General features: G+C 66.3%; 106 protein-coding genes (2 of these 106 cut by a window edge). 54 read left to right on the forward strand and 52 right to left on the reverse strand.

Going from position 1 to position 113,197, the window contains the following annotated elements:
• A protein-coding gene (locus ACO1P8_RS17875) for a LysR family transcriptional regulator (protein WP_486297230.1) crosses the window boundary here: on the reverse strand, positions 1-109 show its start. The gene continues 773 nt to the left of window position 1, outside the view; only the first 109 of its 882 coding nucleotides appear in the window; its start codon is at positions 107-109; the stop codon falls past the left edge of the window.
• Between the two features lie 132 nt (positions 110-241).
• On the opposite strand from ACO1P8_RS17875, the gene ACO1P8_RS17880 reads away from it, so the two are divergent.
• Entirely contained in the window at positions 242-1,231 is a 990-nt protein-coding gene (locus ACO1P8_RS17880; RefSeq protein ID WP_486297231.1) for a zinc-dependent alcohol dehydrogenase family protein, read from the forward strand.
• A gap of 40 nt (positions 1,232-1,271) precedes the next feature.
• Here the strand turns inward: ACO1P8_RS17880 and ACO1P8_RS17885 are convergent, their stop codons facing one another.
• On the reverse strand, positions 1,272-2,276 hold the full coding sequence (locus ACO1P8_RS17885) for a Bug family tripartite tricarboxylate transporter substrate binding protein (RefSeq protein WP_486297232.1): 1,005 nt from the start codon (positions 2,274-2,276) through the stop codon (positions 1,272-1,274).
• A 161-nt stretch (positions 2,277-2,437) separates the two neighbouring features.
• A complete protein-coding gene (locus ACO1P8_RS17890) occupies positions 2,438-3,892 on the reverse strand; it encodes a sulfatase family protein (protein WP_486297233.1) in 1,455 nt (484 codons plus the stop codon).
• Positions 3,893-3,946: 54 nt separating this feature from the next.
• Between ACO1P8_RS17890 and ACO1P8_RS17895 the strand changes: the two genes are divergently transcribed.
• Positions 3,947-4,735 (forward strand): GntR family transcriptional regulator, encoded by a 789-nt coding sequence (locus tag ACO1P8_RS17895; RefSeq protein ID WP_486297234.1) that lies wholly within the window; start codon positions 3,947-3,949, stop codon positions 4,733-4,735.
• A 40-nt stretch (positions 4,736-4,775) separates the two neighbouring features.
• On the opposite strand, the gene ACO1P8_RS17900 is transcribed toward ACO1P8_RS17895, so the two are convergent.
• From ACO1P8_RS17900 to ACO1P8_RS17920, 5 genes are all read right to left on the reverse strand, one after another.
• A complete protein-coding gene (locus tag ACO1P8_RS17900) occupies positions 4,776-5,540 on the reverse strand; it encodes a GntR family transcriptional regulator (protein ID WP_486297235.1) in 765 nt (254 codons plus the stop codon).
• Positions 5,500-7,050: a fumarate hydratase gene (locus tag ACO1P8_RS17905; protein WP_486297236.1), complete on the reverse strand. Its 1,551-nt coding sequence runs from the start codon at positions 7,048-7,050 to the stop codon at positions 5,500-5,502. Before ACO1P8_RS17905 ends, ACO1P8_RS17900 begins: the two co-directional genes overlap by 41 nt.
• Before the next feature lie 46 nt (positions 7,051-7,096).
• Positions 7,097-8,074 carry a tripartite tricarboxylate transporter substrate-binding protein gene (locus ACO1P8_RS17910; protein ID WP_486297237.1) on the reverse strand — a complete coding sequence of 326 codons (978 nt, stop codon included), beginning with the start codon at positions 8,072-8,074 and terminating at the stop codon, positions 7,097-7,099.
• Between the two features lie 211 nt (positions 8,075-8,285).
• Positions 8,286-9,938 carry a PqiB family protein gene (locus ACO1P8_RS17915; protein WP_486297238.1) on the reverse strand — a complete coding sequence of 551 codons (1,653 nt, stop codon included), beginning with the start codon at positions 9,936-9,938 and terminating at the stop codon, positions 8,286-8,288.
• Positions 9,939-10,050: 112 nt separating this feature from the next.
• The gene (locus tag ACO1P8_RS17920) at positions 10,051-10,731 is read right to left on the reverse strand and encodes a DUF3313 domain-containing protein (RefSeq protein WP_486297239.1); all 681 of its coding nucleotides are present in this window, start codon (positions 10,729-10,731) and stop codon (positions 10,051-10,053) included.
• A gap of 338 nt (positions 10,732-11,069) precedes the next feature.
• Here ACO1P8_RS17920 and ACO1P8_RS17925 point away from each other — a divergent pair, with 338 nt between their 5' ends.
• Both ACO1P8_RS17925 and ACO1P8_RS17930 read left to right on the forward strand, forming a co-directional pair.
• Positions 11,070-11,702, forward strand: coding sequence for a hypothetical protein (locus ACO1P8_RS17925; RefSeq protein ID WP_486297240.1), 633 nt, complete (start codon positions 11,070-11,072; stop codon positions 11,700-11,702).
• Between the two features lie 200 nt (positions 11,703-11,902).
• Positions 11,903-12,883: a Bug family tripartite tricarboxylate transporter substrate binding protein gene (locus tag ACO1P8_RS17930; RefSeq protein ID WP_486297241.1), complete on the forward strand. Its 981-nt coding sequence runs from the start codon at positions 11,903-11,905 to the stop codon at positions 12,881-12,883.
• 44 nt (positions 12,884-12,927) lie between these two features.
• Here ACO1P8_RS17930 and ACO1P8_RS17935 read toward each other — a convergent pair whose 3' ends face one another.
• From ACO1P8_RS17935 to ACO1P8_RS17945, 3 genes are all read right to left on the reverse strand, one after another.
• Positions 12,928-13,089 carry a hypothetical protein gene (locus ACO1P8_RS17935; RefSeq protein ID WP_486297242.1) on the reverse strand — a complete coding sequence of 54 codons (162 nt, stop codon included), beginning with the start codon at positions 13,087-13,089 and terminating at the stop codon, positions 12,928-12,930.
• 216 nt (positions 13,090-13,305) lie between these two features.
• The gene (locus ACO1P8_RS17940; RefSeq protein ID WP_486297243.1) at positions 13,306-14,133 is read right to left on the reverse strand and encodes a metallophosphoesterase; all 828 of its coding nucleotides are present in this window, start codon (positions 14,131-14,133) and stop codon (positions 13,306-13,308) included.
• Positions 14,134-14,185: 52 nt separating this feature from the next.
• Positions 14,186-15,364: an MFS transporter gene (locus ACO1P8_RS17945; protein ID WP_486297244.1), complete on the reverse strand. Its 1,179-nt coding sequence runs from the start codon at positions 15,362-15,364 to the stop codon at positions 14,186-14,188.
• 334 nt (positions 15,365-15,698) lie between these two features.
• On the opposite strand from ACO1P8_RS17945, the gene ACO1P8_RS17950 reads away from it, so the two are divergent.
• From ACO1P8_RS17950 to ACO1P8_RS17960, 3 genes are read left to right on the forward strand one after another with little or no spacing between them, the layout of a single operon-like run.
• On the forward strand, positions 15,699-17,927 hold the full coding sequence (locus ACO1P8_RS17950; RefSeq protein ID WP_486297245.1) for an ATP-binding protein: 2,229 nt from the start codon (positions 15,699-15,701) through the stop codon (positions 17,925-17,927).
• Between the two features lie 21 nt (positions 17,928-17,948).
• A complete protein-coding gene (locus ACO1P8_RS17955) occupies positions 17,949-18,428 on the forward strand; it encodes a response regulator (RefSeq protein WP_486297246.1) in 480 nt (159 codons plus the stop codon).
• The gene (locus ACO1P8_RS17960; RefSeq protein ID WP_486297247.1) at positions 18,425-21,016 is read left to right on the forward strand and encodes a hybrid sensor histidine kinase/response regulator; all 2,592 of its coding nucleotides are present in this window, start codon (positions 18,425-18,427) and stop codon (positions 21,014-21,016) included. The genes ACO1P8_RS17955 and ACO1P8_RS17960 overlap by 4 nt, the downstream gene beginning before the upstream one ends.
• 8 nt (positions 21,017-21,024) lie before the next feature.
• Here the strand turns inward: ACO1P8_RS17960 and ACO1P8_RS17965 are convergent, their stop codons facing one another.
• Positions 21,025-21,597, reverse strand: coding sequence for a biliverdin-producing heme oxygenase (locus tag ACO1P8_RS17965; RefSeq protein ID WP_486297248.1), 573 nt, complete (start codon positions 21,595-21,597; stop codon positions 21,025-21,027).
• A gap of 174 nt (positions 21,598-21,771) precedes the next feature.
• Here ACO1P8_RS17965 and ACO1P8_RS17970 point away from each other — a divergent pair, with 174 nt between their 5' ends.
• Positions 21,772-22,722, forward strand: coding sequence for a 2-dehydropantoate 2-reductase (locus ACO1P8_RS17970; RefSeq protein ID WP_486297249.1), 951 nt, complete (start codon positions 21,772-21,774; stop codon positions 22,720-22,722).
• Positions 22,723-22,809: 87 nt separating this feature from the next.
• Entirely contained in the window at positions 22,810-24,249 is a 1,440-nt protein-coding gene (phrB, locus tag ACO1P8_RS17975; protein WP_486297250.1) for a deoxyribodipyrimidine photo-lyase, read from the forward strand.
• On the opposite strand, the gene norR is transcribed toward phrB, so the two are convergent.
• Positions 24,236-25,882, reverse strand: a complete 1,647-nt coding sequence (gene norR / locus ACO1P8_RS17980) for a nitric oxide reductase transcriptional regulator NorR (protein WP_486297251.1) — start codon at positions 25,880-25,882, stop codon at positions 24,236-24,238. The two genes, phrB and norR, sit on opposite strands and share 14 nt — an antisense overlap.
• A 284-nt stretch (positions 25,883-26,166) precedes the next feature.
• Between norR and hmpA the strand changes: the two genes are divergently transcribed.
• Positions 26,167-27,348, forward strand: coding sequence for an NO-inducible flavohemoprotein (hmpA, locus tag ACO1P8_RS17985; RefSeq protein WP_486297252.1), 1,182 nt, complete (start codon positions 26,167-26,169; stop codon positions 27,346-27,348).
• 68 nt (positions 27,349-27,416) lie between these two features.
• Here the strand turns inward: hmpA and ACO1P8_RS17990 are convergent, their stop codons facing one another.
• Positions 27,417-28,190, reverse strand: coding sequence for a CerR family C-terminal domain-containing protein (locus ACO1P8_RS17990; RefSeq protein WP_486297253.1), 774 nt, complete (start codon positions 28,188-28,190; stop codon positions 27,417-27,419).
• A 134-nt stretch (positions 28,191-28,324) separates the two neighbouring features.
• Here ACO1P8_RS17990 and ACO1P8_RS17995 point away from each other — a divergent pair, with 134 nt between their 5' ends.
• From ACO1P8_RS17995 to ACO1P8_RS18010, 4 genes are all read left to right on the forward strand, one after another.
• A complete protein-coding gene (locus ACO1P8_RS17995) occupies positions 28,325-29,479 on the forward strand; it encodes an HlyD family secretion protein (RefSeq protein ID WP_486297254.1) in 1,155 nt (384 codons plus the stop codon).
• Positions 29,472-31,070 (forward strand): MDR family MFS transporter, encoded by a 1,599-nt coding sequence (locus ACO1P8_RS18000; protein WP_486297255.1) that lies wholly within the window; start codon positions 29,472-29,474, stop codon positions 31,068-31,070. Before ACO1P8_RS17995 ends, ACO1P8_RS18000 begins: the two co-directional genes overlap by 8 nt.
• Positions 31,071-31,124: 54 nt before the next feature.
• Entirely contained in the window at positions 31,125-32,612 is a 1,488-nt protein-coding gene (locus tag ACO1P8_RS18005) for an efflux transporter outer membrane subunit (protein ID WP_486297256.1), read from the forward strand.
• Between the two features lie 267 nt (positions 32,613-32,879).
• Positions 32,880-33,977 carry a DUF1615 domain-containing protein gene (locus ACO1P8_RS18010; RefSeq protein WP_486297257.1) on the forward strand — a complete coding sequence of 366 codons (1,098 nt, stop codon included), beginning with the start codon at positions 32,880-32,882 and terminating at the stop codon, positions 33,975-33,977.
• Positions 33,978-34,000: 23 nt separating this feature from the next.
• Here the strand turns inward: ACO1P8_RS18010 and ACO1P8_RS18015 are convergent, their stop codons facing one another.
• From ACO1P8_RS18015 to ACO1P8_RS18025, 3 genes are all read right to left on the reverse strand, one after another.
• On the reverse strand, positions 34,001-34,390 hold the full coding sequence (locus ACO1P8_RS18015) for a DUF1801 domain-containing protein (RefSeq protein WP_486297258.1): 390 nt from the start codon (positions 34,388-34,390) through the stop codon (positions 34,001-34,003).
• 16 nt (positions 34,391-34,406) lie between these two features.
• Positions 34,407-34,973, reverse strand: coding sequence for an SRPBCC family protein (locus ACO1P8_RS18020; protein ID WP_486297259.1), 567 nt, complete (start codon positions 34,971-34,973; stop codon positions 34,407-34,409).
• Positions 34,974-35,050: 77 nt separating this feature from the next.
• On the reverse strand, positions 35,051-35,356 hold the full coding sequence (locus ACO1P8_RS18025; protein WP_486297260.1) for an ArsR/SmtB family transcription factor: 306 nt from the start codon (positions 35,354-35,356) through the stop codon (positions 35,051-35,053).
• A 192-nt stretch (positions 35,357-35,548) separates the two neighbouring features.
• On the opposite strand from ACO1P8_RS18025, the gene ACO1P8_RS18030 reads away from it, so the two are divergent.
• From ACO1P8_RS18030 to cynS, 8 genes are all read left to right on the forward strand, one after another.
• A complete protein-coding gene (locus ACO1P8_RS18030; protein WP_486297261.1) occupies positions 35,549-37,147 on the forward strand; it encodes a sigma-54-dependent Fis family transcriptional regulator in 1,599 nt (532 codons plus the stop codon).
• Between the two features lie 243 nt (positions 37,148-37,390).
• The gene (locus ACO1P8_RS18035) at positions 37,391-37,930 is read left to right on the forward strand and encodes an OsmC family protein (RefSeq protein WP_486297262.1); all 540 of its coding nucleotides are present in this window, start codon (positions 37,391-37,393) and stop codon (positions 37,928-37,930) included.
• A gap of 38 nt (positions 37,931-37,968) precedes the next feature.
• Positions 37,969-39,108, forward strand: coding sequence for an acyl-CoA dehydrogenase family protein (locus ACO1P8_RS18040; protein WP_486297263.1), 1,140 nt, complete (start codon positions 37,969-37,971; stop codon positions 39,106-39,108).
• On the forward strand, positions 39,105-40,460 hold the full coding sequence (locus tag ACO1P8_RS18045; protein WP_486297264.1) for an FAD-dependent oxidoreductase: 1,356 nt from the start codon (positions 39,105-39,107) through the stop codon (positions 40,458-40,460). Before ACO1P8_RS18040 ends, ACO1P8_RS18045 begins: the two co-directional genes overlap by 4 nt.
• Positions 40,461-40,506: 46 nt before the next feature.
• Positions 40,507-41,901 carry a CmpA/NrtA family ABC transporter substrate-binding protein gene (locus tag ACO1P8_RS18050; RefSeq protein WP_486297265.1) on the forward strand — a complete coding sequence of 465 codons (1,395 nt, stop codon included), beginning with the start codon at positions 40,507-40,509 and terminating at the stop codon, positions 41,899-41,901.
• A gap of 13 nt (positions 41,902-41,914) precedes the next feature.
• On the forward strand, positions 41,915-42,784 hold the full coding sequence (ntrB, locus tag ACO1P8_RS18055) for a nitrate ABC transporter permease (RefSeq protein ID WP_486297266.1): 870 nt from the start codon (positions 41,915-41,917) through the stop codon (positions 42,782-42,784).
• Positions 42,774-43,697: an ABC transporter ATP-binding protein gene (locus ACO1P8_RS18060; RefSeq protein WP_486297267.1), complete on the forward strand. Its 924-nt coding sequence runs from the start codon at positions 42,774-42,776 to the stop codon at positions 43,695-43,697. Before ntrB ends, ACO1P8_RS18060 begins: the two co-directional genes overlap by 11 nt.
• 100 nt (positions 43,698-43,797) lie before the next feature.
• A complete protein-coding gene (cynS, locus tag ACO1P8_RS18065) occupies positions 43,798-44,247 on the forward strand; it encodes a cyanase (protein ID WP_486297268.1) in 450 nt (149 codons plus the stop codon).
• 36 nt (positions 44,248-44,283) lie between these two features.
• On the opposite strand, the gene ACO1P8_RS18070 is transcribed toward cynS, so the two are convergent.
• Positions 44,284-44,538, reverse strand: coding sequence for a hypothetical protein (locus ACO1P8_RS18070; protein ID WP_486297269.1), 255 nt, complete (start codon positions 44,536-44,538; stop codon positions 44,284-44,286).
• Between the two features lie 90 nt (positions 44,539-44,628).
• The gene (locus ACO1P8_RS18075) at positions 44,629-46,299 is read right to left on the reverse strand and encodes a winged helix-turn-helix domain-containing protein (protein WP_486297270.1); all 1,671 of its coding nucleotides are present in this window, start codon (positions 46,297-46,299) and stop codon (positions 44,629-44,631) included.
• Positions 46,300-46,445: 146 nt separating this feature from the next.
• On the opposite strand from ACO1P8_RS18075, the gene ACO1P8_RS18080 reads away from it, so the two are divergent.
• The 13 genes from ACO1P8_RS18080 to ACO1P8_RS18140 all read left to right on the forward strand — a co-directional run bounded on the left by ACO1P8_RS18080 (position 46,446) and on the right by ACO1P8_RS18140 (position 58,788).
• The gene (locus tag ACO1P8_RS18080; RefSeq protein ID WP_486297271.1) at positions 46,446-47,204 is read left to right on the forward strand and encodes an SDR family oxidoreductase; all 759 of its coding nucleotides are present in this window, start codon (positions 46,446-46,448) and stop codon (positions 47,202-47,204) included.
• Between the two features lie 102 nt (positions 47,205-47,306).
• On the forward strand, positions 47,307-47,768 hold the full coding sequence (locus tag ACO1P8_RS18085) for a cupin domain-containing protein (RefSeq protein ID WP_486297272.1): 462 nt from the start codon (positions 47,307-47,309) through the stop codon (positions 47,766-47,768).
• Positions 47,769-47,943: 175 nt separating this feature from the next.
• Positions 47,944-48,687, forward strand: a complete 744-nt coding sequence (locus ACO1P8_RS18090) for a GntR family transcriptional regulator (protein ID WP_486297273.1) — start codon at positions 47,944-47,946, stop codon at positions 48,685-48,687.
• Positions 48,684-49,511, forward strand: coding sequence for an ABC transporter ATP-binding protein (locus ACO1P8_RS18095; RefSeq protein ID WP_486297274.1), 828 nt, complete (start codon positions 48,684-48,686; stop codon positions 49,509-49,511). Before ACO1P8_RS18090 ends, ACO1P8_RS18095 begins: the two co-directional genes overlap by 4 nt.
• A complete protein-coding gene (locus ACO1P8_RS18100) occupies positions 49,508-50,275 on the forward strand; it encodes an ABC transporter permease (RefSeq protein ID WP_486297275.1) in 768 nt (255 codons plus the stop codon). The genes ACO1P8_RS18095 and ACO1P8_RS18100 overlap by 4 nt, the downstream gene beginning before the upstream one ends.
• A 107-nt stretch (positions 50,276-50,382) precedes the next feature.
• A complete protein-coding gene (locus tag ACO1P8_RS18105; RefSeq protein WP_486297276.1) occupies positions 50,383-51,372 on the forward strand; it encodes an ABC transporter substrate-binding protein in 990 nt (329 codons plus the stop codon).
• Between the two features lie 52 nt (positions 51,373-51,424).
• Positions 51,425-52,429, forward strand: a complete 1,005-nt coding sequence (locus ACO1P8_RS18110; protein WP_486297385.1) for an SDR family NAD(P)-dependent oxidoreductase — start codon at positions 51,425-51,427, stop codon at positions 52,427-52,429.
• Between the two features lie 24 nt (positions 52,430-52,453).
• The gene (locus ACO1P8_RS18115) at positions 52,454-52,870 is read left to right on the forward strand and encodes a PaaI family thioesterase (protein WP_486297277.1); all 417 of its coding nucleotides are present in this window, start codon (positions 52,454-52,456) and stop codon (positions 52,868-52,870) included.
• Positions 52,871-53,200: 330 nt separating this feature from the next.
• Complete coding sequence (locus ACO1P8_RS18120; RefSeq protein WP_486297278.1) at positions 53,201-54,700, forward strand: class I adenylate-forming enzyme family protein; 1,500 nt, start codon at positions 53,201-53,203, stop codon at positions 54,698-54,700.
• 25 nt (positions 54,701-54,725) lie between these two features.
• A complete protein-coding gene (locus ACO1P8_RS18125; protein ID WP_486297279.1) occupies positions 54,726-55,799 on the forward strand; it encodes an ABC transporter substrate-binding protein in 1,074 nt (357 codons plus the stop codon).
• The gene (locus ACO1P8_RS18130) at positions 55,796-57,136 is read left to right on the forward strand and encodes an acyl-CoA thioesterase/bile acid-CoA:amino acid N-acyltransferase family protein (RefSeq protein ID WP_486297280.1); all 1,341 of its coding nucleotides are present in this window, start codon (positions 55,796-55,798) and stop codon (positions 57,134-57,136) included. The genes ACO1P8_RS18125 and ACO1P8_RS18130 overlap by 4 nt, the downstream gene beginning before the upstream one ends.
• A complete protein-coding gene (locus ACO1P8_RS18135) occupies positions 57,133-57,984 on the forward strand; it encodes an ABC transporter ATP-binding protein (protein WP_486297281.1) in 852 nt (283 codons plus the stop codon). The genes ACO1P8_RS18130 and ACO1P8_RS18135 overlap by 4 nt, the downstream gene beginning before the upstream one ends.
• Positions 57,985-58,008: 24 nt before the next feature.
• Complete coding sequence (locus ACO1P8_RS18140) at positions 58,009-58,788, forward strand: ABC transporter permease (protein ID WP_486297282.1); 780 nt, start codon at positions 58,009-58,011, stop codon at positions 58,786-58,788.
• On the opposite strand, the gene ACO1P8_RS18145 is transcribed toward ACO1P8_RS18140, so the two are convergent.
• Complete coding sequence (locus ACO1P8_RS18145; protein ID WP_486297283.1) at positions 58,743-59,561, reverse strand: NAD(P)H-dependent oxidoreductase; 819 nt, start codon at positions 59,559-59,561, stop codon at positions 58,743-58,745. The two genes, ACO1P8_RS18140 and ACO1P8_RS18145, sit on opposite strands and share 46 nt — an antisense overlap.
• A gap of 85 nt (positions 59,562-59,646) precedes the next feature.
• Here ACO1P8_RS18145 and ACO1P8_RS18150 point away from each other — a divergent pair, with 85 nt between their 5' ends.
• Complete coding sequence (locus ACO1P8_RS18150) at positions 59,647-60,540, forward strand: LysR family transcriptional regulator (protein WP_486297284.1); 894 nt, start codon at positions 59,647-59,649, stop codon at positions 60,538-60,540.
• A gap of 6 nt (positions 60,541-60,546) precedes the next feature.
• On the opposite strand, the gene ACO1P8_RS18155 is transcribed toward ACO1P8_RS18150, so the two are convergent.
• The 17 genes from ACO1P8_RS18155 to ACO1P8_RS18235 all read right to left on the reverse strand — a co-directional run bounded on the left by ACO1P8_RS18155 (position 60,547) and on the right by ACO1P8_RS18235 (position 81,543).
• The gene (locus tag ACO1P8_RS18155) at positions 60,547-62,106 is read right to left on the reverse strand and encodes an argininosuccinate lyase (RefSeq protein ID WP_486297285.1); all 1,560 of its coding nucleotides are present in this window, start codon (positions 62,104-62,106) and stop codon (positions 60,547-60,549) included.
• A gap of 86 nt (positions 62,107-62,192) precedes the next feature.
• On the reverse strand, positions 62,193-62,681 hold the full coding sequence (locus ACO1P8_RS18160; RefSeq protein ID WP_486297286.1) for a GNAT family N-acetyltransferase: 489 nt from the start codon (positions 62,679-62,681) through the stop codon (positions 62,193-62,195).
• A 3-nt stretch (positions 62,682-62,684) separates the two neighbouring features.
• Entirely contained in the window at positions 62,685-63,812 is a 1,128-nt protein-coding gene (locus ACO1P8_RS18165) for an aminotransferase class I/II-fold pyridoxal phosphate-dependent enzyme (RefSeq protein ID WP_486297287.1), read from the reverse strand.
• Positions 63,813-63,950: 138 nt separating this feature from the next.
• Complete coding sequence (locus ACO1P8_RS18170; protein ID WP_486297288.1) at positions 63,951-64,814, reverse strand: helix-turn-helix transcriptional regulator; 864 nt, start codon at positions 64,812-64,814, stop codon at positions 63,951-63,953.
• On the reverse strand, positions 64,811-65,782 hold the full coding sequence (locus ACO1P8_RS18175; RefSeq protein WP_486297289.1) for an NADP-dependent oxidoreductase: 972 nt from the start codon (positions 65,780-65,782) through the stop codon (positions 64,811-64,813). The genes ACO1P8_RS18170 and ACO1P8_RS18175 overlap by 4 nt, the downstream gene beginning before the upstream one ends.
• Positions 65,783-65,996: 214 nt before the next feature.
• The gene (locus ACO1P8_RS18180) at positions 65,997-66,938 is read right to left on the reverse strand and encodes a dimethyl sulfoxide reductase anchor subunit family protein (RefSeq protein WP_486297290.1); all 942 of its coding nucleotides are present in this window, start codon (positions 66,936-66,938) and stop codon (positions 65,997-65,999) included.
• Positions 66,939-67,051: 113 nt separating this feature from the next.
• Positions 67,052-67,795: a 4Fe-4S dicluster domain-containing protein gene (locus ACO1P8_RS18185; RefSeq protein ID WP_486297291.1), complete on the reverse strand. Its 744-nt coding sequence runs from the start codon at positions 67,793-67,795 to the stop codon at positions 67,052-67,054.
• Entirely contained in the window at positions 67,792-70,731 is a 2,940-nt protein-coding gene (locus tag ACO1P8_RS18190) for a molybdopterin oxidoreductase family protein (RefSeq protein WP_486297292.1), read from the reverse strand. Before ACO1P8_RS18190 ends, ACO1P8_RS18185 begins: the two co-directional genes overlap by 4 nt.
• Positions 70,732-70,919: 188 nt before the next feature.
• Positions 70,920-72,587: a TRAP transporter large permease gene (locus tag ACO1P8_RS18195; RefSeq protein ID WP_486297293.1), complete on the reverse strand. Its 1,668-nt coding sequence runs from the start codon at positions 72,585-72,587 to the stop codon at positions 70,920-70,922.
• A 1-nt stretch (position 72,588) separates the two neighbouring features.
• Complete coding sequence (locus tag ACO1P8_RS18200) at positions 72,589-73,218, reverse strand: TRAP transporter small permease subunit (protein WP_486297294.1); 630 nt, start codon at positions 73,216-73,218, stop codon at positions 72,589-72,591.
• Positions 73,219-73,253: 35 nt separating this feature from the next.
• The gene (locus tag ACO1P8_RS18205) at positions 73,254-74,027 is read right to left on the reverse strand and encodes an ABC transporter permease (protein WP_486297295.1); all 774 of its coding nucleotides are present in this window, start codon (positions 74,025-74,027) and stop codon (positions 73,254-73,256) included.
• Positions 74,024-74,809: an ABC transporter ATP-binding protein gene (locus ACO1P8_RS18210; RefSeq protein ID WP_486297296.1), complete on the reverse strand. Its 786-nt coding sequence runs from the start codon at positions 74,807-74,809 to the stop codon at positions 74,024-74,026. Before ACO1P8_RS18210 ends, ACO1P8_RS18205 begins: the two co-directional genes overlap by 4 nt.
• A complete protein-coding gene (locus ACO1P8_RS18215; RefSeq protein ID WP_486297297.1) occupies positions 74,806-75,840 on the reverse strand; it encodes an ABC transporter substrate-binding protein in 1,035 nt (344 codons plus the stop codon). The genes ACO1P8_RS18210 and ACO1P8_RS18215 overlap by 4 nt, the downstream gene beginning before the upstream one ends.
• Positions 75,841-75,927: 87 nt before the next feature.
• Entirely contained in the window at positions 75,928-77,169 is a 1,242-nt protein-coding gene (locus tag ACO1P8_RS18220; protein WP_486297298.1) for a xanthine dehydrogenase family Fe-S subunit, read from the reverse strand.
• Complete coding sequence (locus ACO1P8_RS18225; protein ID WP_486297299.1) at positions 77,166-78,008, reverse strand: FAD binding domain-containing protein; 843 nt, start codon at positions 78,006-78,008, stop codon at positions 77,166-77,168. Before ACO1P8_RS18225 ends, ACO1P8_RS18220 begins: the two co-directional genes overlap by 4 nt.
• Positions 78,009-78,015: 7 nt before the next feature.
• Complete coding sequence (locus ACO1P8_RS18230; RefSeq protein WP_486297300.1) at positions 78,016-80,421, reverse strand: xanthine dehydrogenase family protein molybdopterin-binding subunit; 2,406 nt, start codon at positions 80,419-80,421, stop codon at positions 78,016-78,018.
• Positions 80,422-80,439: 18 nt separating this feature from the next.
• Positions 80,440-81,543 (reverse strand): TRAP transporter substrate-binding protein, encoded by a 1,104-nt coding sequence (locus tag ACO1P8_RS18235; protein WP_486297301.1) that lies wholly within the window; start codon positions 81,541-81,543, stop codon positions 80,440-80,442.
• Positions 81,544-81,928: 385 nt separating this feature from the next.
• On the opposite strand from ACO1P8_RS18235, the gene ACO1P8_RS18240 reads away from it, so the two are divergent.
• From ACO1P8_RS18240 to ACO1P8_RS18255, 4 genes are all read left to right on the forward strand, one after another.
• Entirely contained in the window at positions 81,929-82,240 is a 312-nt protein-coding gene (locus ACO1P8_RS18240; RefSeq protein WP_486297302.1) for a non-heme iron oxygenase ferredoxin subunit, read from the forward strand.
• 5 nt (positions 82,241-82,245) lie between these two features.
• Positions 82,246-83,526, forward strand: coding sequence for an NAD(P)/FAD-dependent oxidoreductase (locus tag ACO1P8_RS18245; RefSeq protein WP_486297303.1), 1,281 nt, complete (start codon positions 82,246-82,248; stop codon positions 83,524-83,526).
• A gap of 35 nt (positions 83,527-83,561) precedes the next feature.
• On the forward strand, positions 83,562-84,851 hold the full coding sequence (locus ACO1P8_RS18250) for a Rieske 2Fe-2S domain-containing protein (protein WP_486297304.1): 1,290 nt from the start codon (positions 83,562-83,564) through the stop codon (positions 84,849-84,851).
• An 88-nt stretch (positions 84,852-84,939) separates the two neighbouring features.
• Positions 84,940-85,455: an aromatic-ring-hydroxylating dioxygenase subunit beta gene (locus ACO1P8_RS18255; protein ID WP_486297305.1), complete on the forward strand. Its 516-nt coding sequence runs from the start codon at positions 84,940-84,942 to the stop codon at positions 85,453-85,455.
• 99 nt (positions 85,456-85,554) lie between these two features.
• Here ACO1P8_RS18255 and ACO1P8_RS18260 read toward each other — a convergent pair whose 3' ends face one another.
• The 6 genes from ACO1P8_RS18260 to ACO1P8_RS18285 all read right to left on the reverse strand — a co-directional run bounded on the left by ACO1P8_RS18260 (position 85,555) and on the right by ACO1P8_RS18285 (position 90,986).
• The gene (locus ACO1P8_RS18260; protein ID WP_486297306.1) at positions 85,555-86,190 is read right to left on the reverse strand and encodes an N-carbamoylsarcosine amidohydrolase; all 636 of its coding nucleotides are present in this window, start codon (positions 86,188-86,190) and stop codon (positions 85,555-85,557) included.
• 2 nt (positions 86,191-86,192) lie between these two features.
• Positions 86,193-87,233 (reverse strand): 2,5-dihydroxypyridine 5,6-dioxygenase NicX family protein, encoded by a 1,041-nt coding sequence (locus ACO1P8_RS18265; RefSeq protein WP_486297307.1) that lies wholly within the window; start codon positions 87,231-87,233, stop codon positions 86,193-86,195.
• Positions 87,234-87,317: 84 nt separating this feature from the next.
• A complete protein-coding gene (locus tag ACO1P8_RS18270) occupies positions 87,318-88,205 on the reverse strand; it encodes an alpha/beta fold hydrolase (RefSeq protein ID WP_486297308.1) in 888 nt (295 codons plus the stop codon).
• 266 nt (positions 88,206-88,471) lie between these two features.
• On the reverse strand, positions 88,472-89,224 hold the full coding sequence (locus ACO1P8_RS18275) for a maleate cis-trans isomerase family protein (RefSeq protein ID WP_486297309.1): 753 nt from the start codon (positions 89,222-89,224) through the stop codon (positions 88,472-88,474).
• Positions 89,225-89,252: 28 nt separating this feature from the next.
• Positions 89,253-90,215 carry an amidohydrolase family protein gene (locus ACO1P8_RS18280; protein ID WP_486297310.1) on the reverse strand — a complete coding sequence of 321 codons (963 nt, stop codon included), beginning with the start codon at positions 90,213-90,215 and terminating at the stop codon, positions 89,253-89,255.
• A 303-nt stretch (positions 90,216-90,518) separates the two neighbouring features.
• Positions 90,519-90,986, reverse strand: a complete 468-nt coding sequence (locus tag ACO1P8_RS18285) for a MarR family winged helix-turn-helix transcriptional regulator (RefSeq protein ID WP_094841879.1) — start codon at positions 90,984-90,986, stop codon at positions 90,519-90,521.
• Between the two features lie 369 nt (positions 90,987-91,355).
• On the opposite strand from ACO1P8_RS18285, the gene ACO1P8_RS18290 reads away from it, so the two are divergent.
• The 6 genes from ACO1P8_RS18290 to ACO1P8_RS18315 all read left to right on the forward strand — a co-directional run bounded on the left by ACO1P8_RS18290 (position 91,356) and on the right by ACO1P8_RS18315 (position 97,552).
• Positions 91,356-92,537, forward strand: a complete 1,182-nt coding sequence (locus ACO1P8_RS18290) for a CaiB/BaiF CoA transferase family protein (RefSeq protein ID WP_486297311.1) — start codon at positions 91,356-91,358, stop codon at positions 92,535-92,537.
• The gene (locus tag ACO1P8_RS18295) at positions 92,534-93,259 is read left to right on the forward strand and encodes an enoyl-CoA hydratase/isomerase family protein (RefSeq protein ID WP_486297312.1); all 726 of its coding nucleotides are present in this window, start codon (positions 92,534-92,536) and stop codon (positions 93,257-93,259) included. The genes ACO1P8_RS18290 and ACO1P8_RS18295 overlap by 4 nt, the downstream gene beginning before the upstream one ends.
• Positions 93,260-93,373: 114 nt before the next feature.
• Positions 93,374-94,207, forward strand: coding sequence for a CoA transferase subunit A (locus ACO1P8_RS18300; protein WP_486297313.1), 834 nt, complete (start codon positions 93,374-93,376; stop codon positions 94,205-94,207).
• Complete coding sequence (locus tag ACO1P8_RS18305) at positions 94,200-94,934, forward strand: CoA-transferase subunit beta (RefSeq protein WP_486297314.1); 735 nt, start codon at positions 94,200-94,202, stop codon at positions 94,932-94,934. Before ACO1P8_RS18300 ends, ACO1P8_RS18305 begins: the two co-directional genes overlap by 8 nt.
• Before the next feature lie 11 nt (positions 94,935-94,945).
• Positions 94,946-96,460, forward strand: coding sequence for a class I adenylate-forming enzyme family protein (locus tag ACO1P8_RS18310; protein WP_486297315.1), 1,515 nt, complete (start codon positions 94,946-94,948; stop codon positions 96,458-96,460).
• 102 nt (positions 96,461-96,562) lie between these two features.
• The gene (locus ACO1P8_RS18315) at positions 96,563-97,552 is read left to right on the forward strand and encodes a Bug family tripartite tricarboxylate transporter substrate binding protein (RefSeq protein WP_486297316.1); all 990 of its coding nucleotides are present in this window, start codon (positions 96,563-96,565) and stop codon (positions 97,550-97,552) included.
• Here ACO1P8_RS18315 and ACO1P8_RS18320 read toward each other — a convergent pair.
• Positions 97,494-98,432, reverse strand: coding sequence for a LysR family transcriptional regulator (locus tag ACO1P8_RS18320; protein WP_486297317.1), 939 nt, complete (start codon positions 98,430-98,432; stop codon positions 97,494-97,496). The two genes, ACO1P8_RS18315 and ACO1P8_RS18320, sit on opposite strands and share 59 nt — an antisense overlap.
• Positions 98,433-98,584: 152 nt before the next feature.
• Between ACO1P8_RS18320 and ACO1P8_RS18325 the strand changes: the two genes are divergently transcribed.
• Positions 98,585-99,595, forward strand: coding sequence for a TauD/TfdA family dioxygenase (locus ACO1P8_RS18325; RefSeq protein WP_486297318.1), 1,011 nt, complete (start codon positions 98,585-98,587; stop codon positions 99,593-99,595).
• 106 nt (positions 99,596-99,701) lie between these two features.
• Here the strand turns inward: ACO1P8_RS18325 and ACO1P8_RS18330 are convergent, their stop codons facing one another.
• Complete coding sequence (locus ACO1P8_RS18330; RefSeq protein ID WP_486297319.1) at positions 99,702-100,472, reverse strand: IclR family transcriptional regulator; 771 nt, start codon at positions 100,470-100,472, stop codon at positions 99,702-99,704.
• 118 nt (positions 100,473-100,590) lie between these two features.
• On the opposite strand from ACO1P8_RS18330, the gene ACO1P8_RS18335 reads away from it, so the two are divergent.
• The gene (locus ACO1P8_RS18335) at positions 100,591-101,394 is read left to right on the forward strand and encodes a hypothetical protein (RefSeq protein WP_486297320.1); all 804 of its coding nucleotides are present in this window, start codon (positions 100,591-100,593) and stop codon (positions 101,392-101,394) included.
• A 76-nt stretch (positions 101,395-101,470) separates the two neighbouring features.
• Here ACO1P8_RS18335 and ACO1P8_RS18340 read toward each other — a convergent pair whose 3' ends face one another.
• Positions 101,471-102,163 (reverse strand): SDR family oxidoreductase, encoded by a 693-nt coding sequence (locus ACO1P8_RS18340; protein WP_486297321.1) that lies wholly within the window; start codon positions 102,161-102,163, stop codon positions 101,471-101,473.
• An 82-nt stretch (positions 102,164-102,245) separates the two neighbouring features.
• Between ACO1P8_RS18340 and ACO1P8_RS18345 the strand changes: the two genes are divergently transcribed.
• On the forward strand, positions 102,246-102,836 hold the full coding sequence (locus ACO1P8_RS18345) for a TetR/AcrR family transcriptional regulator (RefSeq protein ID WP_486297322.1): 591 nt from the start codon (positions 102,246-102,248) through the stop codon (positions 102,834-102,836).
• Between the two features lie 160 nt (positions 102,837-102,996).
• The gene (locus tag ACO1P8_RS18350) at positions 102,997-104,307 is read left to right on the forward strand and encodes a cation:proton antiporter (protein ID WP_486297323.1); all 1,311 of its coding nucleotides are present in this window, start codon (positions 102,997-102,999) and stop codon (positions 104,305-104,307) included.
• Positions 104,308-104,361: 54 nt separating this feature from the next.
• On the opposite strand, the gene tcuB is transcribed toward ACO1P8_RS18350, so the two are convergent.
• From tcuB to ACO1P8_RS18365, 3 genes are all read right to left on the reverse strand, one after another.
• A complete protein-coding gene (tcuB, locus tag ACO1P8_RS18355; protein ID WP_486297324.1) occupies positions 104,362-105,612 on the reverse strand; it encodes a tricarballylate utilization 4Fe-4S protein TcuB in 1,251 nt (416 codons plus the stop codon).
• A complete protein-coding gene (gene tcuA, locus ACO1P8_RS18360; RefSeq protein ID WP_486297325.1) occupies positions 105,599-107,014 on the reverse strand; it encodes an FAD-dependent tricarballylate dehydrogenase TcuA in 1,416 nt (471 codons plus the stop codon). Before tcuA ends, tcuB begins: the two co-directional genes overlap by 14 nt.
• An 81-nt stretch (positions 107,015-107,095) precedes the next feature.
• On the reverse strand, positions 107,096-108,016 hold the full coding sequence (locus ACO1P8_RS18365) for a LysR family transcriptional regulator (RefSeq protein WP_486297326.1): 921 nt from the start codon (positions 108,014-108,016) through the stop codon (positions 107,096-107,098).
• Between the two features lie 248 nt (positions 108,017-108,264).
• On the opposite strand from ACO1P8_RS18365, the gene ACO1P8_RS18370 reads away from it, so the two are divergent.
• Genes ACO1P8_RS18370 through ACO1P8_RS18380 form a run of 3 tightly spaced genes read left to right on the forward strand, consistent with a single transcriptional unit; the run spans position 108,265 to position 111,039 of the window.
• The gene (locus tag ACO1P8_RS18370) at positions 108,265-109,236 is read left to right on the forward strand and encodes a TRAP transporter substrate-binding protein (protein WP_486297327.1); all 972 of its coding nucleotides are present in this window, start codon (positions 108,265-108,267) and stop codon (positions 109,234-109,236) included.
• 8 nt (positions 109,237-109,244) lie between these two features.
• On the forward strand, positions 109,245-109,745 hold the full coding sequence (locus ACO1P8_RS18375; protein WP_486297328.1) for a TRAP transporter small permease: 501 nt from the start codon (positions 109,245-109,247) through the stop codon (positions 109,743-109,745).
• A complete protein-coding gene (locus tag ACO1P8_RS18380) occupies positions 109,738-111,039 on the forward strand; it encodes a TRAP transporter large permease (RefSeq protein WP_486297329.1) in 1,302 nt (433 codons plus the stop codon). The genes ACO1P8_RS18375 and ACO1P8_RS18380 overlap by 8 nt, the downstream gene beginning before the upstream one ends.
• Before the next feature lie 28 nt (positions 111,040-111,067).
• On the opposite strand, the gene ACO1P8_RS18385 is transcribed toward ACO1P8_RS18380, so the two are convergent.
• Positions 111,068-111,511: a secondary thiamine-phosphate synthase enzyme YjbQ gene (locus ACO1P8_RS18385; RefSeq protein WP_486297386.1), complete on the reverse strand. Its 444-nt coding sequence runs from the start codon at positions 111,509-111,511 to the stop codon at positions 111,068-111,070.
• Positions 111,512-111,699: 188 nt separating this feature from the next.
• On the opposite strand from ACO1P8_RS18385, the gene ACO1P8_RS18390 reads away from it, so the two are divergent.
• Positions 111,700-112,176: a VOC family protein gene (locus tag ACO1P8_RS18390; protein WP_486297330.1), complete on the forward strand. Its 477-nt coding sequence runs from the start codon at positions 111,700-111,702 to the stop codon at positions 112,174-112,176.
• Between the two features lie 109 nt (positions 112,177-112,285).
• On the opposite strand, the gene ACO1P8_RS18395 is transcribed toward ACO1P8_RS18390, so the two are convergent.
• A complete protein-coding gene (locus ACO1P8_RS18395; RefSeq protein ID WP_486297331.1) occupies positions 112,286-112,810 on the reverse strand; it encodes a GAF domain-containing protein in 525 nt (174 codons plus the stop codon).
• Positions 112,811-112,827: 17 nt separating this feature from the next.
• Positions 112,828-113,197: the 3' portion of a Bug family tripartite tricarboxylate transporter substrate binding protein gene (locus tag ACO1P8_RS18400; protein WP_486297332.1), read on the reverse strand. 602 nt of this gene lie beyond the right edge of the window; 370 of the gene's 972 nt are visible here — the last part of the coding sequence; its start codon lies off the right edge, out of view; it ends in the stop codon at positions 112,828-112,830.

Below are 113,197 nucleotides of genomic sequence, written 5' to 3' on the forward strand. Positions count from 1 at the left end.
CGGCCGACTGGGTGCGGCCGACGCTGCCCGCCGCCGCGGTGAAGCTGCCCTGGTCCGCAATGGCGAGGAAAGCCCGAAGACTGTCGAGTTCCAGCTGAGTCGATGCCATTTCCGGCTCCTGCGTTACGCAGGCGCCAGTCTATCATTTACGGATCGAATGCTAACAATAAGAATTAGTCGTTTTGCGAATGTAAAGCCAGGCCGTATCGTCTCCTCTTTTGGAGCAGGAAGGCAGGATCCGATGCGCGCCCATGTAATAACCGAATTCGGCAAGGCAGGCCGGTTGCATGACGATGTTCCGCACCCGCGGCCGGGCCAGGGGGAACTCCTTATTGCCGTGCATGCATCGGGAGTCAACCCGGCCGACCTGAAGATCGCCGCGGGCCTGATGGGTCCGGCGGCGCCCAGCCTGCCGGCCATCCTGGGCATGGACTTCGCGGGTATCGTGACCGAGGTCGGACCGGGTGTGCGCGATTTCGCGGTCGGCGATGCCGTATACGGTTGCGCCGGCGGCGTAAAAGGACGGCCCGGCACGCTGGCCGAATTCGTCGCCGTCGACGCGCGACTCGTCGCGCCCAAACCCGCGCGGCTGTCCATGCGGGAAGCCGCCGCCCTTCCCCTGGTGTCCATCACTGCCTGGGAAGGACTGATCGACCGCGCCACCTTGAATGTCGACGAAACCGTTCTTGTCCACGGCGCGGCCGGCGGCGTCGGTCATGTCGCGATCCAGATCGCCAAGGCATTCGGGGCGCAGGTGTACGCGACAGCCTCCACACCCGCAAAGCTGGCCGTTGCACAGCGCCTGGGCGCGGAGCCGATTCCCTATCGCGACATGCCGGTGGAGGATTATGTCGCCCGCCATACGGGCGGCGCGGGCTTCGATGTGGTGTTCGATACGGTCGGCGGCGCCGTGCTCGAACAGTCCGCCTTGGCAACCCGGCGGTACGGGCGCCTGGTGAGCTGCGCGGCATGGGAGCCCCACGATCTTGTTCCCGTCCTGGGTCGCAGCCTGGATCTGATCGGCATTTTCATGTTGCTGCCCATGCTGACGGGCCAGGGTCTGGCGCACCATGGCGACATCCTGCGCGAGGTTGCCACGCTCGTGGATGCCGGGAAGCTCGCGCCCCTCCTCGATCCGGCCCGTTTCTCTCTGGAAAACGCCGAGGCGGCCCACGCGCACCTGCACAGCGGGCGCGCCATGGGCAAAGTCGTGATCGATATCACGAACTGATCGGCAACGCGCGGGAGAACCCCACCGGTGGTCGGTGCTTTCAATCGATCTTGATGTGCCGTTCGCGCGCGATCCGGGTATAGCGCTCACGTTCGCTCGCAAGGAAGGCGGAAAACTGCGCGGGTGTCCCACCCACCGGTTCGACGCCCTGCTTGAGCAGGAGCTCGCGCGTGTCGGGCTGCTTCAATACGGCGGCAATATCCGTCGCCATCCTGTCCACGATAGCCTTGGGCGTGCCGGCAGGAACGTACACACCCATCCAGTTCGTGAAGCGATATCCCTTGAACCCTGGCAGTTCCGCCATCGCCGGCACATCGGGCATGGCCTTGGAGCGCTTGTCGCCGGTCACCGCCAGGACGCGCAGCTGTCCGCTCTTTTCATACGGGACGGTGGGCGGCATGCCGACGATGCCGATGGGAATGTGATTGCCCAGCAGGTCGGCAACCGCCGGCGCCGCGCCCTTGTAGGGCACATGCTGGATCGATGTGCCGGCCACCAGGTTGATCGATTCGCCGGCGAAGTTCATGGAGCTGCCATTGCCCGGCGTCCCGTAGGACATGGGCGTCCCGCTGCTTTTCGCCTGCGCCAGCAGCTCCTGCATGGTCTTCGCCTTGACGGACGGATTCACCGCGACGACCAGCGGCGTTTCGCCCGCCAGCGTCACCGGCTCCAGGTCGCGGTCGGGGTCATACGGCATTTTCTGTCCGGCGATCGCGCCGACCAGGACTTCGGCGGGCGAGGCCACGAGCATCGTGTATCCATCGGGCGCGCTCTTCACCACCGCATCGGCGCCGATCAGGCCCGACGCGCCGGCGCGATTCTCCACGACGAAGCTCTGCCCGGACTTCTTCGATAATTGCTGCGCCAGCACCCGCGTGACGAAGTCCAGGCCGCCGCCGGCCGGATAGGCGACGATGACCCGCACGGGATGGCTGGGCCAGGTGTCCGCGGCCTGGACGGCCGCCGAGGCCAACAGGCATGGCAGCACAGTGGCGAACAGCCGAAGCCTGCGCGCCGGGCTTGCCGCATGGGCGATCCATTTCATGACTTGTCTCCTTATCCTCGTTATTGGTCGGCCTTGACTGCGCAAGGTCCGTCGTGCCCATTCGCCATCCGATCGTGGGTGCCCGGCTGTTCCAGGCGGGTCGCCAGGATTGCCGGCCTGATCGCCGACTTTTCTTTGCCGCTTGCGTTCCGCGGTTCCCTCTACTGGAAATCCGCCGCCGTCCCCGGCGCCGGCGTGAACCCCAGATCGCCGCGCGCGATCACCGCTTCGCGGCCGCCATTGGCGGCCAGCAGTTCCGCCTGGCGCGCCTTGGCGCGGCGGTCCACCTCCTGCGGATCGCACAGTGCGTACAACCGTTGCCGGCATTCCTCCAGTACGCCGGCATGGCGCGGGTCGCCGGCCAGGTCGGCGATTTCGTCGGGATCGCTCTCCAGGTCGAACAGCTGCGCCGGATACAGCGCGTAATGCACATACTTGTAGCGTCCATGCCGGATCGCGAACGCGCCCGATGTCGAGCCCATGCCGTGGTATTCGGACAATACCGTGCGCTCCGGCTGCGCGCCGGCCGCGATATCCCGCAGGTCCACGCCCGGATGCGTATCCCGCACCGCACCGAAATCGATGCCCACCCCGTTGACGATGGTCGGATAGCAATCGACATGGCTGACGGGCGTATCGACCACCTTGCCTGCCGGCACGTTGGAGCCGCGCATGATCAGCGGCACCCCGGCGATCTCGTCATACATGGTGGACTTGCCCCACAACCCGCGCGCGCCCAGGTTGTCGCCATGATCGCTGGTATAGATCACGCGGGTGCTGCCGGCCAGCCCGCTCTCGTTCAAGGCGTGCAACACCTTGCCGATGTTTTCGTCCAGGAAGGACACCAGCCCGAAGTACCCTGCCAGCGCGCGCTTCACATCCTGCGCGGATTCGAAGTAGTCGTCGTAGCAAAAGCTGTTGGCGTAGTCGTTCAGGTAGGGATGCCGGGGCCGCTGCTCGCGCGCGTACAGCTTGGGCATGGGCAGGTCCTGCTCCCAATAGCGGTAGTAGTGCTCGGGCGGGGCCGTCAGCGGAAAGTGCGGAGCAACGAAGGAAACGAATAGCACCCAGGGCTTTTCGCGCCGGCGCGTGCCCTGCTCCCGCAGCCAGACCTGGGCGCGCGAACAGATCTCCCTGTCGTAGAACGTATAGGGCGTTTCCCCCGGCCCGGCCATGGCCGCCATTTTCTTGGCCCCGCCACGGCGCGGCAGATCGTCCCGGATCAAACCCATCAGGTCACCCTTGCCTTCCAGGATGTGCATGGGTATCTGTTCCTCGGTAAAACCGTGGTCTTCCCCGGGCTTGCGGAAATGCAGCTTGCCGATGGACACGACGTCATGGCCGCGTTCGCGCAGGACATGGTGCCAGCTGGGGACGCTGCCGTCGTAGGCGTCGGCATTGTCCCAGAAGCCGATCTGGTGGATGTACTTGCCGCAGGCAAAGCCGGCCCGGGCGGGAATGCAGACCGGGCTGGTCGTATACGCCCCGGTGAAGCGCGTGCCCGAGGCCGCCAGGGCATCCAGGTTCGGCGTCTGCACGATGGGATGGCCGGAACATCCCATTACCTTGGGATTGTGTTCATCGGACATAATGACAAGCAAATTCTCCGGACCCATATTCCTCTCCACCGTTAGCGCTGAATTACTCTATTACTATATAGTATTAAAGCAATGGACCAAGATCAAGCCTCGATCGGCGCGGATTTGCAACGCCGGCTGGACCACTATGTACGCCCCGGGATTCCCAAGTACATGGCGATGCGGGATGCGATCGCGCATGCCGTCGCCGACGGCTCATGGCTGCCCGGCCTGCGCCTGCCCACCGAACTGGAATGGGCGGCCACCCTGCCCCTGAGCATCGGCACGATCCAGCGCGCGCTGCGCATGCTGGTGGACGAAGGCATCATCGTGCGCCAGCAGGGCAACGGCACCTTCGTGGCGGGCCAGCCGGACGAGTCCATGCATGCGCCGCTGCACTGCCGCTTCATCGACGACAGCGGCACGGGCTACCTGCCGGTCTATCCGAAGATCCTGGATCGCTACGACGTGCAGGCGGCCGGTCCCTGGGCCGATCATCTTCGCTGCGCGCGCTCGCTATGCATCGAACGCGTCCTGGCGATCGGCGACGAGTTCTCGGTGTTTTCCCGCTTCTATGCGGACCCCCAACGCCTGCCCGCCTTCCACAGCCTGCCCTTGAAGAAGCTGGCCAACGAAAACTTCAAGGAGCTGATCATGCGCGAGACCGCGCAGGCGATCGGCCGCATGGACCAATACCTGTCGACCCGAAAGTTCGACGCGGCGATCTGCAAGGCCATCGGCGTGCGCACGGGCACGTCGGGACAGCGCCTGGACATCCGGGCCTTTGTCGGCAAGGGCAGCCCGGTGTATTACCAGGAGCTCTTCATTCCGCCCAATGAACGGGTATTGCACCTGGCCCGTGACGGACGGGATCGGGGATAGGCTGAAGGCTAGGACCGGCCGGCGCCCGGCTGCGTCGGTCTCAGCGCGGTGCCTGCTCCTGGCGCTGCAGCACGGTCGTATAGCTGAAGCGGTCCGCCGGGTGCAGGCTGACGGCGACCTCGAAGAGTTTGTCCGATTGGTCGTAGTACTGGCGCACGAATTCCAGGGCATGGGCCCCGGACTCCGTCCCGAATGTCTGGGCGAGCGAGGGCGGCACCCCCACCGCGCGCACGGTCTGGCGGATCTCTTTGACGACGCGGCCGGTCGCCCGGCAGATCAGGTCGCACACCAGGGCCTGCTCGTCGTTTTCCATCGCATGGCGGATGCGCGTACCCATTTCCTGCGGCACGTAAAGATGGGACCACGCCAGCGGGTAATCCGGCGAAAGCGGATTGGAGCGCGAGGTCTGGATGTGCGTCCAGCGTGTTCCCGGCGGCAGCCCCAGGCGGGCCCCCAGGGCCATGTCGACGACGATGCCGCGCACGCTATGGACGACGCGGCGGGTGTCGGCGCCATACTGGACGAGTTCCTCTACCGTGGATATGGTCGGGCCGTATTCGGTCTGGCGCGGCGTGGAGGCCTCGACGCGAGTGCCCGCCCGCTTGCGCCGAGAAATCAAACCCAGGGTCTGGATGCGATCCAGCGCCATGCGTACCGTCCCGCGGCTGACCCCGTATTTGCTGGCGAGATCGATTTCCGAGGGCAAGCTGCCGCCGACGGGATAGACACCGCTGGCGATGTCCTTGATCAACGTCCTGGTCAGTTCAGCGTAGCGCGGCTCCATCCGACGGCGCGGCCTTCTCATGCGTTTTCGACGCCGCATTGTATATCGCGAACTTGTGCACCGTGCCTCCGTGCGCGTCCAGCGCGACGGTCACGGGCATGTCGCGCACCTGGAATTCATAGATGGCTTCCATGCCCAGGTCGGCGAACGCCACCACGCGCGCCGAGCGCACGGCTTGCGACACCAGGTACGCCGCCCCGCCCACGGCAATCAGATAGGCGCCGCCCGCCTGCGCGATGGCCGCCTCGGCCTGGGCGCCGCGTTCCGCCTTGCCTATCGTCAGCAGCAGGCCCGTGCGCGACATCAGGGCCGGCATGAACTTGTCCATGCGGTTGGAGGTGGTAGGCCCGGCCGGCCCGACCGCCTCGCCCGCCACCGGGTCTACCGGCCCGACGTAATAGATGGCGCGGCCGCGCAGGTCCACCGGCAGCGGTTCGCCGCGTTCCAGCATATCGAGCAGCCGCTTGTGCGCGGCGTCGCGCGCGGTAAAGAGCGTACCGGACAACAGCAGGGTTTCGCCGGCACGCCAATGCGCCACATCGTCCCGCGAGAGGCTATCGAGATCGACACGGCGCCCCGCTTCCAGCGGCAGGGCATCCGGCAGCCCGTCCCATAGGGCGGGATCGGGAGGCTCCAGTCGCGCCGGGCCGGAGCCGTCCAGCTCGAACGAGACGAAGCGCGTGGCTGCGCAGTTCGGTACCATCGCCACGGCTTGCAAGGCCGCATGCGTGGGGGCTTCGGCAACCTTGACGTCCAGCACGGTAAGGTCGCCGCCCAGCCCCTGCGCGCCGATACCCAGCGCGTTAATGCGTTCGTAGAGTTCCAGCCGCAGGGCTTCGCCCGCCGTCCGGGCACCCCTGGCACGCAACTCGTCGATGTCGACCGGCGCGAACAGCGCGCGCTTGGCGATGAACATCGCCTGTTCCGGCGTGCCGCCGACCCCTATGCCCAGCGTCCCGGGTGGACACCAGCCCGCACCCATGCCGGGCAGTTGCGCGATCACCCAATCGGCGACCGAATCGCTGGGATTCAACATAGTGTAGCGGGCCTTGACGTCACCGCCGCCGCCCTTGGCCGCCACCGTCAGGCGCAAGCCATCGCCTTCGACCAGCTCCACGTGCAGCACCGCCGGTGTGTTGTCGCGCGTATTCGTGCGCGCGCCCAGGGGGTCGCGGATCACGGAAGCGCGCAGCGGATTGTCCGGCAGGCCATAGGCACGCGCGACGGCCCGGTCGGCAAGCGCCTGCAACGAGGGCGTCGGCTTCCCCGGCTCGCCCCGCACGCGAACCTCCATTCCCAATTGCGCATAGACGTGGACCACGCCCGTATCCTGGCATATCGGGCGGTGGGCCCGCGCGCTGAGCCGGCTATTGATCAGCAGCTGCAGCATGGCGTTGCGGGCGGCGGGCCGGGTCTCCGCGTCATGCGCCCGACGCAGCGCCATGACGAAATCGGCCGGATGGTAGTAGCTGACGAACTGCAATGCGTCGGCGATGCTGCTGACGATGTCTTCGGCGTGGATGTCGCGCATGGGAAAACGTGGCCTGAAGGAGGCGGCCGGAGGCCGCCGGACTGCGCTATTGCTTGGGAATGTGCGCCTGCTCGATGACGCCCGCCCAGCGCTTGACCTCTTCGGCGGTGAAGGACTGCAGCGCCGCGGGTGCATATTGGGCGGGGTCCAGCAACTGGATGCCCTGGTCGCTCATCTTGCCCGTGAAATCCTTGTCCTTCAAGGCCTGCTGCCAGGCCGCATACAAGGTGTCGATGGCCTGGCGCGGCGTGCCTTTGGGCGCATAAAGTCCGTACCAGGTGGACGCCTGGAAGCCGGGTATCGCGCCTTCGGCCACCGTGGGGACATTGGGAAACTGCGCCATGCGCGACGTCGATGTCAGCGCCAGGGCGCGTACCTTGTCGCCCCGTGTCTGCGGCAGCGCGGTATTGGTCTGGTCGAACATGGCATCGACCTGGCCGCCCATCAGGTCGTTCATGGCGGGGCCGGCTCCTTTGTACGCGATAGGCGTGATCTCGATGCCCGCCTGGGCGGCGAACATGGCGGCCACCAGGTGCGACGTCGAACCGACGCCGGCGTTGCCGAAGGTCAGTTTGCCCGGATTCGCGCGCGCATAGGCAAGCAGCGACTTCACGTCCTTGTGCGGCGAGCCCGCGCCGACCAGCAACACCAGGGGGGTGTCCGGAAAGCGGAAGACCGCCTCGAAATCCTTGACCGGGTCGTATTGCAGGCGCTGGTACAGCGACGGCGCCGCCGCCATATAACCGACGTGGCCGACCAGGAAGGTGTAGCCGTCCGGCGTGGACTTGGCGGCCTTGGCCGCCCCTATCGTGCCGCCGGCGCCCGCCACGTTTTCGATCAGGATGGTCTGCTTGAGCTCCTGCCCCACGCGATTGGCGATATTGCGCGCCATGGCATCGGTGGGGCCGCCGGCGGCGAACGGCACGATCCAGGTAATCGCGCGGGACGGATAGTCCGCGGCGGCGGCGTTGCCGGCCATACCCGCGGCCAGCGCCAGTGTGGCCGCGACAAGGCGAATCTTCATTGCTCCTCCGTGTATTTATATGTACATATCAAATGTAATGTATATACATATTATCCAAGGCGCCAAGGCGCTGTCAACGACGGACGGACCGGCCGTGGGAGTGTCTTGCGGGAAAGCGTCGTGCGCGCCTGTCGGCAGCGGGCGCCCTGCCGCCCTCCACTGACGTGGGTAGGCGGCGGGAAATGACGGTGAAGCGCCTGGCGGCGAGGCGCTAGTTGCTCCTGGCGGCCGGCGCGGCGGGCCCGCGATCCGGTGCCCGTCCGCGCAGCAGCGATTCCGGATGCGCCTGCAGATAATCCGATAGCGCGCGCAGCGAGCGCGCCGTGCGTCCGAGTTCCTGGACGGCGCGTTCGGTATTCGAAGCCAGGCCGGTTTCGGAAGACAGCATGGTGCCGAGCGCCGCCAGCGATTGTGCCGCTTCGCGCAGCGCCGCCTGGGCCTGCGGCGCGACCTGCTTGTCCAGCCGTGTCATCAGGCGCGCGGCGCTCGACAGCGTGGCGCGCACGTCCGCGCCGATCTGGTCGAACGGAACCTTCTCCAGCTTGTTGGCAATGCTGACCAGTTGCTGCTGCAACTGGTCCAGATTGTTGGGCACCGTCGGAATCCTGGCGGGGATCGACATTTGGAATGTCACGGGTTCCGCGTTCGGGAATACGTCCAGCGCGACATACAACTGGCCGGTCAAAAAGTTGCCCGTGCGCAGCTGTGCGCGCATGCCGTTGCGTATCAGGTTGTCCATCAGGATACCCGAGGGACGCTGCACGTCGGGTCCCATATAGTCCTGGCGTATGACCCTGGCAACGCTCCCCAGGCGATCGGGATAGATCGTGCCGCTGATCAGCGCATAGAAGCGGTTGTGTTCCCTGTCCAGGTCCATGTCTATCGCATCGACCTGGCCCAGTGCGATGCCATTGAAATCGATCGGTGCCCCCACGCTCAGCCCGCGCACGGACTGGTCGAACCGCATCTGCACTTTCAAGGCCAGGCTATCCGGCTTGGCGCGCGCGGACTGCTCGCTATCGTAGATGCGGAAATCCGCGTCGGCGGCCGCGACCGTGCGTGGGCCCTCGCCGATATCCTCGAACGCCAGGCCGCCCAGGGCAAGGGAGATCAGCGATTGCGTGCGTACCTTCAGGCCATCCGCGCTCAAGGTGAAGTCGAAACCGCTGGCGTTCCAGAAACGGGTGGCATCGGTCACGAAACGGTCGTTGGGCGCATCCACGAAGATTTGTATATTCACGTCCTGGCCGTCGTCGCTCAGGTGATACCCGATGACCTGCCCGACGGGAATGCGGCGGTAGTAAACCGGGGACCCGATGTCCAGCGAACCCAGGTTGGCCGCCCGCAGGCGAAAGCGCTTGCCGGGACGATCCTGCAGGACCTCGGGCGGCAGCTCCAGGCCGGCGAATTCGGTCTTCGGACGCCGGTTATCGACCCGGCGCGGCGCGTCCACGCCGATATAGGATCCGGACAGCAGCGTACCCAGGCCGGATACTCCGCTCAAGCCCAGGCGCGGCCGTACGACCCAGAAGATGGTGCCTTCCTGCGCGAGCGACGTGGCGTCCTTCGCCAGTTTCGCCGTGGTAATGACGTGCGACCGGTCGTCGCTCAGCCGGATACTTTCTATCTGGCCGACGATCACGTCCTTGTAGCGGATCTGGGTCTTGCCCGCCTCCAGCCCTTCCGCGGTCTGGAACGTGATGGTGATGGTGGGCCCCGACTCCAGCCAGGTACGCAGTACCAGGGCACCGCCCGCGAGCGCGGCGACGATAGGGACGAGCCAAATCCAGGAAATGCGACGCTTCCTGCGTGTAATGGAAGCGTCGTGGATCTCGGTGTCCTCGGAGGTATCGGGATCCGCCATTTTCCATCCCCCCGGCGCGCGCCTGCGCGTACCATGGTGGCGGGCGCGGCAGCCGCGCGGCCGCCGCGCTCGACGATGTACGGGTTGCTACCCTCGCGAACGCGCGACCCTGCTATCGCGCCGCGACGTACTTCACGATCTCCTGGGCCGCGCCGGTGGTCCAGGTATCGATCAAGGCCTCCACGTTCTGCAGGCGGACGCCACCTTCGCCCTCCGTGTCGGATTCCGTGATTTCCTTGCCCGCCCCCCCGCGCACGGCGGCGTACAGCGTCTCGTTGGTCATGCTGTCCGTGATCGATGTCTCGATGGCAATGGTCGCGTCCTGCGGCCGTCCTCCTTCGATCGCCGCCTTGGCACCGGTCACCACCAGGGCTATCGGAATGTACTGATAGAACGCCAGCGGCTGGTTCTCGCTGCCCACGGCGGTCACGGCGACACGGACCCGCGCGACGCCCGGGCCCGGCTTGTCCACCAGGCGCACCTGCTGTCCGAGCTTTTGGCGCAGCGAGGTATCGGCATAGGTGCGGATCTGGTCCAGCGTCGCCATGGAGACTTTTTCCGTGGGCTGGGGCTCCGGGTAATACACCACGGGCTCGAGCAGGAGCGCGTTGTAGTTGGCCGGCGTGAATCTGGAATTCAGGTAGGAAAGGCGACGGCCGCCGTCGGGCGCCTCGGTCTGATGCATTTTCGAATATTCGTTGCCCAGGAAGCCGGATTCTTTCGGCGGAGCCGACGTGCAGCCGACCATCGCCATCATTGCCACACCGATACCCACTGCTTTGAACGTACCCATGATCACACCTCCTGCCATGTTGCCCAAGTGTTGAACGACTGGAACAGCAACGCTTGATTGCGGCCCGCCGTATCGGCAGGACAAATCATGAGATGCCGCGATAGCACGCATCGTAGCGTATGATGCCGCCGCCGCTGTTTCCTGGCCTCGTCCATGCTTAGCGCATACAGGGCGATCCGCTGGATACTTGTCCACGTATTCTTTCCGTATGCCGCCGGACTTCGCTGGCGCGAGTCCAACGGTTTCCGCTAAAAAACAAGCTCGATCGGGCTACGCCGTTTCTCCCGCGCACGGCTGATTTCCTGGCGGCGCGGCGCTTCCGCTCAAGGTGGTATGAGATGCACTACCGTCATCCGCGTATCGGCTTTGCCTTCGACATGCCGGACGACTGGGACCTCGACAGCGCACGCATGTCCGATGAAGGCGTCACTGTCGTCCTGGGGCTGGGCGATACGCGTCTGCTGCTACAGGTCGGCCGGTCGCAGGGCAACGCGTCGGCCCGGCTCCATCTGATGAAAAGCCAGCTGAAAACGCAGCGCGCCAGCCATATCGGGCCCTGCCAGGCGCCGCGCTTCGGGCCGTCGCGCGACATCGTGGCGCTCAGTTTCTTCATCGGGGGGGACCAGCAGCGCTGGATCTCGGTCAGCCAGGACGGCTACGACTATGCGATCAGCCATACGGACGAATGGCAGGACGTCGCGGCCGCGGTGGACAAGCTGTGCGCCTCCTTCGTGTTTCCCCCGCCCGCGCAAATCGCGAAGGCCTTGTCCCGGTCCGCGCCGGGCCGCATGCCGGATCCCGCCGCCTTCGGCGCGACAGCCGCTTACCGCCACAAGCCGCCGGGCGAAGGCAGCACGGCGGCCATGGGGGGCGACGGACACCCGCGGCCCATATCGCTGTCGCCGGCGCGCTTGTGGCAGCGTGTCAGCGAGCGGCTGCGCCGCTCGCGGGTGGCGCGGACTCAGGGATAACCGCAATACGCCGGCGCCGCCGAAACGACGGCGCGCGAACCGTTCGATGTTATAAGGTACGGGCTTGCCGCCGGTGCCCGGACGCGGCGATCCAACACCGGCACCGGCCCGGACAAGGCCAAAGAAAGTCCTGATCGCTGACACGGCCTGTGATCGGGCGTCTCCGCGATCGGCACATATAACATCACGGAGACAAACACATGAAGCCTCTTTCCTCGATAGCGGCCGCATTGCTGGGCCTTGCCTTCAGCGCCGGCGCCGCGCAAGCGCAATCCCCGGCGGCGAACTATCCCGACCATCCCATCAAACTCGTCGTCGGCTATGCACCCGGCGGCGGCAACGACGTCGCGGCGCGGCTGATCGCGAAGGAACTGACGCCGATCCTGCACCAGACCATCGTGGTGGAAAACCGTCCCGGTGCCGGCACCAACATCGCCGCATCGTATGTCGCGCGGTCGGCACCGGACGGGTATACCCTGTCGCTGTCCTCGACCGCGCTGGCCGTGAACGTCACGCTGTATCCCAAGCTGGACTACGACGCCGTCAAGGACTTCGAACCCATCGCGATCTTTGCCGAAGCCCCGAACCTGTTGATCGTCAATCCCAAGCTGCCCGTCAATTCCGTGGCGGACCTGGTCGCCTACGGCAAGAAGCACCCTGGCAAGCTGAATTTTTCGTCGGCAGGCAGCGGCAGCACCCAGCACCTGGCGGGCGAACTGTTCAAGACGAAGGCCGGCATCACCGCCACCCATGTTCCGTACAAGGGCTCTGCGCCCTCACTGACCGCCGTGATCAGCGGCGAATCCGATTTCACCTTCGTCAACATTCCCAGCAGCAAGCAGCTCATCGAAAGCGGCCAGGTGAAGGCGCTGGCAATTACCAGCGCCAAGCGCTTCCCCGCCGTACCCAATATCCCGACCATGGCCGAAGCCGGCATCCCGGGCATGGAGGTGGCCACCTGGTACTCCATCCTGGCGCCGGCCGGCACCCCGCGTCCTATCATCGACAAGTTGAACAAAGCCGTGAACCAGGCGGTATCGAATCCAGAGTTCCGCAAGCAGCTGGAGGACCTCGGGACCGCGCCGATGACGGAATCGCCGGAATACTTCCGGAAATTCCTGGCCGATGAAATCGTACGCTGGCGCCAGATCGTTCAGCAGTCCCACGCGACGGTGAACTGAGCATCGCGTGGGGGGCGCCGGGCCGCTACCGAATCCGCGCAGGGCTACTTGGTCTTGGCGTTACCGCCCAGGCCGCCCAGACCGGCTGGGGCGGCGCCGGACTGCGACGTGGCGCCGCTGCCGGACGACGGCGGCGCATTGTCCCCGGATTTGTTGCAGGCGGTCAGGGCGACGGCCATCATCAGGGCTGCAATAGTGGTCTTCATCGTGAATCTCCTTGCGTAAGCCGCTTGCAGGCGGCGAGCCGGACTTCCTGCAAGCTACATTCCCTTTGCTTACATTTCGCTGTGACCACCGCCTTCCGTCTAAAGGGACGCGCCGCCGCAAATGACCAGGTGCTGGCCCGTGATGACGCCACCGTCGGGGCCCAGCAGGAAAGCCGTCAAGCCGGCGACACATCGCGCCCCATCGACTTCCCGTCGCTAGGCAGTCCGGCCGAACAATGCGGCCAGGTCGATGGTCAACGTCGGGCGAAAGCCCTCTTGCTCGCCTTTCGATTCATAGCCCAGCGGGTTCGAAACGATGCGGCACCCCTCCTGGGTGTAGTCCACGGCATGGTGCAGATGGCCGTGCAGCCACAGGTCGGCCCTGGGAATGAGCTCGTCCAGGCTGTTGCAGAAGCCCGCCGTGCCGGGTGTCAAGCCATAGCGGGGATCGGCGCTGGACAGGGTCGGCGCGAAATGCGTGATCGCGACGGTCGGGCCGTCGAAAGGCGTCGCCAGGGCCGCGTCCAGCCACGCCTGGCAGGCCAGGCCCTGCTCGCGCAGTTCCTCTGCCAGGAACGGACTGCCGCCCCGCGTGGTGCGCGCCTTCTCAAGATAGAAATTCGCGGCCCGGAACGCCTTGCCGCGCTTGTTCAAGACCTGGGTCAAGGTATCGCCGGGCTTGACCAGGGCATCGAAGTCGCTCCATAGCGTAGTGCCGACCATGCGCACGCCGTCGATCACCAGCGTTTCGCGTTCCAGCCATTGGATGCCCAGCGTATCGCACAAGGCGCGCAGCCTTTCGTGGGCGGCGTCGAAATCCTGCGCGTCGTATTCGTGGTTGCCGGGCAGGTACACCACCGGGACCGGCCAGCGATCGCGCGGTGAAAACCGCTCCAGGCCGAAATCGTCGCCGTCGATGCGGGAGCCTTGCTGGTATGAACCTATGTCGCCCGCCAGGATCAACAGATCCGCGTCGGGCGCGGGCGTCGGCGTGAAGTCGGCGTTCGTTTCGAGGTGCAGGTCTGATAACAGTTGGATCTTCATGCGGTTAGGGTACCGCATGCCGATGACCGCCTGCCCGCGGCCCCGACGATGCTCACGCGCGCCGCAACGCGGGCATCCGCAAGCCCCCATGCATGCGCAGCGTCAGGGTCGCCAACAGGACGAGATTCACGATATTCGCCGCCACGCCCAGCATGAACGCCGGATCGTAGCTGCCATACCGATCGTACAGAAAGCCGGCCACCCACCCGCCCGCGGCCATGCCCGAACCGGTCATCAGCAGCATCGACGGCACGCGCCAATAGGCCTCGTGCGGCGGGAAGATTTCGCGCATGGCCAGTACATAGGCGGGAATCAGGGCGCTGAATCCCAGCCCATAGGCGATCGATACGGCGAACAGCCCGAACTGCTGCTGCACGTACAGGTAACCCGACACGGCGATCATCTGCATGAAAGAGCTGATCAGCGCCGTGCGCACGCCCCCTATCCGGTCCGAAACCAGCCCCCAGGCCTGCCGGCTCATGAAGGCCACCGCCAGCAGCGCGGACAGCATGGCCGCGCCTACCGTGGCCGGCAATCCCCGATCGCTGCATAGCGCGACCAGATGGCCTTGCGGCATCGCCATCGGCACGCAGCACAGGAAGCCGGCGGCCGCGAGCATGACGAATACCGTGTTCGGGCGCATGCCCGCCACTTTGCCGGGACGCGCCACCGCCGCCGTGGCGGAGGGCGACGCCGCGGCCGGCGGCGGCCGCAGGAATACCAGGGCCAGGGTCGTCACCAGCGCCGCCTGGATCAGCCCGTAGCCCAGCATAGTGGTCCGCCATCCGAATCTGTCGATGACGGCTTCGAAGATCACCGGCCACACGACGCCCGCGATGTAGTTGCCGCTGGACAGCAGCGCGAGCGCCGAGCCGCGCCGCCGCAGGAACCAATGGCTGATATACACGTACAGCGGCGCGTTCAGGCCGGCCAGGCCCAGCAGGCCGATAAACACGCCATGCCCGACGTACAGCGCCCAGGGTTCCCCCACGGTGGAAATGGCCAGCCCGGTACATACCGACAGCGCGCCGCCGATGACCGTCCAGCGTATGCCGAAACGATGGGCCACCCGGCCCATCAGCACGCCGCCGACCGCCGCGCCCAGCCACGCCAGCGAACCGCCCAGCGCCGGCACGGAACGGGCGCCACCCATATCGGCGGCGATGGTTTTCAAGCCGACGATCGCGATCAAGGGACCGCCGAAGGACATGCCCAGGCAGACCAGCGCCATGGTCGCGACGGTCCAGGACCGGCGCGAATCGAGTATTTCGGCGGTACCGGCGCGACCGTCCGGTCGCGGCTCCCCGTCTTCCCGGGTTCGGGACTCTGCGCGTCCCTGCTGTTTTGTCTCCATGGACGCGACTATAGCAATGCCACCCGCGATACGGGCCAATACCCTGGCCTTCGCCAGGGGCCGGGCCCGGAAATTGCTGCTGCGCGCGCTCAGGCCTGGATGGGCAGAAGAGAAGCCGATCGACTGGCCGCGCGGCGCGGGCTCGGTGATATCCTAGCCGGCCGCCCGATACCCAATAGTCTCGTGTAGTGCTTAGCAACGGAGCAAACAGGTGCCGCAGCAAGACACCCTACCCTCGACGCAGCTGGACCTGGACCGTTGCGCGCAAGAGCCGATAAGAATTCCCGGCGCCATCCAACCCTGCGCGGCGCTATTGTTGCTGGCGCCCGATACGCTGGAAATCATCACCCGGAGCGCCAACACCCAGGCGATGCTGGGCATCGCGTGCGAGGCGGGACAACGCCTGCCGCAGGTGGTCGGGCACGCGCCGGCCATGGAGGAACTGCTCCGCGCCCTGCGCGCCTGGCGCGACGTTAAAGACGGTGTGCTGTCGGCCGCCGTGCACATCGGCGATCGCCACCTGCACGTCTCGGGCGCGCGTACCGCCCAAGGCCTGCTGGTCGAACTGGAACCCGACAGTGCCGAACAGGGCGTCACCCTGGATGCCCTCTATCCCCGGCTACGCATGCTGCTGGACGATATCCAGCCCGCCGGCCGGCCGGAACCCATTCTGCAGCGGGCCGTCGTGGAAGTGCGTCGGCTGACGGGCTTCGACCGCGTGCTGGCCTACCGGTTCGACAGCGACGGCCATGGAACGGTGGTCGCCGAGGACGGCACGGGCGCCCTGCCTTCCTACCTGGGTCATCGTTTTCCTGCCTCGGACATTCCACCGCAGGCACGCGCCTTGTACTGCCAGAACCGCGTCCGGCTGATTCCGGACGCGGACTACCAGCCAGTGCCCCTGGAACCGCCGCTGATAGGCGCCGGACGCGAATCCGTGGACTTGACGGCGGCCAACTGGCGCAGCGTGTCTCCCATCCACCTGGAATACATGCGCAACATGGGCACCGGCTCGTCGATGTCCGTGTCGGTCGTCATCGACGGCCATTTGTGGGGATTGATCTCCTGCCACAGCGCGGGCCCGCACCTGGTCGGACCGCAGGTCCGCGCCGCCTGCGAATTCCTTGGCCGCATCGTCGCCCATCACATCGGCGCGCACGAACGTATTTCGGAACATTCCCACCGCATCGAACTGAAGAAGATAGAGATCGAACTGGTGGAATTGCTGTCCAGCGCCGATACGCTGACCGACGGCTATGCGCAGCGCTCGCCCGCCTGGACCCGCCTGCTGGATGCCCACGGCGCCGCCCTGGTGTGGCAGGACGAAGTGCATACCATGGGCAACACGCCTTCGAAGGCACAGATCCGCAAGATCGCCGAATGGCTGCACGGCAATAACGTAGAGCAGGCCTATCACACGGATCGCCTGCCGTTGGTGTGGCCCGAGGCCGCGCCGTTCGCCGAAGTCGCCAGCGGCCTGGCGGCCGCGTCGATTTCCGGATTGCACACGGCCTACCTGATGTGGTTCCGGCCAGAGGTGATACGGACGGTGCAGTGGCGTGGCGACCCGCGCAAATCCGTCGACCCGGTATCGGGCCGGCTGCACCCGCGCAAGTCGTTCGAGCTGTGGCAGGAAGAACTGCGCGGGCGCTCGATGCCGTGGCGCCAGTCCGAAGTGGACGCGCTGGCCGATTTCCGTACGGTGGTGGTCAACCTGATCCTGAAACGCGCGGAAGAACGCGCCGAGCTTAGCGAGCAGCTACAGCGCAGCAACGTGGAGCTGGAGTCGTTTTCCTATTCGGTGTCGCACGATTTGCGCGCCCCCTTCCGCCACATCGCCGGATTCGCGGAGCTTCTCAAGCAGCGCGAATCCGACCTGGACCCGACATCCACACGCTATATCGAGAACATCATGCGGGCGGCGGTGATGGCCGGCCGGCTGGTGGACGACCTCTTGCGCTTTTCGCACCTTGGGCGCGCCGCGCTGACGGTCTCCGAACTGGATTCGAACAAACTGGTCGCGGAAGTGCGCCAGGCGGTCGAACTGACACTGCCGCACCGGAAAGTGCAGTGGCGCATCGACGATCTGCCGCACGCATGGGGCGACGCGCAATACGTGCGGCAGGTCTGGTACAACCTGCTTGAAAATGCGGTCAAGTATTCCGGCAGCCGCCCCGAATCCATCGTCACGGTCAGCGGTCAAAATTGCGGTACATTCACTCTGTTCAGCGTAGGCGACAACGGCGTGGGTTTCGATATGGCCTACGCGGGAAAACTGTTTGGCGTTTTCCAGCGTTTGCACAGGCTGGAAGACTTCGATGGCACCGGCATCGGCCTGGCCCTGTGCAAGCGCATCGTTGAAAAACACGGCGGCTGGATCAAGGGTGAAGGCATCGTCGACCAAGGCGCGAAGTTCTCTTTCGCGCTGCCCAATCAATGAGTGTGTAGTGCAGTGACAGGTATGAAAGATCTACGGCCTATTCTGCTGGTAGAAGACAATCCGAACGATATCGAACTGACGCTGACCGCGCTCAGGCAGTGCAACATCGCCAACGAGGTCGTCGTGCTGCGCGATGGGGCGGAAGCCCTGGACTACGTGTATCGCCGCGGCGCCCATGCGGCCCGGCCGCCGGGCGAACCCTCGGTCATCCTGCTCGACCTGAAGCTGCCGAAGGTGGACGGACTGGAAGTCCTCGAACGCATCAAATCGGATAACGACCACAAGCAGATCCCCGTCGTGATGCTGACCTCCTCCAAGGAAGAAAAGGACCTGGTCCGCAGCTACCAGTCCGGCGTCAATTCCTTCGTGGTCAAGCCCGTCGAATTCTCGGCCTTCTTCGAGGCGATACGCAATCTGGGCATGTTCTGGGCGATCGTGAACCAGCCCCCTCCGCCACGCCGCCGCGACGGCAAGCCCGCAAACAGCCGGGAACTGCCTTGATCCTGCTGCTGGAGGACAACGCCCTGGACGCCGAATTGATGATGCATCAATTGGCGGACGCGCTCCCCGACATTCCGGCGCGCTGCGTGCATGACAAACGCTCTTACGCCAGTGCCCTGGACGATGGCGATATCTGCCTGGTCATCTCGGATTTCTCCCTGCCCGATATCGATGGCTGGGAAGCCTTGTCCATGGCCATGCACAAGCTGCCTGAAGTGCCGTTCATCTTCGTTTCCGGTGTAATCGGCGAAGACCTGGCCGTCAAGGCCCTGAAGAACGGCGCCACCGACTATGTGCTGAAGCAGCGTCTCGATCGCCTGGGCGGGGCTGCCCGGCGGGCGCTGTCGGAAGCGGAAGACCGCCACGAGCGGCGCCGCGTCGAGAAAGCCCTGCGCGACAGCGAAGCCCGCTTTCGCGCCTTATCCGACTCCGCCCCCGCGCTGATATGGGAAACCGACATCGATGGCAGGGTGATTTTCGTCAATCGCCACTACGAATTCATGTTCGGCATCCCCTGCGACGAAATGCTGGGCCAGGGATGGCTCCGTATCGTCTATCGAGAGGACCTGCCCATACTGATGGCCGCCTTCGATAACGCGGTGGCCAGGCAGCAGGCGCTGCAGATCGAAATCCGCGTGATCGACGCACAGCAACGCCTGCGCTGGCTCGACTGCCGTGGCGTGCCGCGCTTTGACGAGACCGGACGCTTCCAGGGGCTGAGCGGCACCAATGTGGACGTCACCGATGCCAAGCTGGCCCGCGACGAACTCGAAGGCATCGTGCAGTCGCGTACCGCCGAGCTGCTGCGTACCAACGAGCGCCTGCTGCAAGAGATGCGCCAGCGCGCCGACGCCGACGCAGCGCGGGAACAGGCCGAGGAACAGCTGCGGCAACCCCAGAAGATGGAAGCCTTCGGCCAGTTGACCGGCGGCGTTGCCCACGATTTCAACAATTTCCTGACCGTCATCCTTGGCAACCTCGAAACCCTGGAACGCCAGTTGGCGGGTGGCGTGCGTGCAATGGACACCCGGCGCGTCGAAACCGCCCTCAGCCACGCCAAGCAAGGGGCGCAGCGCGCCGCCGCGCTGACCCAGCGCCTGCTCGCCTTCGCGCGCCGCCAGCCCCTGCAGCCGCGCAGCGTCAACGTCAACGATCTCATCGCCGCGACGGCGGAGATGCTGACCCGCATGCTGGGCGAACAGGTGGATCTGCGCAATGACCTTCAGGCGGACATCTGGGCCGCGCATATCGATCCGCACATGCTGGAAAGCGCCCTGCTGAATCTGGCGGTGAACTCGCGCGATGCCATGCCGGACGGCGGGGAAATCGTTATCCAGACCCGCAACACGGTGCTGGACGAACGCACCGCGCAGGTGGATGTGGAGCCTGGCGACTACGTGCGCATCAGCATCTCGGATACCGGTGTCGGCATCCCGGGTGACGTCATAGAGAAGGTGTTCGAGCCCTTCTTCACGACCAAGGACATCGGCGTGGGCACGGGCCTGGGATTGAGCCAGGTGTACGGCTTCGTCAAGCAGTCGGGCGGCTACGTGGGCATAGACAGTACCCTGGGCAAGGGCACGGCCGTCCATATCTACCTGCCCCGCCAGACCGCGACCCAGGTCACCAGCAACGAGAGGCCGCATGACGCCGGCTCGCCGGTGGCGGCGCGCGGCGAAAGCATTCTCGTGGTGGAGGACGACGAGGCCGTGCGCGCGCATTCGGCCGCGGCGCTGCTCGAGCTCGGGTATGCCGTCCACGAAGCGGGCGACGCGGCGGCCGCGCTCCAATGCCTGCGCGAACGCGACGATATCGCACTGTTGTTCACCGACGTGGGCCTGCCCAGGGGAATGAACGGGCGCGACCTCGCGGAAGCGGCGCGCAAGGCCAGGCCGGGGCTGCGGGTGCTATACACATCCGCATACGCGGAAGGCCGCCTCAGCCACGATGGCAGGCTGCCGCCAGGGGTGGCCCTGCTTCCCAAGCCCTTCACTTTCCCCGAACTCGCGCAACGTGTGCGCGAAATCCTGGACGATGCGGTAGACGCAGGTGGCACGAAGGATGCGTCGATGGCGACAGATGCGTCGATCGCGAAGGATGTCTCGATCGCGACGGCCCCGGCGACGGCGGGCGGCGCCTCCCTTGCCATGGCGGCAGACTCCCTCACGGCAACCGCGGGCGACGCTTCCACGACAACCGCCGTCGACACTGCGACCGGTGATGCACGGGTACTGATCGTCGAGGACGACGACCTGGTCCGCGAGTTGACCGCGGATGCGCTGACCGAATATGGCTACCGGGTGGCCGAGGCCGGGACCGCTGCCCAGGCGCTGGCGATCATGAATGGCGACGCATCGGCCGTCGGCGTGGCGATCGTGGATCTCGGCCTGCCCGATATGCCAGGGCAAGAGCTGATACTGCGTCTGGCGCAGCGCCACCCCTGCCTGCCCATCATCGTGGCGAGCGGCTATGGCCAGGTCGAGCTGCCCGGCGACATGCCGGAGCAAGCGCGAGTGTCCTTCATCCAGAAGCCGTACGAACTGGACAGCCTGTTTTCCCTGCTGAAAGAGATGGGCGTCGCGCCCTGACCCGCTGCCTACTGGCCCTGCCGCTTCAACCAATCGGCCAGCGTGTCGAAGGCATCGCAGGCGCCAGCCACGGCTTCGTCGATTTCCCGCTGGCTGCGCAATTCATCGCGCAGGAAAGCCGTGAAGGCCTTCCACAACGTGCCCAGTTCCGGACCGTAGCCCTCCATGTAATGGAACGGCCGGTCGGGCCATGCCTGCTGCAGGCGCTTGGCCATCATGCGACCGCCCAGTTGCGACCCTTCGATGACATACATCACGCCCAAAGCGTAGGCGCGGGATCGCTCGATATCCGGGAGCTGGCCGCAAACAGGCACCGGCGGCACAACCAGGCCGAGGCCGCGTGCCGCTTCGAAATCCTGCTCGATACGGGCTGATTTCCGCTGGCGCAGTTCAGGCAGCAGCGAGGCCGGCCATTCGCGCGCCCACAATGCGGTCTCGACGGGCTCCAGCCAGCCCCGCAGTGCGGCGAGATAAGCCAGATAGTCCCCGTAGCCGGCATCCGCGGAACCGATACGCAAGGCGCTGTCCAGGCGTTCGTGACGCGATTGCGTGGCGAGGCGCAGGCAAGAGTGAACGTCCATGGAAGAAATACCCGGGCTAAGCATCTGTGACATCCCGGCCATGATACCGGACGCCGGAGAACGCCCGGCAAGGCGGATTGACCGATATTGGCATATGCAAGTAAATTCACCGACACACCGCAGACATGCCGGGGTCGCCATCCGGACGGCCCGCAACCCTCGCGGGAGACTCGCATGAAAATACTTGTTGTCGGCGCCGGGGCTATCGGCGGCTATTACGGCGCGCGCCTGCTGCAGGCGGGCGCCGATGTGACGTTCCTGGTGCGGCCGCGCCGGGCCGCGCTACTGGGGGAAACCGGCTTGCGCGTCAAGAGCGGCCTCGGCGATTACGCGGGCCCGGTTCGCACCGTGACCCGCGATGCGGTACGCCCGGACTACGACCTGGTGTTGCTCAGCTGCAAGACCTATGACCTGGACGCAGCCGTCGCCGATATCGCGCCCGCCATGCGCAGTCCGGCGGTTCTTCTGCCCTTCCTGAACGGCATGTCGGTCTATGACGCACTCGACGGCCATTATGGCCGCGACCGCGTGCTCGGCGGCGTGGCCTACATCGCCACCATGCTGGATCCGGACGGCACAATACGGCATTTCGGCAGCAACGATGTGGTGCAGGTCGGCGCCCGTTCACCCTTTGCCCGGGCCATCGCCGAGGACTTTCACGCGCTGATCTCACGCTCGGCCGGCAACCGCGCGATCGCGCCCGACATCGACCAGGCCTTGTGGAACAAATGGGTCATGCTGGCTTCCGGCGCCTCGATGAACTGCCTGATGCGCGGCACGCTGGCCGATATCCTGGCCACTCTCGATGGCCGCGCGCTGATGCGGCAGGCCATGGAAGAATGCAGCGCCGTGGCAGCCGCCGAAGGCCACCCGCTGGGGGATGAGGAGAAGCTGCGCCTGTCGGCGCGGCTGCTGGACGAGACGTCGACATGGGCGGCATCGATGATGCGCGATATCGGCCAGGACATGCGCAGGCTCGAAGCGGACGCCATCGTCGGCGACATGATCGTGCGCGCCGAACGCCATGGCCTGGCGGTGCCGCTGATCCGTGCGTCGTATTGCAACCTGCAGGTGTATGCGCGACAGCATACCGTCGGCGAAGGCGCAACGGCGGCCGCCCGCTGACCGCCGCCGGACGCCCGGATGTGCCCCCCGGGGGGTGGTGCCCGACCATGCAAGGCGGTGCGCCTCGTCCGATGCGACAATGCCGGCATGGCTACGCTTATCTGGTTCCGCACCGATTTACGCACGCAGGATAATCCGGCACTTTCCGCCGCCCTGTCGGAGGGCGCGACGTTCGCGCTGTTCATGCCCGCGCCCGGACAATGGCGGCGCCACGGCGACGCGCCGATCAAAATCGACTTCTGGTCGCGCAATCTGGCCGCGCTGGGGACCGGACTGGCCGCGCTGAACGTCCCGCTGAAATTCAGCGCCGTCCAGGATTGGTCGGAAGCGCCCGCTGCCCTGGCCGACTTTTGCCGCCGCCACGATATCCGTTCGGTGCACACCAACGCCGAATGGGGACTGAACGAGCGGCGCAGGGACCAGGCCGTCGCCGCGTGCCTGGCAGGGGACGGCATCGCGTGGACGCAGCACCATGGGGCCACCCTGCTGCCGCCGGGCACCATCCTGACCGGCAAAGGCGAATGCTACAAAGTCTTCACGCCCTATGCCCGCGTGTGCGGGGAGCGTCTGGCGAGCGCGCCGCCCCGGCCCGCGCCGGCGCCGCGCGCGCAGGGAGCCATGCCCGCGGCAGCGGATGCCTTGCCCGACGCCCGCGCCATGCTGGGCGATGCGGCGCAGCCCACCGACGACCAACGCGCCTTATGGCCCGCCGGCGAGGATGCCGCGCAACGCCGGCTGGACGCCTTTATCGACGCATCGCTCGACGACTACCAGGACAAGCGCGACGTACCGGGCGTGGACGGAACCAGCCGCCTGTCGCCCTATCTCGCGGCCGGGGTGATCTCGCCCGGCGCCTGCCTGCGCGCGGCACTGGCGTCGAACCAGGGCGAAATCGATAGCGGCCGCGCGGGCGCGCGTACCTGGATCACGGAGCTGCTCTGGCGCGAGTTCTATCTGCACCTGCTGGCGGCCCATCCCGCGCTATCGATGCATCGCCCCATGCGGGCGGAAACCGATGCGGTGCCCTGGCGCGACGCGCAACAGGACCTGCGTGCCTGGTGCGAGGGCCGCACGGGTTTCCCCATCATCGACGCGGCGATGCGCCAGTTGGCTGCCATGGGATGGATGCACAACCGTCTGCGCATGATGACCGCCATGTTCCTCAGCAAGAACCTGCTTCTGGACTGGCGCAAAGGGGAAGCGTGGTTCATGTCCCACCTGATCGACGGCGACCTGGCGTCGAACAATGGCGGCTGGCAATGGAGCGCGTCCACGGGAACCGATGCCGTGCCCTACTTTCGCGTATTCAATCCGGAAACGCAGTCGGCCAAGTTCGATCCGGACGGACGCTTCCTGCGTCGTTGGGTGCCCGAACTGGCGGAGCTGGATAACCGCTCCATACACGCGCCGCCCGATGCGCAGCGCCAGGCTTGCGGCTATCCGACCCGTATCGTCGACCTGCGCGAAAGCCGCCTGCGGGCGATCGAGGCCTATGCCGGCGTGTCGCGCGGCGTTACGACGCGGTGAATGACGGCTTGGTCCGGCGCGGCCGTCCCGGCTTGCCCTGCACCGGAATACCCAGGCGCGCGGCGCGCCGGCGCAGGTTGGCGCGGTCCACGCCCAGTTCGCGGGCGGCGGCGCTCCAGTTGTTGCCGTGGCGGGCCAGGCAGGACTCGATCGTGGCTTGCTCCACGGCTTGCAAGGTCTGCTGCAATGGCAGGGCGCCGGGGGCCTGACGCGCCAGGACGGCGGGCAGCGAAGTCCCGAGCGTGGCGGAGAGGGCCGCAGGCAAGCCTGCCCGCGGCGCATCAGGCTGCTCGATATCCATATCGTCCGGCGTAACGGTCAGGATGCGCGGCCGTTCCGCATGCCGGCCCAGCGCCTTCAACACGCCGCGGCTGATCACGTGTTCCAGTTCGCGCACATTGCCCGGCCAGCCATAATGCTGCAGGACGGCGTGCGTTTCAGGCTGCAGGCGCACCGCGCCCAACCCCAGGCGGGCACGGTTCTCTTCCAGGAAGGCCCCGGCCAGCAGCAGTACGTCGCGGCCGCGCTCGCGCAGCGGCGGCACGCGCAGCGGGTAGACGCTGAGCCGATGATAGAAATCCGCGCGCATGCGGCGGGCACGCACTTCCTCGGCCAGGTCGCGGTTGGTGGCGGCAATCAGCCGCACATCGACCTGATGCTCGCGATCGGAACCGACGCGCTGCAACTGGCCGCTCTGCAACACGCGCAGCAGCTTGGCTTGCGCACTGAGCGGCAGTTCTCCCACCTCGTCCAGGAACAGCGTGCCGCCGTGCGCCAGCTCGAACTTGCCGCGCCGGTCCTGGACGGCGCCCGAGAATGCGCCGCGGACATGGCCGAAGAGTTCGCTTTCGATGAGGTTGTCCGGCAAGGCGGCGCAATTGACGCTGATCATCGGTTTGCCCGCCCTGGGCGAGCCCGCGTGCAACGCCTGCGCGATCAATTCCTTGCCCACCCCGGTCTCGCCGGTGATCAGCACCGTAAGCTCGCTGGCGGCGACCATTTCGACGTCCTTCATCAAGCGGCGAAAGGCGCTGCTCTGGCCGGTCAGGCGACGCGATGGCTCGGCGGCCGCCAGGCGGTAGCTTTCCGCCCGCCGCCGTTCGTCCTCGGCGGTGACGGCCAGTTGCTCGATACGGGCCGCCACGGTGACGGTCGCGGCGGCCAGGCCGGCGAAGACGTCCAGCACACCGAGGTCTTCCGCGGAAAACCGCCCTGCCTGCAATGCGTCCAGGGTCAGCAGGCCCCACTTGCGCTGGCCGACCGTGATGACGCATCCCATGCAATCGTGTACGTGCAGCTCGCCGCCCTCCGCCACCAGTCCATCGTACGGATCCGGAAGGCCGCTATCCGGCGGAAAACGCATGGCGCCGTCCGCCGCCAGCAAGGCACGCAGGCGGGGATGCTGGTCCAGCCGGAACCGGCGGCCCATCGCGTCGGGACTAAGGCCCTCCATCGCCAGGGGGATCAGGGCGTCGCCCTCCAGACGCAGCAGGCCGATCGCATCGCACGGCAGCAAAGCGCGCAGCGCGTCCAGCAGCCGGCGATAGCGCTCTGCCGGCACGAGCTCTCGCGCCAGATCGGCCACCAGGGGAATGATGGCGCCAAGCAGGGGATGTTGGGTGCGGGCGGGCATGGGGACGCTGGGGCGGAAATAAGCCGGTCAAGGTGAAGACCGGTGCCGCCAGCATAACGCATCTCCCGGAAATTCCGGGTTCATATGACTCGTATCTATCTTTATAGAGTCTATAAAACTCCTTTATTTAATGCTTATTCCTGACTGGACGAGAGGGCGCCGGGGCGGGCCGCATTGGCATGGATGTTGCATTGCATAAAACAGACTCGCGACCCGCGAGCCGCCGTCCCCGCACCTTCGTGGAAGCCATGAAACGAGGGGCCAAATAAAGGAGTTTCACTGCCATGCTCGATTCGAACCAGCTCGCCATTATCCGCGCCACCGTGCCCCTGCTCGAAACGGGCGGCGAGGCGCTGACCACGCACTTCTACAAGATCATGCTGGACGAATATCCGGAGGTACGGCCGCTATTCAATCAGGCGCACCAGGCCAGCGGCGCGCAGCCGCGAGCCCTGGCCAATGGCGTGCTGATGTACGCGCGCAATATCGATCGCCTCCAGGCCCTGGCGCCGCTGGCGACGCAGATCGTCAACAAGCACGTGTCCTTGCAGGTTTTGCCCGAGCACTATCCCATCGTTGGGACATGCCTGCTGCGGGCCATCCGCGAAGTATTGGGCGCGGACGTCGCCACCGACGAAGTCATCGCCGCCTGGGCCGCCGCCTATCGGCAACTGGCCGACATGCTGATCCAGGCCGAGGCGGCCGCGTATGACGCACGCGAACAGGAAGCGGGAGGCTGGCGGGGCGCGCGGCCCTTCATCGTGACCCGCAAGGCCGCCGAGAGCGCCGAAATCACGTCTTTCTATCTGCGCCCGGCCGATGGCAGCGCCCTGCTCGCCTATCGTCCGGGCCAGTATCTGGGCTTGCGGCTGAACGTCGACGGCCAGGAGATCCGCCGCAATTACTCGCTGTCGCGCGCGCCCGACGGCAGCCAGTACCGCATCAGCGTCAAGCGGGAGCCGGGCGGCGTCGCCTCGAACTTCCTGCACGACCGGATCCGAGAAGGCGATACCCTGGACGTATTTCCGCCCGCGGGGGACTTCGTGCTGCGCGAAGGCGACCGGCCGCTGGCGCTGATCAGCGCCGGCGTGGGTGTGACACCCGTGCTCGCCATGCTGGAAGATGCCTTGCGCGAAGGCGAGCGGCCCGTGCACTTCATCCATTACGCGCGCAACGGGGACGTCCATGCCTTTGGCGACTACGTCGATCAGCTGGCCGCGCGCTATCCGCGGCTGCGTCATTACGTTTGCTACGAAGATGCCGAGGGCGCGGCACGCCAGCCCGATGCCGTGGGCCGGGCCCATGCGGAACAGCTGCGCCAGTGGCTACCCTTCCCCGCCGACCTGGACGCCTACTTCGTCGGTCCCCGGCCTTTCATGTCCTTCATGAAGAAAACGCTGGCGGCGCTGGGGGTGCCGGAATCGCAAAGCCGCTACGAATTCTTCGGTCCGGCCGGCGCGCTGTAGAACGCGGCGCGCCAGCGCCGACGCGCGGGTCATCCGGATGGCCCGCGGCAGCGGACGGGAAGCACGGATCAGCGTTTCTTCGACAAGGCTTTGCGCGGTGGCCGTGGGGTGCGGCCCGCGGCCTTGCCGCGCATGTCCTCCGATGCGCCGGCATGCCACAGCCGAAGCAGCGTGCGGGTCTGCTCGCGTACGGTCTCCTTGACCAGTTCCGCGCGCGCGGAATCGATTTCCTGCCATCCCAGCAGCGAGAGCGCGCCCCGCTTGGCCGTGTGGAATATCAATAATTGTCCGTGCAGCGAGAAGACGCGCACCATGGTCCTTGGGTCGTCGATCGCGGTGCCGGCAATGCGCGCCACCAGCGCCATGCAGACGTCGTTCAGCGGCTTGCGTAAGCGCTCCTGCAGGATGTCGGTGGCGATCGGCGGTTCGTGGCCGGCCTGCTCGCGCGCGAAGAACAGCCGCTGGTCCGGGCCGCACGACGCGCGGAACATGCGATCGGCGATGAGATCCTGGATATGGATGAAAGCGCCGATCAGCGCTTCGGCGTCCGACCAATCGGCCAGGGCGGCGCGAGCCTGCTCCAGCGCCGGCTCGAAAGCGGCGCGCGCGCTATCGGCGATATGTTCGGCGCAGGCGCGATACAGCCCTTCCTTGCTTTCGAAGTAGTACTGCAACGCCGGGGCGTTGACGCCGGCATGCGCGGCGATGTCCCGCGTCGAGGCGCCGCCGAAGCCGGATTCGCCGAAGCGTTCTATGGCTGCCTCGATGATGCGCAGGCGGGTTTCGTCACCCCTTGCATAACCGCTGCCAGCGGGGCGCCGGACGCGCTTTGTGTCGTTCATGCCTGTCTCCCGGAGCGAGTTCCGCGGTCCGTCGTCCGCCGCACGTCATCTGTTCGTCAGGGAAAAATATAACACTTGATAAATTTCTTCCAGGCGATAAAAATATTCCACTTGTTCAAAATTCAACGCGCCCCATGCCCGTATCCGCAGGATCGCCAGATTCCCCGACCGCCCCGCGCGGCACATCAACCGCCGACGCCGCACCCGCACGGCGGCCGCGTACACGCAGCCGCCGCGCCATCCTGCTGGGGGCCGGCGCGCTGGCCATCGCCGCCGCCCTGGCCTGGGGCGCCCACTGGTGGCTGGTGGGACGCTATATCGAAAGCACCGACGACGCCTACCTGCAGGCCGACAGCGTCACCATCGCACCCAAGGTCAGCGGCTATGTGACGCAAGTCTATGTCGCCGACAACCAGGCCGTGCGGGCGGGCGACCCGCTGGTGCGGCTGGATGACCGCCAATACCGCGCGGCCCAGGACCAGGCCCGGGCCACGGTCGATGCGCGCCAGGCCGACATCGAGCGCGCCCAGGCGGAAATCCGCCAGCAGACCGCCAACGTGACGCAGGCCGAGGCACAGGAACGCGTGGCGCGGTTGAACGCCAGCCACGCCGAAGACGAAGTGCGCCGCTACAGGCCGCTGGCCGCCACCGGCGCGGAAACCAGCGAACGGCTTTCCAGCCTGAGCAACCAGCGCGACCAGGCGCGCGCGACGCTGGCGGCGAACGACGCCGCCGTCCAGGCGGCGCGGGCGCAGATCGCCGTCAGCGAGGCACAGATCGCGCAGGCGCGCGCGCAGCTGGAAGCGGCCCAGGCCAGCGCGCGCCAGGCCGATCTGGATCTGCGGGATACGGTGGTGCGCGCCACGCTATCCGGCAATGTGGGCGACCGTACCGTGCGCGTAGGCCAGTATGTGCAACCGGGCACGCGCATGATGACGGTGGTGCCCGTACAGGACATCTACCTGGAAGCGAATTTCAAGGAAACGCAGATCGGCCGCATGCGTCCGGGACAGCCGGTGACGCTGCACATCGATGCCCTGCCCGGCCGGCATCTGGCCGGGGTGGTGGACAGTTTCTCCCCCGGCACGGGCGCCCAGTTCGCCCTGCTGCCGCCGGAGAACGCGACCGGCAATTTCACCAAGATCGTGCAGCGCGTGCCGGTGCGGATCCGGGTGAACGCCGATGCGGACACGCGCAGGCTGCTGGTGCCGGGGCTGTCGGTCACCGCCGACGTCGATACGCGCAATGCCGGGCCGACGCCCAGCCAGGTGGCGGCTCGCCATGGCTGAAGCGCCCTCCGCCTCGGCCACGCCGGCGCGCTCGCCCGCCGCCGAACCGCGCGCCAGCGCGGCCGATTGGATCGCGGTCGCCGGCGGGGCGCTGGGCGCGCTCATGGCGACGCTGGATATTTCCATCACGAACTCCGCCCTGCCGCAGATCCAGGGCTCCATCGGCGCGACCGGCACCGAAGGAACCTGGATTTCGACCGGCTATCTGATGTCGGAGATCGTCATGATCCCGCTGGCGGCCTGGCTGACGCGCGTCTTCGGGCTGCGCAACTTCCTGCTGGGCAATGCCCTGCTGTTCGCCCTGTTTTCCGTGATGTGCGGTCTTTCGCACAGCCTGCCGCAAATGATCGCCGGCCGTATCGGCCAGGGTTTCACCGGCGGCGCGATGATTCCCACCGCGCAGACCATCATCCGCACACGCTTGCCGCGGGCCCAGATGCCCATCGGCATGACGATGTTCGGCCTGATCGTGCTGCTCGGGCCGCTGCTGGGACCCGTGGTCGGCGGCTGGCTGGCCGAGAACGTCAGCTGGACCTGGTGCTTCCTGGTCAACCTGCCGGTTTGCGCGGCGCTGGTGGCTCTGCTGTTGGGCGGCCTACCGGCGGAACCGCCACGCTGGCCTGAATTCCTCAAGGCGGACTGGCTGGGCATCGTCGGCCTGGCCATCGGCTTGAGCAGCCTGACGGTGGTGCTGGAGGAAGGCCAGCGCGAACGCTGGTTCGATTCCACGATGATCGTCACGCTGACCTTTGTGACGCTGGCCGGCTTCGTGTTGATCGCCGTTTCGCAGTTGACCGCGTCCAGGCCCATCCTGCGCCTGAGCCTGCTGCGCAATCCGCGCTATGCCAGCGTCATTCTCATTGTCGTGGCCGTGGGCGCCGGCCTGTATGGTGTTTCCTACCTGGTGCCGCAGTTCCTCAGCCTGATCGCGGGCTACAACGCCCAGCAATCCGGCGCGGTGATGCTGGTGGCCGGGCTGCCCTCCTTCCTGATGATGCCGCTGTTGCCGCGGCTGCTGGGCAAAGTGGACTTTCGCGTCCTGGTCATCGGCGGCCTGCTGATGTTCGCGGGCAGTTGCCTGCTGGACGTCGGCTTGACGGCGCAAAGCGTGGGGCATGACTTCTACGGTTCGCAATTCCTGCGCGGGATCGGCCAGATACTGGCCATGATGCCGCTGAACCAGGCATCGATGGCCGCCGTATCGCGCGAGGAATCCGGCGATGCGGCGGGGCTGTACAACATGGCGCGCAACCTCGGCGGCTCGGTCGGACTGTCGCTGATCGGCATCGTGATCGACCGGCGCAATACCTTCCACGACCATATCCTGCGCGAATCCCTGACCGCCAATTCGGTGCTGGGCCAGGATCGTATCGCCGCGAATACGGCCAACTGGTTCTCGCAGACCGGCGACATGGCGTATGCGCATATGCGGGCGCTCGGCCAATTGGCCGCGCAGATCCAGCAGCAGGCCGCCGTGATGACCTATTCCGAGACCTTTTACCTGCTGGCGCTGGCCCTGCTCGCCTGCGTGCCGCTGGCACTGCTGCTGCGCACGCCGCGCGGTACCGGCACGCCCGGCGCCGGCCATTGAATGCCTATGTCACAGAGCAATCCCATGCCTTCCCTCCCGCCTGCGGCGAGTATCTTGCCCGCGAGCCCGACGATACGTTTCGCGGGCCGCGGCCGCCCGCTGCGCGCCGCGGCGATCGTCCTGGCCGGCGGCCTGGCGCTGTCGGCCTGCACGGTGGGCCCGGACTATCGCGGCGCCCCCGATGTCGCGCCGAATGCGGCAAGGCAAGCGGATTTCGTACGCACGCCGCGCGACGCCGTCACCACCGGGCACGCGATCAGCAAGTGGTGGCTGGCGCTGAACGACCCGCAACTGGACACCCTGATCGACCAGGCGCTGGCGCACAACCCCGACGTGCATGCCGCGCAGGCGCGGCTGCGTGCGTCCCGCGCGCAATTGCAGCAAACCACGGCCAGTGGCATGCCGACCGTGGATGCCCTGGGCGCCGCGGTACGTACGCGCTCGCCCGATCTATCGGCCTTGAGCCAGGGCAGCCAGGACGGCGGCGGCGGTCCGTCGGGCCGAGGCCCCGTGCAGTTCTACACCGCGGGCTTCGACGCCTCCTGGGAACTGGATTTGTTCGGCGGCACGCGGCGCGCGGTGGAGGCCGCGTCCGCCGAGGCCGACGCGGTACGGGCGGACCTCGCGGACACGCAGGTGTCGTTGGCGGCCGAGGTCGCGCAAGCCTACGTCAGCCTGCGCGACGAACAGCAAAGGCTGGGCCTGGCCCGGCGCTCGGCCGAGTTGCAGCAACGCATGCTGGACCTGACCGAACAACGCCGCGCGCGTGGGACGGCGGCCGACGTGGACGTCGACCGGCTATCCACGCAGGTCTCGACGACACGCGCGACGCTGGTGCCGCTGGAGGCGCAGATCGATGAATCGCTGGACAGGCTGGCGGTGCTGACAGGCCGCGAACCCGGCGCGCTGGACCAGGCGCTGGGCGCCCATGCCCCACTGCCCGCGCTTCCAGGGCAAGTCACGATCAGCGACCCCGCCGCGATGCTGCGGCAACGCCCCGATATCCGCGCCGCGGAACGCCGGCTGGCATCGGCCAATGCCCAGATCGGCGAGCACACGGCGGATCTCTTTCCCAAGGTCACGCTGTTCGGCGACATCAGTTTCAGTGCCTCCTCGCCGGGACACCTGACCCGCAAGGAGAACTTCAGCTGGCTGGGCGTGCCCTATCTGCAGTGGAATATCCTGGATTTCGGGCGGACGCGCGGCGCCATCGACGCGGCCGAAGCGACGCGCGACGAGGCACGGGCGAAGTACGCGCACACGGTGCTGGCTGCCTTGCAGGATGCCAACACGGCCCTGTCCCGCTACGGCCACCAGCGCGAGCACCTGGTGCGGCTGCGCCAGGTGCGGGACTATGCCGAGCGCTCCGCCGGGCTGACCCGGCAGCGCTACAGCGCGGGCGTCGCCACGCTGATCGATCTGCTCGACACCCAACGCAGCGAATTCGCCGCGCAGCAGGATGTGGTGGCGGCCCAGGCAGAGCTGCTGCAGGACTTCGTATCGCTGCAAAAGAGCCTGGGCTTGGGGTGGCAGGCCGGTTGATCCCTACCAGGTACGCTGGCTGATGCGCGCCTGGACGATGTCCTCGAAAGCGAAGATGCCGCCTTTCCTCTACGATGCCCATGCCGGCGGGACACAGACGCCGCACCCGCCGCTGAGGATAAGCATGGCCGATGGATGCCATGATGAATGCCATTCGGGAAAAGCATGGATAGTCTGGAAGTACGACCGAAGCGGGATGCGATGAGGCCGCCCGCCACCGCCACCCGACGGCGCCCGCGCCAGGATGCGGCGCGAACACCCCGTCGCATGATGGGCTCCCGCCTGGCCTCGGCTGGCGCGGCGATCGGCGCGCTTCTGATACTGGCCGGCTGCGCGACCAAGCGGCCGGAACCGGCGCAACGCAATCCCGACCGCATACGCGCCGACGTCATCCGGCGCCTGCCGGCCGGCGTCGGCGATGCGGCGGGCTGGGCACGCGACATCCAGGTCGCCGTCACCTCCCAGGACATCCCGGCCACTCCCGCCAACCTGTGCGCGGTCATCGCGATCATCGGGCAGGAATCCAGCTTTCGCGCCGATCCCGCCGTGCCCGGGCTGCCGAAGGTGGCCCGCGACGAAATCAACCGCCGCGCGGCCTCCATGCACGTGCCCGGCATACTGGTCGACGCGGCCCTGGGCATCAAGTCGCCCAACGGCAAAACCTACAGCCAGCGACTGGACAGCGTCCGCACCGAGCGTGATCTCAGCGACATGTACGAGGATTTCATCGGCATGGTGCCGATGGGACGCCAGCTGTTCGGTGGGCTGAATCCTGTCCATACCGCCGGCCCCATGCAGGTCAGCATCAATTTCGCCGAGGCGCACGCGGGTGGGTATCCGTATTCCCTGCACCAGGGCATACGCAAGGAAGTCTTCAGCCGCCGAGGCGGCATTTATTTCGGCACGCTGCACTTGCTGGGCTATCCGGCGCATTACGACGCCCTGCTATACCGCTTCGCGGACTACAACGCCGGCTGGTATGCCAGCCGCAATGCCGCTTTCCAGAACGCGGTCAGCCGCGCCACAGGCATTCCCCTGGCGCTGGACGGCGACGTGCTGCGGGAAAATTCCATCGAGCCCGGCGAAACCGAGCGTGCGCTGCGCGCGCTGCGTTCGCGCCTGGACATGAGCGACGATGCGATCCGGCGCGACCTGCGCGCCGGCGGCCGTCTCGATTTCGAGGATACCCTGCTCTATCGGCGCGTCTTCGATATCGCGGACAAGGCAGCCGGCGCCAGACTGCCGCGCGCCGTGCTGCCCCGCATCACCCTGCAAAGCCCGAAGATCACCCGCAAGCTCACCACCGCCTGGTTCGCCGAACGGGTCGACACGCGATGGAAGCAATGCATGGAGCGCGATGGTTGACGATTGCGGAGCGGGAGCGCCGGCTACCTCGTATTGAACGCCACGGCCGCCTTGATAAGCGCCTTCAAGGCTTCCTCATCCAGCTCATCGCCTTCGTGCATGTCGATGGCGCGCCGGGTATTACCGTCCAGGCTGGAATTGAACAGTCCCGTGGGATCGTCCAGCGATGCCCCTTTGGCGAACGTCATTTTGACAACGCTCTTGTAGGTCTCACCGGTGCAGATGATGCCGCCGTGCGACCACACCGGCACGCCCCGCCATTTCCATTCCTCCACCATCTGGGGATCTGCTTTCCGGATCACATTGCGAACGCGCGCGAGCATCGCACCGCGCCAGTCCGCGAGTTCCGCGATCCGGGCATCGATCAGCCGTGCTGCGTCGGAGGCGCCGCCTGCCTTATCGCCTGTTTTCATATCGCTCCCCTCCATCTCATGCCACCGGCATGGGCGGCCAGGCGGGGGGCTCCACGCCGAACTGCCTGGCGTATTCGGCATTCAGCCGCTGCCAGCCGGCGAACTTCATCGCATCAGGCCCCACCATTCGGCCGATGGGCCGGTCGGCGAGGAAGCGGTCCAGCACATCCAGGCAGATGTGCCATCCGGCCGCGCCCATGGAGATGAAGCCACGGTCGATGTTGTGCCAAAGCGTGAGACGGGTGCCACCGTCGTCCAGGGCTTCCAGTTCCCAGCGCATATCGTTGTCGCCCCAACTGTATTCCAGGAGCCTGGGCGCATCGGCGCGCTTGATCCGCGTTTCGCTGATGTGCGGCGTGGGCGTGCCCACGGTCGAAAGTTTCGCGGTGCCTACGACGCCCAGGCTGCGGTCGGAGTCGAACGGCGCCCACGCGCGCAGGTGGTCCGGTTCGGTGATTGCCCTCCAGACTTTCTCTGGGGGATGGCGCAAGTCGCGAACGACAACGAGTATCCACTTTTCCCCGTCTTTATGGATTTCCGCACCGCCGGCGGGACCGGGCTCATAGGATTCACGGCTGCTCATGGTTTTTCCTTTGGCAAAGAGGGCTATTCAATAGGTGTCGCGCCGCACGGGGCGCCCTGCCCGGCCGGCGATGGCATCTATTCCATCCTGTCCAGATGCTGCTCCAAGGCATCCAGCTGCCGGGACCAGTAGCGCCGGAACGGCGCGAGCCATGCATCCAGTTCCATCAGGGGCTCCGGCCGCAATCGATACAGCCGCCGCTGTGCCTCGATGCGCGATTCCACGAACCCGGCATCGCGCAGCACGCGCAGGTGCTTGGACACGGAAGGCTGCGACAAGCGAAGCTCGCGCTCGATGTCGCCAACGGAGCGTTCCGAGGACAACAGCAGACCGAGGATGGCGCGTCTATTGGGCTCGGCGACGATAGAGAAAGTGGATTCCATGGCAGATATATAACCTTCTATTTATATTACCGTCAAGGAATATTATGAGCACAGGCGGTCGGCCGCGCAACGCCCAGATAACGCCGGCACACCCCGGCCGGACGCCCCGCGCGGCCTCTCGCATCGCCCGCAAATGCACGAAACCCAGCGTGTATCATGGTTGACCCATATCGTCGCGCCCCCAGTTCCACGATGCACGTGCCCTCCTCCAGCCTGCCGCAGGAAGACTCGCCGGCCTATTGGCGCGAACAGGAAATGCTGCTCCTGCAACAGGTCATGGCCTTGGTGGGCAAAGGGCTTTCGCCTGACATCGTCCTGCGCGAGACCCTGCATCTGATGTCGGAATTGCTCGGCCTGAACCGGGGCCGGGTCGTCCTCCTTGAAGACCACGGAGAGATCTGCAGGATCCGCCACGCCTACGGCCTGACGAACGAAGAGATGGCGCGCGGGGTCTACCAGCCGGGCGAAGGCGTGACCGGCCATGTGATGGCGCATGGCCAGTTGGTGATCGTGCAGGACATCGACCGCGACGAGAATTTCCTCGCCCGCGCCGTCAAGCGCGAACAGCTGCCGACCGGCCCGGTTTCCTTCATCGCTTTGCCCATCACCATCCAGAATCGCACAGTCGGCGTGCTGGCATGCCACCGCATCCGAATGCGGAACCGCTCGCTCGCCAGCGACATTTCCATCCTGCGCATCCTGGCGACGCTGACCGGCCACCTGCTGCAATTGCAGGCCATGCTCGAAGCGAAGACCCGCGCGCTGCAGGAGCAGAACCAGATCCTTATCCACGCGCTGGAACACGACAGCGCGCGCTATGGAATCATCGGCACTTCGCCGGCGCTGCTGCGGGCGATCTCCGAACTGGAACGCGTCTCTGAGGCCACCGCCAGCGTGCTGCTGCTCGGTGAATCCGGGACCGGCAAAGAACTCTTCGCACGTGCCCTGCACCTCGCCAGCCGGCGCAGCGACCGTCCCTTCATCAAGGTCAACTGCGCGGCGATTCCCGATACGCTGTTCGAATCCGAATTATTCGGCTACGAGCGCGGAGCGTTCACCGGCGCGAGCCAGAGCCGCGAAGGACTGTTCGAGCAGGCGAGCACCGGCACCATATTCCTGGATGAAATCGGCGAACTGCCCTTGACCATGCAGGGCAAACTGCTGCGCACCCTGCAGGAAGGCACCATCACTCGTTTGGGAGGCAAGCGCGAACTCCGGGTCGACGTGCGGCTGGTCGCGGCCACCAATCGCGCGCTCGAAGCAGAAGTCGCCCGCGGCCGATTTCGCCAGGACCTGTTCTACCGGCTCAACGTCATTCCCATTCGCCTGCCATCGCTGGCCGAGCGCAAGGGCGATATCCGGCCGCTGGCGCTGCACTTCCTCAACCGCTTCAACCAGGCCAACCAGCGCAACGTTTATCTGTCGCCGCAGGCCTGCGCACGGCTGGAAGCCCATGACTGGCCCGGCAATATCCGGGAGCTGTCGAACTTCATCGAACGGCTGGTCCTGCTGGCGGAAAAGCCGATCATCGAGTCGGACGACATCGAGCGCTTCATGCCGCTGGCGCGGACCAGCGACGAACCGCCATCCACGCCCGCCGATCCGCAATCCTGGGAGCCCTACGCGCGTCCTTATCTGTCCAACGCTTCGCATACCGCACAGCAGTTGGTCGACGCCGTGCGCAAGGCCGGCGGCAACAAGTCGCGCGCCGCGCAAATGCTCGGCCTGACGGCCCGCCAGTTCGCCTACCGCTGGCAGAAGCACTTTCCTTCGCCACCATCGGGAAACTGACTGTCTCCTGACCGACAATGTCGACATTGTTGACAATGGCGACATTTAAATCGACATCCATCCCGCTCAGGTTTGCTGCAGATGCGTCCATCCGCGAACAAATATCCATAAAAATCAATAGTCTGAAGAAATTCTCAAAAGTTGGCACGGTCATTGCATTGATGCATTGCAGCGCCATCGCATCCGATCGGAGCGAGCGCGATCCTGGCATCCATCGCCAGGCCCGCCAACAGGAGAATTGCTTTGACCACCGAAACCGCGTCCACCTATCTGCGTCCCATCGACCGCGAGGGCCTGCTCAAATTCGCGGCGGCCGGCCGCGAGAACCCCGCGCGCCGCGGCATGAACAAGGTCCACACGGTCATGCAGGGGCAGTTCCGTTCGTGGAGCTATGTCGGCGATCACAACCCCGTGGTGGTCGACGAGCCGGTACATCTGTTCGGTGAGAACACCGTGCCCGCGCCCGGCGAAATCGCCTTGTCCGCGCTGGGCGGGTGCCTGAGCGTCGGCATCACCGCCGTGGCGACCTACCGAAACGTCCGCCTTTCGCGCCTGGAAGTGTTCCTGGAAGCGGATATCGGCAACACGGCGGCCTGGGGCGCCGGCGGCGCACAGCGCGAGCCGGCCGAGATGGGCTTCCAGGAAATCCGCGTCAAGGTGCTCATCGAAGGCGATGCCCCGCGCGAGGAACTGGACGATATCGTCAAGCACGCCAACTACTTCTCGCCCGTGGCCAACACCATGCGCAACCCCGTGCCGTTCCGCATCTCGCTCGCGGATTGAGCGGGCGCCGCCCCGTTGATTTCTCGGAGTATGTGACCATGCATCCGGTTGAAATGCCCAGCGGCCTGCTGGATCCGGCCTGGTCGGACGACCAGATCATCGCCGCCGTCACCCGAATCGCCGATGGGCCGCTGGCCGATGCCGCCCATCGCATCGACAGGGGCCATTACCCGCTGGACGTCATGGCGTCCCTCGGCCAGGCCGGGGCCTTTGCCGCGCATCTGGACTGCGGGGGACGGCGTGTCGGCCTGGCCCTGGACGCCATGCGCGCCATCAGCCGGCGCTGCGGATCCACCGGCTTTCTCACGTGGTGCCACGACGTCTGCGGCCTGTATCTGGAGCAGTCCGCCAATCCGGCGCTGACCGGCGAGTTCCTGCGCGACCATATGGCGGGACGCACCTTCGGCGGCACGGCCCTGTCCAATCCCATGAAAGCGCTTGCCGGCATCGAAAAGATGCTCCTGCGCGCAGTCCGGACCCCTGGCGGCTACCGCGTCAGCGGCGCGCTCCCCTGGGTCAGCCACATCGCGCCCGGCCAATATTGCGGCGCCATCGCCGGCGTGCATCGCGACGACGGCACGCTTTCGCACGAATTGATGTTCCTGCTGCGCCTGGACGACCGCGTCTCGCTGCGGCAATGCCCGGAATTCTCCGGCATGGAGGGCACCAGCACCTGGGGCATCCGGCTCGACGACTATTTCGTCGGCGAGGATGCCGTCATCGCCGATCCCGCCCGCCCCTTCATTGCCCGCATACGCGCCGCCTTCATTCTGTTGCAGGCGGGCATGGCCCTGGGCGTGGCGCAGGGCAGCCTGGACGCCATCGGCGAAGTCGAACCGGTACTGGGCCACGTCAATCGCTTCCTGGATGACCGCCCGGGGGAGCTGGCCGCGGAATACGACGAGCTCAACCAACGCGTCCAGCACCTGGCCCTTACGCCGTACGACGGCAGCAAGGAATATCTGCTGGACGTGCTGGACGCCCGCGCGCAGGGCGCCGAGCTGGCGATGCGCGCGGCGCAGTCATCCCTGATGCACCAGGGCGCGCGCGGCTACCTGGCCGCCGCGGCGCCGCAGCGGCGCATCCGCGAAGCGCAGTTCGTCGCCATCGTCACACCGGCGCTCAAGCACCTGCGCTGGGAAATGGATCGACTATCCAAAGAGGAGATGCCCCGATGAACCCCGCCGGCGAATTGCCCTGGCGTCAATTTCTGTGCCGTGCCTGCGGACTGATCTACGACGAAGCACGCGGCGACCCCGACAGCGGCCTGCCGCCCGGGACCCGTTTCGAGGATATTCCCGACGATTGGGCCTGCCCCCTGTGCGGCGTCGTGAAGGCCGACTTCGAGCCATACGACGGCGCGTCGTCCGACGCCTGCCCGCCCCCGGCCGCTCTCCTGCCCCGCGCCCAAACGCCGGGAATCGTCATCGTCGGCGCCGGCATCGCGGGCTGGAGCGCCGCCGAAGCCGTGCGCGCCCTGGACCCCGCCATACCCATCACCCTGGTGACGGCCTGCGCCGGCGACCGCTATCACAAGCCGGAACTCTCCGTGGCACTGGACCGCGGCGTCGACACCGACGCATTGATCCGCGAAAGCGGACCGGAGGCCGCGCGGCGCCTGGGCGTCCGCCTGCTCGCCGAAACGTTTGCCGTCGGCATTTCCCCGGGCCCGCGCAAGCTGCGCACGACGCGCGGCACGCTGCGTTATGACCGGCTCGTCCTCGCGCAAGGGGCCAGGCCGGCGCTGCCGCAGGCGTTCGATCCGGCCGTATGCTGGCGCATCAATCACCTGTCCGACTGGACCGCGCTGCGCGCGCGCCTGGCAGGCCGTCCGCGCCGCGTCGCGATCGCCGGCGCCGGCATGGTCGGCTGCGAGCTGGCGGAGGACTTCGCCCGTGCCGGGCATGAGGTCATTCTGCTCGATATCAACGCCCTGCCGCTGGCCGGCCTGTTGCCGGTCCTCGCGGCCGAAGGACTGCGCGACAGCCTGGCGGGCTTGGGGGTGCGCTTTATCGGCCAGGCCGGAATCGTCGGTATCGACGTGGTCGATGACGGCGCCCGACGCATCCGGTTGGCCACGGGCGACAGTCTCGTGGTCGACGAGGTCGTCGCCGCCACGGGCCTGGCCACGGAATCGCGGCTGGTCCGCAACGCGGGAATCGCGTTCGATCGCGGCATCGTTGTCGACCCCGCCACGCTGCAGACCAGCACCGCGGACGTATACGCCTTGGGCGATTGCATCAGCATCGGCGGCATGCCCTGCCGATTCATCGAGCCCATCGCACGGCAGGCCCATGCGCTGGCGCATCACGCGCTGCGGCGGCCCCACGATGGCTATGTGCACGAGGTCCCGCTGATCCGGCTGAAGACGCGGGCCTGCCCCGTCGTCGTGCACGGCGCGCCTCGCGCCGACGGCGAATGGCGCGTCAGTCATTCGACCGGCCAGGACCTGCGGATGGAGCAGTGGCACGGCGGCATGCTGGTCGCCAGGCTGGAAGCCAGACCCTCCGCGACGCGCGCCGCCGCCTGAACCGCCCCATATCCCTTTCCCACGCAGCCCAGAGGACATCCTGACCATGAAGCACGAGAACCCATTCCGGCCCTACAGCGCCGACTCGACGTTGGGCACTTGCAGTTGCGGCCGGCACGCCAGCCAGCAGGCGCACGAGGCGGAACAGCGGCAGTCCCTGGAGGAGCGGCGGCAGGATCCCACCCTGATGTCCAACGACTTCGTCGAGGCCGCGGCGATCCGCGCGCTTTTCCCGGTCGACGCGGTGCGCAGGCGCTTCCTGCGCGCGGTGGGCGCGCGCACCGCGATGGCGGCGATCGCCAGCGTCCTGCCGATCGGCGATTTCCAGGCCATGGCCGCGGAAGCGTCCGGCCCGCTGGAAAAGAAGGACCTGCGGATCGGCTTCATACCGATCAACTGCGCCACCCCGCTCATCATGGCCGACCCGATGGGCTTCTACCAGGGGCAAGGATTGAATGTCACGCTGCGCAAGACCGCCGGATGGGCACTGGTGCGCGACCAGGTACTGAACCGTGAGCTGGATGCCTCGCATTTCCTGGCGCCCATGCCCCTGGCGATGAGCATGGGTCTGGGATCGACCGCCCAGCCGACACGGGTGGCGACGATCCAGAACATCAATGGCCAGGCCATTACGCTCGCGCTCAAGCACCGGGAGAACCGCGATCCCAGGAACTGGAAGGGATTCAAGTTCGCCATCCCCTTCGAATACTCGATGCACAACTTCCTGCTGCGCTATTACCTGGCCGAGCATGGCATCGATCCCGACAAGGACGTGCAGCTGCGCGTCACGCCGCCCGCCGAAATGATTGCCAATCTGCGCGCCGGCAATATCGACGGCTTCCTGGGCCCCGACCCCTTCAACCAACGCGCCGTCTACGACCAGATCGGCTTCATCCACATCCTGTCGAAGGACATCTGGAACGGCCATCCGTGCTGCGCCTTCGGCGTACCGCAGGCGTTCATCGAACAGAATCCGAACACCTTCGCGGCCCTCTATCGGGCCATCCTGCAGGCGGCCGCAACCGCCCACAAACCAGAGAGCCGTCCGGCCATCGCCAAGGCGATCTCCAGCCCGAACTACCTGAACCAGCCGGAAACCGTGATCCTGCAAGCCTTGAGCGGCCGCTACGCCGACGGCCTGGGCAACGTCAAGAACGAGCCGGACCGGGCGGACTTCACGCCCCTGCCGTGGTATTCCATGGCCACCTGGATGCTGACACAGATGCAACGCTGGGGCTATGTGAAGGGAGAGGTCGACTACAACGCCCTTGCCGAAAAGGTATTCCTGTTGACCGACGCGCGCGCGCACATGAAGCAACTGGACGAACCCATCGACCCGGGCGCCGCCAACGGCTATCGCAAGTTCACCGTGATGGGACGCGAATACGACCCCGCCGATCCGGCCCGCTACCTGAATGGCTTCGCCATCAAGCGCACTTGAAAGGATCGGCGCCATGAAACCCTCGACCCGGATCTCTGCCGCTTTGCTCAGCGGCCTTCTGCTGCTGGTGCTGGTCGGCATCTGGCAGCTCGCGACCACCACCGGACAGGCCGCGCACGCGCCCGCCATGACGCCGGAACAGGCGGAGTACGCCGCGCTGATGGGCCAGGTGCCGAGCGCGGCGGGCGGCGCCGCCAAGTCCGACGGATTTCCAAGTCCCGCGCAGTTCGCGCAGGCGGCCTGGACGCACCTGAGCCATCCCTTCTACGATCGCGGCCCCAATGACAAGGGAGTTGGGATACAGCTCGCATGGTCGCTGTCGCGTGTCGCGGGCGGCTACCTGCTTGCCGCGCTCGTTGCCCTTCCCCTGGGCTTCCTGATCGGGATGTCGCCGTTGCTGCACCGCTCGCTCGATCCGTTCATACAGGTCCTCAAGCCGATCTCGCCGCTGGCCTGGATGCCGATCGCGCTGTACACCATCAAGGATTCCTCGGTATCCGCGATCTTCGTGATCTTCATCTGCTCCATCTGGCCGATGCTGATCAACACGGCCTTCGGCGTTGCCAACGTTCGCAGGGACTGGCTCAATGTCGCCCGGACATTGGAAGTGGGTCCGTTGCGCAAGGCCCTGCGCATCATCCTGCCGGCCGCGGCACCCACCATCGTCACGGGCATGCGCATTTCGATGGGGATAGCATGGCTGGTCATCGTCGCCGCTGAGATGCTCGTCGGCGGCACCGGCATCGGCTATTTCCTCTGGAATGAATGGAACAACCTGTCGCTGACCAACGTCCTGTTCGCCGTGCTGCTGATCGGCCTCGTCGGCATGGCGCTGGACCTGGCTTTCGCCCGCCTGCAGAAAAAGGTGACCTATGTCGAATAACGCACTGCGGCCGGCGGCGGCCTTCGTCGAAGTGGACGACCTCTCCAAGCGCTACCGGGCCGATCTCCCGCCGGTATTCGAGAACGTCGGCTTTCGCATCGAACGCGGCGAGTTCATCTGCATAACGGGGCACTCGGGCTGCGGCAAGAGCACCATCCTGAACATCCTGGCCGGGCTGGAAGAGGCCAGCAGCGGTGTGGTCATCGCCGGCGGACGGGAGGTCAGCGGACCGGGCCTGGATCGCGGCGTCGTGTTCCAGAACCACGCCCTCATGCCGTGGCTGACCGCTCGCGAGAACATTGCCTTCGCGGTGCGATCCCGCCATCCCGACTGGTCCCGTTCACGCATCAGGGAACATGCGCAGTACTTCCTGGATCTGGTGGGGCTGGGCAGCGCCGGCGAAAAGAAGCCGTCCGAGCTATCCGGCGGCATGAAGCAGCGCGTCGGCATCGCGCGGGCGTTCTCGGTCGAACCCGGCATGCTGTTGATGGACGAACCCTTCGGCGCGCTGGATGCGCTGACGCGCGGCGTCATTCAGGACGAACTGTTGAAGATCTGCGCCGCGACGCGCCAAACGGTGTTCATGATCACCCACGATGTGGACGAGGCCATTCTGCTGGCCGACCGCATCTTCCTGATGAGCAACGGGCCGCACGCGCGGCTGGCCGAAATCGTCCATAACACTCTGCCCCGCGCGCGCACCCGGGACTCGCTGCACCACGAACCCCAGTTTTATCGGATCCGCAACCACCTCATCGACTTCCTGGTGCGCCGGTCGGCCGAGATCCAGGCCGAGGTGGAACACGGCCCCGCACAGACCGGAACGACCCGCACGGTCAGTCCCGGCGCCGTCCCGGAAAACGTGGCGGACCTGGAATTGACCCGCACCGCCCGCGCCATCGGCACGGCGTGAGCGCCGGCAGCGTTGAACACGGCCCATGGCGGCAGCCCTTTCAGCCCTCTCTCCAGACACTCTTTTCATTCACCCCGATAGCCGTTTCCAGGAGTCATTCATGATATCCAGCCGTACCCAAGTCACCGAAATGATCGTTTCCGCCAAGGTCCGCAAGGGACTCAAATGGGCGGATATCGCCAAGCAGGTCGGACAGTCCAAGGAGTGGACCACTGCGGCCTGCCTGGGCCAGATGACGCTGGACAAGAAGCAGGCCGAAATCGTGGGCGGCATTTTCGAGCTGTCCGACGAAGCCATCGCCTGGCTGCAGATTGTGCCGAGCAAGGGATCGCTGTCGACCGCCATACCGGCCGATCCGCTGATCTACCGCTGGTACGAGATCGTCAGCGTTTATGGCACCACCATCAAGGAACTGATTCATGAGGAATTCGGCGACGGGATCATGAGCGCGATCGACTTCTCGCTGGATATCCAACGGCAGGCCGATCCCAAGGGCGATCGCGTCCAGGTCCTGCTGTCCGGCAAGTTCCTCCCCTACAAGACCTATTGACCGCGGCGGGGCGGCGCGGCCATGCCACCCCTGGCGTCACATCCTGCCGCGCACCGCCCAGCCGTCCGGGTCGATGCCGAACTGCAGTTCGGCGGCCGCGCGGGCGGCCGCCGCGTTCCCGTACCAGTGGTCGCCTTCGACGGAACGCGCCCGATGCGAAAAATAGCGCACCAGCAACACGCCATACCCGCATCCTTCGATTTCCACGGCATCGATGGTGGGGAAATCCGCGCATTGCACCTCGGCGAAATAGACATAGTGCTGGTCGTCCGGATCGACGGTCTGGTCCATGGACTGGGCTCCGTTGCGCGGGGACTGCGCCACGCCGTTGCGCGCTCGATGCGCCGATTATGACGGACAGGGCCCGCGCCGGCCATCCCCTCAGGCCGGCAACCCGGCACGCCGGAGGCCGTCGCGCAGGACAGCCAGGTTCTCGGATCGATGGATCGGCAGCCAATCGCCCAGATTGGAGACACGCAGGTCCGGACTGGCCGCTCGCAATTGCCCCGTCGCAAGGCGCGCGTCCTCGATCTGTCCCTGCAGCGCACGGCTTGCGCCGATGACGGCCAGCGCCAGCATGAATCCCGGCAGGTCGCGCAGGGCTTTTTCCGCCCATGACGAGGCTTCGTCGAAGCGGCCGGCGAAAAGATGCCCGGTGGCGATGCCGGCCTGCATCCGATACATCTCCGGATCGAGCGGACTCAAGCGCATGGCACGCGTAAAGAACGCGATGGCCTCTTCGGTGTCGCCGTGCCACAACCGCAGGAAAGCCCCCAGAAACCAGGCCGACGACAGGTTGGGGTTAAGAACCAGGGCCCGGTCTATGAGCGCGATCCCGCCCGCGAGATCCCCCGCCAGGTGCGCCAGGGCATGGCCTGCCCGCGTCAGCGCGACGGCGTCGCCCCTGCCCAGATCGATGGCGCGGCGCGCCAAACGCGTCCCCTCGGCAATGTCGTCCCTGGGATCGGACATCCAGCCATTGATCTTGCGCCAGCAGTGGCACCAGGCCGCCATCGCATAGGCCGATGAAAAATCCTCGTCGGCGTCCATCGCTTCGTGAAACAGCGGCAGCGCCCGGTCGATGCATTCCCGGGATCCCCGGTGCACCTGGGCCATGCCGCGCAGGTAGTAATCGTAGGCGTCCAGGCTTTCCGTCGGCTTGTGCGTCGCGCGCTCGATCTCGACCTGTTCGAGTTGCGGCGCCAGCGACCCGACCACGCTTTCGGTGATCTGGTCGTACAGCGCGAAGATATCGTCCAGCACGCCTTCGAACCGGCCCGCCCAGTGATGGGTCGAGCTCGCGGCGTCCACCAATTGGCCGGTGATCCGCACACGGTTTTCCGAGCGGCGAAAGCTGCCTTCCAGCACGTAGCGCACGCCCAGCTCGCGGCCGATCTGCTTCACGTCCACGGCTTGCGCCCTGTAGGTAAAGCTGGAGTTGCGCGACACCACGAACAGCCAGCGATGGCGCGACAAGGCCGCGATGATGTCTTCCACCACGCCGTCGGCCAGATAATCCTGGTCGGGAAGACCGCTCAGGTTGACGAAGGGCAGCACGGCGATGGACGGCCGATTGGGCAGTGCCGGGCCGGCGGCGCCTGTCGCGACCGGCGGCCGATGGGGGACGGAAAACGCCGTGACGGCGGGCGCTCCATCCATCGCGACAGTCGCCCCGGCAGCCACAGCCGCCGCCGGGCCCGCCAGCGCAGCATCCGTACCGGACCCATCGGCGTCCCGCGCCAGCTCCACCTTCCTGACATCGGCCACGAAGCGGAATCCCTTGCGAGGCACCGTCCGGATCACGCGCTGCTGCTGGCCGTTATCGCCCACCGCCTTGCGCGCCGCATTGATGTGGCTCGCCAAGGTCGATTCCGAGACGATGCGCCCGCCCCAGACGACATCCAGCAGGTCGTCCCGCGAGACGACCCGCTCGCGGTTCTGCGCCAGGTACACGAGCAAATCGAAGACTTGCGGCGTGGTCGCCACCACCTGGGACGCCCGCGAGAGCTCCCGCCGATCGACGTCCAACGCGCAATCCTCAAACACCCACATGCCGCTTCCCGCTTCCGTAGACGAAGACTCAAACCCAAAACAAGGGAAATACAAGGTTTCGCCAAAGTATTCCACAGCGCTGGCCGGCATAGTGCATACACCGGCAGCCATGTGGATGACCGGGACAACGAACGGAGAACGAAATCATGAGAATCGTCGTTATCGGCGCCAGCGGCCTGATCGGAACGAATGTGGCGAACCGCCTGCGCCGCGCCGGCCATGAAGTCGTCGCGGCTTCGCTCAGCTCCGGCGTGAACATCATCACCGGCGAGGGCCTGGCCGACGCCGTCAAGGGTGCCGACGTGGTCGTCGACGTGGCCAACTCGCCTTCGTTCGAGGACCGGGCGGTATTGGCGTTCTTCGAAACGGCCGGCCGGAATATCGCGGCCGCGGAAGCCGCGGGGGGCGTGAAGCACCACGTCGCGCTGTCCGTGGTAGGGGCGGACCGCTTGCCGGACAACGGCTACATGCGCGCCAAGATCGCCCAGGAGAACCTGATCAAGGCATCGGGCATCCCCTATACCATCCTCCGGTCGACGCAGTTCTTCGAGTTCGTCGACGGCATCATCAAATCCAGCGTCGACGCCGGTATCGCGCGCCTGTCGCCCGCCCTGGTCCAGCCCATCGCTGCCGATGAAACGTCCGCGGCCGTGGCCGACGTGGCGGTTCAGCCGCCGGTGAACGGCATGGCCGAAGTGGGCGGGCCGGATCGTATTCCCATGGACGAACTGGCGCGCATGTACCTGGCCGCGAAACAAGACAGCACGTACCAGATCATCGCCGACGTCCATGCACGCTATTTCGGCTCGGCCCTGAACGACCAGTCCCTGGTTACCGGCCCGGGAGCGCGGATCGCCCCGACCCGCTTCCAGGACTGGCTGCGCACCGCGGTGGCACAGGCGTAGATCTCCGGGCGGCAGGCGCGGCAATCCCCGCGCCCGGTTGCTCCACGGCCGGCCCCCGCGCGGCCGGCTCCCATTCCCCATCATGTCGATCAAGGAAGAACCATGACCACTTCGAAAATCCTGACCGCCCTGCTTCTGGCATCGGGCATTTGCGCCAGTGCCTATGCCCAGCATGCTCCCGCCGCCGGCGCCCATGCGGCCGGCGCGGGTCCGGCCCATGGCCAGCCGGGGGCTCCCATGGCACAGGTAAAGGCGTTGATGACCAAACAGCTGGCCGACTACCCGGGCAAGGAAGCGACTTTGCTGGAAGTCGACTATCCGCCCGGCGCGGTGGATCCGGTCCACCGTCACGACGCGCATGCCTTCGTCTATGTGCTGGAGGGAACCATTGTCATGGGTTTGCGAGGCAGCGAACCGGTGACGCTGACGGCGGGCCAGACCTTCTACGAAGGACCGAACGATGTGCATACCGTGGGTCATAACGCCAGCCAGACCAGGCCGGCGAAGTTCGTGGTCCTGCTGCTGAAGAACAGTGGCTCGCCGGTGCTGACGCCGGTGGAGTAGGCAGAGCCCCTTATGCCCGCAGGGGATATCCGCGGGCTTCAATCAACATTCCAGGAATATGCTTAGGGTAAATTCTTAGTTAGCACGAGGGCAGGTCATCCATAGAATGGAGGCGTTGTAGACGTATTTCACGCCAACTGTGAGCAGCTCACAGTTCGACCGAGACCCTGCCAGCATGCTTGAAGCCCGGATCCACGTCGCGCCTTCCCCCGCGAACTCCGCCATGAGTTCCGGCGAAGACGCGTACGACCGCATCCGGCGCGACGTGCTGTCTTGCCGGCTGGCGCCCGGCGCTGTCGTGACGGAACCCGAATTGATGTCGGCCTACGGCATCCGCAAGACCAGTTGCCGCATCGCGCTGGTGCGCCTGGCTCACGAAGGACTGGTGCGCTCCAAACCGCGCAAGGGCTACCAGATCGCGCCGATCACCTTGCGCGACGTCGAGGAAGTCTTCACGCTGCGGGTGCAGGTGGAACCGCTGGCGGCCAGGCTGGCGGCCGGCCGCGTGGATATCGATCTGCTTCGGCGCCTGGAAGCGGCCTGCAGAGTGGCGCATCCGGTCCTTCAGCTGAGCGACCAGATCGATGTGTTCATGGACGCCAACAAGGCTTTCCACCTGGCTATCGCGGCCGCTTGCGGCAACGAGCGGCTTTATCGCCTGCTCAGCCAGTTGATGGACGAAATGTCCCGCCTGGTTGCGCTGGGCTTCGGCGTGCAGCGCACCAAGCCCGAAATCAAGCACGATCACAATGCCATGATAGAGGCGTTGGCCGAGGGCGATGGCAAGCGCGCCGAAACGATCGCGCGCCGTCATATCGAGACGTTCCAGGAGATGACGCTGGAGAAACTCTACGCCAGCCTGATCCAGACCGGCGCGGCCATTCCGGTCCCCGCGAACCTTAACGGGAGCGGCCGATGAACCGCGCTTACCTGCAACCCGGCATCGGCGCCAGCGCGGCGCCCGGCGCCGCCCCCGCCGCGAGCGAACCTGTTCCGTCGACCCGGCCCGATGCCCTCGATGTTCGGCACGTTTCCAAGCGCTTCGGCACGCTGGAAGCCCTGCGCGACATATCGTTTACGGTAGGCAGCGGCGAGATCGTCGCCCTGCTCGGCCCTTCCGGCTGCGGCAAGAGCACCCTGCTCAACATCGTCGCCGGCCTGGAACCGCACGATGGCGGCGAAATTCTCCTGGCGGGTCAACCGCTGGCCACCTACGACCAATGGCGTCACATGGCCTACCTGTTCCAGGAAGACCGGCTGCTGCCCTGGCGCAGCGTGCGCGATAACGTCGCCTTCGGCCTGGAAGCCGGCAATGTCGCGAAGGCCGAGCGGCACCGCCGCGCCGATGCCGTGCTCGATATGGTCGGCCTGTCGGGCTTCGGCGATTCCTGGCCGCACCAGTTGTCGGGCGGCATGCGCAGCCGCGTCGCGCTGGCGCGCAGCCTGGTCATCGAGCCCGACGTGCTGCTGATGGACGAACCTTTCTCCAAGCTGGACCCGCAGACGCGCACGCAGATGCACGAAGAGGTGCTGCGCATCCAGGCAATGAAGAATATGACGATCCTGTTCGTGACGCACGACGTCGAAGAGGCGGTCGTCCTGGCCGACCGCATCGTGTTGATGGCGCCGCGTCCGGGCCGTATCCGCGAAATCGACACCGTATCGCTGCCCCGCCCACGCGCGCCCACCGATCGCGACGTCGCCGAACATACCCGCCAGCTGCGCATGAAGGTGCACGAATGAGCATAGCCCTGCGTGGCCTTGGATGGCTGTTCCTGCAGCGCGCGGCGCTGACCATCGTCTTCGTGGTGCTGTGGTCGCTGGCCGCCTCCCACGTCCCCGCCTTCGTACTGCCCGGGCCGGAAAAAGTCATCCAGGCGCTGGTCAACCTGACGCATTCGGCCAGCTTCACGCACGATGTGCTGACCACGCTGATGCGCATCCTGATCGGCTTCGCGCTGGCAACCGTGGTCGGTACGCCGCTGGGCCTGGCGCTGGGATCCAGCCGCGTGCTGGCGACCTTCTTCGACCCGCTGCTGGCCGTCATGAACACGGTGTCTTCGGCCATCTGGGCCGTCTTCGCGATCATCTGGTTCGGCATTTCCAACGCCACGACAATCTTCGTGGTATTCATGACGGCAATGCCGCTGATCCTGACCAACGTCTGGCAGGGCTCGCAGAACGTCGACAAGCTGCACGTGGACCTGGGGCGCAGTTTCCGCATGTCACGGACACAGATCCTTCGCAAGATCTACCTGCCCACCATCCTGCCCTACTTCTTCTCGGGTGCCCGTCTCGCTTTCGGTTTCGGCTGGCGGGTGTCGCTGGTAGCCGAAACGCTGGGTTCGTCCGACGGCATCGGCTATCGCCTGCGCCAGGCGGCGGACCTCGTGCAGACCGACCAGGTGTTCGCCTGGACCTTGTTGCTGGTGGTGCTGATGATGCTGTTCGAAGGCGGGCTGCTCAAGCCGCTGGAACGCCGGCTGTTCCGCTGGAAGCCGCTTTGACACGCGTGTGGCCGGATGGCCACCGATACGACCCCGCTCACGACTCGAATGCCCGAACCCGATTATCGACCACCCGCCCTGCAACATCACTGACCGGAGTCCACATCATGCCATGGAGAAAATCCCTCTTCGCCGCACTGCTGGCCCTTGCCGCGCTGGCGGGTCCTGCCGGCGCGCACGCCGCCGACAAAGTACGCATCGGCTACTGGAGCAGCGGCGTCAGCCTGGGCTTCGGCGCCGTCCTGGAAGCGACGCCTTTCCTTAAGCAGCAGAACCTCGATGTGGAATTCTTCCGCTTCCCGGACGTGAACGCGCCGCTGCGCGCGCTGGCGTCCAACTCCATCGACCTGGCCTATGGCGCCCCGGCTGCCGGGGTATTCAGCAGCGCCGCCGAGGGCGTGCCGCTGAAGGTGTTCGCCGCCACCCAGCCCGCGGATGTGCAGTTCGTCGTGCCGGAAGGTTCTCCCATCAAATCGCTGGACCAGCTGCGCGGCAAGAAGATCGGCATGTCGCCGGCGGGCAGCTCCGTGGCCGTGATCGCCGGCGCCCTTCTGGCCGGCAACCATGGGATCAAGCCCGACGATTTTTCGCTGGTCGGCGGCAACGAGTCCCGGCTGGCGCAGTTCCTGGTGCAGAAGCAGGTGGATGCCGCCGCACTGCGGTCCGTGACCGTGGCGCAGCTGACCGACCTGAAGGTCACCCGCCTGAGCAGCTTCGCGGAAGAATGGCGCAAGCTCACCAAGAGCGACTCTGTGCCGTATATCGGCATCGGCACGGTACGCAGCGAATACGTGCAGGCCCATCCCGAGGTGGTCGCGCGCGTGCTGGCCGCCATGCGCAACGCCCTGGCCTGGGCCCGGACGCACCAGCCGGAAGTCATCGCCATCCTGCAGAAATCCGCCAACCTGCCGGAGAACGATGCCAAGGTCTACGCCGGCCAGTGGAACCACATGTACCGCATATCGTTCGAACAGGCGGACATCGACACCCTCAAGCGCGAACACCAGGTCTTTACGGAGACCGGCGTCATCAAAGGCGCGCTGAAGGACGACCTGTTCGTCACCGGGCCCTGGCAGCAAGCCAAATCCATCAAGTAATCCGTATCGCGTCATCACGCTTCAAAGGAGACGATCCCCCATGAGCAAAACCATGAAAGCCCTGGTCCTGGACCAACACGGCGGCATCGAGCAGTTGCGCGTCGTCAACGATAAGCCCGTACCGGCGGTGACGCCGGGCCACGTCGTGATTCGCGTGCGCGCCTCGTCGTTCAACTACCACGACGTATTCACCGTGCAGGGCATGCCGGGGATCAAGGTGCCGCTGCCGGTGGTGATCGGCCTGGACATGGCAGGCGAGATCGCCGAAGTCGGTGAAGGCGTCGAGGGCTGGAAAGCCGGCGACCGCGTGCTGGTCAACCCCCTGAACAAAGCCAAGGGCCTGATGGGCGAAATGCTGGATGGCGGCATGGCCGAATACTGCCTGGTATCGGCGGGCCAGTTGATCGCCATGCCCGACAAGGTCAGTTTCGATGACGCGGCGGCACTGCCGGTGGCCTACGGCACCGCGCATCGCATGCTGATCACCCACAACACGGTGAAGGCCGGCGACAAGGTGCTGATTCTGGGGGCCAGCGGCGGCGTGGGCACCGCCTGCGTGATCCTTGCCAAGCAGTTGGGCGCCGAAGTCATCGCCTGCGCCGGCAGCGATAGCAAGCTGCAGGCGCTGAAGGAGCTGGGCGCGGACCACCTGATCAACTACCGGGAAACCGATTTCTCCAAGTGGGCCATCGGCCAGTACGGCAAGCCCCAGCGCCGCAACTACGAAGGCGGCGTCGATGTGGTGATCAACTTCACGGGTGGCGACACATGGGTGCCTTCGCTGAAGTGCCTGAAGCGCGGCGGCACGCTGCTGGTGTGCGGCGCGACCGCCGGCCACGATCCCAAGGAAGACCTGCGCTACGTGTGGAGCTTCGAGCTGAACATCAAGGGTTCGAACAGCTTCTACGACGAAAACCTCAAGGCCCTGCTCGACATGGTCGCCGAAGGCAGCGTCGATCCGCTGATCGATCGCGCCGTGCCGCTGGAGAAGGCCGCGGAGGGCCTGGCCCTGATCCGCGACCGAGAAGTCCTCGGCAAGGTCATCGTCAATCCCTGAACACCCTCGAATCTGGAATCTCTCATGACCGAAAACGCTCTCCCCACCAAGGAAGACATCCAGGCGCGCCTGCTGCGCGGTCCCTATCACCAGTGGCTGGGCATCGAAGTCCTGTCGGTGAATACCGGGGAAATCGAACTGAAAGCAAAATGGCGCGAGGAATGGGTGGTCAATGCCGACAAGGGCTACACCCACGGCGGCATCCTGGCCGCGCTGGTGGACCTGACCGCCGACTGGGCCCTGGTATCGGGCACCGGCCGCGGCGTGCCGACCATAGACCTGCGGGTGGACTACCACCGCGCCGCGATGCCGGGCGACCTGACGGCCAAAGGCAAGGTCATCAAGTTCGGCTCGCAGGTCTCGGTGTCGGAAGCGCAGGTGTTCGATAAGGACGGCAAGCTGGTGGCCAGCGGCCGCGGCGTGTATTCCACTATGAAGTAGTCCCACCCCCGAAGCGCTGCGCGCTTCCCCCTCAAGGGGGCGACGCTGGAGGACCGGCGGAGCCGGATCCTCGGCGTCCCCGATGGGCGGCATCTGTTTTTTGCGTGGCGGAGTGGTGGGGTGTCACACCCCCGAAGCGCTGCGCGGTTTCCCCCAGGGGGCGACGCTGGAGGACTGGCGGAGCTGGATCCTCGGCGTCCCCGGTCGGCGGCATCTGTTTTTTGCGGGGCGGAGTGGTGGGTTGGCCATCTTCGAAGCGCTGCCGCTTCCGAGCGGTGGGGTGGTTGTTTCATGCGAGGTTGATGGCGCTTGGCGCCATGGATAAGTGAGATGCATATTCCCTATAACCTGGGCGACTTGATCGATCCTTCGGCGGATGCGCAGCGCATCGCGCTGATCGGCGTGGATGCCGAGCTGCGCGAATCGCCGTGTACCTACGCCGAGCTGGATGCGCTGGCGGAAGGCGTGGCGCAGGCGTTGCGCGAAGCGGGCTATGCCCCGGGCGAGCGCGTGGCGCTGCTGTCCGCGAATTCGGTGCGCTACGTCGCCACGGTTCTGGGCATCATGCGGGCGGGCCTGGTCGCCGTGCCGGTGAACTTCAAGTTCCCGGCGTCGACCATCGCTTATGTCCTGCAGGATAGCGGCGCGCGGCTGGTGTTCATCGACGAGGCGCGCCGTGCCAGTCTGCCGGACGGGCTGCCGTCCGTTGCGATGGATAGTCCACAGTTCGAAGATTTCCTGCGTCCCGGCCGGCAGGCCCCCTACCGGCCCGGGCCGGAAGACGTCGGGCTGATGCTGTACACGTCCGGCTCCACCGGCCGCCCCAAGGGCGTGCGCCTGTCGCACGCCAGCCATCTGTGGACGGTACAGGCACGCCGCAAGGCCACGCCGCTGGACGACGAGCGCGCCTTGATCGCCGCCCCGCTGTATCACATGAACGCGCTGGCCCTGGCATTCCTGTCCGTGGGCAGCCATGCGACGACGGTGCTGCTGCCGCAGTTCAATGCGCAGGCGTATATCCGCTGCATCGAACGCTATCGCTGCACCTGGCTGACCGCCGTGCCGCCCATGATTGCCATGATGCTGCGCGAACGCGATCTGCTCGCCCGCACGGATTTGTCCTCCGTCAAGGTGATCCGCATGGGATCGGCCCCCGTCAGCGCCAGCCTGCTGGCGCAGATCCATGCCATGCTGCCCAATGCGCGGGTGATCAACGCCTTCGGCACGACCGAGGGCGGCCCGGTCGTGTTCGGTCCGCATCCGCGGGGGCTGCCGACGCCGGCCGCCTCGGTGGGCCACGCGCATCCCGAAGTGTCGCTAAGACTGGACCCGGGCCCGGGCGACGGCCCCGACCAGGGCATACTGCAAATGAGAAGCCCCGGCCTGATGCTGGGCTACCACCAGCGTCCGGACCTGGCCGACCCGTTCACACCGGACGGCCACTACTCGACCGGCGACGTGTTCCGCCGCGACGCCGACGGTTTCTACTACTTCGTCGGACGCCGCGACGATATGTTCGTCAGCGGCGGCGAGAACATCTACCCCGGCGAGGTGGAGAAAATGCTGGAGCAGCATCCCGCCGTGCAGCAGGCCGCGGTCGTACCCGTCGATGACGACATCAAGGGGCAAAAACCGGTAGCCTATGTCGTCCTGCGCGCCGGCCATACCGCCACCGCCGACGAAATCAAGCGCTATTCACTGGAGCACGCGCCGGCCTACCAGCATCCCCGCCATGTCTGGTTCGTCGATCACCTTCCATTGGCGTCGACCAACAAGATCGATCGCAACGAACTGCTGCGCGATGCCGCCGCCCGCCTGGGGCAAGCCTGAAACATCCCTTCTGCAAGGACTATCCATGCGTTTTTCCACTGTATGCGCCCTGGGCGGACTGGTCGCGGCGCTTGCGTCCGCGCCCGCCCTGGCCCTGGACGAAGTCACCGTCGCCCTGGCGATCCCGCCCGCCGTGCATGACGGGGCACCCTATGCCGCCGCGAACGAACTGGGCTACTTCAAGCAGGAAAACCTGTCTGTCAAAACCATCGTGTTCCAGGGCGCCGGCGCGCTGCTGCCGCAGGTCGCCAATAAGCGGGTGACTTTCGGCTACCCGACCTCCGAGCCGGTCATCTCCAGCTACTTCAACGGCAAGGACATCCTGCCGCTGCGCTACTTCTATAACGGCGTGCCGGGCAACACCATGGAATTCGCCGTCCTGGCCGATTCGCCCGTGAAGACCCTGGCCGACTTCAAGGGCAAGGATATCGGCGTCGGCGCGCTGACCTGGGGCACCATCCCGGGCGGCCGTGCCGCGCTGCGTACCGCCGGCCTGACGCCGGGCAAGGACGTCAACTATGTGGCCGTGGGCGCGCTGGCGGCGGGCTTCCAGGCGCTGAAGACAGGCAGGGTCGCGGCCCTGAACTTCAACAGCAGCTGGAACGACATGCTGGAAATGTCGGGCACGCCCATCCGGCGCATCGCCTATCCGCCCGTGTTCGCCGAAACGGCGGGCAACGGGTTCATCGCCCACGTGGACACCTTTCGCGACCATCCGGACCTGATGGTGCGGTTCGCGCGCGCGTACACCAAGGCGCAGGTCGCCTGCGTGGCGAATCCCGAATTCTGCGTGCGGGCCTTCTGGCGCGCCAATCCGCAGTCCAAGCCGTCCGGCGACGAGGCGCAGGCACTGAAGGACCAGGCCACGCTGCTCACCCGCCGCCTGCAGCGGGTGCTGTACACCCCGTCGGGGCAGCCGCGCGTGCCGGGCTATTACGATCTGAAGTCCATCAAGGCCGGCATCCAGGCCATGGCCGCGGCCGGCGAATACCCGTCGGCCAACGTGCCCGTGGAGCAGATTTTCTCCAACGAGTACATCAAGCAGATCAACGACTTCGACGCCGAAGCGGTTCGCGCGCAGGCAAAGGCGGCCAAATGAGCACCACACCGGACGGCGGCCAGCCCGCGCGCGCGACAATGCGCGTGGAACCCGCGGACGCGCCGCTCGACGTCGCGCGCCGCATCCTGCTGAGCGGATTTCCACCCGGGCCGGTGACGGTGCGCGGCGAATTGCGGCATCCGGACGGCAGCCTGTGGCAAAGCGAAGCCACGTTCGACGTGGGTGCGGACGGCACGCTGGATCTGGACCGCCAGGCGCCGGTCGAGGGCGATTGGGACAGCGCCGATGCCATGGCGCTGGTCTGGGCCATGAAGCGCATGCGCGCGCCGGCAGAACCGGAGCGCGGTGACGAAGTCGATACGCTGGCCATCGCCATCGATGCCGAAAGCCGTGACGGCCAGGCGCGGGCGCACGCCACGCTGGTGCAGCGCTATGTGCTCGACGGCGTGACGCGGCGCGAGATCGCCGAAGAAGGACTGGTCGGCACGGTATTCCGGCCGGCCGGCGCCGGTGCGCGTCCGGTCATTATCGTATTGAACGGTTCCGGCGGCGGCATTCCGCGGCAGCGCGCGGCGCTGTACGCGGCGCATGGCTATACGGCGTTCGCGCTGGGCTATTTCAAGGCGCCGGGTTTGCCGGCACATATTTCCCGCACACCGCTGGAATATTTCGAGCGCGCGCTGCGGTGGACACACGCCAATCTGGACCCGGCCGGCGGCTTCGTCGCCGTGACCGGCCAGTCGCGCGGCGGCGAGCTGACGCTGCTGCTGGCGTCGCGCTTTCCCGACCTGGTCAATGCCGCCATCGCCTACGTGCCCAGCGCCGTGGTGCACGGCACGCTGCGCGCCGGCGCGCCCGGCGAGGCGCCGGATTCGCCTACCTGGACGTGGCAGGGCCAGCCCCTGCGCAACGTATGGCAGGACAACCCGGAGGTCGACTGGTCCGCATTCGACCAGACCAGCGCCGATGGCAGCCCCGTGCGGCAGGCGGCCGCCTTCCATACCCCGCTGCGCCATCCGGCCTCCGTGGCAGCCTCCCGCATCGCGGTGGAACGCATCGCCGGCCCGGTCATGCTGATTTCCGGCACGGATGACGGCTTCTGGCCGTCCACGCTGTTCAGCGAACAGATCGCCGCGGCCCTGAAGGAGCACGGCCATCGCTGGCCCGTGCAGCACGTCTGCGGCCAGGGCGCCGGCCACGCCATCGGCCTGCCCAATGTGCCCACCACGCTCATCGCCAAGCCGCACCCGGTCGCCGGCGTCGTGCTGACGGGCGGCGGGACGCCGCAGGCAAACGCGCACGCGAACCGGCAATCCTGGGACGCCGTGCAACGCTTCCTGGCCGAGGCCGTCGCCCGGCATGGAGCGCAGGCATGAACACCCACGCCGCACCGCCCGATGCGCCTGCCTCCCTCCCCGGCGCGACAACCGCACAGCGGCAGGACGGACTGCCGTCCGCCACCGCGGCCTTGAGCTTCAAGCGCGTCGGGCTGACCTATCCCACGCGGAGCGGGCGCATCCAGGCGCTGGCGGACATCGACCTGGATATCGCGGCCGGCGAGTTCGTCGCCGTGCTGGGCCCGTCCGGCTGCGGCAAGTCCACTTTGCTGAAACTGGCGGCCGGCCTGCTGCACCCGACGGCGGGCGATGTCCGCCTGGGCGGCGAAACGGTCACGCGACCCAGCCGCCGGGCCGGTGTGGTGTTCCAGAAACCCAATCTGTTGCCTTGGAAAACCGTGCTGGACAACGTGCTGCTGCCGGCGCAGACCATGGACCTGCCCACCGCGCCGGCGCGCGAACGCGCGCGCTCGCTGCTGGAGCTGGTGTCCCTGGGCGGCTTCGCCGCCAACTATCCCGGCGAGCTGTCCGGCGGCATGCAACAACGCGTCGGCATCGCCCGCATGCTGCTGCCCGACCCGGACCTGCTGCTGATGGACGAGCCCTTCGCCGCGCTGGACGCGCTGACCCGCGAGGCACTGACGCTGGAACTGCAACGCATCTGGAGCACGCAGCGCAAATCCGTGCTTTTCATCACGCATAGCATTCCCGAAGCCGTCTTCCTGGCCGATCGCGTTGTTGTCATGTCCCCGCGTCCCGGCCGCATCATCGAAGACTACCGGCCCGACCTGCCCCGCCCACGCACCCTGGAGACCCTGGGCGATGCGGCCTTCAATGCCGCGTGCCAGCACCTGCGCCGCCATTTCACCCACGCGCAAGCGGCCTGACCTTCCGATGCCCGCATCCTATCCATGCTGAAACGCCTAGACCTTACGTCCGTTCTCTATCCATTGATCAGCCTCGGCGTGCTGATCGCGGCATGGCATTGGTCCATCCGCGCGTTCGCCATTCCCGACTATCTGCTGCCGCCGCCCGGCGCGGTGTTCGGCGCCCTGTACGACGGCTTCGCCAGCGGCAGCCTGTGGCCCCATATCCGGGCCACACTGGCGGAATCCCTGGCCGGCTATGCCATCGGCTGCGGAGTGGCCGTGCTGCTGGGCGCGCTGCTGGCGGAATCGCGCACCTTCGAGCGCTTCCTGTACCCGCTGCTGGTCGGCCTGCAGGCCATGCCCAAGGTCGCGCTGGGCCCCATCATCCTGGTGTGGTTCGGTTTCGGCATGTCATCCAAGGTCGTCCTGGTGGCGCTGGTGTGCTTCTTTCCGCTGTTCGTCAATACGATCAACGGCATCAAGCGCACGGATACGGAACTCCTCGATGCCTGCCGCGCGTTTTCCGCCAGCCGCGCCTACCTGCTGCTGCACGTGAAGCTGCCAGCGGCGGCCGGCGACATCTTCTCGGGTTTGCAGATAGGCGTGGCAATGGCGCTAATCGGCGCCGTGGTCGGCGAATTCCTGTCCGCGCAAGAGGGCCTGGGCTATCTGATCGCCTCGGCCTCGGTCAGCATGAGCCTGTCCACCATGTTCGCGGGGGTCGTGCTGCTGGCCGTCATCGGCCTGGTTGGCTCGATGCTGATGCGCCGCCTGCATCACCGCGTGGTGTTCTGGGAATCGCGCGGCGACGCCGACCGCTGATCGCTATGGATGCCAAAGCCGGACCGGCCGGGCGCCAGGTCCGGCCGCAGTGTCAGCGCGGGGATGACATAGTCCCCGCCATTTTGCTTGCGGAAAGGAATGGGGGCGGTCTCCCGCAGGCTGTCCAGCCGCTGGCCCAGCGCTTCGCAGACCTGCGTGAAACCGGCCTCGTCGATGCGGCCGGTGCGGTAGATGACGTGCGGCGGCAGGACATCGAAACCCGGGAAGTACAGGATGCCATGCTGGATGGGGAACAGGATGTCGTCGATGGGGCCATTGATTCCGCGCGGTTCGTAGTGCGACGCCCACCCGCCCGCTGTCACCAGCAACATCGCCCGCTTGCCAGCCAGCGTGCCCTCGCCATAGCGGTCGCCCCAATGCGTGTCCGAATGCTCGCCCACGCCATACGCGAAGCCGCAGGCATATACCCGATCCACCCAGCCCTTCAGGATTGCCGGCATTGAAAACCACCACAGCGGAAACTGCAGGATGACGACATCCGCCCAACGCAGCTTTTCCTGCTCGCGGGCGATATCCTCGCGCTGCGTGCCGTTGGCGTATGCGCGGCTGGAATCCATGGAAGGATCGAAGCGCTGGCCCGGCATCCGGACCAGGTTGTCATCCGCATCCAGCGCGGACTTCCAGCCCATGGCATAAAGGTCGGAGACGCGGACCTCGTGGCCCGCACGACGCAAGTGCCGGACGGCGAAGTCCCTTACCGCGCCATTCAAGGAACGCGGTTCGGGGTGGGCAAAAACGATAAACACATTCATGGGAAGACGCTCCATCGTGGATGCAGGAAAGATAGAGCTGTCCCAGCTGTAGTAGAAATGAACTCTCGGAATCCCAGGTATTGCCATGGACAATTTCCTGCGCCGCCTCGACCTGAATCTGCTGGTCACGCTGGACGCACTTCTTGCCGAACACAATGTGACCCGCGCGGCCGCGCGCCTGCACCTGGCGCAGCCCACGGTCAGCATCCAGTTGGCCAGGTTGCGTGAGATCTTCAGCGCCCCCCTTTTGCTGCCGGGGCCGCGAGGCATGCGTCCTACCCGCCGGGCCGAAGCGCTGCGTGAGCCGCTGCGGCAGGCATTGGAAGCGCTGCGCCAGGCCGTGGCGCCATCGGATCCGTTCGACCCGGCCCGGGCCCGCCAGACCTGGCGCGTCATGGCTTCCGATTACGCGGAATCCACCATCGTCCTGCCCGTGCTGGCGGCGCTGCGCGAAGAAGCGCCGGCCACGCGCCTGGCGGTGCTTCAATTGATTCCGTCGGCACTGGCCCGCCAGGCCGAACGGGACATGGACCTGGCCTTCCATATCGGCGAAGAGGCCCCGCCGGGCCTGCGCAGCAGGCTGTTGTTCACCGAACGGTATGTGTTGGCCGGGCGCCGGGGACACCCGCGGCTGAAGCGCCGTCCAAGCCTGGAACAGTTCCGCCGGCTGGATCACGCCATCGTGTCGCCGGATGGCGGCGGCTTCCAGGGCATTACCGACAGCGCACTCGCTGAGCGAGGCATGACGCGGCGGGTGGCGCTATCCGTGCCCCACTTCCTGTTCCTGGTTTCAGCCCTGGCCAGCACCGATCTGGTAGCCATGGTGCCGTCCCGCCTGATGCGCGGCAATCCCGCGCTGCAGGCCGTCGAACCTCCCCTGGAGCTGCCCGGCTTCGACATGATGATGCTGTGGCACGAACGCGTCCATCGCGACCCGGCCCATCAATGGCTGCGCGACCGCATCGCCCGTGCCGTATAGGCCTGCCTACTTCTTCGCCGGCAACGGGTTCGCCACGTTGTCGAACGCGCGATCCAGGTTGTCCTGCGCCGCCGTCAGGCGATCGCGGGCGCTTTGCACCCAGGCGACGTCGGCCGCCAGGCGCTGTTTGGCCTCGGCCAGCATGCGCGACACCTCGGCTGGCTGCGGGCCGCCCTGGCCCTTGCTGGAGGCAATCATATTCTGCGCCGTCAGCACCTGGCGGAAGCGGGCCTCGTCCAGCGGCAGCTTGGCGTTCTCGGTGCCCTTGGCCTTGCCGGCTGCCGCGTAGATGCGCAGTGCCTCCGCATAGGGGATATCCGCGGGCTTCAGATTGTTCTGCCGGCCATAGGTGACCAGTTCGGAGGCGAAATGATGGCCAATGCGGAACGGCACATTGGCATCCCGTTGCAGCACATCCGCCAATTCCGTGGTCGTGGAATAATCGGCATCGACTTCGGCCAGTGCGCGTTCGCGGTTCAGCACCAGCCCGCCCAGCATATCGTCCAGTTTCAGGTACATATCGGTGGCGGCGTCCACCGCATCCTGGGCCTGCCCGCGCTTGTAATCCGGCATGCCGGGCGTCACGTTATGCGCCACGACCAGGGCCGCCATCGCGTCGCCCACGGTTTCGCTGGCCGCCAGGCGCACATCGTTCAGCGCGTAGGGATTGCGCTTCTGCGGCATGATGCTGCTGGTGCCGGTCAGCTTGCCTTCGGTCAGCATCAGCCAGGGCTTGGGCTGATGGTATTGCGTATGCACATCCTGGACGAAAGCGCCCACGCTCAGTGCCATCGTGCTGGCCAGGCTGGCGGCTTCCGCGCCGACGTCGATCTGCGAGAACTGCGCGGCATCGTAGGAGTTGTCGACCACGCCGTCGAATCCAAGCAGGTCGGCCAGGCGCTTGCGGTCGATGGGGAAGCTGGAGGTGCCCAGCGCGGCGGCCCCCATGGGGCTGAGGTTGACCCGGGCGTAGGCCTCGCGCACCCGCGCGGCATCACGGTCCAGCACGCTGGAAAACGCCAGCAGGTAGTGGCCATAGGTGGTCGGCTGGGCCTGCACGCCGTTGGTGTAGGCCGGCACGATGGCATCGGCGTACTTCTCCGCCAGCGCGTTGACCGACGCATGCGCCTGGTTCAGTGCCTCGTACAGATCCAGCAGGCGGTCGCGCAGCATGACGCGTCGCGTGGTCGCCAGGATATCCTGGCGGCTGCGCCCCGAATGCATCCGCGTGGCGTCCGGGCCGGCGATCTTGACGATCAGCGGCTCCAGCTGCAGATAATCCCCGGGCCGCTTGCCGCCCGGCCTATCGCCTTCCGCGATCACCTGGGCGATCGCCCGCGCCGTCTTCTGCCCGATATCGCGCGGGACGATGCCCTGCTCCACCGTCATTACGATGGAAGCCTTGTTGAACTGGCCCAACCAGAAAAAATTGTCATGCAGCCCGCTGGCGCCGCCGTTCGCGGCATCGGCACGCGCGCCGGCCAGGGCGAGCGCCAGCAGGCTGGCAGCGGCAATACGTCGGAAACCGCGGCCGTAACGGCTGGCTTGGGGTTGGGTAACGGCCATGGGATCTCCTTCCTGTGCAGCGGGCCGGGCCGATGGCATGCCGGCCCGGAAAAGCACGATGATACCGTTGTCCCGGGCTACCGTACCTAGCTCTGCCCAACCCGGTATTGGACGACGTCTGCCACCTGGGCCAGCCGGTCGTACAGGCCGCGCGCGGCGGCATTGCCGCGGTCGGTCTGCCAATACACGCGATACACGTGCCGGTCCCGGGCGGCGGCGATCGCGGCTTCCATCAATGCGCGCCCGGTACCGCTGCCGCGCGCCGCGGGCGCCACGTAGAGGTCCTCGATGCAGCAATTCCAGCCGTCGGTCCAGCTGGCGCGATGGAACAGATGGATCACGAATCCCGTCGCCCGGCCCGCCACATCCTCGTGGACCAGGCAGCAATGGTCGCCGCCGGCCCCGGACACTCTCGCCCAGGTCGCCCGGGTGACTTCATCGCGCAGCTGGACGCCGTAGAAGTCCAGATAGCCCCGCCAAAGCGCCAGCCATTCGCCATGATGCCGCGGCGCGGCGGGCAGAATACGGCCGAGCGCGCTTCCCGCTGGAGCGCCGCGATCCGGATTGCCGTGCATCGCTCACCCCTCGCTTTCCGGCATTTGCTCTCGTATGGCCGAGGAAATGGCCGTCAACCCGTCGCGCAACTGCTGTTCGCCCAACCACGCGAAGCCGATGCGCATGTAGCGACGCGGCATGTCGAACCAATGGCCCGGCCCGACATAGGTTCCGTGCGTCTCCAGCAGGCTGCGGTAGAAGCGGTCGAGATCGAACGACGCATCGACCTTCAAGCGGGGGAAGCAGACCACGCCGCCGGCGGGTTCCACCCATTCCATATAGGGCTCGCCTGCCATCCAGTCGCGCACGATGTCGCGATGCCGCAGGTTGCGCGGGTTGCTCAGCGCCAGCCAGCTGTCGCGCTGGGTCAGGACCGCCGCGCCCACGGCCTCATCCAGCACGGACCCGCAGATGCCGATCTGTTCCTTCGCGGCCAGGAAGCGCTCGTACAGAGTACGGTCGCGGGTGATGAGCCAGCCGGTCCGTATGCCCGGCGTTCCGTAGGCCTTGGAGAGCGAAGACACCGAGATAAAACGTTCGCTGATGCTGGCCGCGGTCGGGTATGGCTCTGTATAGCTCAGGTCACGATAGGTTTCGTCCACCAGCACCAGGCAGCCGTGCCGGTGCGCAATGCCGTCCAGGCGCAGCAAGTCGTCCCAGGACATCATGGTGCCGGTGGGGTTATGCGGGCAGGTCACGCTGATATAGGCCGTGTCGGGCCGTATCGCGCGCTCGATGGCATCGACGTCCGTCTTGAAACCGTTCTCGAAGGACAGATCGACATAGCTGATATCGCAGCCGATCGCCTTGGGCGTCTCGATGTTGGTCGCGTAGTTGGGCCGCACCACGACCAGATGCGACTGCGGCGTCAGCAGCGAGGTGGCGACGACGAACAAAGCGGTCGCCGCGCCGGCACACACCAGGACGTCTTCCGGCCCGATCTCCGCGCTGCCGCTGTGCCGCGCGATCTGCTCGCGCAGCGCGGGATCGCCGCGGTGCTCGCCATAGCACAGCGTCAGGTCCGAAAGATCCAGCCCGAATTCCCCAAGCTTGCGATCGGGGATTGCGCTTTCCGATAGATTGTTCTGGATCCGGCCATAGCCGAATTCCTCCGGCGATTCCGCTTCCAGCGCCATCCGCGTGTACTTCACGGCATACCTCCAGGGCTCTCGATGAAACCGCGATCATGTCGCGAACGAGGCCGCCGGAACATCCTCCCCGCGGAGGAGGCACAGCCGGTCCATGCCTGCGTACCCGTTACCGTAAACGGCGTGCGGCAGCGCCATGCGTCAGCGACGCTCCAGCGTGCGCAGGAACAAAGACAGCAATTCCGACTGGGTCGAAATGTTCAGCTTGGCATAGGCGTTTTTGCGATGCGTCTTGACCGTCGTGACCGAAATTCCCAGGTGCAGGCCGATCGATTCCGATGAATGCCCCTGCAATACCATCCGGATGACTTCCGCTTCACGCGCACTCAATTCCGGCTTGCCGAAATTGTCGAAAGCGGCATCGATGCGGCTGTCGGGCGGCGTGCGCGCCATGCCGTCCTGCCCGGCCCAGTAGCGCCGTATCACGGCGGCGATGACCGGATGCAGCTCCTTCAGGCAGTCGAGGTGCCGGTCGCTGAAGCCACCGCTGGCGTGCGGACGGAGCAGGCCGACTTCCGCCACCGCGTCTTCCCGCAGCGGCGCCAACGCCAATATTTCTTCGCGGTTGGGCGGCCAACCCAGCGTGACGTAGCCGATTTCCTCTTGTTCCGACATTGCCACCGGCACGCCGGCCGCCGTACCGGCCTGCCGCATGGAATCGCCGCCCTGACCGCCTGCCGTTGAACCGGCTGAAGGCCTGTGGCCGGCGGAAACCAGATCCCGTATGCGCATCACGCCCGAGCGCAGCCCACCCAGGTAGGCCTGGTAGCACGGATTCAATACGTAGGAGTGGCGCAGATAGTTGTCCAGCCCGCGCCGATATGCCGGTTCCTTGAAATCGTCATACAGCGCGACGGGCCGCCCCCTGCCCCGATACACCAGCACCGAGATCATCTCGAAAGGGATGAAGGACAACAGCGCGGCGAACAGAATGTCCAGCGATCGCCGGGTTCCTGCTTCGTCGATCAACTGGCTTATCGTTTCCTGGGACAACTCTGGCGTCATGTGGCGATGTCCGGTCCGGCCTGGTCCGCCCGCGCCGCCAGGGTCACGACCAATTTCCCGCGGTTGTGTCCTTCCTGCAGTTGGCGCTGCGCGTGCTCTATCTGGGAAAACTCAAACACCCGGCTGACGTGCACGCGTACCTTCTCCCGATCGATCAAGTCGGCGATCTCCGCCAGTTGCCGTCCGTCGGGCCGTGCGGTGTAGCGGGCGGCGCGAGCGTTTTTCTGCTTCGCCCGCTCCTGGGAAGGCTCGTTCAAGGTGGACACCAGCGCGCCGCCGTCCTTCAGCACATTCCAGGATCGTTCTTGGGTGTCACCGCCGATAAGGTCGAACACGACGTCGACCCCCCGGATTTCTTTCTCGAAATCCTGGGTCTTGTAGTCGATCACGCGGTCCGCGCCCAGCGAGCGCAGGAACTCGGCGGCGTCGCCGGATGCCGTGGCGATGACTTCAGCCCCCTTGGCCTTGGCGAACTGCAGGGCAAAATGGCCGACCCCGCCCGCGGCGCCGTGGATCAGCAGGCACTGCCCCGGCTTGAGCCCACCGTGGTCGAAAATACCCTGCCATGCCGTCAAACCGGCCAGCGGCACCGCCGCCGCGGTAACGAAGTCCAGCGACAGGGGTTTGCGCGCGATGCCTTCCAGCGGCACCGTCACGTACTCGGCATAGGCGCCCTGCCCCTGGCCGACAAAGGCGTATACCGCATCGCCGGGCTCGATCCCAGGCAGGCGCTGCCGGGTTTCCTCCAGGATGCCGGAGCAATCCCGGCCCAGGATGTACGGCAATCGATCGGCGCGTACCAACGGGTATTTGCCTTCCCGCGTCTTGACGTCGACGGGGTTCAAGCTGGCCGCCTTGACGCGGATCAGGCCTTCGTTCCGTGCTGGCTCGGGCACGTTCACCCATTCTTCCTGCAGCACTTCCGGCCCGCCGAAGCGGTGGATACGATAGGCTTGCATGCGACTCATGGTGGCCTCCTGGCGGCACGGCAAAAGCGGCCGGTCCCGCAAATGCTATGCCGCCGGGGCCGGAATGTACATGCCGCCCTGGAAGGCCCCACCGCCCGACAAGCCCTTTCGCCCTGAAAGCCCCTTTCGCCCGGCAAGCCCTTCCCGCCCTGCGCCCCCCTTGATCCCGCCGGCCCCCCCCACCCGCGAGATCCCTCCGCGCCGCGAGCCCCTTTTAAGCGGCCCGCTGGTAATACAGGTTCTGCGGATGCCGGGCCTCGGCGAAGAAGAACCAGCGCTCGGCCAACAGGCCCAGGTACTGGATCACGAAAGCAACCACCAGAATGGCCACGGGTGCAACCAGGGACGACGCGAACATGACCAGGATAAAGGGCACGACGAAGGCCCCCAGGACGAATCCCGCCTTGACCGTGGCCAGCATGGCGGGGCTCTTTCCGTGGAAGAACTCGCGCATATTGAAAGAGCTGGAGGTGAACCCCTGCGACTTCTGCACCACCTTGTCCGAGCGGATGCCGGTGGCGCTTTGCAGTGTCGATTTGGGATAGAGACGCGCGTTGCGCGCCAGCGATGCCATGCGCGACATGCAGCCCGCGGCGATCAGGATGCAGGCACAGGGCCCCAGCACCGTGACCAAGGGCGGATACGTCACCGCGGCGAGCAGCGCGGCCAGCGTAAAACCGGACGCGCATCCCAGCAGCACGAAGTTCACCAGGGTAAAGGGGCTGGCCCATTCCTGCAGAAAACGCAGGCAGGCATAGATCATGGCGGTACACAGGAACAGCACGGCTGCCGCGCCTACGCCCACAATGCCGATGGCCAGTGAATAACGCGGCGCCAGCAGATGGGCCAGGCCGTACAGGAAGGTCACCAGCAGGAAGAAAGGCACGGCCAGGCATTCGCGCGACAGCCACGACGTGCGCCACATGCTGACGGCGCGCCACGCGCGTTCCGGATGCCCCAGGTGGAAGAAGGATGCCAACAGGCCCAGCGCGCCCAGCACCAGGGACACGCCTGCCCCGGCGACGAAAAACGCCGGTGGCGGCATTGCCAGGCCGCCCTGGGAAGCGGCGAGCTGCATCGCCACGAGGGCGATCAGCAAGCCCTGGGCTGCGCCGCAAAGCGTGGTCAGAAACACGACCGAAAATGGTGGCCGCATGGATACTCCTTGTCTTTATGGACGCCGCGCCTTGGCACGGGCGCCCGTCAGCAAATCATGATCGAACTGCAGGTAGGCGCCGCATTGGCGTTGCGGCCCGCGCGGCGGACCCCTCAACGCGGCGATGCGGCGGCCGCCAGGTCCAGTTGCCCGCGCTCCAGCTGGGTCTCGATATTGCCGCCCGGCGCGGGCGCGGCGGACGATCCGCAGCCGCAGGACGACGACCCGCAGCCCTGCGCTTCGGTCTTGCGTCGCGGCAAATAATGGTTGGCCGGCTTCGTGTCCCATTCCGGCATCAGCTGATACCCGCCGCGTTCGCGGATGGCCTGCGACACTTCCGAGTCCGGATCGTGGATATCGCCGAACAGGCGCGCCGAGGTCGGACAGGCCAGCACGCAGGCCGGTTTGCGGTCGCGTTCCGGCAGGGCCTGATTATCGATGCGATCGGAACACAGGGTGCACTTGGCCATTTCCTTGCGCTGCGGATCGAGTTCGCGCGCGCCGTAGGGACAGGCCCATGCGCAGTAATTGCAGCCTATGCATTTGTCGTAGTCGACCAGCACCAGGCCATCGGATTCGCGCTTGTAGCTGGCACCGGTCGGACAGACCGGCACGCACGGCGGATCCTCGCAGTGCAGGCAGGACTTGGGGAAATGGATCGTGTCGGTCAGCGGGAACTCGCCGGCCTCGTAGGTCTGGACACGATTGAAGAAATTGCCGCTCGGGTCCGCATCGTAGGCGCGTTCATCGGCCAGGCTCCCCGCCTCGCCCGATGTATTCCATTCCTTGCAGCTGGTCACGCAGGCGTGGCAGCCCACGCAGACGTTCAGGTCGATCACCAGTGCCATCTGGGTCATGTCGTTTCCTTGCTTTTGTTCGGCGCCGCGCCACGCAGGCGGGCCAGGAACTCGCCTTTGCCGGCGAAATAGGTCTGCACCACCCGGGTCACGATATTCATGGATCCGGGCAAGGGCTTCATGGGCGCGAACTGCGGCAGCGTGAAATCCGCGTCGGCTTCGGCCGGATAGATCCGCACGCGCAGGTCGTACCAGCCGGCCTGCCCCGTGATGGGATCGGAATTGGACACCCGGCCAGGCACGCCGTCCGTGCCGCCGGGCAGTTCGTCGGTGATCAGATGATTCAGCAGGAAGCCCCGGCGCGATTCGTTCGCGTCCGGCCCCAGGTTCCATGCGCCGGCGGCCTTGCCGATGGCGTTCCAGGTCCACACCGTGCCGGGCTCCACCGCCTCGCTGTAGCGAGCCATGCATCGCACCTTGCCCCAGGGCGATTCGACATAGATCCAGCCGCCGTCCTCGATCCCCTGTGCCGCGGCGGTGCGCGGATTGACCATCAGGTAGTTTTCGCCATGGATCTGCCGCAGCCAGGCGTTCTGCGAATCCCAGGAGTGATACATCGCCATCGGGCGCTGGGTGACCGCGGCCAATGGGAAGGCCTGGGCGTCGGTAACGCCGCTTTCAATGGGCTCGTACCAGAAAGGCACGGGATCGAAATAGCGTTCCACGCGCGCGCGCAGATGGTCCGGCGGCTGGCGTCCGCGTGTCTTGCCCTGGGCGGCCAGGCGGAATTTCTGCATGACCTCCGAATACAGCTGCATCACGATCGGGGTGCCGAACTTGCGCATGCCCGTTTCCACCGACCACTTCAGGTAGGGGCCGTTGCAGTTGCGCATGTACTGCATCTCTTCGGGCAGGACATGGTGATAGAAGCAATTGTTCTCGGCATACTTTTCCCACTGGTTGGGATTGGGCTCGCCCACCAGGGCCTTATCGCCGTCCTTGCCGCGCCAGCCGATCAGGAAACCCACGCCGGAATCCGGCGCCGTCTGGAAATTGACGATGAAATCCTTGTAGCCGCTGAACTTGGGCGTGCCGTCCGGCCGCGTGAAGGCGGGAAGCTTCAGGCGGCTCGCCAGTTCGACGATGACTTCCTGGAAGGGCCGGCATTCCCCGGTCGGCGGGACCACGGGAATACGGACGGAATCCACCGGGCCGTCGAATTCGGAGATAGGCCGGTCCAGCATCGACATGGCGTCGTGCCGTTCCAGATAGGTTGTGTCCGGCAGGATCAGGTCGGCGAATGCCGTCATCTCCGACTGGAACGCGTCGCAAACGACCAGGAAGGGAATCTTGTATTCCCCATCCTCGCGCTTGTCGGTCAGCATCCGGCGCGTCTCGACGGTATTCATCGATGAATTCCAGGCCATATTGGCCATGAAAATCATCAGGGTATCGATGGGATAGGGATCGCCGCGCCAGGCATTGGTGATGACGCTGTGCATCAGGCCATGGACGGCCAGCGGATATTCCCAGGAGAACGCCTTGTCGATACGCACCGGCCCGCCCTGCTCGTCGATGAACAGGTCGTCCGGCGCCGCGGGCCAGCCCAGCGGCCCGTTGGGCAGCGGCGTATTCGGCTGCACGTCGCTGGCCTTGTTGGGCGGCTTGGCGGACGGCGGCACGGCGCGCGGGTACGGCGCCTTGTGCCGGAAGCCGCCCGGGGTGTCGATGGTGCCCAGCAGCGTCATCAGGATGGACATCGCGCGGATGCTCTGGAAGCCGTTGGAATGCGCCGCCAGACCCCGCATGGCGTGGAAAGCGATGGGCGCGCCTCGCACGGATTCATGCGTGACGCCCCAGGCGTCGGTCCAGCGTATGGGCAACTGGATCTTCTGCTCGCGCGAGACCTGGATCAACTCGCCGGCCAGGCGGCGGATGGTCTCCGCGGGGATACCGGTGATTGCCGCGGCCCATTCCGGCGTACAGGATGCGGCGCGCTCGCGCAGCCGGGTGAAGGACGGTGCCACGGGCGTACCATCGTCCAACACATACTGCCCGTCCAGCGCCGGCTCGGCGCCGGCCGCGTGGTTCACGACCGGGCGGTTGCTGTGCTTGTCCCACCACATGCGGTTCTGCGGGAACAGCGCGTTGACCTCCGGGCTGGCCGCATCCTGGACGAACAGGCCCGACGTCTCGCTGTCCTCGCGCAGGTCGATCAGCTCGCCGGCGTTGGTGTAACGGGAAACGAATTCGTGATCGTAGGCATCCTGGGCGATCAGTTCGTGGATCAGCGCCATGAATAACGCGCCGTCGGTACCGGGACGGATGGGAATCCATTCGTCGGCGACCGCCGCATAGCCGGTGCGCACCGGGTTGATCGCGATGAAGCGGCCGCCCGCGCGCTTGAACTTGGATATCGCGATCTTCAGGGGATTGGAGTGGTGGTCCTCGGCCGTGCCTATCATCAGGAACAGCTTGGCGCGTTCCAGGTCGGGGCCGCCGAATTCCCAGAACGAGCCGCCTATCGTATAGATCATGCCGGCGGCCATATTGGCCGAGCAGAAGCCGCCATGCGCCGCGTAATTGGGTGTGCCGAATTGCTTGGCGAACAGCCCGGTCAGCGCCTGCATCTGGTCGCGCCCGGTAAACAGCGCGAAACGCCTCGGATCAGTGGCGCGCAGATGGGCCAGCCGGGTTTCCAGCAGCGCAAACGCCTCGTCCCAGGAAATGGGCTCGAATTCCGCCGTGCCTCTCTCCGCGCCGGGCTTGCGCCGCAGGGGTCGGGTCAGCCGGGCCGGCGAATACTGCTTCATGATGCCGGACGAGCCCTTGGCGCAGATCACCCCCTGGTTCAGGGGATGCTCAGGGTTGCCGTCGATATAGCGGACTTCGCCGTCCCGCAGGTGGACGCGGATGCCACAGCGGCAGGCGCACATGTAACAGGTGGTCGTCTTGACTTCGAGATTTTCGCGCTGCGTGCGGTGCCCGTGCTCCATGCCGCGCCTCCTTGTGCAATGGCTGGACCGGCACGCAGATGCCGGCCATTTGGGGAGCGATCATACGGAGGACCACGACCGGAGAAAAATCGCTATTTCGTATTCTAGTTATAAGCAAATCCGATATGGTTATATTGAACTCCTCGGGGCGCCCGGCATTCGACCGCCCGCCGCCGCCCGGGGGCGCCCTACTTGAATACCCCCACGCCGTTAGCTCCGTCCCCGCCATAGGGGTTGTCGCCGTAGCCGCCCTGCACGTCGATCTTCACCGTTGAAGGATCCACCTTGGACTGGTCGCCCTTGTAGTGCATCACGATTGCCGGCACCAGCATCACCGTCGCCACCATGACCAGCTGGATGACGATGAACGGGATCGAGCCCTGGTAGATCTGCCCTGTCGTCACCGGCGCGATGGTGCGCCCGGTGACCTTGTCCCGATAGGGATCCTTGGGCGCGACCGAGCGCAGGTAGAACAGCGCGAAGCCGAACGGCGGATGCATGAACGAGGTCTGCATGTTCACCGCCAGGATCACCCCGAACCAGATCAGGTCGATACCCATCTTCTCGGCCACCGGCCCGAGCAGCGGCACGATGATGAAGGCCAGCTCGAAGAAGTCCAGGAAGAACGCCAGCACGAAGGTCAGCACGCTGACCACGATCAGAAAGCCCCACTGCCCGCCCGGCAACCCGGTCAGCAGGTGCTCGACCCACAGATCGCCGTTCACGCCCCGGAAGGTCAGGCCGAACACCGTCGAGCCCACCAGGATGAACACCACGAAGCACGACAGCTTGGTGGTGGTGTCCATTGCCTGCTTGAGCAGGTCCAGCGTCAGGCGCCGGCGCGCCAGCGCCATGGCAATGGCGCCGACCGCGCCCATCGCCCCGCCCTCGGTGGGCGTGGCCACGCCGATGAAGATCGTGCCCAGCACCAGGAAGATCAGGAACAGCGGCGGGATCATCACGAAGGTCACCCGCTCGGCCAGCGCCGACAGCAGCCCCAGGCGCAGCACCTTGTTCGCGATGGCGATCACGAAGGCCGTCAGCCCCCACAGCAGCAGGCTGAGCACGATGCGCTCGTCGGCCGGCGCCGTGTCGTTCTCCATCCACCGGCCCAGCACCCAGGCCACCGTCACCGAGATCGCCATCAGCACCAGCAGCGAGCGGCCCCCGCGCGTGCCGTTGGACTCGCGAAACCGCCGCGCTTCCTCGGGCAGCGCCGGCGCCGAGGCCGGCTTGAACACGCACATGATGACCACGTACAGGACGTACAGCCCGGCCAGCACGAAACCCGGCACCATCGCCGCGCGATACATGTCGCCGATCGAGCGGCCCAGCTGGTCGGCCAGGATGATCAGCACCAGCGACGGCGGAATGATCTGCGACAGCGTGCCCGAGGCGGCGATCACCCCGGTTGCCAGGCGCCGGTCGTAGCCGTAGCGCAGCATGATGGGCAGCGAGATCAGCCCCATGGAGATCACCGACGCCGACACCACCCCGGTAGTGGCCGCCAGCATCGCGCCGACGAACACCACCGCGAAGGCCAGGCCGCCGCGCACCGTGCCGAACAGCTGCCCGATGGTCTCCAGCAGGTCCTCGGCCATGCCCGATCGCTCCAGCACCAGCCCCATCAGCGTGAAGAACGGCACCGCCAGCAGCGTGTCGTTGGAGATGATGCCGAACACCCGTTGCGGCAGCGCCTGGAACAGCGCCGGCGTCAGCAGCCCCAGCTCGATGCCGACCAACCCGAACAGGATGCCGTTGGCCGCCAGCGCGAAGGCCACCGGAAAGCCCAGCAGCAGGAATACCACCAGGGTGGCGAACATGATGGGCGCCAGGTTGGCGATGAAAAAGTCCATCTCAGCGCCCCCCGTTGCGTGCGGGCGCATCCAGCGCCGCCGCCTCGCGGGCCTGCGCCTCGCGGGCGATTTCCTCGGCCAGTTCTTCCTCGGCCGAGCGCGCGCCCTGGCGGCGCAGCGGATCCTCGCAGCGGCCCAGCAGGAAACCCACGCACTTGATCAAATGCGAGAGCCCCGCCAGCACCAGCAGCGCAAAGCCCACCGGAATCAGCAGCTTGACCGGCCAGCGCACCAGCCCGCCCGAGTTCGAGGACTGCTCGCCTGTCAGCCACGACTCCGTGAACACCGGCCAGGACAGCACCAGGATCAGCACGCAGGCCGGCAGCATGAAAAACAGCACCCCGAACGCTTCGATCCAGATCTGCTTGCGCCGCGACAGGCGCGAGGACAGGATGTCCACCCGCACGTGCTCGTTCTTCAGCAGCGTATAGCCCGCGGACAACAGGAACATCGCCCCGAACATATACCATTGCAGCTCCAGCCACGCGTTCGAGCTGCTGTGAAAGACCTTGCGCACCACCGCGTTACCGGCGCTGACCAGCACCACCAGCAAGGTCACCCACATCACCGCGCGGCCCACGCGCAGGTTTATCGCGTCGATCAGACGCGATAAGGCCATCAACCCCGTCATTGCATTCCCCTTATGTGTGCTCTGTCGCGCGGCGTTCAGCGGTCCTCGCCGTGGCGCCGCCACGGGGTCGCCTTGCGCTCGGCCCAGGCCAACGCGCCGAATAGCACCAGGCCGATGAAGGCCAGCACGAACAGGGCAGCAAAGACCCGCACGGTGTCGAAAGTGCCCTGCGCCGTCATGATCACGTAGCCCAGGCCGCTCTGCGACGAAACGAACTCGCCGACGATGGCGCCGACCAGCGCCAGCGAGATCGCGACCTTCATGCCCGCCAGGATGGAAGGCAGCGCGCAAGGCAGCCGGACCTTGAAAAAGAAGTCGCGCGGCGACCCCTTCAGTACGCGGCCCAGGTCCAGGATGTCGCGCGGCACCGAGCGAAGTCCGTGCACGGTATCCACGATGACCGCGAAAACGGCGATCAGGAAGGCGATGGCGATCTTCGGCTCGGCGCCCGTTCCCAGCCAGATGACGAACAGCGGCGCGACCGCCACCTTGGGTACGCTGTTCAATGCCACGATCAGCGGTTGCAGCACGCTTTCGAACCATCGCGAGCCCACCAGCATCACCGCGACGGCCACGCCGCCCAGCACCGAGAGCGCGAAACCGGCCAACGTGGTCATCAGCGTATAGGCGGCCTGCCCGGCATACCAGCCCGCGTCGTGGGCCAGCTCCACGCCGATCTGCGAGGGCAGCGGAAGCATGATCGGTTTGATGTGCAGCAGGCGCGCCGCTACTTCCCAGAGCGCCAGGAAAGCAACCAGCGAGCCGGCGCCGGCGGCGCCGTGCAATAGCGTTCGGGATGACGCTCTCATGCGCGCTGCCCCTCGTCGATCAGGCCCATGTCCTGGAACAGGCCGCGGATGTGGCGGACATAGGCGCCGAACTCCGCGGACTCGCGCACGGCCAGGGGCCGGGGCCGCGGCAGGCCGATCTCCAGCATCTCCACGATGCGGCCGGGGCGCGGCGAGAACACGATGACCGTATCGCCCAGGAAGACCGCTTCGGCGATGCCGTGGGTCACGAACAGCACCGTATTGCGGGTCTCCATCCAGATGCGCTGCAACTCGACGTTCATCTGGTCGCGCGTCAATGCATCCAGCGCGCCGAAGGGCTCGTCCATGAGCAACAGGCGCGGATCGTCGATCATGGCCCGGCAGATCGCCGCGCGCTGGCGCATGCCACCCGACAATTCGCTGGGATAGCACTCGGCAAAGTCCTGCAACCCGGTCAATGCCAAAAGCTCGCGGGCCTTGCCCGCGTAGCCGGCGACGGACTTGTGGGCGAATTCGATGGGCAACAGCACGTTGCGCCGGATGCTGCGCCAATCCAGCAGGGCATCGCGCTGGAAGACCATGCCGATGCCATCCGGCGTGCCCTTAACGGGCCGGTCTTCCACGCGCAGATCGCCCGCGCTGATGGTTTCCAGGCCCGCGACGCAGCGCAGGAAGGTGCTCTTGCCGCAGCCGCTGGGGCCGAGGATGCTGACGAAGCGGCCCGGCGGCAGATCGACGGAGATGGAATCCAGCGCGCGCACTCCGCGCTCGCCCGGATACCGCTTGCTGACGTCGCGCGCCGATACGGCCCAGCGGCTCATTGGGCCACCATGGCGTCGTAGCGTTCGGGATGCACGAGGCCCTGGACATAAAAAGCGGCCGGATCGGCCCCGCCACCGATCAGGCCCACCGATGACAAGGTCTTCACCGCCTGCGTCCAATCGTCCGGAACCGGAACGCCCATGCGGCCGCCCGCGGGCGGTGTGCCGAAATAGGCTTGAATGGCATCGATCTGTCCGCGTAGCACCTGCGGATCCAGGCGCGCCTGCGGCCGCTGCGCCATGATGGCCGCGACGGCCTCGTCCTGGTGTCCGGCCTGGATATATTCCCACGCCCGCGCCGTTACGCTGGCGAAGGCCGCGATCGCGTCGCCGCGGGTGCGGAGCTTGTCCTCGGTGGCGAACAGGCCGAAGCTGGGCATGTTCAGGCCGAAGTCGGCGAAGCGCACGGCGGTCGAGGGACGTTTCTGCGATACCACCGGCAGGAAGAAGGGAATCGTGGAGAACGCCGCGTCCGCCCTGCCGACGGCATAGGTCGACGCCTTGCTGGCGGCGTCCACGTTCACCAGTTCGACGTCGCCGCGCTTGAGCCCGCCCGCCGCCAGAAAAGCGTCGATGAAGGGCGCCTCCAGCGAGCCCGCGGTATAGGCGACTTTCCGCCCCTTCAACGCGCCCGGCCCGGTAATGCCCGAATCCGCCGGCACCAGCAGGCCGATGTCGCTCTGCCGGGCGAACACGGCCACTGCCTTGACCGGCAGGCCCTTGTCGCGGGCGATCATCATGGACGCAAGCGCCGCGTGTCCCACATCGAAGGCATCGCTGGAACCGACGATCTGCACCGTCGTCACCGAACCGTTGCCGTCCTCCAGCGTGACGTCCAGGCCCGCCTGTTTGTACCAGCCTTTTTGCTGCGCCAGGTGAAAAGGCGCCTGTACACCCCAGGGTGTCCAGTCCAGACGCACTTTCAGGGGTGTTGGCGTGGCTGCCGCGGCGGCGCCCCCCGCCGCCCAGAGGGCCAGGAAGGCCGCGCCGGCCAACAGCCGGCGCCATGCATATGGCTTGGTCGTCCGCATGAGATTCCCTTGGAGTGATGGACCCGCGCGCCTGCGACGGCGCGCGGATCCGGATGATCCTGTTTCGGCGGAATACGCGGCCGGGGCCTAGCCCGCGCGCCCCAGCCAGCGCTTGATGCGCGCCCACAGCACGTGAAAGAACATGCCCGCCGCATTGAACGACGCCTGTGCCGGCTGGGCGTCCGCCGTCCCGGACAGGCGCGCCGTGACATTGCGGCCGAAGTCCGCGATCATGCGGCCGACGAAATCCCGCACCAGTCCCGAACGCGAGAACTGCGCCAGCGGCCCCTGCAGCGAATAGGCCAGTTCGACCCGCACGCGCGCGGCATTGCCGCCCACGTCCTCGACGCGATAGGCGACATCGCCGTTCGCCCGCGACCGGCTCAATGAGTCCTGCCCGGCACCACGCAGGACCGCCCGCATCGCCGCATCGTCGCGGTCCAGCCGCGCGGCGCCGTTGAAGGCCGCGCGCATCGGACCGAACTTGATCGAGACCGTGCCTTTCACGCGATCGCCCTGCTGCTCCTCGATGGCGGCCCCCGGCAGGCAGGCGGCCACGGCCGGCAGGTCCGTCATGAAAGCCCATACCCGCTCCGCCGGGAACGGTACGTCGAACTTGCCGTCGATCTGGTTGGTCTTGCCCGCGCCGTGCGCCGCCGGGGTATCGGCCGGCGCGGCCGCGGCACGCGTGGCCACGGGCTCCGCGGATGCCGTGTCGGCTACCGGACCACTGCCGAAGCCGGCCGCTTCGACCGGGGCGGTGGCCGTGTATGACTCGAACGCGGCCGGGCCAGCCGCCGCCGGCCCGGCCGCCGGGCCGCGACGCGCCGCCGCGCGCAGGCTCTGGACCTCCGCGTCGGGCGACTCGCGCAAATCGGCCAACACCGACATCACCGCCGCGACGATACCCATATAGCCGGTACAGCGGCACAGGTTTCCCGACAGCTCCACGCGCACCCGCGCCTCGTCGGCGTCAGGCAGGCGCAGCACGATATCGCGCGCGGTCGCCAGCATCCCGGGCGTACAGTACCCGCACTGCAGCGCATGATGGCGCGTAAAGGCCGCGCGCAGGCGGCCCATGACCGGATCGGCGTCGTATCCCTCTATCGTGGTGACCTGACGACCCTCGCAGGCGACCGCAAAAGCAATGCACGAACGCACCGGGGCGCCGTCCAGCAGCACGGTGCACGCACCGCATACCCCATGCTCGCACCCCAGATGCGTGCCGGTCAGCCGCAGGCGGTCGCGCAGGAAATCGCCCAGGTGCATGCGGGCCGGCGCATCCTCGGCCACGCGGCGTCCGTTCACTTGCAGCGTTACTTGCGTCATGATTGCTGTCCTATGCCCGTGGCCTGTGCCAGGCAGCGCGCGACCGCGGCGGCATGCAGCTGGCGATGCGGTTCATCCTTGTCCGGCATGGCTTGCGCCACTTCGCGGGCGATCGCCGCGGCATCCATCGCGGCGGCGCCGCCCTGCGCGACGCGCGCGGCCAGCCCGGACAGCAGGCGCGGCGGCCCATCCAGGGCGCCCAGCGCGATGCGCGCCTGGCCGCTGGCCGGATCGAACCATGCCGCGCAGCTGGCCTCGGCAAACTCCCCGGTCTTGCGGCAGAACTTGTAATACCCCCAGCGGGCACGGCTGCCGGCCACCGGCACGTGGACCGCCTGTATCAGTTCGTCTTCCTGCACGTCGACGGTATAAGCGCCCTGCATCAATGCATCCGCGGCGACATGGCGCACGCCCCGCGGGCCGGCCAGTTCGATGCAGGCGCCCAGGGCGGTCATAGCCACCACCCAGTCGGCCGCCGGATCGGCGTGGGCCAGGCTGCCGCCCAGGGTGCCGCGGTTGCGCACCGCGCGATAGGCGATCCCGGCGGCGACTTCGCGCATCGGCGAGTCGCGCAGCGGCGCATGCACGCCGTCCTCGATCTCCGCATGCGTGACGGCCGCGCCGATGCGCACCGTATCGCCGTCGCGGGTCACGCCGCGCAGGGCCTCCAGGCCGGAGATATCGATCACCATCGCTGGCCTGGCCAGGCGCAGGTTCAGCATGGGTCCAAGGGACTGGCCGCCTGACATCAGCTTGGCCTGGCCGGCATGCTCACGCAACGCGTCCAGTGCCTGTTCCACCGAAGCCGGCCGCATATAGTCGAATTTCGCTGCTTTCATCGCTGTCTCAGGCTGCCCTGGCCCGGCCGGTTTCCTCACGCGGCCGGCCTTGCGCGATGGCCCGCAGCACGCGATAGGGCGTAAGAGGGGTCTGCGCCAGCTCGGCCGCCCCCACCGCGCGCAGCGCATCGTTCACCGCGTTGAACAGTACCGCCGGCGGCGCGATGGCACCGCCTTCGCCCATGCCCTTGGCGCCGAACTCCGTATGGGGCGATGGGGTTTCGAAATGATGGATACGCATATGCGGGACTTCCGTCGGGCCCGGCAGCATGTAGTCGGCCAGCGTCGAGGCCAAAGGCTGGCCGTTGGCGTCGTACGGCGTTTCTTCATAGAAGGCCGTACCTATGCCTTGTGCGATGCCGCCGATGGTCTGCCCTTCCACCACCATGGGATTGATCATCGTGCCGCAGTCTTCCACCACGACGTAATCCAGAATTTCCACGCCACCCGTTGCGGGATCCACGGCCACCGTGGCGGCCTGGCTCGCATAGGTGAAGCAGCCGGTATCGACCTTCGGCTTGTAGCCCCCCGTCACCTCCAGGCCCTGCGGATCGACGTCCGCGGGCAACAGGTGGGGCTTCAGGTACCATGCTTCGGCGACTTCGCGCATGGAGACCGAACGCTCCGCCGTCCCCGTCACGGCGAAGCGGCCATCGCCGACCGCCACCTGCCCAGCCGCCACGCCCAGCAAATGCGCCGCGATATGGAGCACGCGCGGCAATAGCCGTTTGCAGGCCTGGGATACCGCGCCGCCGGACATCACCAGCGAGCGCGATGCATAGGTACCGGTGGAATACGGCGTCTGGCCCGTGTCGCCATGCAGCAGCTTGATGCGCGCCACCGGAATGCCGAGGATTTCGTTGGCGATCTGCGCGAACGTCGTCTCCATGCCCTGCCCGTGCGAATGTACGCCGACGCGCACTTCCAGGCCGCCATCCGGCGTGATACGCGCGGTGGCCTGGTCGAATCCCGGAATCACCGGCGTGCCCCAGGTGGCGAAGACCGATGTGCCGTGCGCCGCCTGCTCCGTATAGGTGGCCACGCCCACCCCGATCAGGCGGCCGTCGGGCTCGCCGCGTTCCTGGCGCTCGCGCACGCCCGCCGCATCTATCATCTCCAGCGCCTTGCGCAGGCTGGCGGGATAGTCGCCGCTGTCCAGATGCTTGTTGGTCACGTTGACGTAGGGCATCTGTTCCGGCCGGACCAGGTTTTCCAACCGGACCTCCCAGGGTTCGCGTCCCACTTCGCGGGCGATCGCGTCCATCATCAATTCGATGGCGAAACACACCCCCGTGCGCGCCACGCCGCGATAGGGCACAAAGCCCGGCTTGTTGGTGGCCACCGCGCGGGTCACGCAGCGATAGCCCCGGAAGGCATAGGGCCCCGGCAGGTTGCCCACCGCCTGGCCGGGCTCCAGGCCTATCGTGAAGGGCCACACCGAATACGCGCCACCGTCCACCGTCACGTGCGCGTCCAGCGCCAGCAGCCTGCCACGGCGGTCGGCATAGGCCGTCATCTCGTAATGGTGTTCCCGGGAATTCGCGCCGGCCGTCAGATGCTCGCGCCGGTCCTCGATGAAGCGGAAGGGTCGCCGGTACGTCTTGGCCAGCCAGGCCACGCAGAGCTCTTCCTGCTGTAGCACGCACTTGTAGCCGAAGGCGCCGCCCACGTCGGGAGAGATGACGCGAACCTGGCCCTGGTCCAGTTCCAGGCATTCGGCCAGGATGGTGCGGATCATGTGAGGCACCTGCGTGGCGCTGTAGACCACGAGCTGGTCGGCCTGGTGATCCCAGTGGGCCAGGACGGCCTTGCCCTCCATGGGTACCATGCACTGACGCGCCAGCCGCATCTTTCTTTTGACGACGACCTCGGCCTGCCCCGCATGCGCGTCGAAATCCCTGTCGGCGTTCAGCGTCACGAAGACATTGTCCCTCCACTGCTCGTGGACGAACTCGGCGGTGGCGGACTGGGCCGCGAACACATCGGCGTAGACGGGCAGATCCTCGTAGTCCACATCGATAAGCTCGATGGCGTCCTCGGCCTCCGCCCGGCTGGGCGCGAACGCCATGGCGACCGGCTCGCCGACGAAACGCACCTTGCCGGCTGCCAGCGGCGGCTGCGCGGAGGATTGATAAGTCGGCAATGTCGAATCGGCGACGATGTCACGGCAATCGGCCATGTCACGGCGCAGGATGACGGAGCCGGCCACGCTATCGTCCGTGCGCACGGCGGCGATGCGCGCGTGCGCGAGCGGGCTGCGCAGGAACGCGACCTCGCTCAGCCCGGGCATTGCCATGTCGGCAACGAAATTTCCCTTGCCGTGCAGGTGGCGCGCATCTTCCTTGCGCGGCACCCGCGCGCCCACACCTTCGGCCTTGCCTGCCCAGGCCGCCCCGCCATGTTCCATGGTCATCCCTGTCCCCCGTACCGCTTACCTGGACTGCGCCCGTGCCACCTCGGCGAACGTGAAGTTGTCCAAGGCGCTTTCGGCGACGCGGAACCAGCCCGCCTCGTCCTGCTGGAACTTCTTCCATCCCGGATAAAGTGCCTTGAAATCCGGGTTATTGGCGGATAGTTCCTCCCACAGTTCCTGCGACGCCTTGTACACCGCGTCCATCACTTCCTTGGGAAAATAACGCACCTTGGCGCCGCCCGCGATCAGCCCGCGCAGGGCCTGCGGATTGCGCGCATCGTAGTTGGCCAGCATACGCATCGTTTGCTCGCCCGCCGCACATTCGTAGGCAGCCTTGTACGACGCCGGCAGGGACTCCCAGGCCTTGTCGTAGACCATGGTGGTGATCGAAGCACTGCCCTCGAACCAGCCCGGCGAATAATAGAAAGGCGCGACCTTGTTGAAACCCAGCTTGGCGTCGTCGTATGGGCCTATCCATTCGGCCGCATCGATCGTGCCCTTTTCCAGCGCGGGATAGATATCGCCGGGCGGAATCTGCTGCGGAACCGCTCCCAGCTTGGAAAGGACCATGCCGCCGATCCCGCCGATGCGCATGTTCAGGCCCTTCAGGTCGGCCACCGACTTGATTTCCTTGCGGTACCAGCCTCCCATTTGCACGCCGACGTTGCCGCACACGTGGTTGACGATGTTGTACTTCTTGTAGAGGGTACGCAGTTGCTCCAGCCCGCCGCCATAATGGATCCAGGCATTGTGCTGGCGGGCGTTCAGCCCGAAGGACAGACCGGTATCGAATGTCAAGGCGGTGTTCTTGCCGATATACGCGGTGCTGAGCACATGGTTGCATTCCACCGTGCCGTTGCTGACGGCGTCCATGTTCTGCGCGGGAGGAACGATTTCGCCGCCCGGGAAGGCGCGGATTTCGAATTTTCCGTCGGTCAATTGCCCGACACGCTTGCAGAACTCGTCCGCCGATCCATAGATGGTGTCCAGGCTTTTAGGCCAGCTGGTGGACATGCGCCAGCGCACGGACGGATTCGATTGCGCGATCGCGGGCGCGGCGACGGCAGCCAGGCTTGCGCCCGCGGCGCCCGCGGCCTGAGTAAGGAAACGGCGTCGTTGCATAACTCTGACTCCCCTGAGACGTGGACCATGGTATGTGGCACGAGCATGCAATTCGCGCCAGAAAAAGGTAAGTACACTGACTTGTTAGTCAGCATACTGAGAGAGTTTTGGAGTGTCAACGATGATTACCCGAGTATGGCCATGCGTCCGCCGACCACGAAAATCCATGCGCCAAGATGGTCCGCACATGCACCTGCCCGGCACATCAGTGCACCACCGCGATACCTTAAATACGGGGTTTTCCCCCTCGTCCGGCCCGGTGGCAGCCATGCTTCGGCACGACGCCGCGCGCGCCCGCGTGCCCACCCGGGAAATCCCTAGGAGCTCAGCGCTTTTTATGAGCAGTACACTGACGACAATTACTCAGCATACTGACGAGAATGACATGAACTGGACCCGAATCGCATCGACGGACGCATTGGAAGACGATGAGGTCATGGCCGTGCACGCCGACGGCAAGCCATTGGCGCTGTACCGCAGCGAGGGTGAATTTTTCGTCTCGGACAATGTCTGCACGCATGCGTATGCGTTGCTGTCGGACGGCTATCTGGAAGACGGCTGCATCGAATGCCCCCTGCACCAGGCGCGCTTCGATATCCGTACCGGCAAGGCACTGTGCGCGCCCGCGACCGGCGACATCCGTGTGTATCCCGTCAAGGTCGAGGGTACCGACATACTGACCGACGTCTCACGGTGATCCGCATGGCGCCCCCCGCCTCCATCGTCATTGTCGGTGCCGGTCAGGGCGGTGCCATGGCGGCCGCCGCCCTGCGTTCGTCGGGCTACGCCGGTGCGCTGGTCCTGGTCGGCCGCGAACCGCACGCGCCCTACGAACGCCCGCCGTTGTCCAAAGCCATCCTGCGCGCCGTCGACGCCGAAGCCGCCGCGGCCATTCATCCGCCTGCTTTCTATATGGGGCAGGACATCAGGCTGATCTCCGGCATGGAAGCGCTGGCGCTGGATCCCGCGCGCCGCGAGATCCGCCTGGCGGACGGATCGGCGCTGCCCTATGACCGCTGCCTGTTGGCCACGGGCGGGCAGGCGCGCGAATTGCCGGCGTTGCCGCGCGGCACGCCCAACGTGCACTATGTCCGCACCCTGGATGACGCGCGCGGCCTGCGCGCCTGCCTGCGCCCCGGCGCGCGCATCGTTGTGGTCGGCGGCGGCTTCCTGGGCCTGGAAATCGCCTCCACCGCCCTCGATGGCGATGCCGACGTGGCCATCGTCGAAAGCGCCCCGCGCCTGCTGCCCAACGCCCTGCCCGCTCCCTTTTCCGACTGGCTGGCGGCGCGCGCGGCGGCGACCGGTGCCAGGCTATACCTGGGTACCGGTATCGCCTCCATTGCGCGGCATACCGACGGCCGCACGCCGTCCGCGCTGGTGCTGGACAGCGGAGAAGTCCTGCCGGCGGATGCCGTCGTGGTGGCCATCGGCCTGCAGCCGGAAATCGGGCTGGCGCGCGACGCCGGCCTGGAAATCGACCCGGCGAATGGCGGCATACGCGTGGATGCGCATTGCCGCAGCTCCGATCCCCACGTTCTGGCGATCGGCGACTGCGCCAGCCAGCATCGCGATTTCCTTGGCCGGCATGCGCGCCTGGAGTCCTGGCAGAACGCCAACGAACAGGCGCGCGTGGCGGCCGCCGCCATGCTCGATGCGAAGCCGCCGCCGCCGCCCTATCCCTGGTTCTGGACAGATCAATTCGGCTGCAATATCCAGATGCTGGGAATGCCGGCGCCCGGGCTGGTCTATGCCTGCCGCGGCGCCGACGGCCCCGAATCGGAGGCGCCCCGCCTGATTTGGCTGGGCCATCGCGAAGGCATACCGGTACACGGGGTCGCCGTGAACGCGGCCGCGGACCTGCGCCAGCTGCGCGGCCTGTTCGAGCGCGGCATTCGTATCGACCCGGCGGGTTTTGCCGACGCGGGCACCGCCCTGAAACCCTGGATCAAGGCCTGCCAACAGGCCGCCACGCCGGCCTGACCGCCGGCGCTCGCGCATAGCACAAGGAGTCTTACATGTACCAATCCCAGACTGTGATTGGCCGCACCGGCGCCGACAAGGACACCGGGCTGGCGCAATGCCATTGGCCCGAAGACGCCCTGCATGCCATCCCCGATTGGGTCTACACCAGCAATGCCATTTACGAACGGGAAATGGAGCGCATCTTCCGCGGCCGAACCTGGAACTACGTCGCGCTGGAAGCGGAGATCCCCAAGCCCGGCGACTACAAGCGCTCTTTCGTCGGCCCCACGCCCGTGGTGGTCTCGCGCGCCGACGATGGTTCGATCCACGTCTTCGAGAACCGCTGCGCGCACCGCGGCGCGGAGTTCTGCCGGAACCCGCAGGGCAATACCAAGGAATTCGTCTGCCCTTACCACCAGTGGTCCTATGACCTGAAAGGCAATCTGCAGGGCATCCCCTTCAAGCGCGGCGTAAACAAGGAAGGCGGGATGCCCCGGGACTTCCGCAACGAGCAGCATGGCCTGCGCCAGCTACACGTGACGACGCGCCATGGGGTGGTGTTCGCTTCGTACTCGTCGGACGTGGAGCCGATCGCGGAATACCTCACACCGGAAATCCTGGCCGACTTCGACACCGTCTTCCCCGGCAAGCCGCTGAAGATACTGGGCTACTACCGCAACGAATTGCCCTGCAACTGGAAGATGTACCACGAGAACCTGAAGGATCCCTATCACGCAACGCTGCTGCATTCCTTCCTGGTGGTATTCGGCCTGCTGGTGGCCGGGAACAAGTCCGCGATGCTGGTGGACGGTACTCATGGGCGCCACGGCACGATGGCATCGGCCAAGAGCGAGGACAAGTACGCCAGCGTGAGCGAAGAGAACAAGAAAGAGATGCGCTCTTTTCACGATGGGCTGCGCCTGCGCGACGATCGCTTCCTGGAGTACGTCAAGGAATTCGATTCGCCCTGGTCGGTGACCATGCAGACCATCTGGCCCAATCTGGTGGTGCAGCGCGAAATGAATACGCTGGGGGTGCGCCATATCGTCCCCAACGGCCCGGACAGCATGATCATGCAGTGGACGATGTTCGGCTATGAAGACGACACGCCGGAAATGACCCGGCATCGCCTGCGTCAGGGCAACCTGATGGGGCCGGCGGGATTCCTGGGCCTGGAGGACAACGAAGCAATGAAGTTCGTGCAGGAAGGGGTACGCCGATCCACCAGCGACCTGAATGTGCTGAAGCTCGAGTCCGGCAAGCTGGGGACCTCGAATACCCTGATTTCGGAAGCGGCGATCCGTTCGATGTATCGCTACTACCGCGAGGTCATGGCGCTTTGAACCGTACGCGCCCTCCGGCCGCGCGTGGGGCGCGGCCAGCGGGCCACGGCGCCTTCGCCATCCATCGCCTTATGCAGAGACGACCAGAATGAAAACGAATTTTGCCTATGCTCCGCGTCGCATCGAGCCGGCGCGCGCCATCGCGTTGCGCCAGGAAATCGAGGAGTTCCACGCCGATTATTGCGCCGTATTGGACGCCAACCAGATCGAAAGCTGGCCGGATTTCTTCACCGCGGACGGCCTGTACCGCGTCACCTCGCGCGAGAATGCCGAGCGCGGGCTGCTGGTGGGCCTGGTCTATGCCGAGGGCCGCGACATGATGCAGGATCGCGCAGTGGCAATTTCCCGCACGCAGATGTTCGCGCCGCGCTATATGCGGCATCTCGTGACGAACACGCGCGTCCTGGAAGCGTCGGATGCGGGCATCGAGGCGCAATCGTCCTTCCTGCTGACGCAAACCCTGGTGGAAGGACCCACCACGTTGCATCTGGCGGGCTTCTACCACGACGTATTCGTTCGCGTCGAAGGCGGGTTGAAGCTGAAAGAGCGCCAGGTGATCTACGACACCGAGATTCTGGCCAACGACCTGGTGTACCCGGTCTAGCGATCAGCCCTGTCCAGGCCTCCCCGCGCCCCCGGTCCAGGCGACGCGGCGCGGAAGTGGCCATGCCGTATGGCCGCTTTCCGCTTCAGCAGGCGTGCCTCAAAGGTTGGGCGCAGGGGATCCGATCGCGGCCAGCGCGTCGGCGCGGGTCATCACGGTGGCGTACTTCTGTTCCATGTCGAACAGATTGGCCTCATGCGGACCGAGCGCCCGATCGCCGACGCAGTCCGCCACCACCAGCGGCCGAAAGCCGGACTGCATGGCGTCCACCACACTGGCGCGCACGCAGCCGCTGGTGACGGCACCCGCCACCAGCAGGGTCTGCACACCTCGCTGGGCCAGCCAGGCGGCAAGTCCGGTGCCGAAGAACGCCGAGGGCACGGTCTTCCGCACGATCAGTTCGCCGGCGCTCGGCGCCAGTTCGGACACGATGGCGCTGCGCGGATCCTGCTCTTTCAGCGTCAGCATGCCGGGAACCTTAATGCTGAAGATATTCGAGTCGGCGCCGTCGTCGGCGAAGACGATGCGGGTATGGGCGATGGGCCAGCCCTGGCGGCGCGCATGGTCCAGCAAGGGCACGGTATTGGCAATGGCCTGCGGAATATTGCCGCCGCCGAATACGGCGGGATCGGCAAAGCCGTTGACCAGGTCGACGATCAGCAGGCCATAGGGCGGCCGCGGCGCCATCGTGGCGCCGAAGCCCTGGCGCCTGTAGGTTTGTTCCTTGCTTTCCATGTCTAGGCGTCCTCGTTCACCACCTTGCCATCCCGCACCACTTCCCTGCCGTCCAGCGCCACCGTGCAGCGACGCAGCGGGATATCGATATGGCAGGCGGTAGTGCGCGAGCCGCCGGCCTCGTTGTTCGGTCCCAGCGAGAACAGGAAATTGCCTTCGTAGGCGCGCGCGTCCATGCCCAGCGTGGCCTCGCGGTCGTACAGCGAGAGCGTGCTCCAGTGCGCGCGCGGCTGCAGTCCCCAGCCGATATGCGAGATCGCGTAGGCTTCCGGGTCGTCGAAGCTTTCCATATAGGTGCGCAGCAATTCGGCGTCCACGCCGCCTTCGATGCGCGTGGCATAGCCGTTTTCGACGGTAAGCACGATGGGTTCGCTGGCATACGACTTCTGCGGCAGCACGATGTCGCCACGGTCGATGACGATGGTACCGTTGGCGCCACCCTCGTTGGGGAAGGTCAGCACGAAGCCGCTGGGCCAGTGGTCCCAGCGGCCCGGCTCGTCCACGAAGCCGTATTCGCTGATGGCGGGGAATTCGCCCAGCGGGCAGGCCAGCGAAGTTCCCGCCGCGGACGTCACCGTCATCTGCCTGGCGGCAACTACCCGGCGCGCGGCCGCCTGCACGCGCGCGCGGTCCGCTTCGGTGGGCACCAGCCGGGCCAGCACCTCCGGCGGTTCGACCGCCAGCAGGATCTTCGTGCCGCCTTGCAGGATCTCGTGCTGTTCCGGCGAGAACAGCAGCGTCATCAGGTCCAGCACCAGGTCGCTGGCCTTCAGCGCCGCCATGGCGGCCTTGTTGCCCGTCAGCGGTGTCGTGCCCAGGTACGCCAGCGCATCGCGGCTCAGGGCTTTCGCGCCGTTGACCGGCGGCAGGTCCAGCCGGTTGACCACCGCGCCCATGTCCTGGCACGCGATCAGCGCGGTGGACAGTGTTTGCGCGTGCGTGGCCGCGCCGGTCAGGATCGTTACCGCCTGGCCGGGCTGCAGCTTCGATAGCGTCAGCACCTGTTTCCAGGCGCGGATCAGTTCATAGTCGCTTACTGGCATTGTCGGCTCCTTGCCATATCGATGGCGGCACCGGCCATGGCGCGATAACCGGCCGGCCGTGCCGCGCGCGTGCGCACCCATTCACTATCTGGTTTCCTCGCCGGGCAGGCGGGTCCCCAGGAAGTCGTCGAAGGCGGCGTAGAAGCCTTCTTCGTTGTCCCACGGGATCATGTGCCCGGCATCGGCGACGCGAACGTGCGCCGTTCCCGGCTTCATGGCCTGGATCTCGGCGACGTCCTCGTCCCTGACGACATCGCCGCGCGCGGCCGTCACCAGCAGCAGCGGCACGTCCATCGCGGACAGGTTGGCGTGGACGTCCTGCGTATGGAATTCCTCGAAGCTCTGGCGGATCGCCCGTTCATCGCAGGTATGCAGCCATTCCGCGCGCAGGCGCAGCTGTTCCTGCGTCCAGGTCGGGCAGAAGGCGCGCATCTGCCCGGCGTCCATGCCGCGGCTGGCCTGGGCGATCGAATCCACGTACCACGGCAGCTGCGCCGGATATGCACGCCGCCCGGGGCCGGACACCGGCGGATCCACGGCCACCACGCGCGCCAGGCCCTCGGGCCGCCGGCTGGCCGCGCGAATGGCGATACGCCCCCCCATCGAATGCCCCACCAGGCTATACCGCGTCAAGCCCAGCGCCTCCGCGAAGGCCACCACGTCATCGGCCTGCGCATCCAGCCCATAGTCCAGCTGCGCCCCCGCCTGCGACAATCCGCGGCCGCGCACGTCCAGCACATAGGTATCGAACACCCGACCGAAGCGCTCGCCGACAAAGCCCCAGGTCACCGCCGGACTGGTAATCCCCGGCACGATAATGACGGCATCCAATGCCCCGCCCCGCCCGTCCGGACCCGGGCCGGCCCCGTCTTGCGCCGCGCCACCCGGCGCATAGCGCAAATAGTGCTGCCGTATGCCATTGGCATGCACATTGCCGCCATAGCAAAAGCTCGTCGATACGCTCGTAGACATTCCATTCTCCATGGCGCGACGCACCACGCGTCAAAAACCCCGCCCCCAACCCAGACGCCACCACTACCGCCACTACCGCGCTACCTCTCCGCCACCACGCACCCTGGAACCGAAAGCACGCACCGCTTCGAAGTTGGCCCCTACATCACAGCCCCACGCAAACAGCAACTGCACCCCAATCCAGGACGCCGAGGATCCGGCTCCGCCGGTCCTCTGGCGTCGCCCCCTTGAGGGGGAAGCGCGGTAGCGCTTCGGGGGTGGGCTTATCAATACATTCCCGAAAGCAGCGCGCCGGCGCCGGGGACCACTCTTTCCATATCCAATGCCTTCAGCATCGCGTAGGTGGTCGCGATGGCCGCGGTGATCACCGGCTTGCCGGTCATGGCCTCGACCTGCGCGACCACCGGCAGCGAGGGCATCTGCACGCAGGCCGACAGCACGATGGCGTCGGCGCGCGACAGGTCCATACCCGTGACGATGCCGGGCAAACGCGAGGGATCGTGCCGGCCTACTTCCAGGTTGTCCGGGATCTCCAGCGCGCGATGGTCCACCACCTCGTAGCCTTCGTTGGCGATGTAGTCGATGACCAGCTGCGTCAGCGGCTTCATGTAGGGCGCGACCACCGCGATGCGGCGCGCGCCGATCACTCCCAGCGCGTCGATCAATGCCCCGGCGCTGGTGATGACCGGCGCGTCGGCGCCGTTGGCCGCCGTGTGCGCCTTCAGGCGGCTTTCGGACTGGCGGTGATAACCCGGTCCCATCGCCATGATGGCCACCAGGCAGGCATAACCCAGCACGTCCACGCGGGCGTCGCTCAGTTCCACGGCGCAGCGGTCGGACTCGGCGTCCATCGCGGCCAGTTCCTCCTTCACCACCTTCTTCATGCGCATGCGGCTGGAGTGAAAGGTAAAGCGTTCCGGCCGGATCTGCTGGCGGGCCAGCAGCATCGCGGGTATTTCGGTTTCCATCGTGGTGTTGGAGCTCGGCACGATCTGGCCGATGCGGTAGGTGCGTTGCATGGGTGGCTCCTGCGAGGCGCTGTGGCGATCAAAGCTTGAACAGGCGGCGTGCATTGCCGTGGCAGATCTTTGCGCGGACGCGTTCGTCCATGGGCGTTTCCTCGATGAAGCGCGCGGCGATGCGCGTTGACTCATAGGGATAATCCACCGAGAACATGACCGCGTCCTCGCCCATTTCCGCGACGGCGCCCAGCAAGGCATGCGGCGAACATACACCCGACGTGGTGATCACGATATTGCTGCCGATGTATTCAGATGGCGGACGCCGCAGCGTGATGCCGTGGGAATACACGGCGAAGCGGCTGTCGAAGCGCCAGCGCTGGAACGGCAGGCCTTCGCCCATGTGGCCGAGTATCAGCTTGATCCCGGGGAAACGGTCGAACACCCCGCCGAACAGCAGGCGCAGCGCGTGCGTAGCGGTCTCCACGCCCCACCCCCACGACGCCCCCACCAGCTCGGGATGGCCCTGGTAGGCATGCGGCACGATGTAGGGATCCACCGGATGCAGATACATCGGCACATCCAGCGCCTGCATGCACTCCCAGAAAGCGTCGTAGGCGGGATCGTCGTAATAGCGCCCATTGGTGTGGCCGTTGACCAGGGATCCTTTGAACCCGTATTGCCCGACGCAGCGCTCCAGTTCGCGCGCGGCGGTAACGGGATCGTGCATGGGCAGCACGGCGAAGCCGCCGTAGCGATCCGGATGGCGGGCCACCTGCTGCGCCAGAAAATCGTTGTTCCGCCGCGCGCGCTCGAGCGCCACCGCGGCATCCGGCTCCGCCTGTACACCCGGGCCGGTCTGCGAAAGGATGACGTAGTCGATCCCCGCGTCGTCCATCTCGCGCAACCGCACCTCGTCGAAGTCCTCCAGTCTGGCGGCGAGGTCGGCGAAGACCTTCGGGTCGATATGCTGCGAGAAGCTTTTCGTATAGTCCTTGAAGCCTACCGCTGTGTAGTGCTCTTCGAAGGCGATCTTGCGCACCCTGGCCATGCCTGTGCTCCTCTTGGGTCCATTGCCGCGCCGGGATATCCCGGCCTTATTTATCAGCATACTGAGTATGAGTCCGGCCCTCGCCCCTATGCCGCGAGCCTGGGCAAGCCGGGCGCAGCCCCGGACGGCCACGAGGCCGCCCGGAACGAGACGTCAGTATACTGACTTTATAGTCAGCGTACTGACAAATTAGGGAAATCCTTGATACGAGGATGCCGCGCAAAAAATCCGCGAATGCCCTGCCCTTGCGCAAGGCCGCGCGCGTATTTCCTGGCATTCAGGGATGGGCGGACCGCCCCTGCGTCAGAAGGCGCGCAGCTGCGCGCGACCGTACTGGTTATTGGCTTCGACCAGGGTGGACAACAGCTTCATGAACACCTGGCGATTACGGGGCGAAAGCGGCTCCAGCAGGCGCTGCTGCGCGCGCGCCATGCCGGCTTGCAGCAGGCCCATGATGCGCAGGCCCTCTTCCGTGATGACGGCCTGCCGCGATCGCTTGTCGTTGGGATTGACCCGGCGCTGCACCAGCCCCCGCTCCTGCAGGCGCTTGATGACATCCGCCGTGGTCGTGCGGTCCAGGCCCAGCTCCATGCCGATCGCGGTCTGGTCCATCCAGGGACTGAGCGAAAGCGCGGTCAGCACGCCATATTGCACCGGCGTGATGTTCTGCGTGCGGCATTCCTCGAAGAACATCGCATAGTGGATCTGGTTCAGCCGCCGCACCAGATAGCCGGGCCGTGCCCAGAGTACCTGCTTGGCCGGCGCGAACACCGTATCGTCCGGCGCCGATGCCGCCGGAGCGCTCCGCCTTTTTTTTGCCTTGGTCGGGGTAATCGCGTCTGCCATGGAATAAGGAGTGTGAACGGGCCGGAAAGTTGTTAGTACACTGAATATTACACCATCGCCCCCAGCCCGTCCCCGCCCCCACGGCACCGCTATTTCGCAGGCACCTTGCCGTTGCTGAGATCCATGATCATGGGCGACGCCAGCTACATGCGCGGCACGATTGTGGTCCGACGATGATAGACCGGCTTTGGCGCCTGGTAGTGGCGCCAGTAGACGCGGCGCCGAATGGAGTGCTAATCTGCCTCGAAATACCAAATTTCGTAAGCATAGTCCCAACATTTAGGAAATATGGAAATGCCAGACTCCATGGTCGCGCCGCTGGCCGGAATCACCGTCATCGAAATCTGCAACGTCGCCGCGGGCCCCTTCTGCGGCATGCTGCTGGCCGATATGGGCGCGGATGTCATCAAGATCGAACACCCGGAGGGTGGCGATACGCTGCGCAGCTGGCCGCCGATTTCGCAGGGCTATAGCGAGAACTTCGCTTCCCTGAACCGCAACAAACGTTCCGTCACGCTGAATCTGAAGGATCCCGCCGACGTCGAACTGGCCCGCGGCCTGATCGCCCAAGCCGACGTGCTTCTGGAAAACAACCGGCCCGGCGTCATGGATCGCCTGGGCCTGGGCTATGCGGCGCTGAGCGAACGCAACCCCCGCCTGCTGTACTGCTCGATCTCGGCCTACGGTCAGTCCGGCCCGCGCGCGCAGGAAGGCGGCTTCGACCTGACCATCCAGGCCATGAGCGGCATCATGAGCGTGACGGGCGAACAAGGCGGCGCCCCCGTCAAATGCGGCGTACCCGTGGCCGATTTTTCCGCCGGGCTGTATGCCGCATTCAGCATCGCCAGCGCGCTGCGGCAGGTGCAGGCGGGCGGCCAGGGTGCGCACATCGATGTTTCGATGCTGGGCGCGACGCTGGGCATCGCCGCGCTGCAGACCTCCGAATTCTTCGGTAGCGGCCGCGACCCGGTCAAACTGGGATCGGCGCATCCGCGCAACGCCCCCTACCAGGCCTTCCGCTGCCGTGACGGATACTTCGGCATGGCGGCGGGCAACAACGCACTTTGGAAGAGCGTTTGCGCGGTCGTCGGCCGCGACGACTGGTACGCCGATCCGCGCTTCGCCGATACCAGCCTGCGCGCGAGCAACCAGCAGACGCTGCGCGAGATGCTGGAAGAAATCTTCCTGCAGCAGGACGCGGAACACTGGCTGGCGCGATTCCGCCAGGCCGGTGTGCCTTGCGCGCCCATCAATTCCTATTCTCAGGTACTGGACGATGAGCAGGTGACGCATATGGGCTGGGTCCAGCCCGTCGAGCTGCCCAATGGCGTCAAGACGCGCACCTTCGGCATGCCGGTGCGCTTCGACGGCCGCACCGCCGCGATCCGCCAACGGCCGCCCGGGCTGGGCGAGCACAACGACGAAATCCTGACGGCCCTGCGCGGCGCCCCCCTGGCCACGGAGACTGCGAAATGAGCGGCCTGGTACGCATCGAACGCGACGATGCCGCGTTTCATATCCGCTTGAACCGGCCGGAGAAAATGAACGCCCTATCGGCGGAAATGGTCGAGGCCCTGATCGACGCCGTCGAACAGGCGCATCGGCAGGACGTCGGACTCATCACGCTGGAAGGCGAAGGCAGGAATTTCAGCGCCGGCTTCGATTTTTCCGATGTGGATGCGCAGTCCGAAGGCGATCTGCTGCTGCGCTTCGTGCGCATCGAGACGCTATTGCAATTGCTGCGAACCTCGCCCTGCCTGACGATGGCCCTGGCGCACGGCCGCAACTTCGGCGCCGGCGTGGATCTTTTCGCCGCCTGCCGCCTGCGCTATGCCGACAAGGATGCCACGTTCCGCATGCCGGGCCTGAAGTTCGGACTGGTGCTCGGCACCCGCCACTTCGCTGCCCTGGTGGGCGCCCAGGCAGCGCGCGCGCTGCTGGAAACCGCCGCCACCTTCGATGCCGCGCATGCCCGCGAGATCGGTTTTCTGCAGGCCATGGCGCCGCGCGACGAATGGCCCGGGTTGCGCGCCCAGGCCCTGGCGCGCGCGGCGGAACTGGCGCCGACCAGCCGGGCAGCCCTCTACGACACGCTGGCCGACCGTGGCGCGGACGAGGACCTGTCGCGACTGGTGCGATCGGCCGCCGCACCGGGGTTGAAACAGCGCATCGCCGCCTACCTGGGCGCGCCGCGCTAGCCACCGCGGGGGAATACACGGGACGCGAGATCCGAAGACACGAATACACAGGAATAAGGCGCCATGCGCCCGCCAGCCTGTCAACACGAATACACCGCGAGGAGACACCCCATCATGGGATCCGGCTTCAATCAACCTGACAAGCAGCGCACCCTGTCCGAACTGGCCGCGCTGATTCCCGACGGCGCCTCGGTCGCGCTGGGCGGCAGCTTCCTGCACCGGGGCCCGTTTGCCCTTGTGCGCGAGTTGATCCGGCAAGGCCGGCGCGACCTGGAGCTGATCAAGCAATCGCCCGGCTACGACGTCGATATCCTTTGCCGCGCCGGCACCCTGCGGCGCGTGCGCGCCGGCATTGTGGCCATGGAAGGCAACTTCGGCCTGGCGCCCGGCTATCGCAAGGCCATCGAACAAGGCAAGGTGGAGCTGGAAGAACACGCCTGCGCCAGCCTGACCGCCGGCCTGCGCGCCGCCGCCTACGGCGTGCCTTTCATGCCCTGCGGCGGCCTGCATGGCAGCGACCTGCCTGGCCTGAACAACTGGGCCTGCCTGGACGATCCCTATGGCAGCGGCCAGAAGACCTGGGTCATACCGGCCGTGCGGCCCGACTTCGCCGTCATCCACGCCAGCGAGGTCGATGCCAGGGGCAATGTACGGGTACGCGGCACCTATCACTGGGACCGCATCATGAGCCGGGCCGCGGGCAGCGTGCTGGTGGTGGCCGAGCGCATGGTCGACAGCGCCGTCTTCGAACGCGAACCGGAGGCAACCGTGGTCCCCTACTTCATGGTGCAGGCGCTGGCCGTGGTGCCGAACGGCGCGTGGCCGGGATCCTGCTGGCCCGACTACGCCATCGACTATCCCGCCGTGGAGCGATACATGGACACCACGCGCAGCCTGGACGCCCACATGGCCGAGGCCCCGGAAATCCAGGAGAGCCTCCATGCGTGAAGCCTGGTCTCCGTTCTCGTACATCGTGATCAACCTGGCCCGCTTCATCCGGCCCGACGAAATCACATTCAGCGGCGTCAATTCCACCTTCCCCATGCTGGCCTGCCTGCTCGCCAAACACGCCTACGAATGGGACTACGTCTATATCAACGTGGCCGGCGGGGTGGATCCGCGCCCCTCGCACGTGCCGCTGTCCAGCTCGGACCCGGTGCTGGCCGAACATTCCGCGTCCATCTTCGCCAACGAGGATTTCTACGACCTGTGCACGCGCGGGCGGATGGATCTGACTTTCCTGGGCGCGGCCCAGATCGACGGCGAAGGTTGCGCCAACAATTCCAGCATCGGCGACTGGCACCGCCCCAAGGTCCGCCTGCCCGGCGGCGGCGGCGGCGCCGTGATGTTGCCCACGGCCCGGCGCGCCTGCACCTGGCGCACGGAACATTCGACACGCACCTTCGTGCCCAAGCTGGATTTCAAGACATCGTGGGGCGGCTTTCACGGCGTGGTCACGCCCATCGCGGTATTCGTCAAACGCGACGGGCGCCTGGCCTTGCAATCGTGGCACCCGGAAGCGAGCCTGGAAGAGGTCCGCGCGCGCACCGGATTCGAGTTCGACGCCACGGACGCGTCGCCGACGCAACCGCCCACCGAAGGAGAAGCACGCGCGCTGCGCGCGCTGGATCGCGACGGGCAGTTCGAACGCGATGCGGCCGTGCGGCTGCGCTGATGGGGAAGGCCGTGATCCGACAGCAAAGAGCCGCCGTGCAGAGCGACATCCCGGAAAGCAACCTGGTCGCGGCCTTGCGCCAGCGTTGGGCCGATCCGGCCAGGCGCCAGTCGCCTGCCCTGGTCCATGAAGACGAAACGCTGTCCTATGGCGAACTGTCCGAACAGGTGGCGGGCATCGCCGGCTGGTTGCGCGAGCGCGGCGTGCGGCGCGGCGATTTCGTCGGCCTCGCAATGGCCCGTTCGCCGGCGCAGATACTCGCGCTGCTGGGGACGCTGGCGGCCGGCGCCTGTCCCTGCCCGCTGGAGCCGCGCATCTCGGCCGAAGAAACCCGCGGGCGCGTCGCCGCCGTGGGGTTGGCCTGGATGCTGCACGACGCCGCACATGAGGTACTGGCCGCGGCGTGCGGCCTGCCCGCCGCCCAGCAGTTGGCCTGGGACCGCCGCGACGCGGACGCCGCGCCGGGCTGGGACACCGGCGTCGCGCCCGGCGATCCGGCGCTGCTGCTGTTTACATCCGGCAGCACCGGGCAGCCCAAGGGCGTCCTGCTGAACCAGCGCGGCCTGCTGAGCAACGCGCGCGGCGTCGCGATGCACACCGGCTTGCGGCCGGACGACCGCCTGCTGCACGTCATGCCCTTGCATCACACCAATGCCATCAACAACCAGGTATTGGCGCCGTTCTACGCCGGCGCGGCGGTCGTGCTGGGGGGCCGCTTCCGCGCGGAAGACATGCCGGGACTGATGGCGCGCCATCGCCCGACCATTATCACCGGCGTGCCCACCATGTATGCGCGCATGCTGGAGCTCCGCTTCGACGCCGCCGATCTGGCGCGGCTGCGTTTTGCGCGCTGCGGCTCGGCCCCTATCACCGAAGCCCTGCACCGGCGCATCGAGGATTTCCTGGGCTGCCCGCTGGTGGTTTCCTATGGCTTATCCGAGGCCACCTGCACATCGACGATGAACCCGCCCCACGCGCGGCGCATCGGCACCGTAGGCACCGTCCTGCCGGGCCAGCGGGTTTTCCTGCGCCGCCCGGACGGCAGCATGGCCACGCAGGGCGCGGAAGGCGAGATCTGCATCGCCGGCGAGAACCTGATGACCGGCTATATCGGCACCGCCGAGCCCGGCCTCCGCGACGGCGTGTTGCGTACGGGTGACCTGGGGCGCTTCGACGCGGAAGGCTATCTGAGCATCACCGGCCGCATCAAGGACGTGATTATCCGCGGCGGCGAGAACATTTCCCCATCGATGATCGAGCGGGCCCTGGCCGCCCTGCCCGCCGTGGCCGCCTGCGCGGTGGTGGGCGGGCCGCACGCCGACCTGGGCGAAGTGCCGGTGGCCTTCGTGGTAGCCAGGAACGGCACCATCGACGAAGCATCGCTGCGCGGTGAAATGCTGCGCGTGCTGGGACGCATCTATGTGCCGGACCGCTTCATCGCGGTGGATGCGCTGCCGGAAAACGCGGTCGGCAAGGTGGACCGCGCCGTGCTGGCCGCGCGCGTGCGAGCGGAGGCGGCCGGGTAACAGGGAGCACGCCGACACAGAACCTGAAAAGCAGTTGCCATGCCGCGTCAAAGAAACGCGGCGCATACACAAGCCCCCAAGGGGTACTGAAGGAGACTCATCATGCATCGACAATGGCGTACCGCCGCGGGCGCGATCGCGCTTGCCCTATGTTCGGCCGCCGCGCCCGCAAGCGCGCAGACCGACAACTATCCATCCCGGCCCATCAAGCTGGTGGTGCCCTTCCCCCCCGGCGGCGCCAGCGACGCGGCCGGCCGCATCTATGCGCAATACCTGACCGACAAGCTGGGGCAGACCGTGGTGGTGGAGAACCGCGCCGGCGCCGGCGGCGAGATCGGCGCGGACCACGTCGCCAAGTCCGACCCGGACGGCTATACGCTGCTGTTGGGCGCCCTGGGCAGCCACTCCATCCACGCGGCGCTGGGCGAAAGCCCATATAACCTGGGCAAGGCCTTCGTCGGCGTGTCCATGGCATCCACCGTACCCATGGTGGTCGCCGTCAACAGCAAGGTGCCGGTGAAATCGGTGGCCGAACTGATCGCGCTGGCCAAGGAAAAGCCGGGGAAACTGACCTTCGGCTCCGCCGGCCCCGGCACGCCGCAGCAGATGGCGGTCGAGTTGTTCAAGGCGGACACGCATACCAACCTGCTGCATGTCCCGTACAAGGGCAGCGGCCCGTCAGTCGCCGCCCTGCTGGGCGGCCAGGTGGATATCGTCTTCGAGACGCTGCCCGCGCTGCAGGGCAATATCAACACCGGACGCATCCATGTGCTGGCCGTCACCAGCGCCCAGCGCTCGCCCAGCATGCCCGACCTGCCCACGCTGCAGGAGGCAGGCGTGCGCGGCTACGACGTCACCAATGCCTACGCGGTGCTGGCACCGGCGCGCACGCCCAAGCCCATCGTGGATAAGCTGGCAGCCGCCATGAAGCAGGTCGGCGCCATGCCGGAGGTCCAGCAGAAGTTCCGCCAGCAAGGCGCGGAAGCCGTCACCACCACCCCGGAACAGACGACGCAGATGCTGCAGGCGGAGCTCAAGAAGTGGACGGCGGTCGTGCAGGCCGCCGGCGGGAAGGAGATCGCGAAGAAGTGAACGGGAATTCGCTGGTTTCGCGCGCCAGTTCGGCGATGGCGCCGACCAGCGGGTCCAGTACGTCGCGCTTGTGGACGGCGACGAATTGCACGGGGGGCAGCGCCGGCCGGGTTTCGATCAGGCGCAGCCGTCCCGCTTCCAGGTCCTCGCGGCACGAGCGCAAGGGCAGCAGGCTGACACCCAGTCCCGCCATGGTCAGGTCCGCCAGCACCCGGACATTGCTGCACGACACCACCGGCTGATAGGAAGCCTGGCCGGCGCTGAACCATTGTTCGATCACGGGATAGTGGTGCGATGCCTCCGACAGGCCCAGCACCGGCAGGCCCGCCAGCTCGGCCGGCGTCAAAGCATGGCGAGGCAGCGCCAGCCCCGGCGGCCCCATCCAGACGAATTCGTCGTAGCCCAGGGCCAGGCATTCCAGGCGCGCGCCCTGCACCGGTCCGGTCGCGATGGCCAGGTCCAGTTCGCCGCTGGCCAGACGTTCGACCAGCGGCGTGGTCAAGGCGATCTCCAACTGCACGGTGACGGCCGGAAAACGCTGGCGCAGCGCGGCCAGCAAGCGCGGCAGCCAGGTCATCGCCACCAGCCCCGCCACGCCGATGCGAACGATGCCCGCCGCGCTGCCCGCATCGCCGATGTCGCGCGCAATGTCGGCGGCAAGCTCGACCATCCGGCGCGCGCGGGCCAGCAAGGCCCGGCCTCGCGGCGTCAGCACCGCGCGATGGCCGCTGCGGTCGAACAAGGGCACGCCCAGGGAAGCTTCCAGTTCCCGCATGCGCGCGGATATCGTCGACTGGGTGGCATGCATGGCCTGCGCCGCGCCGGCAAAGCTGCCGGCGTCGACGATCCTGATGAAGGTTTCCAATTGGCGTATGTGCATGCGCGCGCTCCGGATCGAAGAACTTTACATCGAAGTATCCGATGAAGTTGATCAAAAATAAATCGCTTTCTTCGATCAACTGGCGAGCCTAGACTGTATTCGAGCCGTGCATCCCGCCACGCATCGCACGGCCGAAAAATCTGGAGGAAGACATGGGCGCCATTGAACGCATTCTTGCCGAACATCACGACGAGTCCATCCGGGCCCGCGACACGCCTTTCGAGGGCCCGGTCGTCTGGCGCCGCGATACGCTGGCACCGGACGACGGGATCATCGCCCTGGACGCGGGCAGCCGCCGGGAACTGGACGAACTGGTCGACACCCTGCGGCGCAATCCGCTGGCGACCCCGCTGCTGCACCTGGACGACTTCGATCTGCCCGCCTGCCGCGCGATGATGACACGCGCGCGCACCATCCTCGAACATGGCGTGGGTTTCGTGATCGTCGACAAGCTGCCCATGGACGACTACACCATCGACGAAGCGCGCGCCGTCTATTGGCTGCTGGCGCAGATGGTGTCGCGGCCGGTGGCGCAGAGCTGGGACGGCAAAGTGATCTATGACGTACGCGACATGGGCAAACCGCCCGGCAACGGCGTGCGGCCCGACATTACCAACGCCGAGCAGAACTTCCACACCGACAATAGCTATAACCTTTGCCCGCCGGATTACGTTGCCCTGCTATGCCTGCGGCCGGCCATGGAAGGCGGCATCAGCAGCATCGTCAGTTTCTATTCGGTCTACAACGAATTGCTGGCCTCGCATCCGGATCTGGTCGAACGGCTGTACCAGCCCTACCTGTTCGACCGCCAGCGCGAACATGCGCCCGACGACGCCCGGCTGATCAGCCATCCCCTGTTCCAGGCACACGAAGGCCGCACGCTGTGCCGCCTGTCGCACCGCCACGTCGTCACCGGATACGAGATGGCCGGACAGGAAATGGACGACCTGACCAAGACCGCGCTGCACACCCTGGAATCCATCATGATGGAGCCGCGGTGGTCGCGGGAATTCTTCTTCGAGGCAGGGCAGATCCAGATCGTCGACAACACGCGCCTGGGACATCGCCGCACGGGCTTCGTCGACTATCCGGACGAGGACCGCAAGCGCCACCTGGTCAGGTTGTGGCTGCGCAACCAAGGACGCAGGTTCTATAACGGCTGAGGCTCGACCTCGCCGCTACGAAGGCCGCTCGCCGTTACGGGAACCGGCGCGGCACGGGCGGCGGGCCGCCGGACCGCGATCGCCCCGGGGGACCGGCCGCGCCCGCTCAGGCGGCGCCGGCCTGCGCCGGAGGCCGATATCCCATCGATTCGGAAACCTCGGCGGCACAGGCCGCCACCACCGGCGCCAGTTCGCGCATGCGCACGGCGTTCAGGCGTTCCAGCGGACCGGATATTCCCAGGGCCGCCACCGGTTGCGCCAGGCTGTTGAAGATGGCGACCGCGACCCCGCCCACGGTCGCCCGCCATTCGCCCCGATTGGCCGCATAGCCCTGGCGGCGTATCTTGCGCATTTCCTCTTCCAGCGCATCGAGCGCCACCAGCGTCTTGGGCGTATGCGCCTGCAGCACGCTTGCGTATCGGGCGATATAGCCTTCCGGCTGATGCGCCAGCAGTACCTTGCCGGTGGCCACCGCGTACGCGGGAGCCCGCCCGCCCACATACGAATATGCCCGCACCGGCTGTGGACTGTCGATCTTGTCGATGTAGACCACTTCGATGCCGTCCAGCAGCGACAGGTGCACGGTTTCGCCCGACTGTTCCGCCAGCCGCGCCATTGCCCGCTGCGCCAGTTTGCGGACGTCCATTTGCGCCAGCTGGCGCGCGCCCAGCTCGAACAGCCGCACCGTGGCCCGGTATTCGCCGCTATCCTCGTCCTTCACGATGTAGCCGGCATGCGCCAGCGTCTGCAGGGTGCGATGGGTATTGCTTCGCGTCAGGCCCACCCTGGAGGCGAGTTCCTCGATGGTGCGGGGCCGATGATCGACCTCCGTGACGGCTTCGAGCACCATCAGGCCCTTCAATAGTGTCTTGTCCATAAGTCCGGTTTTATGACCCTTCAATGCGCCGCATCGGCTGGGAGGCACGGCGCGCGGAACCCTCGGTTGCTTCCGGTAACGGAACGCGCGCCTTTTCTCCTGTCCTTCCAAGGTCGCCATGATGATCTTCATCAGTCCATCGATCAACAACTCCCCTCTGTCAGCTTACATCCCGCCCGAGCAAGCCGACGTCTACGTTACCCGCAGCGTCCTCGATCAGGCGGTGGCGGCGATCGAACGGGCCGGCGGGCCCCGCGACCCCGTGCCGGCCTCCGGCGGCATCGAGCTGGATCCGCGGCTGGCCACCGTGCTCGATACCTACGTCCGCGATGCCCAACCCGGCGAAGACCGCGCGACGGCGCGGGCGCGGATCGAAACCGCCATTGCCCAGGGCAACGAAGCCGCTTTGTCATTGAAAGGCCTGGGTCTGCTGACGGTCCCGCCCGTCATTCCGAACGTCATCAGCCTGGATCTGTCGGACAACCGGATATCCGAACTGCCCCTGCTGCCCTGCGACATCCAGGTGCTGCTGGTGGCGCGTAACCGGCTGCGAAGCCTACCGAACGCATTGCCGGCGCAGTTGGTCCAGCTGGATGTGTCCCACAACTACCTGGCCTACCTGACGGAAACGCTATCGCACCGGGTGGTCCACGTGGATGCGCGAGACAATGGCCTGCTCGCATTGCCGAACAGGCTGCCGCGCGAACTTCGTGTACTGCACGTGACGCAAAACCGCGTGGATTTGACGCAAGCCGCCGCCGATCGCCTCGCGAAACTATCGGCGCGGCGCGTTTACGACGCCGTGGCGGGAGCGCCCGCCGCCACCGCCCTGCGCGCCGCGAAGAAAATGGGCGGCCGCCAATGCGGCGCGAATCTCGATGCGCATTTGGTGCTCATCCCCCCGATCAAGACCGCTGCCTGACAGCCGCGCCGCACGGGTACGCCCTCTCGCCGTCCCGGCCGCGCATCGCCGTCGCTACGGGACACCCACGGACCGCCTACAGATAGGCCGCGGCGTCCAGGCTCAGGGAGGCCTTCACCATGCGGCTGGTGTCATCGATAAGCAGTTCGGGCCGCTCCTCGCGTATCGCCTCGACGATCTTTCCCGCCGCCACGGACGGCGCCGTCTTGGGCGCGTCGAGCCTCGCCACCATATCGGTATCCATATACCCGACGTGTACGCCCGTCACGCGGATGTTCCGATCCTTGAGCTCACGGCGCATACCATTGGTCAGCGCCCATGCGGCGGCCTTGGACACGCTGTAGTGCGTGGAATCTTCGATCACCAACCAGCTGAGTACGGAAAGCACGTTGACGAACGTGCCGCCGCCATTGCGGGCCAGGATGGGCGCGAAAGCGCTGCTGACATTCAGCACGCCGTAGAAGTTGACGTCGAACAGGCGCCGGATGCGATCCGGCGCATCTTCGCTCAAGGCCGGGCCGGGCAAGGAGATCCCGGCATTGTTGACGACGATTTCCACGTCACCGCAACGCTGCGCCGCCGCCCGCACGCTGGCGGCATCGGTCACATCCAGTTCGACCGGCACCACGCCGGGCAGATCGACGCTGCCCGGGTCGCGCGCACCCGCATACACTTTGGCCGCGCCCGCTTGCAGCAGTGCCTGCGCGATTGCCTTTCCCAGCCCTCGATTCGCGCCGGTCACCAGCGCCACACGCCCTTTGATTTCCATGATTCACTCCAATAGATGTTAAGCGACATCTAATTAGATGTCAGGTATCATCTAAGTGTCAACGACTTTTTGGCGACCCGCCATGCGCAAATCCCGTGAAGAAACCGCCCGCACCCGCGCGCGCATCATTGCCGCGGCGGGCCAGGAGTTCCGCCGCAACGGCATCGCCGCGACCGGCCTCGCGGGCCTGATGCAGGCCGCCGGCTTGACCCACGGCGGCTTCTACAAGCACTTCTCGTCCAAAGAGGAATTGGTCGCCGAGGCCTGCACGCAGTCGATCAACGGCGTGCTGGACGCCTTGGTGGAACGCGTGGCCCAGGAACCTCCCGCACAGCGGCTGGATACCTTCCTGGCAGCCTACTTATCGGCCGCCCACCGCGACGCCCCGGAGAACGGCTGCGGCCTGGCCGCCCTGGGAAGCGAACTGGGCCGCTCGGGCGATGCCACGCGCACGGCGACCACCCAGGCCTTCGAACGCATGGTCGACATCGTCATCCAGTATCTGCCGGCCCCTCACGCGGCCGGTGCCCGGGCCCGGGCACGCACGATCGTCGCCACCCTGATCGGTGCCGTGGCCATGGCCCGTGCGGTCAACGACGCGGCGTTATCCGACCGCATCCTGGACGACACCCGCGCCAGCCTCGTCGCCATGGCGGGCGCAACGGCGGCGTAGCGCGATCGCCCGATCGCCCGTACCGCATCGTCCGTCCCTCCCGCCGGCGCCGCGGCGCCGGCGACGGAAAAGGATGGGCATGGCGCGTGCTGGAGCCCCGCCCGATGCCGCCGGCAAGCGTATGTCTCGCGCCCGCGGGGGCAGCACAAGGACACCCCCCATGATCGAAGCCATCTGGTATGTGCTGGTCGGCGGCCTGCTGATCGCCATGGCGCTCGCCCGCAATGTGATCTCGCGCCTGCCCATCACGGGCGCGATGGTCTATTTGGCGGTCGGTTTTGCCATCGGCCCTGCGGGCGCCGGGCTGCTCGATGTCGATCTCTATCGCGACACGCACACCTTGCGCGTCCTCACCGAGGCGGGCCTGATCGTGGCGCTTTTCGCGATCGGCCTGCACCTGCGCGCCCCGCTGGGCCATCGCATATGGTCGCCGCCTTTTCGCCTGGCCTTGCCGGCGATGATCATTACCATCGCCCTGATGGCGGCCGGTGCTTACTTCGGCCTGCACCTGCCTCTGGGGCCGGCCATCGTCCTGGGCGCCGCGCTGGCCCCGACCGACCCCGTGCTGGCCAGCGAACTGCGGCCCCGCGAGGCCGGCGACGAGGATCCGCTGCGCTTTTCCCTGTCCGGCGAGGGCGGCGCCAACGACGGCGCGGCCTATCCTTTCGCGTTGCTGGGCGTCATGCTCTGCGCCGTACCGCCCGAGTCGCTGGACCCGGTGTGGAAACTGACCGGCCGGCTGGCATGGGGCATTGCCGCTGCCGTGGCCATCGGATGGCTGATGGGCACCGTCACCCAGACGCTGGTCGCCAGGCTGCGTATCCGCTACGCCAAGGCGCTGGGTTTCGAAGGCTTCCTGGCCCTGGGCCTGATGACGGCCTGCTATGGCGTGACGCTCCTGGCGCACGGCTACGGTTTCCTGGCGGTGTTTTGCACCGGCGTGGCGCTGCGCCGGCGCGAGATGCGGGCCACCGGACAAGAAACGCCGCGCGAAGTGCTGCAGGACGTGCCGCGCGGCGAACGCCGCCGGGCGGCCAAGGACCCGCAATTGGCGCATGCCTACCTGGCGGAATCCATGATGGCGTTCTCCGTGGAAATGGAACGCATCGTCGAACTGGCGCTGATGCTGCTGATAGGCAGCGTGATCTCGGCGCATTGGCGCGAGATGCTGGGCTGGACGCCACTGGCCATGATCGTCCTGCTGTTCTTTGTCGCGCGGCCGCTGGCGGTGCAGGCGGCGATGGCGGGCACCGGCGCCTCGTGGCGCGAACGGTTGGTCGCCTCCTGGCTGGGCTTTCGCGGCGTAGGCACGTTTTACTACCTGCTGTTCGCGCTGGAGCACGCCACCGACCAGGCCAAGGCCCTGACGCCCATCCTGCTTGGCGCGATCACGCTATCGGTCTTCGTGCATGGCGTCTCCGCCTTGCCGGTACTGACCTGGTACTACCGGGAAAAGCCGGTCGAGGAATAGCAAACGGGGCGGCCGCCTTGGCAACCGCCCCGTCCGTCCCGCGCGGTTGTCGACTCAGTCCGAGCCCAGCTGCAGCGAATTGGGCTGCCGCTTCTCGATATTCCACTTCAACAGCGCGGCGCTACGGTAGATGCCGTGGGCGAACTTGCTGTACGGCAGCGTCAGGAACAATGCCATTACCGTCCCCAGGTGAATGGCCAATAGCAGGCCCATCGCGCCGCTATCGCGTCCGGCCAGCAGGCCCAGGCCGGTCAGCGAGATCAGGAACAGCAGCACGATGAAGCCGCGGTCCATGGGGCGCTGGGCGACGTCGCCCTGTTCCGGGTAGCGGCGCAGGTTCAGCCAGAGCAGGCCCGCCGGCCCGATCAAGAGGCCGATACCGCCCAGGGTTCCCAGCAGCACGGGCGCGCTGAAGAAGGGATACGGCGCGTGATAGTCCAGCAGGTAGTGATACAGCGTGGCCACGCACGTGGCGGCGAAACACAGCATGAAGCCGTAGAACGTGAAGTGGTGGAAGCGGCGGCGCGCCAGCGTAAACGCGTCGTCATTCTCGTTGCAGCCCTTGCCGTGGCCGCCGTCCAGGTAGCGCAGGCGCAAGACATCGTGCGCGGCCTCGGCCACGGCCGGCCCGCTTGCCTTGCCGGGCGACACATTGCGCCAGAAGCGCGTCACGCCTATGCCCAGCGCCAGGATGGCGAACAGGAAGACGACACCGAACATCAGCGCCAGCGTGTTATGCGGAAAAATGGCGTAGAAGTTGCCGGCCAGCGGCGCGTGGATCAAGGAGCCGGCCGACACCATGGCCAGGACCAGGAACAGCGCGAGCATCGCGGCGGTCGCGAGCGACAGGGTCAGGCCGTTACGCTTGTACAGCGACCCGAGCGCCGCGGGCCACGCGTAATCGGTATAGGTCTGGACCCGCACCTTGGCCATGGCTTGCGGCACGTTGACGCCGAATTCATGCGGCGGCGCATACTGGCATGCGTGCAGACAGGCGCCGCAGTTGTGGCACAGGTTGGCCAGGTAGTTCACGTCGGCCTTGCCGAACTCCAGCCGGCGCGTCATGGCCGGGAACACCGCGCAGAAGCCTTCGCAGTAGCGGCAGGCATTGCAGATCTGCATGACGCGCGCAACTTCGGCTTCGTTATCGGTGGTCGGTGCCTGCGCGCCGGCACGCACGAACTTGACGGGCGTTTCCTTCATGGCGCTATGGCCCTCGGCCGTGCGGGCCGGAGCGACCGAGGCGTCGGGCGTAACGATGTGCATGGCGCTCGCCTGTTTGACGAGGGCTTCAAGCTGTTTCAAGGGCGGCTCCCATGGATGATTTCTTTCCAGCGGCCAGCGCCGCCTGCGTACCCGCGATCCGGCCGAACGCCGTGCCGATCGACATGCCGACCCCGGCGGTATACCCCTTGCCCAGCACGTTGCCGGCCATCATTTCGCCTGCCACGAAGAGGTTGTCGCTGGGTTCGCCGTTGAAATGCACGGCAGCCTGGTCGTTCACCTTCAGGCCCAGATAGGTGAAGGTAATACCGGGACGCAAGGGATAGCCGAAGAACGGCGCGCGGTCGATGGGCCGCGCCCAATGCGTCTTGGCGGGCGCTATGCCTTCGGTGTGGCAATCGTCCAGCTTGGTGTGATCGAAGGTCCCGACGCGGCAGGCGGCGTTGTATTCGCGCAGCGTCTGCATGAAGCGCGCTTCGTCCAGGCCCAGCTTGCGGGCCAGTTCCTCCAGCGTGTCGGCCTGCGTGCCCGGAAACACCGGCGGCATGAAGCGGCCGACGGCCTTGGCATCGATGATCGAGTAGCCGATCTGGTCCGGCTGGCCCGCCACCAGGCGTCCCCAGATCGCATAGCGCTTGGGCCAGAAATCCTCGCCCTCGTCATAGAAGCGCTGCGCATCGCGGTTCACCACCACGCCCAGCGAAACGCAGTCGATGCGGGTGCAGATACCGCCGTCATACAAGGGCGCGCGCGCGTCGATGGCAACGCAGTGCGATTGCGATGGATCGCCGATGATGTCCGCGCCCGCGTCCATCATGAACTTCAGCAGCACGCCCTTGTTGAAGCGCGTGCCGCGGATCAGGAAATTGTCCGCCGGCCATTCGCCGCGTTCGTTCTGGCCCCAGGCTTCGCGCAACCATTCGCGGTTCGACTCGAAGCCGCCGGCCGCCAGCACGCAGGACTTGGCCTCGATGCGCTCCTGGCCGACGAAGGCGGCAACGAAGCGGCCGTCGCGCAGCTCCAGGCGCTCGACCGGCGCGTTGTAGCGCACCTGCACCCCCAGCGCTTCGGCGCTGCGGTAGTAGGCGTTGACCAGGGCTTTGCCGCCGCCCATGAAAAATGCGTTGGTGCGCGCCACGTGCAGTGCTCCGGACAGTGGCGGCTGGAAGTTCACACCGTGCCTGCGCATCCAGGGCCGACAGGTCGACGAGGCGCGGATCGCCAGCCGCGCCAAATGTTCGTTGGTGATCCCGCCCGTGACCTTCAGCAAGTCCTGCCAGAACTCTTCCTCGGGATAGGCTTCGACGAGGACATCCTGCGGCTCATCATGCATGCAGCGCAGGTTGCGGGTGTGCTGCGAGTTGCCGCCGCGCCATTCCTTGGGCGCGGACTCCAGCATCAGGACGCTGGCGCCGGCCTCCCTGGCCATCAGCGCAGCGCAAAGGGCGGCGTTGCCGCCGCCGATAACCAATACATCCCACATGGCTTTCTGGCCCTCCTTGGACAGGTGCGGACTGTAGACCAGAAACCCTTCCCTCGTAAGGGCAAATATTTCAATAGGTATTCACGAATTCTGAAGGGTTGCGCCGGGCCAGCCGCCTTCCTCCACGAGCGCACGGGCGACGTCTCCCAGGACGACCCGGGCCGCCAGCCCGGCCGGCGAAAGCTCGTCTTCAGGCAAACTGACGAGCAGATTCTTGCGATGCAGGTCCGCGCCGGTCAGCCAGATCCGCCCCAGGGTGGGATCGGCCGCCAGGGCGGCGCCAGGCTGTATGGTGGCGACGTGCCCTACCCTGACCATGGCCATCAAGGTCGCCAGGCCATCGACCTCGGCCACGATGTCGGGCTCCATGCCCAGGCGGGCGTAGGCGCTGTCCACCAGGTTGCGCAATCCGTGCGCCGCACTGGGCAGTACCAGGGGCACGCCGGCCAGCTCGCGCAGGCCGGCCGTTTCGGTACCCGGCCAGTTGGGCGTGGTGGGCTGGCCGATCAGGACCAGTTGCTCGTCCAACAGGGGCAGGACCGTCCAGCGCTGGGCCGCATCGGTGTTGAAGACGATGGCCAGATCGACCTGCCTGGCATTCAGCATCGCGGCCAGATGACCGGACAGGCTCTCCGTCATGCGCAGCCGCACGTCGGGGTAGCGCTGCTGCATGGCGTGGATGAAACGCGGCGCCAGCACCGTGGCCGTGGTAGAGGCCAATCCCACGCTGACCTGCCCCGCCAGCCGCGCTTCGCGCGCCGCCATGGCGGCGGCGTCCGCGTGGCGTATGGCCAGTTGGGCCTGCCGCAGGAAGGCGCGGCCGGCGTCGGTGGGAACGACGCCGGTGGAAGTCCGTTGCAGCAGCCGCGTGGCCAGCTCGCTTTCCAGCCGGCTGATCTGCTGGCTGAGCGCCGACGTCACCACGCCCAGCTCCGCCGCTGCCCGCCCCATGCTGCCCAATTCGACGATGCGCGCGAACGCGCGCAGTTGCCGCAGTTCCATTGAAGTCAGAGATGAATCCCGCCAGCACGCATTGTGGCACGCCGCCGGAGCGGCTTCACGGCGGTCGCAGGCCCTGGGAATTACCCGTAGAGGCGCGCCACCGGCCCAAATCGGGGCCCGCGGACCCGTAGAATTGCCCGGTTTTCATTTCCAGACCGGCCCGCCACAAGCGGGATGGGTGTTCCGGCATCGCCGGCGCCATGCCTGGACGGCGCCCGGTCCACAACTTTTCGACGAGGACAGCCCACATGCTGAGGAAGATCACGTTGTTCGCGGGTAGCGTGCTATTGGCCGCCACGGCCCAAACCCAGGCTCAGACGAAATGGGACCTGCCCAGCGCCTACCCTCCCAGCAATTTCCATGTGGAAAACCTGAACCAGTTCGCCAAGGACGTCGGTACGCTGTCCGGCGGCAAGCTGGCGATCACGGTCCACAATAACGCATCCTTGTACAAGGCGCCGGAAATCAAGCGCGCGGTCCAGGGCAACCAGGCCCAGATCGGCGAGATCCTGCTGACCAATTTCGCCAACGAAGCACCGGTCTACGCGCTGGACGGGCTGCCCTTTCTGGCCACCGGCTACGACGCGTCGTTCAAGCTGTACCAGGCGCAAAAGCCTTTCCTGGAAAAGAAGCTGGCATCGCAGGGGATGATGTTGCTCTACGCGGTGGCGTGGCCGCCCCAGGGCATCTTCGCCAACAAGGACATCAAGACGGTCGCCGACATGAAGGGCTTGAAATGGCGCGCCTACAGCCCGGTCACGGCACGCATCGCCGAACTGGTCGGTGCGCAGCCGGTCACCGTACAGCAGGCCGAACTGGCCCAGGCGATGGCCACGGGCGTGATCGACTCCTATATGTCTTCCGCGTCGACCGGCTACGACACCAAGACCTACGAATACATCAAGAAGTTCTATGACACCCAGGCCTGGTTGCCGAAGAACGCCGTCATCGTCAACAAGCGCGCCTTCGACGCGCTGGACCCCGCCACCCAGGCGGCGTTGAAGAAGGCGGCGGCCCAGGCAGAGGAACGCGGCTGGAAGCAGTCGCAGGAGAAGAACACCTGGTACCAGCAGGAGCTCACGAAGAACGGCATGACCATCGTCGCCCCCAGCCCCGAGTTGAAGCAAGGCCTGGAGAAAGTCGGTCAGCAGATGATCGCCGAATGGGTCAAGAGCGCCGGGGCCGACGGCCAGGCGATGATCGACGCCTACAAGAAGTAGCGGCCGCCATGCGACGTTTCCTGGATGGCCTCTACGGCCTGGGGGCCGTGCTGGGCGCACTGTGCACGGTGGGCGTGCTGCTCGCCGTGCTGGCCGGCATCGTGGCGCGCGAAATGGGGTGGAATATCCCCGGGACGGACGCCTATGCCGGCTATTTCATGGCGGCGGCCGGCTTCCTGGCCCTGGCCAGTACCTTCAAGCACGGCGAACATATCCGTGTCACCCTGCTGCTGAATTCGCTGGCACCCGCGCCCAGCCGGCGGCTGGATATCTTCGCGCTGGCGGTCGGTGCCGTTCTGGCGGCGGCCTTCGCCTGGTATAGCGTCAAGCTGGCCCATGACTCGTGGGACTTCAACGACGTCTCGACCTCCAACGACGCCACGCCGCTGTGGATACCGCAAATCAGCATGGCGGTCGGCGCCCTCCTTTTCTTTATTGCGCTGGTGGACGAACTGCTTCGTCGCCTCCGCGGCCACGCCGCGCCTTCCTCGCAGCAAGTCCATGAATGATCTCGCGGTAATCACCCTGCTGGTTGTATCGATTTTCCTGCTGCTGGGTTGCGGCGTCTGGGTCGGCCTGACCTTGACCGGGACGGCGTGGGTCGCCATGGAAATCTTCTCCAGCCGGCCGGCGGGGGACGCCATGGCGGTAACGGTATGGGGCGCGGCGTCCAGCTGGACGCTCACCGCCCTGCCGCTGTTCCTGTGGATGGGAGAAATCCTGTTTCGCACGCGCCTGTCCGAGGATCTGTTCAAGGGCCTGGCGCCCTGGCTGGAACGGCTGCCGGGCCGGTTGCTGCACACCAATGTCATCGGCTGCGCCATCTTCGCGGCGGTGTCCGGCTCGTCGGCCGCGACCTGCGCCACGGTGGGCAAGATGACCATCCCGGAACTGAAGCGGCGCGGCTACCCGGAAAAACAGGTATTGGGCACCCTGTCGGGTGCCGGCACGCTGGGGCTGCTGATTCCGCCGTCGATCATCATGATCGTCTACGGCGTGGCGGCCGACGTGTCCATCGCGCACCTGTTCATCGCCGGCATCATCCCGGGCATCCTGCTGGCGGGATTGTTCATGGGGTATATCGCCTGGTGGGCGCTGCGCAACCCCGACGCGGTGCCCGCGCCCGACCGCGCCATGCGGCTGTCGGAAAAGCTGCACGAGTCGCGCCACCTGATCCCGGTCGTCCTGCTGATCGCCGCGGTGCTCGGATCCATTTACACCGGCGTGGCGACCGCCACGGAAGCCGCCGCCGTGGGCGTGGTCGGCGCGCTGATCCTGTCCGCGCTGCAAGGATCGCTGAAGCTTTCCACCTTCATCGACTCCCTGCTGGGCGCGACGCGGCTTTACTGCATGATCGCGCTGATCCTGGCGGGCGCGCAGTTCCTGACCCTGGCCATGGGCTATATCGGCCTGCCGCGCCAGTTGGCGGAATGGATAGGCGGCCTGGGGCTGACGCAGTTCTGGCTGATCATGGCGCTGATGGTGTTTTTTATCGTCCTGGGCTGCTTCCTGGACGGCATCTCCATCGTCGTCCTGACCATGGGAGTGCTGTTGCCCACCGTGCAGGCCGCGCATATCGACCTGATCTGGTTCGGCATTTTCGTCGTCTTCGTCGTCGAGATGGCCCAGATCACACCGCCCGTGGGCTTTAACCTGTTCGTGCTGTCCGGCATGACGGGACGCGAATTACCCTATATCGCGCGGGCCTCCATGCCCATGTTCCTGCTGATGGTCGTGGCCGTGCTGATCCTGTACTTCGCGCCGGGCATCGCCACCTGGCTGCCGCAGCACATGCGGATGTAAGCCCGCCGCAAGCGGGCAACGCCCGGCGTCAACCGCTCTGGTTGTCGTTGGGCGGCTGCATATAACCCGTCAGCGCCACCGCTACCTTGCGCTGATGGGGCGCCATGCGGTGCTCCCATAGGTAGATTCCCTGCCATGTCCCCAGATCGAGGTCCGACTGGCCGAAGGGAACGGTCAGGCTGGCGCCGGTCAGCGCCGCGCGTATATGGGCGGGCATGTCGTCCGGGCCTTCCGCATCGTGCAGGAAGAGCGGATCGCCGTCCGGCACCAGCCGCGCGAAATAGCGCTCCAGGTCGTCCAGCACCTGCGGATCGGCGTTTTCCGTGATCAGCAGGGAACAGCTGGTGTGGCGGGTGAACACGTGCGCCAATCCGTACTCCAGCCCGCTGCGCCTTACCAACGCGCGGATGTCGCCTGTCAGCTCGAAGAAACCCCGCCCGCTGGTGACGACTTCCATTTCGTCCCGCAGCATGGCGTTCAGGGGCATGGAACGGGCCTGCGATCTTGGCATGGTTACTCCCGGGAAATATTGTCGGACACCGGTGTCGGCTATAAAAGTTTAGCGCCAGCCTGTCGATTTCCCTTTTGGCCGATCGTCGTGAGACAGGCCCGCTCCACGCCGCGGTCCGGCCGCCGCGCCCAGCTGAAAGGAAGCTTACTATGCCCAAGCCTACGTCCCACCCTATCCCGCCCGGCATGCACGCGCTGACGCCGCACCTGGTTTGCGCCAATGCCTTGCGCGCCATCGAGTTCTATGAAAAAGCCTTCGGCGCCAAGCTTGAAAACAAGCTGATGTCGCCCGATGGAAAGATGTTGATGCACGCCATGCTGCGCATCGGCGACTCGGCACTGATGCTGGCCGAGGAGTGTCCGGAATGGGGGTCGCGGGGTCCGCAGGACGGCCAGCCGAAGTCCATGGTGATCCACCTGTACGTCACCGACGTCGACGCCACGGTGGAACGCGCGGTGGCGGCCGGCGCCAAAGTCGTCATGCCGGTAACCGACATGTTCTGGGGCGACCGCTACGGCCAGATCGACGATCCGTCCGGCCATCGCTGGTCGGTCGCCACGCACAAAGTCGACGTGGCGCCGGAAGAAATGCAGGAGGCAATGGCGAAAATGCCCCCGGGACGCTGACCGCGACCGACGACGCAACGGCTGATGGTGGGGCCATCCTGGATGCCCCCTGGACAGGGCGTCGACCGTCGCGCTTTCCCCGATGCCGCGAAAGAACGCTTGCGCGCGCTCAGCGCGTCAGCGCCAGGAAGCCCGGCACGGCCAGCAGCCCGGCCAGGCGTGCAAATGCCACCATGCCGCCGTCGATCCGATCGGTCGGCATCAGCAGGTTCAGGGTGCCCAGGCAGACATCGCGGGCCACCACGGGCACGTTGATCACCGATTTCAGGCCCAAGGCCAGGATCGCGGCGTGGTCGTCGAACGATTCCCGTATCGCCTCGATACCTTCGCCGACATAGATGCGCCGATCCAGCAGCACATGCTGTCCCCAGCGGGTGCCGGCCTTCTCTTTCGACCCACCCGGGGGGTAAGCCACCGGGTCGGAGCTGTACAACCTGACCACTGCGATGCGTTGTGCATCGAAGCGGTTGACCGTGCACAGGGTCTGCCGCAGCACGGGCTTGGCATAAGCGTCGATGGCCGCGAACAGGGCCACCGGATCGGTGCCCGCGCAGGCCGCGGCGATGGCGTCTATGCCATGCAGGACGGCCTGTTGCAGCGGAACGCCGTTGACGGTGAAATCGGTATCGGCCATGAGACTGGTACCGGACCTTACTCGTCGGCCTTGATGCCCAGCTCGCGCACCAGCTTGCCGTACTTGTCGGCATCGCGCTCCAGGGTCTTCTGGAACTCGGCGGGCGTGGTCTGCAGCACCTGCACGCCGATATCGCCCATCTGCTTCTTGACTTCCGGCAACGCCAGGATGCGATTGATTTCCGTGTTCAGCTTCTGCACGATGGCCGGGTCCATGCCGGCCGGGCCGAAGGCGCCGTACCAGACGGCCAGTTCATAGCCGGGCACGGTTTCCCCCACGGTGGGCACATCGGGCAACAGCGACGAACGCTTGTCTTCGGTCACGGCCAGCAGGCGCAGCTTGCCGCTCTTGACGTGCGGCAGGGTCTGCGTGCCGGCGCTGAACAGC

It is taken from the genome of Bordetella sp. (assembly GCF_057362025.1).

Bases quoted from the DNA above. Each gene is read 5' to 3' on its own strand.
- ACO1P8_RS17880 (WP_486297231.1), top strand. From the start codon at position 242: ATGCGCGCCCATGTAATAACCGAATTCGGCAAGGCAGGCCGGTTGCAT.
- ACO1P8_RS17885 (WP_486297232.1), bottom strand. From the start codon at position 2,276: ATGAAATGGATCGCCCATGCGGCAAGCCCGGCGCGCAGGCTTCGGCTG.
- ACO1P8_RS17890 (WP_486297233.1), bottom strand. From the start codon at position 3,892: ATGGGTCCGGAGAATTTGCTTGTCATTATGTCCGATGAACACAATCCC.
- ACO1P8_RS17895 (WP_486297234.1), top strand. From the start codon at position 3,947: ATGGACCAAGATCAAGCCTCGATCGGCGCGGATTTGCAACGCCGGCTG.
- ACO1P8_RS17900 (WP_486297235.1), bottom strand. From the start codon at position 5,540: ATGAGAAGGCCGCGCCGTCGGATGGAGCCGCGCTACGCTGAACTGACC.
- ACO1P8_RS17905 (WP_486297236.1), bottom strand. From the start codon at position 7,050: ATGCGCGACATCCACGCCGAAGACATCGTCAGCAGCATCGCCGACGCA.
- ACO1P8_RS17910 (WP_486297237.1), bottom strand. From the start codon at position 8,074: ATGAAGATTCGCCTTGTCGCGGCCACACTGGCGCTGGCCGCGGGTATG.
- ACO1P8_RS17915 (WP_486297238.1), bottom strand. From the start codon at position 9,938: ATGGCGGATCCCGATACCTCCGAGGACACCGAGATCCACGACGCTTCC.
- ACO1P8_RS17920 (WP_486297239.1), bottom strand. From the start codon at position 10,731: ATGGGTACGTTCAAAGCAGTGGGTATCGGTGTGGCAATGATGGCGATG.
- ACO1P8_RS17925 (WP_486297240.1), top strand. From the start codon at position 11,070: ATGCACTACCGTCATCCGCGTATCGGCTTTGCCTTCGACATGCCGGAC.
- ACO1P8_RS17930 (WP_486297241.1), top strand. From the start codon at position 11,903: ATGAAGCCTCTTTCCTCGATAGCGGCCGCATTGCTGGGCCTTGCCTTC.
- ACO1P8_RS17935 (WP_486297242.1), bottom strand. From the start codon at position 13,089: ATGAAGACCACTATTGCAGCCCTGATGATGGCCGTCGCCCTGACCGCC.
- ACO1P8_RS17940 (WP_486297243.1), bottom strand. From the start codon at position 14,133: ATGAAGATCCAACTGTTATCAGACCTGCACCTCGAAACGAACGCCGAC.
- ACO1P8_RS17945 (WP_486297244.1), bottom strand. From the start codon at position 15,364: ATGGCGCTGGTCTGCCTGGGCATGTCCTTCGGCGGTCCCTTGATCGCG.
- ACO1P8_RS17955 (WP_486297246.1), top strand. From the start codon at position 17,949: ATGAAAGATCTACGGCCTATTCTGCTGGTAGAAGACAATCCGAACGAT.
- ACO1P8_RS17965 (WP_486297248.1), bottom strand. From the start codon at position 21,597: ATGGACGTTCACTCTTGCCTGCGCCTCGCCACGCAATCGCGTCACGAA.
- ACO1P8_RS17970 (WP_486297249.1), top strand. From the start codon at position 21,772: ATGAAAATACTTGTTGTCGGCGCCGGGGCTATCGGCGGCTATTACGGC.
- phrB (WP_486297250.1), top strand. From the start codon at position 22,810: ATGGCTACGCTTATCTGGTTCCGCACCGATTTACGCACGCAGGATAAT.
- norR (WP_486297251.1), bottom strand. From the start codon at position 25,882: ATGCCCGCCCGCACCCAACATCCCCTGCTTGGCGCCATCATTCCCCTG.
- hmpA (WP_486297252.1), top strand. From the start codon at position 26,167: ATGCTCGATTCGAACCAGCTCGCCATTATCCGCGCCACCGTGCCCCTG.
- ACO1P8_RS17990 (WP_486297253.1), bottom strand. From the start codon at position 28,190: ATGAACGACACAAAGCGCGTCCGGCGCCCCGCTGGCAGCGGTTATGCA.
- ACO1P8_RS17995 (WP_486297254.1), top strand. From the start codon at position 28,325: ATGCCCGTATCCGCAGGATCGCCAGATTCCCCGACCGCCCCGCGCGGC.
- ACO1P8_RS18000 (WP_486297255.1), top strand. From the start codon at position 29,472: ATGGCTGAAGCGCCCTCCGCCTCGGCCACGCCGGCGCGCTCGCCCGCC.
- ACO1P8_RS18010 (WP_486297257.1), top strand. From the start codon at position 32,880: ATGATGGGCTCCCGCCTGGCCTCGGCTGGCGCGGCGATCGGCGCGCTT.
- ACO1P8_RS18015 (WP_486297258.1), bottom strand. From the start codon at position 34,390: ATGAAAACAGGCGATAAGGCAGGCGGCGCCTCCGACGCAGCACGGCTG.
- ACO1P8_RS18020 (WP_486297259.1), bottom strand. From the start codon at position 34,973: ATGAGCAGCCGTGAATCCTATGAGCCCGGTCCCGCCGGCGGTGCGGAA.
- ACO1P8_RS18025 (WP_486297260.1), bottom strand. From the start codon at position 35,356: ATGGAATCCACTTTCTCTATCGTCGCCGAGCCCAATAGACGCGCCATC.
- ACO1P8_RS18030 (WP_486297261.1), top strand. From the start codon at position 35,549: ATGCACGTGCCCTCCTCCAGCCTGCCGCAGGAAGACTCGCCGGCCTAT.
- ACO1P8_RS18040 (WP_486297263.1), top strand. From the start codon at position 37,969: ATGCATCCGGTTGAAATGCCCAGCGGCCTGCTGGATCCGGCCTGGTCG.
- ACO1P8_RS18045 (WP_486297264.1), top strand. From the start codon at position 39,105: ATGAACCCCGCCGGCGAATTGCCCTGGCGTCAATTTCTGTGCCGTGCC.
- ACO1P8_RS18050 (WP_486297265.1), top strand. From the start codon at position 40,507: ATGAAGCACGAGAACCCATTCCGGCCCTACAGCGCCGACTCGACGTTG.
- ntrB (WP_486297266.1), top strand. From the start codon at position 41,915: ATGAAACCCTCGACCCGGATCTCTGCCGCTTTGCTCAGCGGCCTTCTG.
- ACO1P8_RS18060 (WP_486297267.1), top strand. From the start codon at position 42,774: ATGTCGAATAACGCACTGCGGCCGGCGGCGGCCTTCGTCGAAGTGGAC.
- cynS (WP_486297268.1), top strand. From the start codon at position 43,798: ATGATATCCAGCCGTACCCAAGTCACCGAAATGATCGTTTCCGCCAAG.
- ACO1P8_RS18070 (WP_486297269.1), bottom strand. From the start codon at position 44,538: ATGGACCAGACCGTCGATCCGGACGACCAGCACTATGTCTATTTCGCC.
- ACO1P8_RS18075 (WP_486297270.1), bottom strand. From the start codon at position 46,299: ATGTGGGTGTTTGAGGATTGCGCGTTGGACGTCGATCGGCGGGAGCTC.
- ACO1P8_RS18080 (WP_486297271.1), top strand. From the start codon at position 46,446: ATGAGAATCGTCGTTATCGGCGCCAGCGGCCTGATCGGAACGAATGTG.
- ACO1P8_RS18085 (WP_486297272.1), top strand. From the start codon at position 47,307: ATGACCACTTCGAAAATCCTGACCGCCCTGCTTCTGGCATCGGGCATT.
- ACO1P8_RS18090 (WP_486297273.1), top strand. From the start codon at position 47,944: ATGCTTGAAGCCCGGATCCACGTCGCGCCTTCCCCCGCGAACTCCGCC.
- ACO1P8_RS18095 (WP_486297274.1), top strand. From the start codon at position 48,684: ATGAACCGCGCTTACCTGCAACCCGGCATCGGCGCCAGCGCGGCGCCC.
- ACO1P8_RS18100 (WP_486297275.1), top strand. From the start codon at position 49,508: ATGAGCATAGCCCTGCGTGGCCTTGGATGGCTGTTCCTGCAGCGCGCG.
- ACO1P8_RS18105 (WP_486297276.1), top strand. From the start codon at position 50,383: ATGCCATGGAGAAAATCCCTCTTCGCCGCACTGCTGGCCCTTGCCGCG.
- ACO1P8_RS18110 (WP_486297385.1), top strand. From the start codon at position 51,425: ATGAAAGCCCTGGTCCTGGACCAACACGGCGGCATCGAGCAGTTGCGC.
- ACO1P8_RS18115 (WP_486297277.1), top strand. From the start codon at position 52,454: ATGACCGAAAACGCTCTCCCCACCAAGGAAGACATCCAGGCGCGCCTG.
- ACO1P8_RS18120 (WP_486297278.1), top strand. From the start codon at position 53,201: ATGCATATTCCCTATAACCTGGGCGACTTGATCGATCCTTCGGCGGAT.
- ACO1P8_RS18125 (WP_486297279.1), top strand. From the start codon at position 54,726: ATGCGTTTTTCCACTGTATGCGCCCTGGGCGGACTGGTCGCGGCGCTT.
- ACO1P8_RS18130 (WP_486297280.1), top strand. From the start codon at position 55,796: ATGAGCACCACACCGGACGGCGGCCAGCCCGCGCGCGCGACAATGCGC.
- ACO1P8_RS18135 (WP_486297281.1), top strand. From the start codon at position 57,133: ATGAACACCCACGCCGCACCGCCCGATGCGCCTGCCTCCCTCCCCGGC.
- ACO1P8_RS18140 (WP_486297282.1), top strand. From the start codon at position 58,009: ATGCTGAAACGCCTAGACCTTACGTCCGTTCTCTATCCATTGATCAGC.
- ACO1P8_RS18145 (WP_486297283.1), bottom strand. From the start codon at position 59,561: ATGAATGTGTTTATCGTTTTTGCCCACCCCGAACCGCGTTCCTTGAAT.
- ACO1P8_RS18150 (WP_486297284.1), top strand. From the start codon at position 59,647: ATGGACAATTTCCTGCGCCGCCTCGACCTGAATCTGCTGGTCACGCTG.
- ACO1P8_RS18155 (WP_486297285.1), bottom strand. From the start codon at position 62,106: ATGGCCGTTACCCAACCCCAAGCCAGCCGTTACGGCCGCGGTTTCCGA.
- ACO1P8_RS18160 (WP_486297286.1), bottom strand. From the start codon at position 62,681: ATGCACGGCAATCCGGATCGCGGCGCTCCAGCGGGAAGCGCGCTCGGC.
- ACO1P8_RS18170 (WP_486297288.1), bottom strand. From the start codon at position 64,814: ATGACGCCAGAGTTGTCCCAGGAAACGATAAGCCAGTTGATCGACGAA.
- ACO1P8_RS18175 (WP_486297289.1), bottom strand. From the start codon at position 65,782: ATGAGTCGCATGCAAGCCTATCGTATCCACCGCTTCGGCGGGCCGGAA.
- ACO1P8_RS18180 (WP_486297290.1), bottom strand. From the start codon at position 66,938: ATGCGGCCACCATTTTCGGTCGTGTTTCTGACCACGCTTTGCGGCGCA.
- ACO1P8_RS18185 (WP_486297291.1), bottom strand. From the start codon at position 67,795: ATGACCCAGATGGCACTGGTGATCGACCTGAACGTCTGCGTGGGCTGC.
- ACO1P8_RS18190 (WP_486297292.1), bottom strand. From the start codon at position 70,731: ATGGAGCACGGGCACCGCACGCAGCGCGAAAATCTCGAAGTCAAGACG.
- ACO1P8_RS18195 (WP_486297293.1), bottom strand. From the start codon at position 72,587: ATGGACTTTTTCATCGCCAACCTGGCGCCCATCATGTTCGCCACCCTG.
- ACO1P8_RS18200 (WP_486297294.1), bottom strand. From the start codon at position 73,218: ATGACGGGGTTGATGGCCTTATCGCGTCTGATCGACGCGATAAACCTG.
- ACO1P8_RS18205 (WP_486297295.1), bottom strand. From the start codon at position 74,027: ATGAGAGCGTCATCCCGAACGCTATTGCACGGCGCCGCCGGCGCCGGC.
- ACO1P8_RS18210 (WP_486297296.1), bottom strand. From the start codon at position 74,809: ATGAGCCGCTGGGCCGTATCGGCGCGCGACGTCAGCAAGCGGTATCCG.
- ACO1P8_RS18215 (WP_486297297.1), bottom strand. From the start codon at position 75,840: ATGCGGACGACCAAGCCATATGCATGGCGCCGGCTGTTGGCCGGCGCG.
- ACO1P8_RS18220 (WP_486297298.1), bottom strand. From the start codon at position 77,169: ATGACGCAAGTAACGCTGCAAGTGAACGGACGCCGCGTGGCCGAGGAT.
- ACO1P8_RS18225 (WP_486297299.1), bottom strand. From the start codon at position 78,008: ATGAAAGCAGCGAAATTCGACTATATGCGGCCGGCTTCGGTGGAACAG.
- ACO1P8_RS18230 (WP_486297300.1), bottom strand. From the start codon at position 80,421: ATGACCATGGAACATGGCGGGGCGGCCTGGGCAGGCAAGGCCGAAGGT.
- ACO1P8_RS18235 (WP_486297301.1), bottom strand. From the start codon at position 81,543: ATGCAACGACGCCGTTTCCTTACTCAGGCCGCGGGCGCCGCGGGCGCA.
- ACO1P8_RS18240 (WP_486297302.1), top strand. From the start codon at position 81,929: ATGAACTGGACCCGAATCGCATCGACGGACGCATTGGAAGACGATGAG.
- ACO1P8_RS18245 (WP_486297303.1), top strand. From the start codon at position 82,246: ATGGCGCCCCCCGCCTCCATCGTCATTGTCGGTGCCGGTCAGGGCGGT.
- ACO1P8_RS18250 (WP_486297304.1), top strand. From the start codon at position 83,562: ATGTACCAATCCCAGACTGTGATTGGCCGCACCGGCGCCGACAAGGAC.
- ACO1P8_RS18255 (WP_486297305.1), top strand. From the start codon at position 84,940: ATGAAAACGAATTTTGCCTATGCTCCGCGTCGCATCGAGCCGGCGCGC.
- ACO1P8_RS18260 (WP_486297306.1), bottom strand. From the start codon at position 86,190: ATGGAAAGCAAGGAACAAACCTACAGGCGCCAGGGCTTCGGCGCCACG.
- ACO1P8_RS18265 (WP_486297307.1), bottom strand. From the start codon at position 87,233: ATGCCAGTAAGCGACTATGAACTGATCCGCGCCTGGAAACAGGTGCTG.
- ACO1P8_RS18270 (WP_486297308.1), bottom strand. From the start codon at position 88,205: ATGTCTACGAGCGTATCGACGAGCTTTTGCTATGGCGGCAATGTGCAT.
- ACO1P8_RS18275 (WP_486297309.1), bottom strand. From the start codon at position 89,224: ATGCAACGCACCTACCGCATCGGCCAGATCGTGCCGAGCTCCAACACC.
- ACO1P8_RS18280 (WP_486297310.1), bottom strand. From the start codon at position 90,215: ATGGCCAGGGTGCGCAAGATCGCCTTCGAAGAGCACTACACAGCGGTA.
- ACO1P8_RS18290 (WP_486297311.1), top strand. From the start codon at position 91,356: ATGCCAGACTCCATGGTCGCGCCGCTGGCCGGAATCACCGTCATCGAA.
- ACO1P8_RS18295 (WP_486297312.1), top strand. From the start codon at position 92,534: ATGAGCGGCCTGGTACGCATCGAACGCGACGATGCCGCGTTTCATATC.
- ACO1P8_RS18300 (WP_486297313.1), top strand. From the start codon at position 93,374: ATGGGATCCGGCTTCAATCAACCTGACAAGCAGCGCACCCTGTCCGAA.
- ACO1P8_RS18305 (WP_486297314.1), top strand. From the start codon at position 94,200: ATGCGTGAAGCCTGGTCTCCGTTCTCGTACATCGTGATCAACCTGGCC.
- ACO1P8_RS18315 (WP_486297316.1), top strand. From the start codon at position 96,563: ATGCATCGACAATGGCGTACCGCCGCGGGCGCGATCGCGCTTGCCCTA.
- ACO1P8_RS18320 (WP_486297317.1), bottom strand. From the start codon at position 98,432: ATGCACATACGCCAATTGGAAACCTTCATCAGGATCGTCGACGCCGGC.
- ACO1P8_RS18325 (WP_486297318.1), top strand. From the start codon at position 98,585: ATGGGCGCCATTGAACGCATTCTTGCCGAACATCACGACGAGTCCATC.
- ACO1P8_RS18330 (WP_486297319.1), bottom strand. From the start codon at position 100,472: ATGGACAAGACACTATTGAAGGGCCTGATGGTGCTCGAAGCCGTCACG.
- ACO1P8_RS18335 (WP_486297320.1), top strand. From the start codon at position 100,591: ATGATGATCTTCATCAGTCCATCGATCAACAACTCCCCTCTGTCAGCT.
- ACO1P8_RS18340 (WP_486297321.1), bottom strand. From the start codon at position 102,163: ATGGAAATCAAAGGGCGTGTGGCGCTGGTGACCGGCGCGAATCGAGGG.
- ACO1P8_RS18345 (WP_486297322.1), top strand. From the start codon at position 102,246: ATGCGCAAATCCCGTGAAGAAACCGCCCGCACCCGCGCGCGCATCATT.
- ACO1P8_RS18350 (WP_486297323.1), top strand. From the start codon at position 102,997: ATGATCGAAGCCATCTGGTATGTGCTGGTCGGCGGCCTGCTGATCGCC.
- tcuA (WP_486297325.1), bottom strand. From the start codon at position 107,014: ATGTGGGATGTATTGGTTATCGGCGGCGGCAACGCCGCCCTTTGCGCT.
- ACO1P8_RS18365 (WP_486297326.1), bottom strand. From the start codon at position 108,016: ATGGAACTGCGGCAACTGCGCGCGTTCGCGCGCATCGTCGAATTGGGC.
- ACO1P8_RS18370 (WP_486297327.1), top strand. From the start codon at position 108,265: ATGCTGAGGAAGATCACGTTGTTCGCGGGTAGCGTGCTATTGGCCGCC.
- ACO1P8_RS18375 (WP_486297328.1), top strand. From the start codon at position 109,245: ATGCGACGTTTCCTGGATGGCCTCTACGGCCTGGGGGCCGTGCTGGGC.
- ACO1P8_RS18380 (WP_486297329.1), top strand. From the start codon at position 109,738: ATGAATGATCTCGCGGTAATCACCCTGCTGGTTGTATCGATTTTCCTG.
- ACO1P8_RS18385 (WP_486297386.1), bottom strand. From the start codon at position 111,511: ATGCTGCGGGACGAAATGGAAGTCGTCACCAGCGGGCGGGGTTTCTTC.
- ACO1P8_RS18390 (WP_486297330.1), top strand. From the start codon at position 111,700: ATGCCCAAGCCTACGTCCCACCCTATCCCGCCCGGCATGCACGCGCTG.
- ACO1P8_RS18395 (WP_486297331.1), bottom strand. From the start codon at position 112,810: ATGGCCGATACCGATTTCACCGTCAACGGCGTTCCGCTGCAACAGGCC.